The 101,336-nt window shown below is 68.1% G+C and carries 92 protein-coding genes, 1 tRNA gene and 1 pseudogene; 53 read left to right on the forward strand and 41 right to left on the reverse strand.

The features are described 5' to 3' along the window. Positions 1–33: 33 nt before the first annotated feature. Positions 34–1,323: an acetyl-CoA C-acetyltransferase gene (locus ACWDNU_RS15660; protein WP_449669323.1), complete on the reverse strand. Its 1,290-nt coding sequence runs from the start codon at positions 1,321–1,323 to the stop codon at positions 34–36. Positions 1,324–1,417: 94 nt separating this feature from the next. On the opposite strand from ACWDNU_RS15660, the gene ACWDNU_RS15665 reads away from it, so the two are divergent. Next, entirely contained in the window at positions 1,418–2,752 is a 1,335-nt protein-coding gene (locus tag ACWDNU_RS15665; RefSeq protein ID WP_449669324.1) for a 3-oxoacyl-ACP reductase, read from the forward strand. 3 nt (positions 2,753–2,755) lie between these two features. Continuing rightward, entirely contained in the window at positions 2,756–3,595 is an 840-nt protein-coding gene (locus tag ACWDNU_RS15670; RefSeq protein WP_449669325.1) for a MaoC/PaaZ C-terminal domain-containing protein, read from the forward strand. On the opposite strand, the gene ACWDNU_RS15675 is transcribed toward ACWDNU_RS15670, so the two are convergent. After that, a complete protein-coding gene (locus ACWDNU_RS15675; RefSeq protein ID WP_449669326.1) occupies positions 3,584–4,243 on the reverse strand; it encodes a TetR/AcrR family transcriptional regulator in 660 nt (219 codons plus the stop codon). The genes ACWDNU_RS15670 and ACWDNU_RS15675 overlap by 12 nt on opposite strands. 120 nt (positions 4,244–4,363) lie before the next feature. Here ACWDNU_RS15675 and ACWDNU_RS15680 point away from each other — a divergent pair, with 120 nt between their 5' ends. Together ACWDNU_RS15680 and ACWDNU_RS15685 are read left to right on the forward strand one after the other, a co-directional pair. Next, the gene (locus ACWDNU_RS15680; protein ID WP_449669327.1) at positions 4,364–5,008 is read left to right on the forward strand and encodes an SCP2 sterol-binding domain-containing protein; all 645 of its coding nucleotides are present in this window, start codon (positions 4,364–4,366) and stop codon (positions 5,006–5,008) included. Between the two features lie 30 nt (positions 5,009–5,038). Continuing rightward, positions 5,039–5,617 (forward strand): SCP2 sterol-binding domain-containing protein, encoded by a 579-nt coding sequence (locus ACWDNU_RS15685; protein WP_449669328.1) that lies wholly within the window; start codon positions 5,039–5,041, stop codon positions 5,615–5,617. On the opposite strand, the gene ACWDNU_RS15690 is transcribed toward ACWDNU_RS15685, so the two are convergent. The 12 genes from ACWDNU_RS15690 to pdhA form a co-directional block, all read right to left on the reverse strand. Beyond that, positions 5,614–6,729, reverse strand: coding sequence for a DNA cytosine methyltransferase (locus ACWDNU_RS15690; RefSeq protein WP_449669329.1), 1,116 nt, complete (start codon positions 6,727–6,729; stop codon positions 5,614–5,616). The two genes, ACWDNU_RS15685 and ACWDNU_RS15690, sit on opposite strands and share 4 nt — an antisense overlap. Before the next feature lie 10 nt (positions 6,730–6,739). Beyond that, positions 6,740–7,168, reverse strand: coding sequence for a very short patch repair endonuclease (locus ACWDNU_RS15695; protein WP_370932927.1), 429 nt, complete (start codon positions 7,166–7,168; stop codon positions 6,740–6,742). A gap of 12 nt (positions 7,169–7,180) precedes the next feature. Continuing rightward, a complete protein-coding gene (locus tag ACWDNU_RS15700) occupies positions 7,181–7,645 on the reverse strand; it encodes an FxsA family protein (RefSeq protein ID WP_449669330.1) in 465 nt (154 codons plus the stop codon). A 75-nt stretch (positions 7,646–7,720) separates the two neighbouring features. Next, entirely contained in the window at positions 7,721–8,632 is a 912-nt protein-coding gene (locus ACWDNU_RS15705) for an SEC-C metal-binding domain-containing protein (RefSeq protein ID WP_449669331.1), read from the reverse strand. Between the two features lie 32 nt (positions 8,633–8,664). Next, on the reverse strand, positions 8,665–9,165 hold the full coding sequence (locus tag ACWDNU_RS15710; RefSeq protein ID WP_449669332.1) for a DNA topology modulation protein FlaR: 501 nt from the start codon (positions 9,163–9,165) through the stop codon (positions 8,665–8,667). Positions 9,166–9,182: 17 nt separating this feature from the next. After that, a complete protein-coding gene (locus ACWDNU_RS15715; protein ID WP_449669333.1) occupies positions 9,183–10,367 on the reverse strand; it encodes a hypothetical protein in 1,185 nt (394 codons plus the stop codon). After that, positions 10,364–10,948, reverse strand: a complete 585-nt coding sequence (locus tag ACWDNU_RS15720) for an ABC transporter ATP-binding protein (RefSeq protein ID WP_449669334.1) — start codon at positions 10,946–10,948, stop codon at positions 10,364–10,366. Before ACWDNU_RS15720 ends, ACWDNU_RS15715 begins: the two co-directional genes overlap by 4 nt. A 31-nt stretch (positions 10,949–10,979) precedes the next feature. Continuing rightward, on the reverse strand, positions 10,980–12,914 hold the full coding sequence (locus ACWDNU_RS15725) for an ABC transporter ATP-binding protein (RefSeq protein ID WP_370940617.1): 1,935 nt from the start codon (positions 12,912–12,914) through the stop codon (positions 10,980–10,982). Between the two features lie 20 nt (positions 12,915–12,934). Next, positions 12,935–13,507, reverse strand: a complete 573-nt coding sequence (locus tag ACWDNU_RS15730) for a TetR/AcrR family transcriptional regulator (protein WP_370940618.1) — start codon at positions 13,505–13,507, stop codon at positions 12,935–12,937. Positions 13,508–13,615: 108 nt separating this feature from the next. After that, positions 13,616–14,950 carry a dihydrolipoamide acetyltransferase family protein gene (locus ACWDNU_RS15735; RefSeq protein WP_449669335.1) on the reverse strand — a complete coding sequence of 445 codons (1,335 nt, stop codon included), beginning with the start codon at positions 14,948–14,950 and terminating at the stop codon, positions 13,616–13,618. Positions 14,951–14,966: 16 nt separating this feature from the next. Next, positions 14,967–15,959 carry an alpha-ketoacid dehydrogenase subunit beta gene (locus tag ACWDNU_RS15740; RefSeq protein WP_370932938.1) on the reverse strand — a complete coding sequence of 331 codons (993 nt, stop codon included), beginning with the start codon at positions 15,957–15,959 and terminating at the stop codon, positions 14,967–14,969. Beyond that, the gene (gene pdhA / locus ACWDNU_RS15745) at positions 15,959–17,164 is read right to left on the reverse strand and encodes a pyruvate dehydrogenase (acetyl-transferring) E1 component subunit alpha (RefSeq protein WP_449669336.1); all 1,206 of its coding nucleotides are present in this window, start codon (positions 17,162–17,164) and stop codon (positions 15,959–15,961) included. Before pdhA ends, ACWDNU_RS15740 begins: the two co-directional genes overlap by 1 nt. Positions 17,165–17,524: 360 nt before the next feature. Between pdhA and ACWDNU_RS15750 the strand changes: the two genes are divergently transcribed. Further along, entirely contained in the window at positions 17,525–18,946 is a 1,422-nt protein-coding gene (locus ACWDNU_RS15750) for a M20/M25/M40 family metallo-hydrolase (RefSeq protein WP_449669337.1), read from the forward strand. Between the two features lie 94 nt (positions 18,947–19,040). Here ACWDNU_RS15750 and ACWDNU_RS15755 read toward each other — a convergent pair whose 3' ends face one another. Then, positions 19,041–20,054 carry an ABC transporter substrate-binding protein gene (locus ACWDNU_RS15755; protein ID WP_449669338.1) on the reverse strand — a complete coding sequence of 338 codons (1,014 nt, stop codon included), beginning with the start codon at positions 20,052–20,054 and terminating at the stop codon, positions 19,041–19,043. Between the two features lie 62 nt (positions 20,055–20,116). Between ACWDNU_RS15755 and ACWDNU_RS15760 the strand changes: the two genes are divergently transcribed. Together ACWDNU_RS15760 and ACWDNU_RS15765 are read left to right on the forward strand one after the other, a co-directional pair. Next, positions 20,117–21,133, forward strand: a complete 1,017-nt coding sequence (locus tag ACWDNU_RS15760) for a FecCD family ABC transporter permease (RefSeq protein ID WP_449669339.1) — start codon at positions 20,117–20,119, stop codon at positions 21,131–21,133. Further along, complete coding sequence (locus tag ACWDNU_RS15765; RefSeq protein ID WP_449669340.1) at positions 21,130–22,110, forward strand: FecCD family ABC transporter permease; 981 nt, start codon at positions 21,130–21,132, stop codon at positions 22,108–22,110. Before ACWDNU_RS15760 ends, ACWDNU_RS15765 begins: the two co-directional genes overlap by 4 nt. Here ACWDNU_RS15765 and ACWDNU_RS15770 read toward each other — a convergent pair whose 3' ends face one another. The 3 genes from ACWDNU_RS15770 to ACWDNU_RS15780 are packed head-to-tail and all read right to left on the reverse strand — an operon-like array spanning position 22,111 to position 25,574. Beyond that, positions 22,111–22,953 (reverse strand): transglutaminase family protein, encoded by an 843-nt coding sequence (locus tag ACWDNU_RS15770; RefSeq protein ID WP_344282840.1) that lies wholly within the window; start codon positions 22,951–22,953, stop codon positions 22,111–22,113. Next, positions 22,950–23,897 carry an alpha-E domain-containing protein gene (locus ACWDNU_RS15775; RefSeq protein ID WP_449669386.1) on the reverse strand — a complete coding sequence of 316 codons (948 nt, stop codon included), beginning with the start codon at positions 23,895–23,897 and terminating at the stop codon, positions 22,950–22,952. Before ACWDNU_RS15775 ends, ACWDNU_RS15770 begins: the two co-directional genes overlap by 4 nt. Before the next feature lie 15 nt (positions 23,898–23,912). Beyond that, positions 23,913–25,574 carry a circularly permuted type 2 ATP-grasp protein gene (locus tag ACWDNU_RS15780; protein WP_449669341.1) on the reverse strand — a complete coding sequence of 554 codons (1,662 nt, stop codon included), beginning with the start codon at positions 25,572–25,574 and terminating at the stop codon, positions 23,913–23,915. Between the two features lie 167 nt (positions 25,575–25,741). Between ACWDNU_RS15780 and ACWDNU_RS15785 the strand changes: the two genes are divergently transcribed. The 3 genes from ACWDNU_RS15785 to ACWDNU_RS15795 are packed head-to-tail and all read left to right on the forward strand — an operon-like array spanning position 25,742 to position 28,409. Continuing rightward, entirely contained in the window at positions 25,742–26,656 is a 915-nt protein-coding gene (locus tag ACWDNU_RS15785; protein ID WP_449669342.1) for an ABC transporter substrate-binding protein, read from the forward strand. A 23-nt stretch (positions 26,657–26,679) separates the two neighbouring features. Further along, on the forward strand, positions 26,680–27,639 hold the full coding sequence (locus ACWDNU_RS15790) for an amino acid ABC transporter permease (protein WP_449669343.1): 960 nt from the start codon (positions 26,680–26,682) through the stop codon (positions 27,637–27,639). Then, positions 27,636–28,409 (forward strand): amino acid ABC transporter ATP-binding protein, encoded by a 774-nt coding sequence (locus ACWDNU_RS15795; RefSeq protein ID WP_370932951.1) that lies wholly within the window; start codon positions 27,636–27,638, stop codon positions 28,407–28,409. The genes ACWDNU_RS15790 and ACWDNU_RS15795 overlap by 4 nt, the downstream gene beginning before the upstream one ends. 503 nt (positions 28,410–28,912) lie before the next feature. Here ACWDNU_RS15795 and ACWDNU_RS15800 read toward each other — a convergent pair. The 4 genes from ACWDNU_RS15800 to ACWDNU_RS15815 are packed head-to-tail and all read right to left on the reverse strand — an operon-like array spanning position 28,913 to position 32,214. After that, positions 28,913–29,662 (reverse strand): ESX secretion-associated protein EspG, encoded by a 750-nt coding sequence (locus ACWDNU_RS15800; RefSeq protein ID WP_449669344.1) that lies wholly within the window; start codon positions 29,660–29,662, stop codon positions 28,913–28,915. A 28-nt stretch (positions 29,663–29,690) separates the two neighbouring features. Next, a complete protein-coding gene (locus tag ACWDNU_RS15805; RefSeq protein ID WP_449669345.1) occupies positions 29,691–30,899 on the reverse strand; it encodes a hypothetical protein in 1,209 nt (402 codons plus the stop codon). A gap of 1 nt (position 30,900) precedes the next feature. After that, positions 30,901–31,506, reverse strand: coding sequence for a DUF3558 domain-containing protein (locus ACWDNU_RS15810; RefSeq protein WP_449669346.1), 606 nt, complete (start codon positions 31,504–31,506; stop codon positions 30,901–30,903). Continuing rightward, positions 31,507–32,214: a hypothetical protein gene (locus tag ACWDNU_RS15815; RefSeq protein ID WP_449669347.1), complete on the reverse strand. Its 708-nt coding sequence runs from the start codon at positions 32,212–32,214 to the stop codon at positions 31,507–31,509. It abuts the gene before it with no gap. An 81-nt stretch (positions 32,215–32,295) separates the two neighbouring features. On the opposite strand from ACWDNU_RS15815, the gene ACWDNU_RS15820 reads away from it, so the two are divergent. After that, positions 32,296–34,599 (forward strand): oxidoreductase, encoded by a 2,304-nt coding sequence (locus ACWDNU_RS15820; protein WP_370932959.1) that lies wholly within the window; start codon positions 32,296–32,298, stop codon positions 34,597–34,599. Between the two features lie 51 nt (positions 34,600–34,650). Here the strand turns inward: ACWDNU_RS15820 and ACWDNU_RS15825 are convergent, their stop codons facing one another. Continuing rightward, positions 34,651–35,223 carry a hypothetical protein gene (locus ACWDNU_RS15825; RefSeq protein ID WP_449669348.1) on the reverse strand — a complete coding sequence of 191 codons (573 nt, stop codon included), beginning with the start codon at positions 35,221–35,223 and terminating at the stop codon, positions 34,651–34,653. 137 nt (positions 35,224–35,360) lie between these two features. Here ACWDNU_RS15825 and ACWDNU_RS15830 point away from each other — a divergent pair, with 137 nt between their 5' ends. The 3 genes from ACWDNU_RS15830 to ACWDNU_RS15840 are packed head-to-tail and all read left to right on the forward strand — an operon-like array spanning position 35,361 to position 39,420. Beyond that, positions 35,361–37,223: a thioredoxin-like domain-containing protein gene (locus tag ACWDNU_RS15830; protein WP_449669349.1), complete on the forward strand. Its 1,863-nt coding sequence runs from the start codon at positions 35,361–35,363 to the stop codon at positions 37,221–37,223. A 1-nt stretch (position 37,224) separates the two neighbouring features. Next, positions 37,225–37,557 (forward strand): GroES family chaperonin, encoded by a 333-nt coding sequence (locus ACWDNU_RS15835; protein ID WP_116199430.1) that lies wholly within the window; start codon positions 37,225–37,227, stop codon positions 37,555–37,557. A gap of 24 nt (positions 37,558–37,581) precedes the next feature. Continuing rightward, positions 37,582–39,420 carry a VanW family protein gene (locus ACWDNU_RS15840; protein WP_449669350.1) on the forward strand — a complete coding sequence of 613 codons (1,839 nt, stop codon included), beginning with the start codon at positions 37,582–37,584 and terminating at the stop codon, positions 39,418–39,420. Here the strand turns inward: ACWDNU_RS15840 and ACWDNU_RS15845 are convergent. Both ACWDNU_RS15845 and ACWDNU_RS15850 read right to left on the reverse strand, forming a co-directional pair. Beyond that, positions 39,410–39,751 (reverse strand): MmcQ/YjbR family DNA-binding protein, encoded by a 342-nt coding sequence (locus ACWDNU_RS15845; protein WP_370932965.1) that lies wholly within the window; start codon positions 39,749–39,751, stop codon positions 39,410–39,412. The genes ACWDNU_RS15840 and ACWDNU_RS15845 overlap by 11 nt on opposite strands. Positions 39,752–39,837: 86 nt before the next feature. After that, positions 39,838–41,526 carry a bifunctional metallophosphatase/5'-nucleotidase gene (locus ACWDNU_RS15850; RefSeq protein ID WP_449669351.1) on the reverse strand — a complete coding sequence of 563 codons (1,689 nt, stop codon included), beginning with the start codon at positions 41,524–41,526 and terminating at the stop codon, positions 39,838–39,840. Positions 41,527–41,695: 169 nt separating this feature from the next. On the opposite strand from ACWDNU_RS15850, the gene ACWDNU_RS15855 reads away from it, so the two are divergent. From ACWDNU_RS15855 to ACWDNU_RS15880, 6 genes are all read left to right on the forward strand, one after another. Further along, a complete protein-coding gene (locus ACWDNU_RS15855; protein WP_370932968.1) occupies positions 41,696–41,821 on the forward strand; it encodes a hypothetical protein in 126 nt (41 codons plus the stop codon). A 103-nt stretch (positions 41,822–41,924) separates the two neighbouring features. Next, positions 41,925–42,566, forward strand: coding sequence for a VanZ family protein (locus ACWDNU_RS15860; RefSeq protein WP_370932969.1), 642 nt, complete (start codon positions 41,925–41,927; stop codon positions 42,564–42,566). 255 nt (positions 42,567–42,821) lie between these two features. Continuing rightward, complete coding sequence (mug, locus tag ACWDNU_RS15865) at positions 42,822–43,400, forward strand: G/U mismatch-specific DNA glycosylase (RefSeq protein WP_449669352.1); 579 nt, start codon at positions 42,822–42,824, stop codon at positions 43,398–43,400. 246 nt (positions 43,401–43,646) lie between these two features. Then, positions 43,647–44,435: a response regulator transcription factor gene (locus tag ACWDNU_RS15870; protein ID WP_344287626.1), complete on the forward strand. Its 789-nt coding sequence runs from the start codon at positions 43,647–43,649 to the stop codon at positions 44,433–44,435. A 157-nt stretch (positions 44,436–44,592) separates the two neighbouring features. Further along, a complete protein-coding gene (locus ACWDNU_RS15875) occupies positions 44,593–46,437 on the forward strand; it encodes an acyl-CoA dehydrogenase (RefSeq protein ID WP_449669353.1) in 1,845 nt (614 codons plus the stop codon). A gap of 158 nt (positions 46,438–46,595) precedes the next feature. Next, positions 46,596–46,871: a GlsB/YeaQ/YmgE family stress response membrane protein gene (locus tag ACWDNU_RS15880; protein WP_370932973.1), complete on the forward strand. Its 276-nt coding sequence runs from the start codon at positions 46,596–46,598 to the stop codon at positions 46,869–46,871. Between the two features lies 1 nt (position 46,872). On the opposite strand, the gene ACWDNU_RS15885 is transcribed toward ACWDNU_RS15880, so the two are convergent. Beyond that, positions 46,873–47,403 (reverse strand): GNAT family N-acetyltransferase, encoded by a 531-nt coding sequence (locus ACWDNU_RS15885; RefSeq protein ID WP_344287622.1) that lies wholly within the window; start codon positions 47,401–47,403, stop codon positions 46,873–46,875. A gap of 8 nt (positions 47,404–47,411) precedes the next feature. Then, positions 47,412–47,789, reverse strand: a complete 378-nt coding sequence (locus ACWDNU_RS15890) for a nitroreductase family deazaflavin-dependent oxidoreductase (RefSeq protein ID WP_449669354.1) — start codon at positions 47,787–47,789, stop codon at positions 47,412–47,414. A gap of 132 nt (positions 47,790–47,921) precedes the next feature. On the opposite strand from ACWDNU_RS15890, the gene ACWDNU_RS15895 reads away from it, so the two are divergent. The 6 genes from ACWDNU_RS15895 (at position 47,922) to ACWDNU_RS15920 (ending at position 52,081) form a co-directional block, all read left to right on the forward strand. Next, entirely contained in the window at positions 47,922–48,572 is a 651-nt protein-coding gene (locus ACWDNU_RS15895) for a hypothetical protein (protein WP_370932978.1), read from the forward strand. 2 nt (positions 48,573–48,574) lie between these two features. Continuing rightward, positions 48,575–49,225: a hypothetical protein gene (locus ACWDNU_RS15900; protein WP_449669355.1), complete on the forward strand. Its 651-nt coding sequence runs from the start codon at positions 48,575–48,577 to the stop codon at positions 49,223–49,225. A 128-nt stretch (positions 49,226–49,353) separates the two neighbouring features. Beyond that, complete coding sequence (locus ACWDNU_RS15905; protein ID WP_449669356.1) at positions 49,354–50,745, forward strand: amino acid permease; 1,392 nt, start codon at positions 49,354–49,356, stop codon at positions 50,743–50,745. Between the two features lie 28 nt (positions 50,746–50,773). After that, positions 50,774–51,220 (forward strand): hypothetical protein, encoded by a 447-nt coding sequence (locus ACWDNU_RS15910; RefSeq protein ID WP_449669357.1) that lies wholly within the window; start codon positions 50,774–50,776, stop codon positions 51,218–51,220. Between the two features lie 249 nt (positions 51,221–51,469). Next, complete coding sequence (locus ACWDNU_RS15915) at positions 51,470–51,724, forward strand: hypothetical protein (RefSeq protein ID WP_370932984.1); 255 nt, start codon at positions 51,470–51,472, stop codon at positions 51,722–51,724. A gap of 90 nt (positions 51,725–51,814) precedes the next feature. Further along, positions 51,815–52,081, forward strand: a complete 267-nt coding sequence (locus tag ACWDNU_RS15920; protein WP_449669358.1) for a hypothetical protein — start codon at positions 51,815–51,817, stop codon at positions 52,079–52,081. 112 nt (positions 52,082–52,193) lie between these two features. Here ACWDNU_RS15920 and ACWDNU_RS15925 read toward each other — a convergent pair. Beyond that, positions 52,194–52,264: transfer RNA gene (locus ACWDNU_RS15925), tRNA-Gly, on the reverse strand. Between the two features lie 110 nt (positions 52,265–52,374). Between ACWDNU_RS15925 and ACWDNU_RS15930 the strand changes: the two genes are divergently transcribed. Next, positions 52,375–53,583 carry an oxygenase MpaB family protein gene (locus ACWDNU_RS15930; protein ID WP_449669359.1) on the forward strand — a complete coding sequence of 403 codons (1,209 nt, stop codon included), beginning with the start codon at positions 52,375–52,377 and terminating at the stop codon, positions 53,581–53,583. Further along, positions 53,570–54,151, forward strand: coding sequence for a dCTP deaminase (gene dcd / locus ACWDNU_RS15935; protein ID WP_116199417.1), 582 nt, complete (start codon positions 53,570–53,572; stop codon positions 54,149–54,151). Before ACWDNU_RS15930 ends, dcd begins: the two co-directional genes overlap by 14 nt. Here the strand turns inward: dcd and ACWDNU_RS15940 are convergent. Then, positions 54,148–55,344: an FAD-dependent oxidoreductase gene (locus ACWDNU_RS15940; protein WP_449669360.1), complete on the reverse strand. Its 1,197-nt coding sequence runs from the start codon at positions 55,342–55,344 to the stop codon at positions 54,148–54,150. The genes dcd and ACWDNU_RS15940 overlap by 4 nt on opposite strands. A 71-nt stretch (positions 55,345–55,415) precedes the next feature. Between ACWDNU_RS15940 and ACWDNU_RS15945 the strand changes: the two genes are divergently transcribed. The 4 genes from ACWDNU_RS15945 to ACWDNU_RS15960 all read left to right on the forward strand — a co-directional run bounded on the left by ACWDNU_RS15945 (position 55,416) and on the right by ACWDNU_RS15960 (position 63,455). Continuing rightward, positions 55,416–55,886, forward strand: a complete 471-nt coding sequence (locus tag ACWDNU_RS15945; protein ID WP_449669361.1) for a MarR family winged helix-turn-helix transcriptional regulator — start codon at positions 55,416–55,418, stop codon at positions 55,884–55,886. 63 nt (positions 55,887–55,949) lie between these two features. Further along, the gene (locus ACWDNU_RS15950) at positions 55,950–59,936 is read left to right on the forward strand and encodes a DUF7507 domain-containing protein (protein WP_449669362.1); all 3,987 of its coding nucleotides are present in this window, start codon (positions 55,950–55,952) and stop codon (positions 59,934–59,936) included. A 140-nt stretch (positions 59,937–60,076) separates the two neighbouring features. Then, positions 60,077–62,668 carry a rifamycin-inactivating phosphotransferase gene (gene rph, locus ACWDNU_RS15955; protein WP_449669363.1) on the forward strand — a complete coding sequence of 864 codons (2,592 nt, stop codon included), beginning with the start codon at positions 60,077–60,079 and terminating at the stop codon, positions 62,666–62,668. Between the two features lie 97 nt (positions 62,669–62,765). After that, entirely contained in the window at positions 62,766–63,455 is a 690-nt protein-coding gene (locus tag ACWDNU_RS15960) for a CAP domain-containing protein (protein ID WP_449669364.1), read from the forward strand. Here ACWDNU_RS15960 and ACWDNU_RS15965 read toward each other — a convergent pair. Together ACWDNU_RS15965 and ACWDNU_RS15970 are read right to left on the reverse strand one after the other, a co-directional pair. Further along, positions 63,449–64,441, reverse strand: a complete 993-nt coding sequence (locus ACWDNU_RS15965) for a cation diffusion facilitator family transporter (protein ID WP_449669365.1) — start codon at positions 64,439–64,441, stop codon at positions 63,449–63,451. The genes ACWDNU_RS15960 and ACWDNU_RS15965 overlap by 7 nt on opposite strands. 79 nt (positions 64,442–64,520) lie before the next feature. Beyond that, a complete protein-coding gene (locus tag ACWDNU_RS15970; protein ID WP_449669366.1) occupies positions 64,521–66,812 on the reverse strand; it encodes a (Fe-S)-binding protein in 2,292 nt (763 codons plus the stop codon). Positions 66,813–66,981: 169 nt separating this feature from the next. Between ACWDNU_RS15970 and ACWDNU_RS15975 the strand changes: the two genes are divergently transcribed. The 3 genes from ACWDNU_RS15975 to ACWDNU_RS15985 are packed head-to-tail and all read left to right on the forward strand — an operon-like array spanning position 66,982 to position 68,349. Next, positions 66,982–67,308, forward strand: coding sequence for a DMT family transporter (locus ACWDNU_RS15975; RefSeq protein WP_344287597.1), 327 nt, complete (start codon positions 66,982–66,984; stop codon positions 67,306–67,308). Then, a complete protein-coding gene (locus ACWDNU_RS15980; protein ID WP_370933001.1) occupies positions 67,305–67,865 on the forward strand; it encodes a TetR/AcrR family transcriptional regulator in 561 nt (186 codons plus the stop codon). The genes ACWDNU_RS15975 and ACWDNU_RS15980 overlap by 4 nt, the downstream gene beginning before the upstream one ends. A gap of 43 nt (positions 67,866–67,908) precedes the next feature. Continuing rightward, positions 67,909–68,349, forward strand: coding sequence for a GNAT family N-acetyltransferase (locus ACWDNU_RS15985; protein ID WP_449669367.1), 441 nt, complete (start codon positions 67,909–67,911; stop codon positions 68,347–68,349). Here the strand turns inward: ACWDNU_RS15985 and ACWDNU_RS15990 are convergent. Together ACWDNU_RS15990 and ACWDNU_RS15995 are read right to left on the reverse strand one after the other, a co-directional pair. Continuing rightward, the gene (locus ACWDNU_RS15990) at positions 68,327–68,824 is read right to left on the reverse strand and encodes an NUDIX hydrolase (RefSeq protein ID WP_449669368.1); all 498 of its coding nucleotides are present in this window, start codon (positions 68,822–68,824) and stop codon (positions 68,327–68,329) included. The two genes, ACWDNU_RS15985 and ACWDNU_RS15990, sit on opposite strands and share 23 nt — an antisense overlap. Before the next feature lie 7 nt (positions 68,825–68,831). Then, positions 68,832–69,371, reverse strand: coding sequence for a YbhB/YbcL family Raf kinase inhibitor-like protein (locus ACWDNU_RS15995; RefSeq protein ID WP_449669369.1), 540 nt, complete (start codon positions 69,369–69,371; stop codon positions 68,832–68,834). Between the two features lie 162 nt (positions 69,372–69,533). Between ACWDNU_RS15995 and ACWDNU_RS16000 the strand changes: the two genes are divergently transcribed. The 7 genes from ACWDNU_RS16000 (at position 69,534) to ACWDNU_RS16030 (ending at position 76,367) form a co-directional block, all read left to right on the forward strand. Then, entirely contained in the window at positions 69,534–70,310 is a 777-nt protein-coding gene (locus ACWDNU_RS16000) for a DUF4097 family beta strand repeat-containing protein (protein ID WP_449669370.1), read from the forward strand. A gap of 19 nt (positions 70,311–70,329) precedes the next feature. Next, the gene (locus ACWDNU_RS16005) at positions 70,330–70,548 is read left to right on the forward strand and encodes a hypothetical protein (RefSeq protein ID WP_370933009.1); all 219 of its coding nucleotides are present in this window, start codon (positions 70,330–70,332) and stop codon (positions 70,546–70,548) included. Beyond that, a complete protein-coding gene (locus tag ACWDNU_RS16010; protein ID WP_449669371.1) occupies positions 70,545–71,951 on the forward strand; it encodes an alpha/beta hydrolase in 1,407 nt (468 codons plus the stop codon). The genes ACWDNU_RS16005 and ACWDNU_RS16010 overlap by 4 nt, the downstream gene beginning before the upstream one ends. A 188-nt stretch (positions 71,952–72,139) precedes the next feature. After that, complete coding sequence (gene dnaK / locus ACWDNU_RS16015) at positions 72,140–74,005, forward strand: molecular chaperone DnaK (protein WP_370933012.1); 1,866 nt, start codon at positions 72,140–72,142, stop codon at positions 74,003–74,005. After that, positions 74,002–74,709 (forward strand): nucleotide exchange factor GrpE, encoded by a 708-nt coding sequence (grpE, locus tag ACWDNU_RS16020; protein ID WP_370933014.1) that lies wholly within the window; start codon positions 74,002–74,004, stop codon positions 74,707–74,709. The genes dnaK and grpE overlap by 4 nt, the downstream gene beginning before the upstream one ends. A 33-nt stretch (positions 74,710–74,742) precedes the next feature. Then, complete coding sequence (gene dnaJ, locus ACWDNU_RS16025; RefSeq protein ID WP_370933015.1) at positions 74,743–75,927, forward strand: molecular chaperone DnaJ; 1,185 nt, start codon at positions 74,743–74,745, stop codon at positions 75,925–75,927. Positions 75,928–75,932: 5 nt separating this feature from the next. Beyond that, positions 75,933–76,367, forward strand: a complete 435-nt coding sequence (locus ACWDNU_RS16030; RefSeq protein ID WP_370933017.1) for a heat shock protein transcriptional repressor HspR — start codon at positions 75,933–75,935, stop codon at positions 76,365–76,367. A gap of 349 nt (positions 76,368–76,716) precedes the next feature. Here ACWDNU_RS16030 and ACWDNU_RS16035 read toward each other — a convergent pair whose 3' ends face one another. Beyond that, positions 76,717–77,304 (reverse strand): TetR family transcriptional regulator, encoded by a 588-nt coding sequence (locus tag ACWDNU_RS16035; protein WP_449669372.1) that lies wholly within the window; start codon positions 77,302–77,304, stop codon positions 76,717–76,719. Between the two features lie 100 nt (positions 77,305–77,404). Here ACWDNU_RS16035 and ACWDNU_RS16040 point away from each other — a divergent pair, with 100 nt between their 5' ends. Continuing rightward, a complete protein-coding gene (locus ACWDNU_RS16040) occupies positions 77,405–78,337 on the forward strand; it encodes an SDR family oxidoreductase (RefSeq protein ID WP_449669373.1) in 933 nt (310 codons plus the stop codon). On the opposite strand, the gene ACWDNU_RS16045 is transcribed toward ACWDNU_RS16040, so the two are convergent. Next, a complete protein-coding gene (locus ACWDNU_RS16045; RefSeq protein WP_449669374.1) occupies positions 78,334–78,993 on the reverse strand; it encodes a response regulator in 660 nt (219 codons plus the stop codon). The genes ACWDNU_RS16040 and ACWDNU_RS16045 overlap by 4 nt on opposite strands. Then, positions 78,986–80,044: a sensor histidine kinase gene (locus ACWDNU_RS16050; RefSeq protein WP_449669375.1), complete on the reverse strand. Its 1,059-nt coding sequence runs from the start codon at positions 80,042–80,044 to the stop codon at positions 78,986–78,988. Before ACWDNU_RS16050 ends, ACWDNU_RS16045 begins: the two co-directional genes overlap by 8 nt. A gap of 135 nt (positions 80,045–80,179) precedes the next feature. Between ACWDNU_RS16050 and ACWDNU_RS16055 the strand changes: the two genes are divergently transcribed. Next, positions 80,180–80,878, forward strand: a complete 699-nt coding sequence (locus tag ACWDNU_RS16055; protein WP_449669376.1) for a hypothetical protein — start codon at positions 80,180–80,182, stop codon at positions 80,876–80,878. Here the strand turns inward: ACWDNU_RS16055 and ACWDNU_RS16060 are convergent. Beyond that, positions 80,857–81,564 (reverse strand): dienelactone hydrolase family protein, encoded by a 708-nt coding sequence (locus ACWDNU_RS16060; protein WP_449669377.1) that lies wholly within the window; start codon positions 81,562–81,564, stop codon positions 80,857–80,859. The two genes, ACWDNU_RS16055 and ACWDNU_RS16060, sit on opposite strands and share 22 nt — an antisense overlap. A gap of 4 nt (positions 81,565–81,568) precedes the next feature. Further along, entirely contained in the window at positions 81,569–82,747 is a 1,179-nt protein-coding gene (locus ACWDNU_RS16065) for a globin domain-containing protein (RefSeq protein WP_344287647.1), read from the reverse strand. 345 nt (positions 82,748–83,092) lie between these two features. Between ACWDNU_RS16065 and ACWDNU_RS16070 the strand changes: the two genes are divergently transcribed. The 4 genes from ACWDNU_RS16070 to clpB all read left to right on the forward strand — a co-directional run bounded on the left by ACWDNU_RS16070 (position 83,093) and on the right by clpB (position 89,754). After that, positions 83,093–83,581 carry a MarR family winged helix-turn-helix transcriptional regulator gene (locus ACWDNU_RS16070; protein ID WP_370933028.1) on the forward strand — a complete coding sequence of 163 codons (489 nt, stop codon included), beginning with the start codon at positions 83,093–83,095 and terminating at the stop codon, positions 83,579–83,581. Between the two features lie 38 nt (positions 83,582–83,619). Continuing rightward, positions 83,620–85,740 carry an MFS transporter gene (locus tag ACWDNU_RS16075; protein ID WP_449669387.1) on the forward strand — a complete coding sequence of 707 codons (2,121 nt, stop codon included), beginning with the start codon at positions 83,620–83,622 and terminating at the stop codon, positions 85,738–85,740. 138 nt (positions 85,741–85,878) lie between these two features. Continuing rightward, entirely contained in the window at positions 85,879–87,066 is a 1,188-nt protein-coding gene (locus ACWDNU_RS16080) for an MFS transporter (protein ID WP_449669378.1), read from the forward strand. Positions 87,067–87,159: 93 nt separating this feature from the next. Beyond that, entirely contained in the window at positions 87,160–89,754 is a 2,595-nt protein-coding gene (gene clpB / locus ACWDNU_RS16085) for an ATP-dependent chaperone ClpB (protein WP_449669379.1), read from the forward strand. A gap of 430 nt (positions 89,755–90,184) precedes the next feature. Here the strand turns inward: clpB and ACWDNU_RS16090 are convergent. Continuing rightward, positions 90,185–90,880: pseudogene (locus ACWDNU_RS16090) on the reverse strand (hypothetical protein); the annotation flags it as partial. A 281-nt stretch (positions 90,881–91,161) separates the two neighbouring features. Between ACWDNU_RS16090 and ACWDNU_RS16095 the strand changes: the two are divergent. Beyond that, positions 91,162–92,310 carry a glycoside hydrolase family 88/105 protein gene (locus ACWDNU_RS16095; protein ID WP_449669380.1) on the forward strand — a complete coding sequence of 383 codons (1,149 nt, stop codon included), beginning with the start codon at positions 91,162–91,164 and terminating at the stop codon, positions 92,308–92,310. 55 nt (positions 92,311–92,365) lie between these two features. Here ACWDNU_RS16095 and ACWDNU_RS16100 read toward each other — a convergent pair whose 3' ends face one another. Continuing rightward, positions 92,366–95,563, reverse strand: coding sequence for an arabinosyltransferase domain-containing protein (locus tag ACWDNU_RS16100; protein WP_449669381.1), 3,198 nt, complete (start codon positions 95,561–95,563; stop codon positions 92,366–92,368). Positions 95,564–95,803: 240 nt separating this feature from the next. After that, on the reverse strand, positions 95,804–96,673 hold the full coding sequence (locus ACWDNU_RS16105) for a hypothetical protein (protein WP_449669382.1): 870 nt from the start codon (positions 96,671–96,673) through the stop codon (positions 95,804–95,806). 61 nt (positions 96,674–96,734) lie between these two features. Between ACWDNU_RS16105 and ACWDNU_RS16110 the strand changes: the two genes are divergently transcribed. The 4 genes from ACWDNU_RS16110 to ACWDNU_RS16125 form a co-directional block, all read left to right on the forward strand. Then, positions 96,735–97,502 (forward strand): SDR family NAD(P)-dependent oxidoreductase, encoded by a 768-nt coding sequence (locus ACWDNU_RS16110; protein ID WP_370933038.1) that lies wholly within the window; start codon positions 96,735–96,737, stop codon positions 97,500–97,502. Between the two features lie 78 nt (positions 97,503–97,580). Then, positions 97,581–98,327 carry an ABC transporter ATP-binding protein gene (locus ACWDNU_RS16115; RefSeq protein ID WP_449669383.1) on the forward strand — a complete coding sequence of 249 codons (747 nt, stop codon included), beginning with the start codon at positions 97,581–97,583 and terminating at the stop codon, positions 98,325–98,327. Continuing rightward, entirely contained in the window at positions 98,327–100,765 is a 2,439-nt protein-coding gene (locus ACWDNU_RS16120) for an ABC transporter permease (RefSeq protein WP_449669384.1), read from the forward strand. The genes ACWDNU_RS16115 and ACWDNU_RS16120 overlap by 1 nt, the downstream gene beginning before the upstream one ends. 40 nt (positions 100,766–100,805) lie before the next feature. After that, positions 100,806–101,336, forward strand: a 531-nt coding sequence (locus ACWDNU_RS16125) for a phosphoribosyltransferase family protein (RefSeq protein ID WP_449669385.1), incomplete at its 3' end; no start/stop codon positions are given.

The raw sequence follows: 101,336 nt of genomic DNA on the forward strand, positions 1-101,336 counted from the left end.
GATTCCCTCAAGGAGCCCTTCACGGACCTTGGCTTACTTCTCCAGGATCGCGGTGACGCCCTGGCCGCCAGCCGCGCAAATGGAGATCAGGCCGCGTCCGGAACCCTTCTCGTTCAGCAGTTTCGCGAGCGTCGCGACGATCCGGCCGCCGGTCGCGGCGAACGGGTGTCCGGCCGCCAGCGAGGAGCCGTTCACGTTGAGCTTGCTGCGGTCGATCGAGCCGAGCGGCGCGTCGAGGCCGAGCTTCTCCTTGGCGAACGCGGGGTCCTCCCACGCCTTGAGCGTGGCGAGCACCTGCGACGCGAACGCCTCGTGGATCTCGTAGAAGTCGAAGTCCTGCAACGTCAATCCGGCGCGTTCGAGCATCCGCGGCACGGCGTACGCCGGAGCCATCAGCAAACCCTCGTCGCCGTGCACGTAGTCGACGGCGGCGGTCTGGCTGAACGTCAGGTACGCCAGCACCGGCAGCTTGTGCGCCTTCGCCCACTGTTCGGTCGCGAGCAGGACGGTCGACGCGCCGTCGGTGAGCGGCGTCGAGTTGCCCGCCGTCATGGTGCCGTCCGGGCCGCCGTAGACCGGCTTGAGCTTGGCGAGCTTTTCGACCGAGGAGTCCGGGCGGAGGTTCTGGTCGCGGGCGAGCTTGAGGTACGGCGTGACCAGGTCGTCGAAGAATCCGCGGTCGTAGGCGGCGGCGAGGTTGCGGTGGCTGGTCGCGGCGAGTTCGTCCTGCGCCTCGCGGGTGACGTCCCAGACCTGCGCGGTGAGCGCGGCGTGCTCCCCCATCGACAATCCGGTGCGCGGTTCGGCGTTGCGCGGGATCTCCGGGACGATGTGGCCCGGCCGGAGCTTCGCGACCAGCTTGAGCCGGTCGGCGAGCGTCTTCGCCGCGTTGAGCTGCACGAGGATCTGGCGCAGATTGGCGTTCACCGCCAGCGGCGCGTCACTCGTGGTGTCCACGCCGCCCGCGATCGCCGAATCGATTTCCCCGAGCGCGATCTTGTGGGCGACGTTGATGACTGCCTGCAATCCGGTGCCGCACGCCATCTGGACGTCCGACGCCGGCGTCGCGGGCGAGAGCTTGCTGCCCAGCACGCTCTCGCGGGCGAGGTTGAAGTCCTTGGAGTGCTTGAGCACCGCACCGGCGGCGACCTCGCCGATCACCTCGCCCTGCAGCGAAAACCGGCTGACGAGACCGTCCAGCGCGGCGGTGAACATGTCCTGGTTCGAGGCCCGGGAGTACGGGCCGTTCGACCGTGCGAACGGGATCCGGTTCCCGCCGACGATCGCGACCTTGCGCACCGCCGGGGTTTTCCTGGTCGCCATGCCGTCCACCTCTCTGAGTCGTCCCTTTCACACTGTAACCTACTAGCGAGTAGGTTAGACTGCGACGTGACGCAGACTGCACGGGAGGCACGTGATGGCGGACAGGTACCAGCAGTTCACGAGGACCCCGCTGGGGAAATTCGTGGTGCCGAAGCTCGGCCTGCCCAACCCCGCGACGTTGCGCCGGTACCGTCCCGGCCAACCCGCACTCGAGGGTCCCGCACTTCTCGGCGCCGCGCCTGGCGGACGGCTGGAGAAGAGCGTTCGGGCGCAGCTCACCGAGGCCGGCATCGAGGTGATCAGCGCACCGGCGGACCGGCAGGCGGCGCTGGTTTTCGACGCCACCGGCGTGAAGGATCCAGGACAGCTGCGCGAGGTCTACCGGTTCTTCCACCCGGTGATCCGCAAGGTGGGTTCATCCGGCCGGGTGGTCGTGCTCGGCACGCCGCCGGAGCTGGCCGAGGGTCGCGAGCGGATCGCGCAGCGCGCGCTGGAGGGTTTCGTCCGCTCGGTCGGCAAGGAACTCAAGCGCGGCGCGACGGCGCAGCTGGTGTACGTCGCCGAAGGGGCTGAGGAGGCGGCCGAGTCGACGCTGCGGTTCTTGCTGTCGGCGAAGTCGGCGTTCGTGGACGGCCAGGTCATCCGCGTCGGCACGCACGCGAAGACCGCGCCCACGCCGGAGAACTGGGACAAGCCGCTGGACGGCAAGGTCGCGCTGGTCACCGGTGCGTCGCGCGGCATCGGCGAGGCGATCGCCGAAACGCTCGCCCGCGACGGCGCGCACGTGGTCGCGCTGGACATCCCCGCACAGGGCGGCGATCTGTCCACTGTGGCCAATCGAATCGGCGGTTCGGCGCTGCAGCTGGACATCACTGCCGCGGACGCGCCCGCCAAGCTCGCCGAGTACCTGACTTCCCGGCATGGCGGCGTGGATGTCGTGGTGCACAACGCCGGGATCACCCGCGACAAGACGCTTGGCAACATGACCGAGGGCGGCTGGGATTCGGTGATCGCGGTGAACCTCGCCGCGCAGCTCGCGGTGAACGACAAGCTCCTCGGCGACAAGGTCCTGCGCGAAAACGGCCGGGTCATCGGGGTTTCGTCCATTGCGGGCATCGCGGGCAACGTCGGCCAGACGAACTACGCGACGTCGAAGGCGGGCGTGATCGGGATGGTGAACGTCGGTGCGCCGCAGCTCGCGGAGTACGGCGGCACGATCAACGCGGTCGCGCCCGGGTTCATCGAGACCAAGATGACCGCCGCGGTCCCGCTGTTCATCCGCGAGGCCGGACGGCGGCTGTCCAGCCTCGGCCAGGGCGGGCTGCCGGTGGATGTCGCGGAAACCATTGCCTGGTATGCCAATCCGGCGTCGGCCGCGGTCAACGGAAACCTGGTCCGCGTGTGCGGCCAGGCGCTGCTGGGGGCGTGAGGGATGGCCGTTCGTGAAGTGACGAGCGCGCCAAGCCTGGCGACGCTGTACCCGAAAGCCCTGCTGCGCCGAGGCGGCGGCTCGACCCTGCCGACTACGGAGTTGGTGCGCCCCGAGGTCGTCGTGGACCCGGCACATGTCGCGGCCTACAACGAAGTCTGCGGATTCCGCTTCTCGGATGAGTTGCCCGCGACGTATCCGCACATGCTGGTCTTCGGACTGCAGATGGCGTTGATGACCGAACCGGGTTTCCCGTTCCCGCTGCTGGGTTTGGTGCACGTCGAGAACCGGATCACGCAACACCGCCCGTTGCTGCTCGGCGAGACGTTCCGGGTGAGCGTGCGCGCGGAAAACCTGCGCCCGCACGAAAAAGGCACCCAGTTCGACATGGTGAGCGAGGTCCACTCCGGCGCGGACACCGTGTGGAGCGAGGTATCGACTTATCTCCGCCGCACGGGTTCGGGCTCGGGTCCGTCAGGCCCGCGCACCCAGTTGACGCCCCCGAAGCCGTCCGCTCTATGGCACGTGCCTGGCGACATCGGCCGCCGCTACGCGGAGGTTTCCGGCGATCGCAACCCGATCCACCTGCACCCACTGACCGCGCGTTTGTTCGGCTTCCCGAAGGCGATCGCACATGGGATGTGGACGAAGGCGCACGCTCTGGCGTCTTTCGAGGGCCGGCTGCCGGATGCGTACAGCGTCGCGGTGCGGTTCAAGCAGCCGGTGCTGCTGCCCGGCCGCGCGGCTTTCACGACCTGGCAGACGGACGACGGGTGGGCGTTCGAGCTGTGGCACGCCCGGAAGCCGAAGCCCCATTTGGACGGGGTGATCTCAGCCCTCTGAGGGCTTCCAGACCTGCCCCTCGACAAGGTCGTTGAACCCCAGCCACACCAGGTTCATCAGCCAGGACGCGAGCACGCCGTCGGAGATCTCCGGGTGGTCCAGCGCCCAGTCGGCCAGCGATTCCGCCGCGCCGACCAGCGCGGCGGCCAAGCCTGGCCCGGAGAACTCCGTCTGCTCGCCGAGGCCCTTCCGCGTTCCCGCGGCCACCACGAGCGCCGCGACCAGTTCGATCGCGCGGGTGCGCATCGCGGTGATTTCCGCCGCGAAACCGCCGCCGACCGTCAACGCCTGGCGGTGCAGCACCGTCCAGGACTCGCGGTATTCGGCGACGAAGCGGTAAAAGGAGCGCAGGCCGTGCCACAGCTGCATGTCCGGCGGGAGGTCGGGCTGCACGCCGGCCTGGATGGCTTCCAGCAGGCGGGTCGCCTCGCGCTGGATGCTCTTGCCGAAGAGGTCTTCCTTCGAGCCGAGGTAGGTGTAGATCATCGGCTTGGAGACGCCCGCGACCTCGGAGATCTCGTCCATCGACGCCGAGTGGTAGCCGTGCTGGGAGAACACCTGCACCGCGGCGTCCAGGATCTGGCGTTCACGGATCGCCCTCGGGAGCCGTCTCGCTCGCTCGGGTGGGCGCTGATCTTCGTCGGGCACAGTGCTGTTTCCTCCCTCTCGCTGGCACGGACGGTACCCGTCCCCAGGTCGGCGGCGTTGCTTGCCGCACTACCTACTCACCGGTAGCCTTACGGCGGAAAGTTCCGGAAGGGGTGGAAGATGGCCGACAACCCGGAGGCGACCAGCGCTGACCTGGCCGGCCTGCGCGGGGTCGCGCTGCTGGACGCGCTGGACCGCACCGAAGCCGTCGACGCGAGCGCGCTCGACGTCAACGCGGTCGCGGACGTCATTGACCCCCGTGAGCTGGGCCGTTCCGACATGAACCGCCTGCTGGCGGCGTTGGTCCGGCTGTCTGAGCAAGTGCCGGCGTTCTCGCTGGACAAGGTCGACCCGACGAAGTTCGCCACGCTGGTCGCGCGGGCGTCGCGGGCGCAGTTGGAAGCCGTGGTCGCCGAACGCGCGCTACGGGTGCGGGTGCTGGACGAGATCTTCGCGCGCATGGGAGCGCACATCCGTGCGAAGTCGCTGCACGCGGTCGTGCACTGGCGGCTGTCCGGCGGCACCGGCGATGGCGGCTACGACCGCTACGAGACGGTGCTTTCCGACGGAACCTGCACCGTGTCCCGCGAAATGCGCGAGAAACCCCGCGTGACGATTACGCTTTCGCCCGTGGACTTTTTCCGCATCATCACCCACCAGGCGACGCCCGCGGTGCTGTTCGTGACCGGAAAACTGAAGGTCAAGGGCGACCTGGCCTTCGCAGCCGGGCTGGTCGGCCACTTCGACCTCCCCCGACCGGCCTGAGCCGCTCCGGTGTCCCGCTGGCGCTCGCGCATGCGTGCCGCGCACTCACCCGGTGAGCACGCGGTGAACGGGTTCGCCCGCACCCTCGAGGTGGGCAAACTGACGCCGGAGCAGTTCGTGCAGGTCCTGGAGACGCTGCACATGCTCGGTACGGCCGGAGCCGGCATCGACATCGCCTCGCTGACCACGCAGGCCCTGGTGGACGTCGTCGCGGCGGCTACCCGGGAGCAGCTGAAAGGCATCGCCGACCACGACGAACTGCGCGCGGTCTTCCTGGACGAGATCTTCCGCCGGATGTCGGAACACTTCCGCCCGGAACGAGCCCGGCACGTGGACATCGTGGTCTCCTGGCGCTTCCCCGCCGGGGACGATTTCGACCGCTACCAGACGGTCATCGAGGACGGGTTGTGCGTGTCGAGCACCGATCTGGCCCGCACGCCGGACACGACGATCACCGTGGCGGTGGAGGACTTCATCCGCATGGCGACCGGGAACGCGGCGGTGGCGGCGATGTTTGTGACGGGGAAGGTGAAGGTCAAGGGGGAGTACGCGCCGGCGGTGCGGTTGTCGGGGTATTTCGACATTCCTAAGCCGACTGGGGCGGACTAAACCGCGGTCTCCAGGCTCATTTCCCCGCGTGCCAACGGCATCAGGTAATTCTCCGACAGCCACTGCACCACCGGCACACAAACCGCGTCCCCAAAGCCAAACAGGGCCTGGTTGTTCCGCAGCCCGTCCAGCGCGTACTTCCCCGCCCCCATCAGCCGGGCGTACTCGCGGGGTGTCATCCACCGGACCCGTACGCTTCCCCGCCCTGCTTGCACCACGGCCTGTTTGGACGAGCCGCCGCGGGCGGTGCGCAGGCAGCCGGAGATGTCGTCCGGTCGGACTTCCCACACTGGCTTTCCGTTTCGGGTGCGGCGGTAAGCCGTGCGGTACACCAGCTTCTTTCCCACCCGCAACTGCGTCAAGCGCTCCAGTTGGAGCGGCGAAAGGGATCCGACGAACGCGTCAGCACGCAGGGGCGTCCACCAACGCTCGTCGTCGGCGGACAGGCGTTCGACGGCCGCGGACAGTCCGGTGACCAAAAGCGGCGGAGGCGCGGGCAAGGCGGCGCGATGGGTCCGCAACGAAGGATCAAGCGCAAGCCAAGCCGGGCGCAACGGCGACGGTGCGGGCGAGTCAGCGGGCGGATTCTGCGCACCAACGATGAACAACCGCGGCCGCGACTGCGGGACGAACCGCCGGGCGTCCAGGGTCAGGACATCGGCGGAGTACCCGAGCCGGTTGAGTTCGCGGATCGCGGCACGGAGGTCGTCGCCGCCGTGGCTTGTCGCCAGGCCTACGACGTTTTCCAGCGCGACTACCGGTGGGCGATCCGGGCCCAGTTCGTCCAGGATGCGGGTGAATTCCCAGAACGTCGACGAGTGCGAACCCGCCAAGCCGCGGCGCCAGCCGGCCAGCGAGAGGTCCGTGCACGGGAAGGACGCCCAGGCCAGGCTGAGGCCAGCGGGCAGATCGACACCGCGCAGGGCGGCGACATCGCCCAGGACGTACTCGTGCGCGCCCTGGTCGTTGAAGTGTGCTTCGTACATGGCTTGCTTCGCGGGTTCGATGTCGTTGGACCACGCGACGTCGAAGCCGGCCGGTTCTAGGCCTAGGCGCACGAGACCGATGCCCGCGAAGAACTCCGCGGCGGTGGGCTGACCCGGTAGAGGCATGGCGCCAACATTAATGGGGCCGGCGTTCCTTCACGGTCTCGATCACCCGCGACGCGGCGACATCGGTGGCTTCGTGTTCCCAGATTCGCACCGACAGCCAGCCCGCTTCGAGCAGCAGTGCGTCAGTATTCGCGTCGCGGCGGCGGTTGGTTTCGATCTTGGTCCGCCAATAATCCGCATTGTTCTTCGGCCACGTGCCGTGTTCCGGGCAGCCGTGCCAGAAGCAGCCGTCCACGAAAACCGCTACCCGGGCCGGGCCGAACACCAGGTCAGCCTCGCGGCGCACACCCTTGACCGGACGGCGGTGCACCCGATAACGGAACCCGGCGGCGTGCAGGATCTTGCGCAGCGCCATTTCGATCCCGGTGTTGCGGGACTTCTGTTTGCTCATGCGGGCGCTTACCGCGGAAGTCGTTACCAGCCGCTCCACGGAGGCCATTGTGGCAAAGACTCAGCCTTCGACGATCCGGCCTTCGATCACCGGATGGTTCGACGGCCGCGGCTCCTCCGCGACGACCTCGCTGTCCACCACCATCACCGGGCCGCGGCGCTGGTTGGCGTACCGGATGGCGCGCTTCTCCGCGCGGCGCAGCCAAAATCGCCGGGCGATCGAGCGGGTCGGCGGCAGCAGGAAGAGCAGGCCCAGCACGTCGCTGACGAAGCCGGGGACCATGATCAGCACGCCGCCGAGCGCGACGAGCATGCCGTCGGTCAGTTCCTTCTCCGGATTGCGGCCCGACTGCGCGGTCGCCATGAACGCGCGCATCGCCTTGCCGCCCTCGCGGCGCGCCAGCCACGAGCCCACGAACGCGCCCGCGATCAGCAGACCGATCGTGCCGAGCACACCGACGACCGAGCCGACCGCCCAGATGGCGGCGACTTCAGCGATGACGTAGAGCAAGAACACGACAGCCATACCAGGTGAACGAACGAGTGCCGGGATTTGCTCCCGAGGGGAAATAAGCGCAGGTCAGCAGGCTGCCGATCGCGGTCAGGAGAGGTTGGGACGGCCGCAGCATTTCTTGTATTTCGCGCCCGAGCCGCACCAGCAGGGCTCGTTGCGCGCGGGGGGCCAGCTCAGCGCGCCGCCTTCCTCGAAGACCTCGTTCATGCAGGCCAGCCGGGTGTCTTCGGCGGCTGGGTCGCTGCCGGTACGGGTCGCGAACTCCCGGAGTTTCGCGACGGTCAACGGGACCATCATGATCCGGGCGATGCCCGTCTCGGACAGCTCCCGGTTGTCGGCCTCTCGGTCGGCGACGATGGTGTCCGCGTCGGCGTGTTGAACCAGGTGCGGCCAAGCCTCGTGCGCGCGGGGAATCTCGTCGCGGGGCCAGAACAGCACTCGCACTTCCCCCAGAGGCGCCGGCGGGGCGGCAGCACGGACCGGATCCGAAGGGCTCTGGACCGACTCGTCCTGCTCGTCCGGAGGCAATCCCAGCGCGCGGCGCACCCGTCGGCGACCAGTCAAGATGTTGTTCGCGAGGGTGAAGAACCCGAACTCCGTGTTCCGGTCGGTCAGCTCCTCCTCGGACAGCCGGGCCACGGCCAGGTCGAACCAGGCCAGCGCCTGCTGAAGCTCGCCACGGTGTTCCAGCAGCTCAGCGGCCAGGTGATACGGCATCGACGAGGACAGTTGCTCGCTCCGCAACTCGTCCAGGCAGGCCTGGGCCTCGTCGGTCCGGCCGAGGTCGAACAGCACGTCGGCGAGTTCGACCCGGGCGTTGCCCCCTTCCTCGCCGCCCAGCGCGACAGCCTGGGTCAGCAGCGCGACGGCGCGGTGGTCGTCACCGGCCTGCCGCCATGCTTGCGCCGCCTCGAAAAGGATCTCTCCCTGCTCCTCGGGATACTTTTCCAGCTCGGCTTCCAGTTGCGCGGCGGTCTCCGCGGCCGTTCCCGTGCCCATGGAAGGCACTTTATTGCTGGCCCGGCAAGCGATCACCGCAGGCTCCGCAGGAACGCCGAAACCTCGCGTGGCGAGCGCAGCAGCACCTGCCGCGAGGTCGGGGCTTCGGTGGCGATCCGCCGCAGCATCAGCGGGCGGCGCGTCGGCCACTTCCAGATCCACTGGACCAGTTCGGCGTCGATCTTCGACACGCATCCGGGAGCCTGCGTCTCCTGGCCCCATTCGCGCAGTTGCCGCCGCACGACCCGATACAGGCAGGCGTAGCGGGAGGCGTCCAGCAGCACGACGGTGTCGGCGAGCGGCAGGCGCAGGTCGAAGGTCTTGCTGTAGTTGCCGTCGATCACCCAGCTGTCCGTGCTGGCCGCCTCGGCGACGGCGGCGCGGAACTCTTCTGGCGGGGCCTCGACCCAGCCGGGACGCCAGTAGAGCCGGTCCAGATGCGTGACCGGGAGGTCGAGGGCGGCACCGATGTGCCTGGCCAGAGTGGATTTTCCGGCCCCGGAGCAGCCAGTGACCATGATGCGTCGCCCCATGGCGGGCAAGCCTAGAACTAGACCGGGACGAAACTCGCGGCAATTAATCCGAGCACCAGGAGATCCGGGCCCCGGACGAGTTGCCGCACCAGTCCGGCGGGGATCAGGACGCCCTCGTACAGCACCATCCCCATCGAGCTGAAGTCCAGCGGGCCGCGGGTCACCGAACGAACGGCCGCCAGTGCGGCGATCAGGACAGCTACTACCGCGCTGACTGAAGCCGGGATGCCCAGCAGCAGGACCACGCCCGCCCAGATCAGCGCGAGCAGGCCGAGAAAAGCGCAGGTCACGGTATGCAGGCGCAGGTTTGACGCGTCCAGCCAGCGGCGCAGCCCGGGCACTCGATGCAACTGCGCGACCGGCGCGGTGAACGGCAGCAGCGCCAGATAGCCGCCGACGCCGAGGAGCCACACTGACGTCACGGCGGGGAAGGTCGCGTGGGTGGCGACTACGGCGAGTGCGAGGAAGACCGGCAGGCCGAGGGTGTGCCGACGCGCGAGAGTCCCCGTGACGACATACCGGGTGACGATGAACCGTCCGGCCAGCGCGTTCCGCCACGGCACCGGGCGTCCGGCCGGGAGCAGCGCCCAGACGTCCAGGAAGGCGGCGGACGTCCGGCGCACCATGCGTTCGGCGTAGTGCCGGATCAACGTGTCGCGAGAAACCGTGTGCGGCAACGAAGAAGACCGGGCCAAGGCGATCGCCGCGAGACCGCCGACGACCACGTATGTCCACAGTGGAACGACGAGCGGCAGTGCGAGAGTCAGCGGCAGCAGGGATTCGCCGGGGAACGAGCGGCGGCGGCCCAGCACCAAGGCCAGCGCGGCGACGACTACGAAAAGCGCGATCGGGCCGACCAATGAGCTGGGAAAGCCGATGAGCATCCCGGAAACGGCGAAGAAATACGCCGCGACCGCGAATCTGGCGGCCCAGTCCAGCACGAGTCGCCGGGTGAGCACGGCGGGACGCTGACCGTCGAAATCGTCCCAGGTCAGCGTGGCCGGATGGGTCCACAGATAGCCGCGGCGCAAGGTCGCGCGCCACGCCAGCGCGAGACCGGTGCACAGCACGAGCACGCTGCCGAGCGCGCCCACCGGCGCACCGCCGATCAGCTGGCTCCGCACGAGTTCGGTGTTGTAGAACGGCGATCCCAGCAGGCCGACCGCGATGACCAGCGCCAAGACCAGATCCGGTCGTTTCACAGGTCCACCACGTAATCCGCGACCTCGTCCGCGAGCGGCGGGTGATGGCTCGCCACGATCACCGCCGCGCCGCGTCCCGTGCTGGTGCGGACCAGGGTGGTCAGCCAGGCCCGGCCGTCGGCGTCCAGCGCGCGCTCCGGTTCGTCCAGCAGCAGCACCTCGTGCGGACGCGCCACCGCGGCGTGCAGCAGGAGCCGACGTCGTTGTCCAGCGGAGAGCTCCGACGCGGGCACATCGGGAGCCGGTACCGGACCGTCGGCCAGTTCACCGCCGAAGGAATTGCGCAGCAGGTCGAGATGCTGGCGCGGGGTGAGCTCGTCGAAGAGTGCCGAATCGTCGAAAAGCACCGAAACGCGACGACGGAAAGCGGCGGACCGCTCGTCAGGCGGTCCGCCGCAGACGGACACGGAACCGGACGTCGGCACCTGATTCCCGTAGAGACAGCGCAGCAACGTCGACTTGCCCGCCCCGTTGGCACCGCGGACGACCAGGCATTCGCCGGCGTCGACGGCCAGGTCGAGACCGCTGAACAGCTCAGTCTCGCCCGCGGTGACCCCCAGGTCTGCAGTGGTGATGAGCACGAAACCCCCTCGGCTGATCACCCCAACATAATCACTTCAAGTACGCCTCCGCTTGCAGCGTGAACAATTCCGCGTATCCGGCGTCGGCCGCCATCAGCGCCTCGTGCGTTCCGTACTCCGCGACTTTCCCGTGGTCCAGCAGCAGAATGCGCTCGGCTTGGCGGACCGTCGAGAACCGGTGCGAGATGTACAGCGTCGTCCGCCCGCGCGACAACGTGTGCAGCCGGTCGAACAGGTCGTGCTCGGCTTGGGCGTCCAACGCCGACGTCGGCTCGTCCAGGATCAGGATCGGGGCCTCGCGCTGGAAAGCCCTGGCCAGCGCGATTTTCTGCCATTCCCCGCCGGACAGCGACACGCCCTGGTCGAACCAGCGGCCGAGCGGGCTGTCGTACCCCGTCGGCAGCCGGGCGATGCGCTCGTCGGCTCCGGCGCGGCGCGCGGACTCCTCGATGTGCTCGCGATCGGTGAGCCGGTTCAGGTCGCCGAGGCCGATGTTCTCCGCCGCGGTGCCTTGGTAGGTCACGTAATCCTGGAACATCGCGCTGATCTTGGTGCGCAGCTGTACCGGGTCGTACTCTCGGATGTCAACGCCGTCCAGCAGGATCCGGCCCGCCGTGGGGTCGTAAAGCCGACACAGCAGTTTGAACAGCGTCGATTTGCCCGCGCCGTTGCGCCCCACCACCGCGACGGTCTCGCCGGGACGGATCTCGAAGCTCACCCCGTGCAGCGCCGGTTCGTCCGCGCCGGGATAGCTGAAGCTCACCGACTCGAATTGGATGTGTCCATCCACAGTGGACGGAAGCGGCCGCGGCTTCGCCGGTGCGGTGATTTCCGGTTTGGTGTCGAGGAAGCGGTACAGCGTGTCCAGGTAGAGATTGTTCTCGTACATCCCGGAAAACGCGGTGAACAACCCGGTCACCGAACTCTGCACGGACGTCGCGGCGGCGGTGTACAGCGCCAGATCGCCCAGCGTCAGCCGTCCGCCCACCGCCTCCAGCGCGATGTACAACGCGATCCCCGAGCCGACCAGTGTGCTCAGCAACCCCCACGACGTCGAACTGACATTCCGTTTCACCGTCAGCTTCCGCTGCCGGTCGTAGGCAACCACGCCGAGCTTCCGGAACCGGTCCACGAAGTACGGACCGAGGCCGAACAGCTTGGTCTCCTTGGCATACGTGTCCGTAGTGACCAAAGAGGACAGATAGTCCATCCGCCGTTTGATCGGCGACATCATGAAGGTGAGCCAGAACGCCCGCGAACCGTACTTCGACTGCGAGATGAACGCCGGAATCGGGGCCAGCAAAGCGACCAGCGCGAGCAGCGGACTGATCGACACCAGCAGCGCGATCATGCTGGCGAAGGTGATCAGCGTCCGGATCAGGCCGAGCGCCGAGGTCATCATCGACAACGGACGCGTCGGCGCCTCCTGCGCGGCCTGGCGCAGCATGTCGTACGACGCCGAACCCTCGAAGTACGCCAGGTGCAGGTCGCTCGCGTGCTGCATGACCTGGTGCCGGATGGTGAGCGTCATCCGTTCCTGCAGCAGGGATTGCGCGATCGTGGTGAGCGAACTGCTGATCGCGGTCGCCGCCAGCACGCCGAATTGGAACAGCGTGATGCGCACGATGTCCGCCGTCGACCCGCGATGCTGGATCGCCGCGACCACCGAGTCGAGCAGGATTTTCGCGATGTACGCGGTGACCGTCGGCAGCAGGCCGGACGCCAGCGTGATCACCGCGAGCACGATCGTCAGCGTCGGGCTGGCCTGCCAGGTCAGTTTCGCGACTTTCGGCAGGCCGCGGACGGTGCCTGCCACCGAAGTGCGCATCCGAGACAGCCGCGCCCGCAGGCCTTTCGGCTGTTCCGGCTGCTCCGGTTCCGGGATGTCGACCGGCCCGGTGAGACCGCTGTCCGGCACGGATTGCGCCATCTTGCGGCGACCGCGGCGGCCGAGGGCCATCTCGATCCCGCCCCCACCGCCGGGGATCACGCCAGCACCGAACCGTGCAGGAAGACGTCGATGACCTCGTCGGTAGTCGGGGCACCCGGCATCGGGCGCGATTGCGTGAACAGCAGCGCCAGGAACAGCGAAGCGGCCTTGTCCACCGGCAGTCGCAGCCGGGCGGCGTCCGGAACGAACAGTTCCCGCACCGCGCGCTGCATCGCCTCGAGCGACTCGCGGCGGCTGTCTCCGGTCACTGACTTGCGGTTGCGCGCTTCTTCCACCGCCGCGCGCGGGCGGCCCTTCATGGTCGCGGCCATCACCGCGCCCATCCGCTGCAGGTGCGCGTTCATCGCCTCGGCAGCCTCGGCAAGCCGCTTCTCCAACGGCAGTTCAGCCGGGATCTCCCCGATCATCTCCAGCGCCTCCGCCGGATTGAGCGCGGCTTCCACACACGCGTCGAACAGTTCGTCCTTGTCCTTGAAGACCCGGAAGATAGTGCCCTCGCCGATCCCCGCGGCCCGGGCGATCTGCGCGGTCGTGACCCCGTGGCCGTGCTCGACGACCAGCGGGAGCACCGCGCGGACGATCATCCGCCGCCGGTCGTCCGGGGCCATCCCCGGTGCTCTTTTCCTCGTTTCCATGCTCGCCACAGTACGGAGTGAGCGCTCACTCCGTCAACCGGATAAAGCGAAGGCCGTGCCCGGATGGACACGGCCCTCGGCTCAGTACGTGATCGCGACCGCCGGATCGGCGAGCAGCGCGCCGACGTCGGCGAGGAACTCCGACCCCTGCTGCCCGTCGACGACCCGGTGGTCGAAGCTCAGCGACAGCTGCATCACCTTGCGCACCTTGATCTCGCCGTCGACCACCCACGCGGTGTCGCGGATGGCCCCGACCGCCAGGATCGCCGACTCGCCCGGGTTGATGATGGGCGTGCCGGTGTCGACGCCGAACACGCCGACGTTGGTGATCGTGAACGTCCCGCCCAGCATCGCCGCCGGTGTGGTCTTGCCCTCGCGCGCGACGTCGGTCAGTTCGGTGAGCGCGACCGCGAGTTCCTTGAGCGACAAGGAATCCGCGTCCCGGATCTTCGGCACCACGAGACCGCGCGGGGTCGCCGCCGCGATGCCGAGGTGGACGTAGTCCTTGTAGACGATCTCCTGCGCGGCCTCGTCCCACACCGCGTTGACGTCCGGCGTGCGCTTCGCCGCGAGGCATACGGCCTTAGCCGCGAACGCGAGCGGAGTGAGCTTGACGCCGCTGAATTCGCGCGACTTCTTGAGCTTCTCGCGCAGTTCCATCATCGGCGTGACGTCGATGGTGAGGAACTCCGTGACGTGCGGAGCGGTGTAAGCGCTCTGCACCATCGCGGCCGCGGTCGCCTTGCGGACGCCCTTGATCGGCACGCGCCGCTCGCGGGTGGCCGGGTCGTAGCCGGAATCCACAGTGGACACTGCGGGGACGGCGGAACCGTTGGCTGCGGCGTGGACGTCGTCGCGGGTGATCACGCCGCCGTCCGCGCTGCCGGTGAGCGAGTGCAGGTCGACGCCGAGGTCCTTGGCCAGCTTGCGGACCGGCGGTTTGGCCAGCGGGACGTAACCGCCACGCGGGGTTTCGGCCACCGGTGCGGGAGCAGGAGCCGCCGCAACCGGCGCAGGTGCCGGAGCCGGAGCCGCGGTGGCCCCCTTGCGCGCCCGCCGGGTCGTCCCGGCCGCCTTGGAGCCATAGCCGACTAGCGGCTTCATCTCCTCTTCGGCCGGAGCGGCCGGAGCCGCGGCAGCGGGCTCAGCGGCGGGTGCGGCTTTTCCGTCGGGATCCACGTCCATGGTCAGGATCGTCGTCCCGACCTCCACCGTCTGCCCCGGTTCCACGTGCAGCTCAGTGACCACCCCGGCCCACGGAATCGGCAGCTCGACAGCGGCCTTCGCGGTCTCGACCTCGACCACGATCTGGTTGACCGTGACCGTGTCGCCCGGCTTGACGCGCCAGGCGAGGATGTCGGCTTCAGTCAGCCCCTCCGCCGTGTCCGACAGGGGGAATTGTTTGTACTCGGGCATTTCTGATGCAACCCCCTTACCAGGCGAGAGATCGGTCGACAGCGTGCAGGACCCGGTCGAGGTCGGGGAGGTAGTGCTCCTCGAGCTTCGCAGGCGGGTACGGCGTGTCGAATCCGGTCACGCGCAGGACGGGGGACTCAAGGGAGTAGAAGCATTCCTGCTGAACGCGGGCGGCGATTTCCGAGGTCAGCGAGGATTCCGACGGCGCTTCGCTGACCGCGATGAGCCGTCCGGTCTTGCGGACCGATTCGAAGACCGGTCCGAGGTCGAGCGGCGAGAGCGTGCGCAGGTCGATGACCTCCAGCGACTTGCCCTCGGCTTCGGCGGCGGTGGCGGCGTCGAGCGCCACCTTCACCGACGGTCCGTACGCGACGACCGTGGCGTTCGTGCCCTCGCGCACCACCTGCGACGCGAACACTCGCGACGGTGCCGTCGAGGTGTCGACCTCCATCTTCAACGCGCCCGAGTGGTACAGCTTCTTGGGCTCGAAGAAGAGGATCGGGTCGTCCGAGCGGATCGCCTCCTGGATGCCCCAGTAGGCGTCGACCGCGTTCGAAATCGACACCACCTTCAGACCGGCGATGTGCGAGAACAGCGATTCCGGCGATTCCGAGTGGTGCTCCACCGCGCCGATCCCGCCGCCGAACGGCACCCGGATCACGACGGGCATCTTGACCTTGCCCTGCGTGCGGTAGTGCAGTTTCGCCAGCTGCGAGGAGATCTGGTCGAAGCCGGGGAAGATGAAGCCTTCGAACTGGATCTCGCACACCGGCCGGAATCCGCGCACGGCGAGGCCGACCGCGGTGCCGATGATGCCCGATTCGGCGAGCGGCGTGTCCAGTACGCGCTGCTCGCCGAAGTCCTTCTGCAGTCCGTCGGTGATCCGGAAGACGCCGCCGAGCTTGCCGACGTCCTCCCCCATGATCAGGACCTTCGGGTCCTCCTCCATCGCGCGACGGAGGCCGAGGTTGAGCGCCTTGCCGATCGTGAGTTTCTGGAGATCAGTCATCAGTGCTCACCCGCCGCGGCGAAACCGTCGAGATAGGACAGATACTCCTCGCGCTGCGCTTCCAGCACCGGCGAAGGTTCTGCGTACACCTGGGAAAACACCCGGTCCGGCGGCGGCTCGGGCATGTTGAACGTGTAGTCGCGCAGTTCGGCGGCGAACTTGTCCGCCTCGGCCTGGACGCTGTCGAAGAAGGCCTGGTCGGCGTGGCCGTTCCGGGCCAGGAACGCGCGCACGCGCTCGATCGGGTCCTTGAGCTTCCACTCCTCCAGCTCGTCCGAGAGCCGGTAGCGGGTGGGGTCGTCGGTCGTGGTGTGCGCGTCCATCCGGTAGGTGAACGCCTCGATCAGCACCGGGCCGTTGCCGTGCCGGCATTCCTCCAACGCCCACCGGGTGACGGCGAGGCAGGCGAGAACGTCGTTGCCGTCCACGCGGATGCCGGGGAAGCCGTAGCCGCGGGCGCGCTGGTACAGCGGCAGCCGCGACTGGCGTTCGGTCGGCTCGGAAATCGCCCACTGGTTGTTCTGGCAGAAGAAGACCAGCGGCGCGTCGTACACCGCGGCCCAGACGAAACCTTCGTGCACGTCGCCCTGCGAAGTCGCGCCGTCACCGAAGTAACAGATGGTGGCCTCGCCACCCTCGTCCCCGACCTTGCCTTCGAACTTCTGGCCCATCGCGTAACCCGCGGCGTTGAGCACCTGGTTGCCGATAACGATGGTGTACGGGTGGAACCGGTGCGCCTGGTAGTCCCAGCCACTGTGGTCGGTGCACCGGAAAATCCCGATCAGCTCGCGCATGTCGACGCCGCGGGTGTAGGCGACGCCGTGCTCGCGGTAGCTCGGGAAAGCCATGTCGCGGGGCTGTAGCGCGCGACCGGACCCGACCTGCGCGGCTTCCTGGCCGAGCAGCGGCACCCAGATGCCCAGCTGCCCTTGGCGCTGCATCGCGTTGGCCTCGCGGTCCGCGCGGCGCACCAGCACCATGTCGCGGTAGAGGTTCTTCAGCGTTTCGTCGTCCACGTCCTCGACGTAGCGGTCGAACCGCTCGGACGGGACCCGCTGGCCCTCGGGGGTGAGCAGCTGAGTGAGCTCAGCGCCACCTTCGCTTGTCGCTCGCAAACCGGCGATCACCTGTTCGGGGGAAGGCTGGGCCGCTACGGCGGCCGGCCCGTCTCCAGGTTCCGGGTGCGTCCACTGTTCGGACGGCATGAGCTGTTCTCCTCGGTGTCGGCGCCGCGAGCGGCCGCTTGTGGCGGCCACAGCGACTGCACCGGCGGGGACCGGCTCCTCGGGTCCGAGGCTCCCGGCCACCGTCGGCGTTGACGGTTCGTGGCCACATCCTGGCACGAGAATTGGTCCGATGGAGAGCGGCAGTTGCTGATTTGTTGCTGAGAAAACCTCGCTGAACAGGGAAAACGTTTGGAAGCCCGAGTATGGGAGAGGCGATGGTCGGGCGGCCATCCCGCGTCCTACCTGCCCTCGTGAGTGGCGATCACGGTTCTCACCGGGACAGGCACTGACGACGTTCACTCGTGCCGGTGACGTCGGTCACCGTGGCAAGATGGCGCTGTGGAACAAAAATCCGTACGCGAATCCGTGGTCTCGACGTGGATCAACGACGTCACGCCGAGCCTGTCCGGTCTGGTCGCGATCCCCGCGCTGTCCCCGGCGTTCGACGCGGACTGGGCGTCGACCGGGCATCTCGCCGCCGCCGTCCAGCACGTCAAGAGCTATCTCGAAGGGCGCGACCTGCCGGGCGCGCAGATCGAGGTCATCGAGCTGGACGGCCGTTCTCCGCTGTTGTTCGTCGACGTTCCGGCCACCCCGGGCGCGACGGACAAGGGCACCGTCCTCATGTACGGCCACTTGGACAAGCAGCCTCCGGTCGGCGGCTGGTCCGAAGGCCTCGACCCGTGGACGCCGGTCATCCGCGACGGCCGCCTTTACGGCCGCGGTTCGGTCGACGACGGCTACTCCGGGTACGCGGCCAGTGCCGCGGTGGAAGCAGTGCACGCGGCCGGTGGCGAGCACGCACGAATCGCGCTGCTGCTGGAAACCGGCGAGGAATCCGGCAGCCCGGACCTCCCCGCTTACCTTGAACACCTGAGCGCACGGCTCGGCGAAGTCAGCCTCGTCGTCTGCCTCGACGCGGGCGGCATGGACTACGAGCGGCTGTGGCTCACCACCAGCCTGCGCGGCATGGTGCACCTGACGGTCAACGTCCAGCTGCTCGCCACCGCGCAGCACTCCGGCCTGGCCAGCGGCGTCGTCGCGAGTTCGTTCCGCGTGCTGCGGCAGCTGCTGGAGCGGATCGAGAACGCCGAGACCGGCGAGATCAAGCTGTCCGAGCTGAACGTCGAGGTACCGGCCAGTCGCCGCGCCGAGATCGAGGCGGTCGCGGAGGTGGCGCCTGAAGCGCTGCGCACCGCGTTCCCGTTGGTGAGCGGTGGAAAGACGGTGTCCGAGGACGCGCTTGAGCTGCTGCTGAACAACTACTGGCGGCCGACGCTGTCGATCATCGGCGGCGAAGGACTCCCGAAGCCCGCCGAAGCTGGCAACGTGCTGCGGCAGAGCACCACGCTCACGCTCAGCTTCCGCCTGCCGCCCACCGCGGTCGCGGACGACGCGCTCGCGGCGATCAAGCGGGCGCTGACCACGGACGTTCCGTATGGCGCGAAGGTCACCATCGCCGAGGACCAGCAGGCGGAGAACGGCTGGAACGCGCCGGAGGAAGCCGCGTGGCTCACCGACGCGCTGCGCCGGGTCGACGACGAGGTCTTCGGCCGTCCGCACCGCGCGGCGGGCATGGGCGGGTCGATCCCGTTCATGGGCCTGCTCGGCGAGAAGTACCCGGAGGCGCAGTTCCTGGTGACCGGCGCGTGCGGGGCGGATTCGAACATCCACGTGCCCGACGAGTGGCTGAACCTGGACTACGCCCAGCAGGTCACCGAAGCGGTCGCGCACCTGCTGGACGCGCACGCCCGCAGCTGACCTGGCGAACGCCCCAATGTGGCATTGGGTGCATCTCACGCACCCAATGCCACATTGGGTGCGTCGCATGCGCCCAATGCCACATTGGGGTGCTTTAGGCCAGCTTGGCGAGGGCGTCGGCCACGCGGGTCTGCTCCGCAGCGAACCGCTGGTACGAGAACGGCGTCTCGTTGTTCCACGGGATCAGCTTGCCCGCCTTCACCGCGGGCAGCTGCTGCCAGGTCGGGACGCCGCCGAGCCCGTCCGGGCCGAGCGACAGCGAACCGCCGCGCGAGTCGTACATGATCACGTCGGCGGAGTATTTCCCGACGTTCTCCCAGCTCACCTGCTCGTAGTAGCCGCCCTGGCTTTCGTCGGGCTTCTCCGGCAGGACGAACTGCATCCCCTTCTCCTGATAGTGCTTCGAGGTCGCGAACTTCGCCGGGTTGGCCACGTACGTCGTGTCCTTCTGCGCGGACAGCAGCAGCACCTTGAGCCCGGCCGTCTTCTTGACCGCCTCGGCGAACTTGGCGTCCGCGGCCTCGTACTTCTCCTTGGCCTGCTGGATTTCCGGCGTCGCGACGTCCGCGCCGAGCGCCTTCGCCAGCGCCTCGAACTTCGCGATCCCCTGCGGCATCGCGATGTCCTGCAGTCCGATGCCGACACTCGGCGCGGCCTTGTCGACCTTGTCCGCCATCGTGTCCGGCACGTACCACATCTGCTGCTTCAGATAGATCACGCTGACCAGCAGCTGCGGGTTCAGCGAGACGAACTTGTCGAAGTTGAACTCGTTCCACACGTTGCCCAGCGAGGTCACCGACTTCAGGTCGACGCCGCCCGCCTGCGGATCGGTCTTGCCGTCCGGGAGCTTCGACGGGCCGAAAATGCCCACCGATTTCACGCCGAAGTCCCACAGCGCGGCCGCGGCGGTCACCTGTGCGACGATCCGTTCCGGCCGCTTGCCGTCGAGCTTGCGGCCGCGGTCGTCGGTGAAGGACCAGGTCGCGCCGTCGCTTGCGGCGGGCTGCTCGTCCTTGTACCCGCAGGCGCTGAGCAGGCCGAGGGTGCCCGCGGCGGCGGTGCCCGCGAGAAAGCCGCGGCGGGACAGCCGCGCCGGTGAGAAGGTCATCGGAACTCCGGAGGATCGGGTGAGGTACCGCCTGAGGTTAGCCTTGCCTTAGGGTGAACGCCATGGTCCTGCTTGGGGAGCGCGTCACATCCCGGCGCTGGGGCGTCCGCGCGACGGTCCTGGTCGCGGCGCTCGTCGCCCTCGTCGCCGTGGTGGTGCTGTCCATCGCCTTCGGCTCCAACCGGTTGCCGCTCGGCAGTGTGTGGCATGCGTTGTTCTCCTACAGCGGGACCTTCGAGGACGTCGTGATCCGCGACGACCGTCTCCCGCGGACGTTGCTCGGTCTCGCGGTCGGCGTCGGACTGGGGCTCGCTGGTGCTCTGCTGCAGGCGATCACCCGCAACCCGGTCGCCGACCCCGGTCTGCTCGGCATCAACCACGGCGCGGCGGTCGCGATCGTCCTGGGCGGCGCGGTGTTCTCGGTGTCTTCGCCGGAGCAGTTGGTGTGGTTCGCTTTCTTCGGCGCTCTCGCGGGAACGGTGCTGGTCACGGTGATCGGCGGCTCGGTGAGCCCGCTGCGGCTGGTGCTCGCGGGCGTCGCGGTGCAGGCCGTGTTCGTCGGGATCAACCAGGGCATGCAGATGATCAACACGCACAGCCTCGACCAGATGCGGTACTGGCTCGTCGGCTCACTGGTGAACCGGAATCTCGACAGTCTCGCCGGGCTGCTGCCGTTTTTCCTGGCGGCGTTGGTGATCGCGGGCGTGCTCGCCCGGCCGCTCAACGCAGTCGCACTCGGCGACGACAGCGCGCGTGGCCTCGGCGCGAACCCGGCGCTGACCCGCGCGGTCGGCATGGTCGCGGTCGGCTTGCTCTCCGCGACGGCGACCGCCGCGTGCGGGCCGATTGCGTTCGTCGGTCTCATGATCCCGCACGTCGTAAGGGCGCTGGTCGGCCAGGACGAACGGTGGGTGCTGCCGTTGTCCGCGCTGCTCGGACCGGTGTTGCTGCTCGGCTGCGACGTGCTCGGCCGGCTGCTCGGCGGCAACGGCGAAATCCAGGTGGGCGTGATGACGGACGTGATCGGCGGCGTCGCCTTCGTGATCGTGGCGCGGCGGCTGAAGGCGGTGCGGCGATGAGGACGTGGGTGGTCGTCGGACTGCTGACCCTGGTGGCGGCAGTGCTTCTGGTGCTCGCCGTGGGCACCGGCGATTACGAGATGACGCCGATGGAAGTCCTGCGGACGCTCGCCGGATCCGGCACGAAGGCGCAGTACCTGGTGGTCACCGGCCGCCTGCCGCGCGCGTTGGTGGCGATCTTCGTCGGTATCGCGCTCGCGCTGGCGGGCTCGGTTTTCCAGACGGTGACCCGGAATCCGCTCGGCAGCCCGGACATCATCGGCTTCACCACCGGCTCGGCGACCGGCGGAATCATGATGATCCTGCTGTTCGGCGCGGGCCCCGGACTGGTCTCCGTCGGCGCGGTCGTGGGCGGTTTGCTGACTGCGTTGCTGGTCACCGCGCTGTGTGCCCCACACGGTCTGCTCAGCTCACGGCTAGTGCTGCTGGGCATTGCGGTGAGCGCGGTGCTGGCCGGGGTGAACGGTTATCTGCTGGTGCAAGCGAAACTCGAAGCCGCGGCACAGGCCGTCGGCTGGCTGACCGGTGACCTCGCGGGCCGCGACTGGAACTACTTCATCCCGTTGTGCCTGGCTGTCTTGGTGTTGTCGCCGTTCATCTTCGTGCACCAGCCCGCGTTGCGAATGCTGGAAATGGGCGATGACGCCGCCGTCGCGGTCGGCGTCGCGGTGCCGCGAGTGCGTGCGGTGGTGCTGCTGGCAGCGGTCGCGCTGGCCGCTTCCGCGACCGCCGCAGCCGGACCGATCCCGTTCGTGGCTCTGGCCGCACCGCAACTCGCCCGCCGACTGACCCGCCACCCGGGCCCGAACCTGGTCGCGTCCGCGGCGATGGGCGCGGTGCTGGTACTCGCGGCGGACTTCGTGGGTCAGCGGGTTCTGGACGCTTCACTGCTGCCGGTGGGTGTCGTCGCGGCAGCGCTGGGCGGCGGGTACCTGCTGTGGCTGCTGGCGGTTTCCCGTCGTCGGCAGACCGCGTGACTAAGCCATCCGAGTCAGCTCCACCGAAACGTCCAAAGTGGACTGACTGGCCCCGGTGAAGATCCCCTTCAACGGAGCCACATCCGCGTAATCCCGGCCGGTCGCGACCCACACGTGGCGCGGCCCGACCGGGATCGCGTTCGTCGGATCGTGCGCCCACCAGCCGCCGGTCCACACGTCGACCCAGGCGTGGCTTTCGCCCTCCACCTTTTCGCCGAGTTTGGCCTCCGGCTTGGTGTGCAGGTACCCCGAGCAATACCGCGCCGGAATGCCGATCGCCCGCAGCATCACCAGGGTGACGTGCGCGAAATCCTGGCACACACCCTCGCGCGCTCGCCAGGAATCGGTCGCCGTGCTGTGCACGCCAGTGGTACCGGGCTGGTATTTCAACTGCTCGTTCACCCAGCCGCAGATCGCGAGCACGGCGTCCGCCGGGTCCAATCCCTTGCGCAGCGCTCGGGCCTGTTTGGACAGTTCTTGATCATTCGGCGTGTACGGCGTTGGCGTCAGATACTCCGTGCGCTGATCGCGGACGGTCTCGCTCTGCAAGTCCTTCCACGTCGCCGAGTGCACCGGTTCCGCCTCGTCCGCGGTCTCCACCACGGACGTCGCGAGCACGGTGAACTCGGTGTGCGGCGCGTGCAAGTCGAACGACGTGACGTCGGTGCCCCAGTAATCGGTGTAGCGATAGGCACGCGTGGCCGGGGAGGTTTCGATGCGCGTGGCCAACGTGGTCTGCCGCCGGTCCGAGCGCGGGGTGAGGCGGGCTTCGTTGTACGACTGGGTGGCCGGCGTCGCGTACCGGTAGCCGGTCCGGTGCGTCACCCGCAATTGCCAGGTCACAGGGACACCTCCGCACCGCTCCACGCCACCCACGGCGACGTGTGGAAGTACTGCATGGACACCGCTTCCCCGATTTCCTTGATCGCTTCCTGCAGCCCGCGCAGCCGTCGCGGCAGGTCGTCCAGCAGTGCCGCCGGGTGGAGGAATTCCAGCTCGCTTCGGGCGCGGCCGAGCAGCCGGACGGCCTCGGTCTTTTCGTTGCCCCGCGCGTTGATTCCCGGATCCAGCTGGCGTAAACAATCCTCTGCCTGGCGCAAGGCGTGGAAGACCGAACGTGGGAACAAGGTGTCCCTGAGCAGGAATTGCACGACGCGCGCGGCGTCCAGCGCGCCACGATTGGTGCGTAAGTACGTGTCTTGCGCGCCTGCCGAGCGAAGCACCGTCATCCATCCCGGCGACGACGCGCGGTCCGAAACTCGTGAAAGCAGCAGCCGCACCACCATGTCCGCGCGTTCGACCGACCGGCCGAGCACCAGGAAAAGCCAGCCGTCGTCGCGGCTCATCGTGGAATCGGCGAGCCCGGCGAACATCGCCGCCCGTTCCTCTACAAAGGACAGAAACGCGTGCGGCCCGGCGCGGCGGGCGTAGCGCTGTCGGTCCGGCACCGCGTTCCACGTCGCGTTGAGGCATTCCCACAGCTCGGTCGACACCACTTCGCGCGCGCCACGGGTGTTCTCGCGCGCGGAGTTGATCGAGCCGACGATGGACGACGGATTGTCCTTCGCGTAGGCGACCAATTCGGTCAGCTTCCACACGTCGAGCGCGTCGCCCACGTCGAACGGGATGCCGAGCACGGCGAGCAGTTGGCGGCTGACGTGGTCCGGGTCGACGCTCGCGTCTTCCAGCAACTGATGCACCGAGACGTTCAGGATGCGGGAGGTGTCGTCGGCGCGTTCGACGTAACGGCCGATCCAGTACAGCGACTCCGCGTTGCGGGCCAGCATCATGATTTCCCTCCCTCAGCTCTGTTGCTGCTGTTGTTGCTGCTGCGACGTGGAAAGCTCCGGTCCCTGCTCCGCGGCCACACCGTCCACAACGGACACATCGCCGAGCGCGGGACGGTCCAGTTCCTGTTCCGACGTCGAGGACCGCGACGCGAGCACCCAGGTGTCCTTCGATCCGCCGCCCTGCGACGAGTTCACCACCAGGCTTCCCTCGGGCAGCGCGACCCGAGTGAGGCCACCGGGCAGCACGAAGATTTCCTTGCCGTCGTTGACCGCGAACGGCCGCAGGTCGACGTGCCGCGGCGCGAGCCGATCGTCCACCTTGGATGGAACCGTGGACAGCTGCACCACCGGCTGCGCGATCCAGCCGCGCCGGTTCGCGCGCACCTTGCGGCGCAACGCGTCGAGCTCCTTTTTGGACGCGTCCGGCCCGAAAACGATGCCGTACCCGCCGGAACCCTCGACCGGTTTGATCACCAATTCGTCAGCGTGCTGCATGACGTAGTCGAACTCGTCGGGCAGCCAGCAGCGGAAAGTGTCCACATTGGGCAGTATCGGTTTCTCGTTCAGGTAGTAGCGCACCATTTCCGGCACGTAGGTGTAGACGAGCTTGTCGTCGCCGACGCCGTTGCCGACCGCGTTCGCCACCACCACGTTGCCCGCGCGGGCGGCGTTGAGGATGCCTGCGACGCCGAGCACCGAGTCCGGCCGGTGGTGGACGGGGTCGAGGAATTCGTCGTCGATCCGCCGGTAGATCACGTCGACCTGGCGCTCGCCCTCGGTGGTGCGCAGGTAGACCACGTTGTCGCGGCAGAACATGTCGCGGCCCTCGACCAGCTCCACGCCCATCAGCCGGGCCAGCAGCGAATGCTCGAAGTAGGCCGAGTTGTAGACGCCCGGGGTGAGCACGACGACCATCGGGTCCGCGACGTTCGGCGCGGCCGCCGCTCGCAGTGCGCGAAGCAGATGTGACGCGTAGTCACCGACCGGCCGGACCCGGTGTCGCGCGAACAGGTCCGGGAACACGCGCGCCATCGTCCGCCGGTTCTCCATCACGTAGGACACGCCGGACGGGTTGCGGAGATTGTCCTCCAGGACACGAAAGGTGCCCTCTTCGTCGCGGACGAGGTCCACTCCGGACACGTGGATCCGCACCCCGTTGGGCGGTTTGATCCCGTAGGCCTCGCGGTGGAAGTGCTCGCACGAGGTGATCAGCCGACGCGGCAGCACGCCGTCGCGGAGGATCTGCCGGTCGCCGTAGACGTCGGCGAGGAACGCCTCCAGCGCCCGGACACGCTGTGTCACGCCGCGTTCGAGCCGGGACCATTCGGTCGCCTGGATGACGCGGGGCACGAGGTCGAGCGGAAACGGTCGCTCCTGGCCGGACAGCGAGAACGTGATCCCCTGGTCCACCATCGCCCGATCGAGCGCCTGCGAGCGGTTGGTGAGATCGCCGGCGTCGAGCGCGGCGATCGAGCCGTAGAGCGCTCGGTAAGGGCCGCGGACCATGCCGTCGGGCGCGAACATCTCGTCGTACGCGCCGGCGTGCGGCCGCTCCGGGGCGAGGTATCCGTCGAACTGCGCGCCGGGCCTGGCCGCGCGGCGGCCTTTCACCGTTCGCGCACGTCGTCCGGCCGGAGGCAGCCGGGGACCGGGGTTGGCGTTCATGGAGGACATCCTGACTTACCGTGCGCGGCGGCCGCGACACCCGTCTTCCCGGCAAGTCCTGTGCGAAACTTCCCCGTGACGCAGCAGTGCTGTGCATACCCGCTTACGAGTGGCAATATGCCAGCTCTCAGCCCTTGAGAACTACGAGGAGTGACGAAGTGGCCCGAGGACAGCAAATGAAGGCGCTCGCCCTTCTCCCAGCCTTCGCGCTCGTCGGCATGACGATGGCGTGCGGTGCGGGCGGAAACGGTGCCGGCGGCGATTCGGGAGCCAGCCAGGCTCCCGGTGGCGCCGAGAGCGCGCCGACCGCGCAGAAGGATGCGGCGCTGGCCGGGCTCGTGCCCGCCGACATCAAGGCCGACGGCAAGATCGTGATCGGGCAGGACCAGACCTACCCGCCGAACGAATTCGTCGAGAACGGCAAGGCGACCGGCTTCGACGTCGACCTCGCGACCGCGGTCGGCCAGGTGCTCGGCGTGCAGACGGAGTTCCAGAACTCGGCGTTCGACGGCATCATTCCCGGTATTTCGGCGAAGAAGTACGAAATGGGCATCTCGTCGTTCACGATCAATGCCGAGCGGATGCAGACCGTCGACATGATTTCGTACTACAGCGCGGGCACCTCGCTCGCGGTGCTCAAGGGCAATCCGGACAAACTGTCGGTGGATGACCTGTGCGGTAAGAATGTGGCCGTGCAGAAGGGCACCACGCAGGTCGACGACCTCGGCAAGCGCAACACCGCGTGCACCAAGGCGGGCAAGCAGGCCATCAACATCACCCAGTTCCAGGCGCAGACCGACGTGAACCTGGCGCTGACCGCGAAGCGCGTGCAGGCCGAACTGGCCGACTCGCCGGTCATCGACTACGCGGTGAAGCAGACTGGCGGCCAGCTGGAGTCCGCGGGCGCGCCGTACGACACCGCGCCGTACGGGATCGTGCTGCCGAAGGGCAGCGGCGACTTCGGCAAGGCGGTGCAGGGCGCGGTCCAGAAGCTGATCGACAGCGGAATCTACAAGAAGATCCTGGACAAGTGGGGCTTGTCGGGTTCCGGTGCCATCACCAAGTCGGAGATCAACCCGTCCGCTTCCTGACGAAACTGAGGACTTAGTTACTCGTGTCCACTCCCCCCGGCCCCGCCGATTCCTGGCAGGAGGTCGACACCACCCCGATCAAGGCGGTCCCGGTCCGGCATTACGGACGCTGGATCGCCGGCGTGATCATCGTGTTCGTCGCGTTCATCGTGATCCGCAGTGTGGTCACGAACTCCGCGTTGCAGTGGCCGGTCGTCGGCCAGTACCTCTTCGACGGCCGGATCCTCAACGGCCTGCGGAACACGTTGCTGCTCACGGTGCTCTCGATGCTCATCGGCATTGTCGGCGGCGTACTGCTCGCGGTGATGCGGCTGTCGCCGAACCTGCTGATGTCGGGCGCGGCGTCGATCTACATCTGGCTGTTCCGCGGCACGCCGTTGATCGCTCAGCTGGTGATCTGGAACTTCCTGGCGCTGGCGTACCCGAAGATCGGACTCGGTATCCCGTTCGGGCCGACCTTCATCAGCTGGGACACGAACACGCTGATCAACCAGTTCGTCGCCTCGTTGCTGGGCCTCGGCCTCAACGAGGCGGCGTACATGGCGGAAATCGTCCGCGGCGGCCTCCAGTCCGTCGACAGCGGTCAGCTGGAAGCGTCGTCTGCGCTGGGCATGAGCCGGGGCAAGACCTTGCGCCGGATCATCCTGCCGCAGGCGATGCGGGTGATCATCCCGCCCACCGGCAACGAGACCATCTCGATGTTGAAGACCACGTCGCTGGTGGTCGTCATCGGATATTTCGAGCTGTTCGTGTCGGCGCAGACGATTTATTCGCAGAACTACAAAACCGTCCCGCTGCTGATCGTCGCGGCGACGTGGTACCTGTTCATGACGTCGGTGCTGACGGTCGTGCAGTATTACATCGAGCGGTATTTCGCCCGCGGCACTTCACGGGCAACCGCGCAGAAGAACAAGTGGGGAGCGCGAATGCTGGGCTTCCGCTTCGGCAGTGGCGGCAGCGGAAGCGGGGGTGCTCCGCAGTGACTCCCGTAGTTTCCGCCCAAAAGGTGTGCAAGAGCTTCGGCTCGCTCGACGTGCTGAAGGGCATCGACCTGGAAGTGCACGACCGAGAGGTGCTCTGCCTGATCGGCCCGTCCGGTTCCGGCAAGTCCACTTTGCTGCGCTGCATCAACCACCTGGAGAAAATCGACGCAGGCAGGCTCTACGTCGACGGAGTACTAGTCGGCTACCGCGAACGCGGCGGTCGCTTGCATGAGTTGCGGGACAAGGAAATCGCGGAACAGCGCAAGAACATCGGCATGGTGTTCCAGCGATTCAACCTGTTCCCGCACATGACAGCGTTGGAAAACGTCATGGAGGCCCCAGTCCAGGTCCGCCGCGAACCGCGGGGCCAGGTCCGGGAACGAGCGCTGGAACTGCTAGACCGCGTCGGCTTGGCCGACAAGGCCCGTTCCTATCCAGGTCAGCTTTCGGGTGGCCAGCAACAGCGCGTCGCCATCGCGCGGGCGCTGGCCATGCAACCGAAGCTGATGCTCTTCGACGAGCCAACGTCCGCTTTGGACCCAGAACTGGTGGGCGACGTGCTGGGCGTCATGCGCCAACTGGCGAAGGACGGCATGACGATGGTCGTGGTGACCCACGAAATGCAGTTCGCCCGCGAGGTAGCCGACAAGGTCTTCTTCATGGACGGCGGGGTTGTCGTCGAGTCCGGTTCTCCGGATGAGGTTATCGGCGACCCGAAGCATGAACGGACGAAGGCGTTTTTGGCTCGGGTTTTGAACCCGAACGCTTGAGTTGGGGAGGCCGCCCGGAGAATCTCCGGGCGGCCTTTTCTTTTATGCGGGGTGTGTGGACTTCAAGTACTCGATACCGAAACTGCCGATCTTAGTCGCGACACCGCATGGGTCGGAACGATGCGGGTTTCCGGTGTCCAGCCTGGTAATCACGGTGTAGAGAAGGTGTCGCGGACTCCGATTGCCAGCGTGCAAACTCCTTCTCCTTCGCCTCCTTGCGCATAGCTGACAGCTGGGTACCCCTCGACCTGCTTCGGGGTTACGGCGGCGCAAGGATCAGACTCAACTGCTGTAGTGCCGGTAATCGGCGTGGCCACGGCTGGTGCGCCATGTGACGGCAGCGTCTTACCAATGCTCGATGAGGGAAGTGCTGGGCTTGGCGGCGTGCCTGTCGAGCTGCATCCAGCCAGCCCGACAGCCACGAGCCCATCACGCCGAAGAGCGGGTGCACTGGGTTGCGCACGTCATTCACCTGTGCTGGATAAAACACACTGAACCTTTTGTCAGCGCTCAGAGCGCAACTCGCTCTCCAACTGCTGCAACTTCTTCGCCATCTCCTGCGGCCCAGCCCCAGCCAGACTGATCCATCCGGACTTGTCCACCCCGAACAGGATCCGCCCTTCCTCCATATCCGCCCACCCCGGCGGATTCTCGTTACGCCGCCGCTTCCCGCGACTGTCCCGGACCGCGACGTACAACCGTCCGAAATACGTATGCGGCTTATCGAGCCACTGCAACACTTGCTTGGCGTCCCGAATGCTCGGACTCGTCCGTCCAGACGGTTGTCCGCCGCTTTTGACCAGGTTCAGGTCCTCGTCGGAACAGTTAAGCGAGAGCACCCGCGCCGCCGGAGCCTCCGGCAGCAACGCGATGAACTCACGAACCAACGTATCCGCCGAACACGGTGCGATGTACAGCTTCTGGTTCACCGCAACAACAGTCGCCGCGTCCCGGCCGCTCGCCGCCGCGCGTACGGTTCGTTCGCCGCGCTCCGATTTGACCCACGAGTAGTACTCAATGCCCGGCCGCTGCAGCAAATGCATCGTCTCGACGACCTCGTCGCTCAGCCGTCCGCGTTGCATCAGACCGGAATTGTGCAGCTCGCGATCGGTGTCAGCAGCCAGCTGCCGGCGCTCGTCCGGCGAGTACCAGAGCGCACCGCGGACCAGCGTCGGGTGGATGTCGCCGAGATTCAGCCGCTCCAGCAGCACCTCGAAGGTCTGCAGGCTCAGCTCAACGGGCTTGCGCAGCACCGACTTTCCCTCCCCCTAGCCATTCCCGCTAAGCCCCGATAACCGGCGGCGTAGGCCGATTTCCGTCGTAACCCCCGAAAATCGAATCCGGGTCCTCTTCGGCGAGCAGGATCTTGCGCTGGTGCTCTTCGTCCTCGGGCCCTTTGCCGCCCTTGCCGCCGCCACCCATGCCGCCCATTCCGGGCTGACCCTTCGCTCCGGCCGCACCCGCACTGCCACCCATGGCGGGTCGACCCGCACTCTCGCCGAGCGCTCCGGCACCGGTGCCACCACCCACACCTCGGGGTCCGGCACCGCCCGCGCTGCCCGCACCACCAGAACCAGATCCCGACCCGCCTGGGCCGAAACCGCCACCACCGCCGCTAGTGGGCCCGAAACCCCCGCCGAACCCGGTGACCGGACCGAAACCGCCGTTCACCCCGCCGGTCCCGGGATTCCCGCCACCCGGCAACGATGACGGTGGCTGCCAAGTCTGCGGCGGAGGGATCGTCGGGTCAGCCCAAGCCGCCCGGGTGCTGTCATTCGGCGGCGATACGGGCGGAGCAACAGGCCCGCCATGCCCGGGTTGCGGAGGCACTGGCATGCCGGCCGCCCCGGGAGGAGCGGAGTAGGTGCTGGGCCCGCTGCTGTAATTGTGCGACGACCCGCCGCCGGACGAATGGTGGCCAGCGCTCGAGCCAACCCGCCCACTCGTCCCAGGTGTCGGCTGATCCGGGGTGATGCCGCCCGAGGACACGTTCGGATCGTGTGCGGCCGGATAGTCCATCGGCATCGTCTGGGTTCGCGGATCGGTGCTCAGCTGGTACTGGCCGTACGCCTCGACGTTCTTCTTGGTCTTGTCGTCGAACTCCGCGGCGGCGATCTCGTCGTCGCTCGCTCCGATCGAAACATAGTCCGTGAGCTTCTGATCGTCAGGCCTGCTCTCCGAGACTGGGACAACAGCGTTCTTCACGTAGTTGAACGCTGCCGACTGTTCCGCGATGGACTTCTGCATCGAGTCCATCTTTTCCGCGGCCAGGTGCGAGGTAGCGATCAACGGCGCGAGCCCGGCCTTGCCGGTCTCGGCGGCCTGCCCTTTCCAGAAGGAGTTGAGCGCCGCCTGGCTTTCGGTGAGCTTGTTGGCTACCTCGTTGTGAATGGATTTGAGGTCGCCGCAGCCGCCGCCCATCGCGTCCAGACCCGTGGTGTCGCCCGGGCTGTGGATCTGGTTGTAGATGTCATGACCGGTGAGCGCCATGTCACCCTGCCTTCAGGCGAGTGATCTCGGCGGCAGCCAGCTTCTCCGCCAGCCCGCACGGGTCGGCGACCGCGGGGCTTCCCGACCGCAGCTGGGTGTTGACGGTGTAGGTGAGGTCGTCGCGCACCCCCACTGCCAGCGCGCACGATCCGGTCCCCTCGTCGCCCTTGCTGTAGACGACCGACGGATAACCCAGCACCGGCGCGTGCGGCTTGAAAGTGGTCAGCCTGCCAGCTTGGTTCTCCAGGTAGAGGCTGTTGAGACCGCGCTTGTTGCCCGAGAAGAAGCCGGCGCTCACGTTGCCGCCGCTTCCATCGAACGTCCATTGGCAGGATTTGCCGACGATCGATTGAGCGACAGAGCTGCTTTTGACCTTGCCGCCTGCCTTTTCCACCTCAGAAGTCGGGAGAGCGGAGCAGGGATCCGCCTCGTACTGGGCGGTGTTGGTCAGCGGCACGGCGACCTTCGGGGCCAGCATGGCCTCCGACGGCTGCGAACTGGCTGGTGCCGGCGTCGGCTGCCCTCCGGTCGAGCCTCCTCCGCAAGCGGTCAGCAGTGTCGCGCTCGCGCCGGCGAGTACGAGCTGGCAGACGCTACGAATTCGCATTCAGTCGACCTTTCGGGTTCCGCGCAGCGCGTCGATCGCGGCGTGGTCCTGCTTCACGTACGCGGTTCGGATATCTTTCAGGGTTTGGACATACGAATCCAGGTAATCGACCGTGCCGCGAAGAAATTCGTTGTACGCGGTGGTGGCGCGGTCCGCCGCCTTCGAGTATTCCGTCGTGACGGTGTCCGAACCCGGCTGGCCGAGCTGCGCGAACTGAATCGCGATGGTCCGGGCCCGCGCGTACTCGTTGTCCAAGCTGTCCTCGAGCTGCTGGATCACCTTGTCCATCGCCTCGGGGTTGAATTCCCAGCCGCCGTTGGACGCGGCCGCCGCGAAGTCCGCTTTGGCCTGGCCCGACCCCAGAGCTCCGAAATTCGGCGGGGGCGGCGGCGGTGGAGGCGGCGGCGCGGCCGCGTTGGCTCCCGGGATCAACCCGGATCCGGGCGGCGGCGCGGTCGGGGCGGTCGAGATGATCTGGTTCTGGACGCCCTGCAGCCCGCTGTTCGTTCCGTCTGGCATGTCGTGCCTCCCCGCACGGGCCGCGGCTTCCTGGGTGCGGCCTACCCTCTGTTCTTGATCAGCTCCGGGACGTGACCATAGCAGGCACGAACCGCCCACGAGGGGATGTTCGGGCAAGATCGTCCGGTGCCGTGAATCGATCACGTAGTCGTCCGCGCGCGCAAAGTGACCAACCATCAGCACGAACACGCACTACTCCACCCGGCCCCTTGCTCATCCGCCGTTGATCCGATTCCCTGAGGACCGAACGATCGTGGGGAGAAGGGGCTCGTGCCGACCGATACGACCTTGCCGCCGCTTGATCCGTTTGCCGGGGTTCCCGACAAACGGTACGAGGTGAAGGCCGCGGACCTGCTCAAACCTGGTACCAGTGGCATCCTCCGCTGGAGACGGCAGGCCACGAACGCGCCGATCGTCCAGGTCGAGGACGCCTACATCACCGGCACGCTCGACCTCCGCGCCGCCGACCTCAATTTTCTCTTTCAATTCGAGCGCTGCCGCTTCGAGCATCCGCCGGACGTGCGTGAGGCGACGCTTCTCGGGCTCGTTTTCCGCAAATGCTGGCTTCCCGGACTAAGGGCGCGCAATTTGCGCAGCCGGAATGACGTGCGGCTGGTTCGCAGTGTCGTGGAAATCGCGGCGGATCAATTCGAGCTCGAGACCACCACCGTGCAGCGCGGGGACGATCGTGAGCGCGGGATGCCCAATGCGGCGGTCAATCTCACCGACGCGGTGATCGACGGGTCCGTCGTGCTCACCAGGACGACCATCAGCCATCCGCACGGCAAGGCGATTCAGGGCGACCGCCTGGTGATTACCGGTGCGCTGCTGGCATATCGGATGGTCGCCAAGGGCGAGGTGCGGCTGCCGGGCATGCGGACCGGCGGTAACGTCAACTTCTCGGGGGCCACGTTCGACAATCCGGATGGCTTCGCGTTCAACGGGAACGGGTTGCACATCGGCGGCAGTCTGCTGTGCGAGGTCGACAACTACGGGCCTGCCAGTGAGCGGAAAAGGTTCTCCGCCAAGGGTGTTCTCTATCTTCCCAGCGCCACTGTGGACAGTGACATCGTCATGCGCGAGGCGCGGCTTCAAGTGGACCAGCGCGGGCCGATCGCCGTGGACGCTTGGAAATCCGGGGATCCGTACCTTGATCCGCGACCGGCGTTGGTCGCGGACCGGCTCAAAGTGGACGGAAATCTCGAACTGTCCGACGGGCTAAGGGCATTCGGCACGCTGCGCATGGTCAACGCGCGCATCGGCGGGTCGCTCAGGCTCGCGGGCGCGGAGATCACCATGGTGCGCGGCCGCGCGACGCCGTACTACGACCGCGCGCTGCACCTCGACGGGTCCACGATCGGCGGTGACATCGAGGCCACCAATCTCCGGGTGCCGATCGGGCAGCTGCGGCTCGCGGACGTCACGGTCGGCGGCAACTTCCTCGCCTGGAATTCGATGTTCCTCCACCCCGGGCGTGACGTGTTTTCGGCCCGCAGAGCCAAAATCTCCGGCAATTTCCAGCTGACCGACGCCACCTTGCAGGGCACGCTCAGGCTGCAAGGCGCGGAAATCGGCGGCAGCGTGAACATGTTCGGCACGTTGCTCACCGAGCCAGGGCAACGGAAATCGAGCAGTTTCTCCCTCGACATCCGCACCGCGCGGATCGGCCGCGACGTCGTCCTGACTGAGGACAAGGACCGTCCGTTCCTGGCTGAGGGCGGTGTGAATCTCGACGGGGCGCAGATCGCCCGGCGGCTCGACATGAACGGCGCGAAGCTCGGATCTCTTGCCCCGCACGACATCGCGCTCGACGCCAGTGACGTCACCGCGGACGAGTTCGTCCTGTCCCCCGCCGAGCCGCCGACAGGATCGGTACGTCTCCGCCGGGCGCATTGCGGCGCGCTGGCTGACAACGAGGAGATCTGGAAAGCCACCGACGGTCTCGAACTCGAAGACTTCCGTTACGACGCACTGAAACACGGCATCGCCCTCGACGATGACAACGCACTAGATCACCGGATCGACCTGCTCCGCAAGGCAATGCGCGGCTACCGCCCAGGGCCGTACGACCAGCTGGCCGCGACCCTGCGCGCAGCCGGAAACGAAGAGCACGCCTCGACGGTCGCCCTGCGGAAGCAGCAGTTCCGCTACGAAGCGCTCGCCAAGGGCTTCAAGTTCTTCGGCCCCGGCGTCCGGCTATGGAGCTGGCTGCAGCGGTCGATGGTCGGCTACGGCTTCCGCCCGGTGCGCGCGCTCGGCTGGCTGCTCACCCTCCTGGTGCTCGGCAGCCTGTGGTTCGGCCTCGGCAAGGACGACTGCGTCAACGACCACACCGGCCGCTACATGACCAGCGGCCCGCGGTGCCTCGTCAACCAGCAAGACTCCGGGCTGCAGTGGAACCCGGTCATCTACACCGCAGACCTGCTGGTGCCGATCGTCGACTTCGGCAACAAGTCGCGCTGGTACATGCACGGCGCCGACAACTGGGTGGCGGCCGGGTTCACCGCGTCCGGCTGGATCCTCGCGACCACGGTCGCGGCGGGTGTCAGCCGAATGCTGCGCCGGGAGTCTTGAGTTTTTGGCTGTGTCTTTGGCGACGGCGGAGCCGGCGCCAAAGACACAAGCTCATTCCACGAACCGCGACCAGAATTCCACGATCCGGACGCCCGCCGGTTCCTCTCCCAGCGGCTCTCCGCCGAACTCGTGTCGCAGGTAGCTGCGCAGGTCCCAGCCGTAATAGACCACATCGGTCTGATACACCGACAAGACCGGATACCCGGACTCTCCAGGCGTCGCGGGCAGATACCGATGCCCGCATACCGGCACCAGCTGCGGCACCGTCGCCAGGTGTCGTCGCGCGACTGCCAGCGCGTTGCACATCGACCGCGGCCGGGTGCCCCATTCGGGCAGCCACAGGTCGTTGTTCTCCACGTCGTACAGGACGCCGTCGACTGGCCAGTCGAGGCGTTTGCGCAGCTGGTCCGGGTCGCCGTGGCGCCAATCCGGCCAGCGGTCGCCGATCGGGACGCCCGCGGTGAGGAAAATCCGGTGGTCGTCGGAAAAGGCGAAGCCGAACTGGTCCTCGACGTCGCTCAGTTCGGCGGGCGTGAGGCCAGGCCGCAAGGGCTCGCCGAGATTCTGCTGCAGGATGCGGGCCTCCTCCACGGTGAAGGCTTCGGCCGGCTGAACGGGTGCCATGCCCGAAGCGTACGTAGCGCCCGGCCGCGTCCGCGCGCCCTTTTTTGCCCGGAATGGGCTCCCTCGCCGGGGTGAGGTTCTTCTCTCCGGCCGTGGTTGACGGAACACCGAGTGACCGGATGTAGTTCACTCCTCCCGTGACTTCCTCACCGCAAGCCCGGCAAGCTCGCGTACGCGCGCCCGAGCTGACCGGCGACGTCTGGCTCAACACCGGCGGACGCCGGCTCACTCTGGCGGAACTGCGCGGACGCGTGGTGCTGCTGGACTTCTGGACCAGCGGCTGCATCAACTGCCTGCACGTTCTCGACGAACTGCGTCCGCTGGAACAGGAATTCGCGGATGTCCTGGTCACGGTGGGGGTGCACTCGCCGAAGTTCAGCCGCGAGGGCGAGCGCACGTCGATCGAGGCCGCGGTGCGCCGGTACGAGGTGCACCATCCCGTGGTCAACGACCCGAAGATGGAGCTGTGGTCGCAGTACGCCGTGCGGGCGTGGCCGACGCTGGTCGTCGTGGACCCTGAGGGGTACGTCGTGCACGTCGCGGCCGGTGAGGGCCATGGCGAGGCGCTACGCCGCGTGATCGCCGACCTCGTCGCCAAGCATGAGGCGAAGGGCACGCTCCGGCGCGGCGGTAGCCCGTACGTGCCGGTCGAGGAGCAGCGCACCGAACTGCGGTTCCCCAGCAAGGCCGTCGTCACCGCTGGTGGCCGGATTCTGGTGGCGGACACCGGACATCACTCGATCGTCGAGTTCGCTTCCGACGGCGAGACCGTCATCCGCCGCTTCGGCAGCGGCGTTCGCGGGACGCAGGACGGGCCGTTCGACCTGGCGCAGTTCGCCGAACCGGCCGGGATCGCCTTGCTGCCCAACGAAGTCGCCGAGCGCGCCGGGTATCACGCGATCGTCGCCGACACCGCCGGGCACCGCCTGCGCGGCCTGGACCTCAACACCGGCGAGGTGAAAACCGTTGCCGGAACCGGGAAACAGTGGCGCGACGGCACCGACACCGGCAAAGCGCTGGACATCGACCTCACCAGCCCCTGGGACGTCACGTGGTGGGCCCCCGCGGGCGGTGTCGTCGTCGCGATGGCCGGAAACCACACGCTGAGCGTGTTCGACCCGGCCTCGGGCACCATCCGCCGGTTCGCCGGCACCACCGTCGAGGGCCTGCGCGACGGCGACGTGCACGAGGCGTTCTTCGCCCAGCCGTCCGGATTCGCCGTGGACGGGCAGAAACTGTGGTTCGTCGACGCGGAAACCTCCGCCCTGCGCTGGATCGAACCGGCGGGCGAGTCGTTCGCCGTGCACACCGCGGTCGGCACGGACCTGTTCACCTTCGGCCACGCCGACGGCCCGTCCGACCAGGCGCTGCTGCAGCATCCGCTCGGGCTCGCCGTGCTGTCCGACGGCCGGGTCGCGATCGCCGACACCTACAACGGCGCGATCCGCCGCTATGACCCGTTCACCCGCGACGTCACGACGCTCGCGACCGGGTTCGCCGAACCGCAAGGACTGGTGCGCCACGACGGCGAGCTGTACGTCGTGGAGTCGGCGGGCAACCGGGTTACCCCGCTCGGGGGCAATGGCCAGGCGTCCGCCGTGGCAGGCAAGCGCCAAGCCGTACAGCGTCCGCCGACCGTGCTCGCGCCCGGCGAGGTCGAGTTTTCCGTCGTCTTCACCCCGCCGCCCGGCGAAAAGCTCGACGAGCGCTACGGGCCGTCGACGCGGCTGGAGATCACCGCGTCGCCGCCGGAACTGCTCGCCGACGGAGCCGGGGTCGGAACTGACCTCGTGCGGCGTATCAAGTTCGCCGAAGGCGCGACCGAAGGTGTGTTGCAGGTAGTGGCGCAGGCCGCGAGCTGCGACGACGGCGGCGAGCACCCGGCGTGCCGGATCACCCGGCAGGACTGGGGCGTCCCGGTGCGTTTCGAGAGCGGAGGAGGGAAGGCGCTGAGCCTGATGATGGCGGGCGAGCCCAAGGCTGCGGCAACCGGTCAGTAGCATGGCCGGCGTGCCGGACACGCCGAAGCTCGAGATCCAGATGCTGCACGACCGCGTCCTCGTGCGGTTGTCGCAGGAGGAAGGCGAGCGTCGCAGCAGCGGCGGCATCGTGATTCCCGCCACCGCGCAAGTCGCGCGCAGGCTGGTTTGGGGTGATGTACTGGGTGTCGGCAACAGCGTGCGGAACGTCAAGCACGGCGACCGGGTGCTCTTCAATCCGGAGGACCAGCTCGAGGTCGAGATCCAGGGCGAAGGCCACCTGGTGATGCGCGAACGCGACATCCACGCGGTGGCCACGGAGCGGACCGAACACGGCACGGGGCTGTACCTGTAGCTCCCGTACCAGGGGAGGCAGGCGTTGCGTGAAGAAGACCGTTCGTCGGCTTTCGCCGACGACCTGCTGAGCGACGAGCTGCTGGACGACCCCGCCCTGGCCAGCGAATCCGATCTGGCCACGGAGATCTTCGCGGTGGCCGACGCGCCCCCGCCGCCGGACACGCCCTTCCGCCGTTTCCGCAAACGTGTCGGCCGCACGTTCATGATCGTCGGCTGTCTGCTCGGGCTGTTCGTGCTGCTCTACACGATCGACCTGATGACCAGCGCCGGCGACGTGCCGCGCGGCGTGCAGGTGGCGGGCATCGACGTCGGCGACCTGTCCTACGCCGAGGCCGAAGCCAAGCTGCACAGCGAACTCCAGCCCCGGCTGACCCGTCCGGTGGCGATCCACGCCGGTGACGTCACCGGGACACTCGTGCCCGCGGACTCCGGCCTCGGCCTCGATTGGCCGGGCACGCTCGCCCAGGCCGGGCATCAGCCGTGGAGCCCGGTCACGCGGCTGCTGTCTTTCTTCACCACCCGCGAGGTGGGCGTCGTGACGCGCAGCGACCAGCTCGAGGTGACCGATGCGGTACAGCAGCTCGCCGGGAAGCAGCTCAACCATCCGCTGGTCGAGGGCAGCATCGGGTTCACGCCGAAGGAATCGGACGGCGTCACCGCGTACGCGGTCGAGCCGCGGCAGGGCCAGGAGCTGGCCGACGTCCCGGCCGCTGTGCAAACCGTGGTGGCGGACTGGCTTTCGCCGCGCGGGGTCACGCTGAAGATGGCCGTGACCCCGGCCAAGACCACCTCCGCCGACGTGCACCGCTTGCTGGACACCGTGGTCGCGCCCGCGGTCGCCTCGCCGGTCGTGCTGCACGGGCAGGGCAAGGACAGCACGCTGCAGCCATCGGCGATCGCGTCGTCGTTCCAGTTCCAGCCGAACGGCGGCGGCGGTCTCGAACTGCGGATCGATCAGGAGAAACTGCGCAAGGCCGTCCAGCCGGACCTGGCGTCCACCGAGACGAACAGCAAGGACGCGCAGATCAGCCTCGACTCCGGTGTCCCGACCGTCACGCCGTCCGAAGACGGGCGAAAGATCAACTGGGCCAACACTTTCAAATCCCTCACCGACGTGCTCGCGAAGCCGTCCGGCCGCGATCTGCCGGTCGCCTACGACCAGAAACACCCGACGCTGACCACCGACGGTGCGAACGCGCTGGGCGTCAAGGAGGTCATCGGCGAGTACACCACCGGCGGGCTCAGCGGACCGGCCGCGGACAACGTCGCCACGCTCGCCGGACGCATCAACGGCGTCATCGTGAAACCGGGAGAATCGTTCAGCCTCAACGACTATCGCGGCGGCGGTTACGCGTCCGCGCCGGTCGACGAGGACGGCACCGGCCCGGCGGTATCCGGCGGCGGCCTGTCGCAGCTTTCGTCCACTTTGTACAACGCGGCTTACCTGGCCGGCCTCGGCGACGGCGGCCACGCGGCGCACGACCACTTCATCAACCGCTACCCGGCGGGCCGCGACGCGGTGGCGGTGGACAGCTCGGGCAACGCCGTGGACCTCAAGCTGGCCAACAACGATCCGACCGGATTCGCGATCCAGGCGAGCGCCAGCGGCGGGTCGGTGACAGTGAAGATCTGGGGTACCAAGCACTTCCGGGTCGAAGGCCGCAGCGGCGCGCCGTCGAATCAGGTGTCGCCGCCGGTTCAGCTCGGGCCTGGTCCGGACGGCCAGTGTCACGCCTCGCCGGGCGCGTCCGGGTTCACGGTCAGCGACACCCGGGTGTTCTACGACCTGGCCAGCGGCGGTGAGGTCCGCGAGGAAAGCCGCAGCACGACGTACTCGCCGCAGCCGATCGTCATTTGCTGAGCCGGGCCGGGGCTTTCGACCGCCACGACTCGGTGAGCAGCTCCCGCAGCTGCTGCGGATCGACGCGGTCGAGGTCCACGAGGATCGAGCCGTGACCGTCGTAGTGCGGCGTGGTGAAGAACGCCGGATCACCCGATGCGAGCAGCGCGGCCTTCTCGTCGAGGCCGACGAACAGCACCAGCCCGCCCTCGGCCTCGCTGCGCAGCCGCGCGTAACCCTTGCCCGCCACCTTCAGCGCGGGCGTGCGGTACCAGGTCGCCACCTCGGTCTCGGCCAGCTCCTCCTGCGCCCACGCGGTCACGTCGTCCCAGGTCATCGTCATGCCGACCATCGTGCCCCGCCTTCGCCGCGCTGTCTTGGAGAAACGAGAGGAGCCCCCGCCCGGGGTGGGCGAGGGCTCCTTGCGGAGCTACTGAGTTACGGAGTCGCGGTGATCCGGTCCGCGGGCGGCGGAGCGATGCCCGGGTGCGCGCCGAGGTAGGCGATGAACGCGTCCAGGTCCACCGGCCCGCCAGCCAGGTCGGTGCCCTTCTTGAACTCGGTGAACCCGTCCCCGCCAGCGGCGAGGAAGTTGTTCACCGACACCCGGTACTTGGCCGCCGGGTCGACCGCCGTGCCGTTGACCGTGATGTTCGAAACCCGCGAGCCGACCGGAGCCGCCGCCGAGTACGTGTAGTGCAGCGACTTCGAGATCTGCAGGATCTTGGTGCCGCCCGGCTGGCCCCACTGCTGTTCCAGCACGCTCTTCAGGTTCGCGCCGGTGAGCGTGATCGTCTGCATGATGTTCGAGAACGGCTGCACGGTGAACGCCTCGCCGTAGGTCACGACGCCGTCGCCTTCACCGGCCGACGACGACTTGTACGTCAGGTCGGCGCGGATGCCGCCCGGGTTCGTCATCGCGATCACGGCGTTGTTGGACTTGGTCCCTTCGAGCTGAGCGTCGGCGATCACGTCGCCGAGCGGCGATTCGCCGGACGGCCCGCCCGCCGCGGGCAGGTCCGCGGTAATGGTGCCGACCTGCTTGTTCGCGATCGGCGCGGCCTTCGTCTTGGCCTCGTCGACGAGCTTCGTCACGGCCGGGTCCGGCGTGACGTCGCGGGTGACGATCTCGTTGTGCGCCTTGGTCTGCGACCGGACGACGTCGCGCGTGCGGCGGTCGATCTTCAGGTCCACCACCGACAGCAGCCGGCCGAACGACGCGCCCTGGATCACCGGACGCGGCTGGCCGGCCGGGTCGTTGATGACGCAGTTGTACTGCTGGTGGCTGTGCGCGGTGAAGATCGCGTCGACCTTCGGCGTCACGTTCTTCGCGATGGTCGCCGCAGCACCGTCCGGCTGGACCTTGCAGTCGTTCGGACCCGCGCCGGGCAAAGCCTCGTCGCCCTGGTGCAGCAGCACGACCTGGGCCTTCACGCCGAGCCGGTCGAGGATGTTCGCGGTGCGGTTGATCGCCTCGACCTCGTCGCCGAACTTGAGGCCCTTGATGGCTTCCGGCGTCACGACCGACGGGAGGTCCTTGAGCGTCGCGCCGATGACCCCGACCGGAACGCCGCCGGAGTACTGGATGCTGAACGGCAGCAGCGCGGGCAGCCCGTTGTCGAAGTACACATTGGACCCGAGCAGCGGGAAGCGCGCGCCGTCATAACTCTTGCGGAACTGGCAGCCGTCGGTCTTGTTGCAGCCGCCGAACTGCATGCGCAGCAGTTCCTGGTAGCCCTCGTCGAACTCGTGGTTGCCCACCACGGACGCCTTCACGCCGAGTTCGTTGAGGAAGTCCATGGTCGGTTCGTCGTGGAACAGCGCCGAGATCACCGGCGACGCGCCGATGTTGTCGCCCGAGGACAGCACCATCGAATTGCGCACCTGCGCTTCGAGTTGCTTGACGTGCGTCGCGAGGTAGGCCGCGCCGCCCGCGTCCACCTTGGACCCGTCCGGGAGCGTGATCCGGCCGCTCGACCCCGACGGCGGTTCGAGGTTTCCGTGCAGGTCGTTGAACGCGATGATCCGGACATCAGCGGTCTGTGCGGCCTCGGCGGGCGCGCTCGTGACGGCCACGGTGGCCACTGCGGCCGCGGCGGTGGCCGCGAGCCGGGTGAAGAGCTTCATGTTTCCTCCGGTGTTCGCGCCCGCTTGACCCCTGATGCGGACGCCCGGCGAAGCAGTCTGCCCAAATCGGACGGTCCTGACCAGGGCAGAACGGTCGGTAGCGGAGGAAAGTTTCGGTAACGTTCGTCCCCCGTCCGCCGATCTGTGCGTTGGGTGCCGAGGGGGACAAATGGAACTGAAGCTCGTCGTGCTGGTGCTCGGCGTGGTCGTCTTGCTGATCGCGGGCACCGTCTTCGCGGCCTGGCGCTCGGAGCGGGCGGAACGGGACGACGAACCGCCCTCGCGCGAGCGCTGACCGATCGGTCGGCGAGCACTCGGCCATCTGGCCGACCCGTGGTCCAGACCGTCCGGCTCTTCGACCGAAGTGCGCGCACGGGAAGATCCATAGCGTTCTGGGTATGACGAACGCACAGGTCACCGCCCTGCAGTACGGGTTCATCGGGTTCCTCGCCGTATGGGCGACGATCCTGATCCCGCAGCTCGTACTCCAGTTCGCGCGCCACGGCCGTTTGCGGCTGCGCAGCCTGGTGACCACCGCGGCGGTCGTGTTCTACGCGTGCATGGCGCTGGCGGTCGTCTTCCTGCCGCTGCCCGGCCCGAACAGCAGGCGGCTCGAGCAGACCGTGCAACTGGAGCCGTTCCAGTGGATCGCGGACATCCACACCGAACTGGTAAAGCACGGCCTCTCGGCGGCGGACTGGTTCACCACACAGACCTTCCAGCAGGCCGCGATGAACGTGCTCTTGTTCGTCCCGCTCGGCTTCTTCGCCCGGGTGCTGTGGCGCCGCGGCCTGGTGGGCGCGGTGGCGATCGGTTTCGCGGCCTCACTGGCCGTCGAGATCACCCAGCTCACCGCGAACTTCGGGACCGCGCCGTTCGTCTACCGGATTTTCGACGTCGACGACCTCATGACCAACACGGTCGGGGCCGGATTCGGCTGGCTGGCCGGCGCGCTGCTGCTCGCCCTCCGGCCGATCTCTTCAACCCTCCGCGTGGAGCCTGCCCGGAGCGAGCGGATCGACCTCGCCAAGACGCGCTAACCGGGCTCGTCTCGCGATCGCGGCTTGGCGCGCCGCGCGGCGGTCTTCCAGGATCACGATCAGCGAGGCTATGGCGATGATCAGTGCTACTAGGCCGAGCACTAGCCATAGTTGCATGTGCTCTCCTCATCGACGCCGTTGTGCGAGAGATCACACAGGCTACCGATCCCGGCGCCGGGTTGGCTACCCCGCGCCGGGAGTTTGTCGCGGCCCAGCGCCTCGGCCCCGCCGCCCAGCGTGCCGGAAACTGAACCCATGCCCGCGAAACCCACCAAGGCCGAACAAGCCGCCGCGCACGGAGTCACCATCCCGGACGTCCTGGCCCCCAACCTGAACGTGCTGTTCTGCGGCATCAACCCCGGCCTCTACTCCGGCGCGCTCGGCCTCCACTTCGCCCGGCCCGGCAACCGCTTCTGGCCAGCGCTGCACGCCAGCGGCTTCACCCCTCGCCAGCTGGACCCGAGCGAACAAGACCAGCTCCTCGCCCTGGGCCTCGGCATCACCAACGTCGTAGCCCGAACCACCGCCCGCGCCGACGAGCTGACCGACGACGAACTCCGCGAAGGCGGCGAGATCCTCGCCAAGAAGGTCCGCAAGTACCGCCCGCGCTGGCTTGCAGTGGTCGGAATCACCGCTTACCGCGTCGCGTTCGGCGATCGCCGCGCCGCCGTCGGGCCGCAGGACCGGACAATTGGGACAACGAAGGTCTGGCTGCTGCCCAATCCGAGCGGTTTGAACGCCCACTGGACGCCGAAAACCCTCGCGGAGGAGTTCGGTCGGCTGCGCGCACGGGCGGTCATCGGAGATTCACCCGAGCAGTTAAACCCTCAGTAGAGCTAACCCACTTGGGCGGACCCTCGCTGCGCCGTTCTCCCGCATTTCGGGGGCACTTTTCTACTGAGAGTTTGCTGCGACCAGCCGTTACGGCCATGAGGGGGAAACCGCGTCACAAGCCGCTCTCGGCGGAGTCGAACCAGGGACAAGGTGTCGTTCCCGGCCGGTTCCGGCAGGGGGGACCGGCGGGCACGCCGAGGGGGCGTGCCAGTCACCGGGAGCGACCGAGATGGACGGAGGCCCGAGATGCGTGGCATCGAGCCCCACCGAACGCCCATGTCGGCCGGTCAGCCAGCCGGCGGTCGAAGCCTGGGAGTCGCAGTGGTCGACCCCATCCCGATTTTCCGCGAGGGCATCGCGGCGATGGTGCACCGCACGCTGGGCCTGCACTGGTCCGGTCAGGCGGCGAGCCACCACGCGGCGATGCAGTTGTGCGAGCAGGTCCGTCCGGACGTCGTGATCCTCGACTCCGCGCTCGACCCCAACTGCCATCTCGCGAAGCTGCTCAACGCGGGCGACCCGGCACTCGTGCTGGTCACCCTCGTGCGCGACACCAACCGCACTCAGCAGTACCTCGCCGCGGCCATCGGCGCGGGTGCGCACGCGATCGTGCCGCGTGCGGTCGATTCCCGGCGGCTCGCCGAGGCGGTCCGGCGGGCGCACCACGACCGTCGTTACATCGACCCGGCGTTGTCCGCGCTCACCGCGCGGCCCAAGCGCGAACCGTCGCCAAGAGCCGCTCCGGTCGACGGGCACCTCGTGCAGCCCAAGGGCGCCATGCCGCTGTCCCGGCGCGAGTATCAGGTCTTGCAGCTCGTCGCCGAAGGGCTGGAGAACTCCGGGATCGCGAAGCTGCTTTTCCTGTCCGTGGAAACCGTGCGGACCCACGTGAAGAGCATTCTCCGCAAGCTTTCCGCTCGCGACCGGACACACGCGGTGACCATCGCGTTCCGCAGCGGCATCCTCGTCCCCCAGCTCGACGACAGCGCCGGTCCCCCGGCGGTGCAGGAGGCCGTGGCGCGCAGCACCCGGTAAGGCCGACCCCTGGTCGACCCGTCATTCCGAGCGAATTGCCACCCCTGGAAGGGCGGATTCGCTTGCTCTGGTTACTGGTAGGTAATATCCTGATGTTACCGGCGAGTAAGGGAACCAGTGCCCGGCCGGAAAGCCGAACACGACACGGAGTGACGACATGGGCCACTACAAGAGCAACGTCCGAGACCTGGAGTTCAACCTCTTCGAGGTACTCGGCGTGCAGGAACGGCTCGGCAAGGGCGTGCTCGCCGAATCGGACGAGGAGACCGCCCGCGGCGTCTTGTCCGAGCTGAACAAGCTCGCCACCGGCCCGCTCGCCGAGTCCTACGCCGACGCGGACCGCAACCCGCCGGTGTACGACCCCAAGACGTTCAGCGTGACGATCCCCGAGTCGTTCAAGAAGAGCTACAAGGCGCTCATGGACGGCGAATGGTGGCGGCTCGGCCTCACCAACGACCTTGGCGGCTTCGGCCTGCCTCCGACGGTGCAGTGGGCCGCGGCCGAGTTGATCCTCGGCGCGAACGCCCCGCTGTTCATGTACCTGGCGGGCCCGAACTTCGCCATGATCGTGGACAAGAACGGCACCGAAGAGCAGAAGCACTGGGCTCAGCTGATGATCGACCGCGGCTGGGGAGCGACCATGGTGCTCACCGAGCCGGACGCCGGTTCGGACGTGGGCGCGGGCCGCACCAAGGCGGTCAAGCAGGAGGACGGCTCCTGGCACATCGACGGCGTGAAGCGGTTCATCACCTCGGCCGAGAACGACATGGTCGAGAACATCATGCACCTGGTGCTGGCCCGTCCCGAGGGTCCCGGCATCGAGACCAAGCCGGGCACCAAGGGCCTGTCGCTGTTCCTGGTCCCGAAGTTCCACTTCGACTCGAAGACCGGCGAGCTCGGCGAGCGCAACGGCGCCTACGTCACCAACATCGAGCACAAGATGGGCATCAAGGTGTCCACCACGTGCGAGCTGACCTTCGGGCAGCACGGCACCCCGGCCAAGGGCTGGCTCCTCGGCGAGGTGCACGACGGCATCGCGCAGATGTTCCAGGTCATCGAGTACGCCCGGATGATGGTCGGCACCAAGGCGATCGCCACGCTGTCCACCGGTTACCTGAACGCGCTGGAGTACGCCAAGGAGCGCGTGCAGGGCGCTGACCTGCCGAACATGCTGAACAAGGCCGCGCCGCGCGTCACGATCACGCACCACCCCGACGTGCGTCGTTCGCTGATGCTGCAGAAGGCGTACGCCGAAGGCCTGCGCGCGATCTACCTGTACACCGCGTCCTTCCAGGACCAGCTGTGGACCGGGGAGGGTGACGAAGCGGCCCTGAAGCTGGCGCACGGCGTCAACGACCTGCTGCTGCCGATTGTCAAGGGCGTCGGCTCCGAGCGCGCCACCGAGCAGCTCGTGCAGTCGCTGCAGACCCTGGGCGGTTCCGGCTTCCTGCAGGACTACCCGATCGAGCAGTACATCCGCGACGCGAAGATCGACTCGCTGTACGAGGGCACCACGGCCATCCAGTCGCTGGACTTCTTCTTCCGGAAGATCGTCCGCGACAAGGGCCAGGCGCTCGCGTTCGTGGCCGGTGAGATCACCAAGTTCATCGAGTCCGAGGCGGGCAACGGCCGGCTCAAGAACGAGCGCGCGCTGCTCAAGCAGGCGCTCGAGGACACCCAGGCCATGCTGGGCTCGCTGATCGGCTACCTGACCTCGTCGCAGGAAGACCCGCAGAACATCAACAAGGTCGGCCAGCACACCGTGCGGCTGCTGATGTCGGTGGGCGACCTGCTGGTCGGCTGGAAGCTGCTGCAGGGAGCCGAGGTCGCGCTGGCCAAGCTCGACAACGGCGCGTCGGCCAAGGACAAGCCGTTCTACGAGGGCAAGCTGGCGGTGGCGTCGTTCTTCGCGAAGAGCGTGCTGCCGGAGCTGACCTCGCGCCGCGCCATCGTGGAGGCCGCGGACAACGCGCTGATGGAGATCGACGAAGCCGCGTTCTGATCGCACTGGCTGGAAAAATGCCCCGGTCCGCACCCGGACCGGGGCATTTTTCGTGCTTCCAGTGGCGGTGGCCGAAGGTGGGCGGTAAGCCGGGTTTGGCGCCTCGGGTTCCGGGTTAAACCGGTCGGGCCCGATCCTCTCGGCAGAAGGAGTTCGCCATGGCGGTTTCCGGCATCATCAGCGCGGTCGTGATCGGCCTGATCCTCGGCCTGCTCGGCAAGCTGGTCGCACCTGGCAAGCAATCGATCCCGATCTGGCTGACGATCCTGGTCGGCATCGTGGCCGCGTTCGTCGGCACCGCGATCGCGCGCGGGCTCGGCTACGCGGACACCAAGGGCATCGACTGGCTGGAGATCATCACCCAGGTCGTGCTCGCCGCGATCGGCGTGACGCTCGCCGCGAGCCTGTGGGGCAAGCGGCAGGTCAAGAGCTAGCTCAGTCGTTCAGCTCCGGCTCGAGCAGGCTCATCAGGTACATGTCGTGGTACTGGCCGTCGGGCCCGCGATGGCATTCGCGGTGCCTGCCGTCCTCCACGAACCCGACCTTGCGGTAGACGTGCCGCGCGCGCTCGTTCTCGGCGACCACCCAGAGCGCGATCAGGTGCAGCCGCATCACGTTGAATCCGTACCGGCACATGAGTTTCAGCGCCTCAGTGCCGTATCCGCCGTCCCAGTGGTCGGTCTCGCCGATGTAGATGTCCAGCTCGGCGCGGCCGATCTCTGGGCGCGCGTCGCGCAGGTCGACGACGCCGATCAGCTTGCCCGCCTCGATCGATTCGATGCCGAGCACGACATTCTCGTAGGTGTTCACCGGGCGGTCCTCGCCCCGCTTGCGCAACTGGGCGAGCGAACGCGGGTAATCACCGGTCATGTACTGGCCGACCGCGGGGTCGTGAATCCACCGGTAGATCGATTCGGCGTCCGACGGTTCGATCGCCCGCAGCCGCACTAGCTTCCCCGTGAGCATCGCGCCCCTTATTCTCGTTTAAGCACAAGGAAATCCGTGACGCCGACCAGTCTGAGGAACTGCCGCACCCCGGGCGGCATCGGCCGGCGCGATTCATCATGCACGAGTTCCGGATCACGCACGCGGTATTTATGGCCGCGCGTGATCACCTCCGCCTCGCCCGCGGCACGGACGTTGCGGACCCAATCGGCGTCGGGCCCGTAGGTGAGCGCGACGACGAATCCGTCGTCGGTGCGGAAGATGTTCAGCGGGGTGCGGAACTCGCGGCCGGACTTGCGTCCGCGGTGCACGACCACCCCGAATCCGGGCAGCTTGCCGGCGAAGGGTTTCGTGACCCGGTTGGTGACCACGCGGTTGAACCGGGCGAGACGTTCGGGCAGGACCATGCCGCCGAGCCTAATTCGATAGGTGTGGAATTTCCTGCCGGAGACGCGCTGTGCACCTGGCCGAGCGGGTCTGGTGGGATGGGCCCGCAGCCGAACGCGAGGTGGGGAGCGGGTATGTCGCAGGACTGGCGGATGAGGCAAGAACCGCACACGGAGGTGCTCGTCGCGCGGGGCCTGATCGAGCATCCGGAAAAGCTGGATCACGTGCTTCTCGACGACGAGGAGGGCTGGTTCGTCAGCGACGGTTCGGAGTTCGGCGACGACCCGGAGCTCGACGAAGAACAGTTCGCCACGATGTGTCTCCACGACGTCGTCGAGAAGCTGCCGCAGCTGAAGGCACTGGCCGAGCTGCCCGCCGGGATGGGTGCGGAGTGGGACGCCGGGAATGGGACCTGGGTGCTGATCTCGCCGCTCGTCCCGAGCGACGACGAGGAGGCTCGCGCGTACCGGGAGGCCCGCGAGGCCGCTTGGCCGCACGCCGGGTCGCCGATGGACGAGGTGAACCTCAGCCAGGGGTTGATGGAGATCAGCACCGCGGCGGACGCTCCGGCCCGCAGCGTGCGGTACGTGAGCCGGGAAGAAGACGGCACGTGGATGTTCGTCGGCTTCGAGGTGCCCGACCCGGACGAGCAGACCGAGGTCGAGGTTGACACCCTCGAACTCGGGCACGTGGCGCAGCTGTACCCGGACGTGGTGGAGCTGCTGGACGCGGAGCCGGGCGAAGTGTTCTTCCGCGAGGCGCCGGATGCCGAGTGGTTGCAGGTAATCGACGACGGGGAGTGAACATGTCCGAGGAATGGCCGCTGCGACAGGACCCGGAATCCCCGGTGATCATCGCGCACGAACTGGTGGAGCACCCGGAGAAACTGGCCTTCGTCGTCCTCGACGACGACGGCGACTGGTTCATCAGCGACGGCGCAGAGTTCGAAGAGGACATGGAGGTCAACCGCCAGGTGTTCGGCGCGATGGTCCTGCGCGAGGCGGTGGCGCTGCTGCCGCACCTGGTCGCGCTGGCCGACGTGCCCGCCGGGATGGCCGCGGACTGGGACCCGGAACGCCGCACCTGGCTGCTCAGCTCGGTGTCGGATTCCGACGACCTGGACGAGGACCTCGCCCACCGCGACGCCCGCATCGCTGCCTGGAGGCATCCCGGTTCGCCGCTGGAGGAAGTCCAGCTGAGCACCGGCTTGACCGAAATCGGCACGACCGCCGAGGCGCCGTCGCGGGCGGTCCGCCAGGTTGTTCGAGAGCAGGACGGCACGTGGCTGTTCGTCGGCTTCGAGGTCCCCGAGGCGGAGGATTTCGAGGTGGAAGGCTTGGAACTGGAACACGTCGTGCAGCTGTACCCGGACGTCGTGCCGGCCTTGCTCGCCGCGCCGGGCCAGGTGTTCGACCGCGCCGAACCCGGTGCGCCGTGGGAATTGGTGGAAGGCTGAGGGTCCTTTGTGGACCGTCTGAAATCGCAGACGCTTTCCGGTAGTCGTTGGTTGGGCGGCCCTGGCCGGATCGGTTCTACTGTGCCGACTCGCTCGCACGCCGCGGGCCGCTTCGGGAGGTACCGTCGATGACGACGAAGTCCGGGGATGGTTTGAGCCGCCGGTTGAACGGCAGGCACATCCGGTTCATTGCCTTGGGCTCGGCGATCGGCACCGGATTGTTCTACGGCTCGTCGGACACGATCGCCAAAGCGGGCCCGTCCGTGTTGATCGCGTATCTCATCGGCGGCGCGGCGATTTTCTTCGTCCTGCGTGCTTTGGGCGAGATGGCCGTCAACGATCCAGCCCCCGGCTCGTTCGGCGAATACGCGCGGAAGCATTTGGGCCCGCTGGCAGGCTTCCTGACCGGCTGGACGTATGCGTTCGAGATGGTGATCGTTTGCGTCGCCGATGTGACGGCTTTGGCTGTGTATATGGGATTCTGGTTCCCGGACGTGCCCCGGTGGATCTGGGTAGTGCTCACGATCCTGGTCATCGCCGCCGCGAACCTGGTCAGCGTACGGGTTTATGGTGAACTGGAATTCTGGTTCACCCTGGTCAAGGTAGTCGCCATCGTCGCCATGATCCTGGGCGGCGCGGCGATCCTGATCTTCGGCCTCGGCAGCACGTCGGGTGGTGTCACCAACCTATGGTCCCACGGCGGCTGGTTCCCCAATGGAATCGGCGGTTTCATCGCGTCGTTCGCCCTGGTGATGTTCGCCTTCGGCGGCACGGAGATTCTAGGCCTCACCGCCGCCGAATCCGAAGACCCACGCACAGCCATGCCGAAGGCGGTTAACACGGTTCCCGTCCGGGTTTTGCTTTTCTACGTGGCGACCCTGGCGATCATCATGATGCTGAACCCGTGGAACACGATCAGCACCTCGGGAAGCCCGTTCGTCCAAATCTTCGCCGGTCTTGGATTGCACTCCGCCGCAACGGTTCTGAACATCGTCGTGGTGACGGCAGCGTTGTCCGCGATCAACAGCGACATCTTCGGCGCCGGCCGAATGATCTACGGCCTGGCTCAGCGCGGCCAAGCCCCCGCGGTCATGGCCAGGGTTACGCGCAATGGCATCCCGTGGATGACCGTCCTGGTGGTCGCTGCGGCTCTGAGCCTGGCTGTGGTGCTGAACTATCTGTTGCCGGACAGCGCTTTCCTGCTGATCGCGTCGGTGGGCACGTTCGCGACGGTGTGGGTTTGGTTCATGATTTTGCTGACGCACTACCGAGCCCGCCGTCGGCTGTCCGCTGGGGAACAGGCTTCGCGGGAGTTCCCGGTGCCGTTCTGGCCGGTGGGTCAGGTTTTGACGATGGCGTTCATGGTGTTCATCTTCGTGGTGATGGCGTTCGCGGAAGACACCCGCCTGGCGCTGATCGTGGGAGTGGTGTGGCTGGCGGTGTTGTGCGGGTTGTTTTGGTTCCACCGCAGGGCGACTTCGTCGGTGGCGAAGGAAGACGCGATGACCGAGGCTGGATAGTCCGGAGCGTTCTTGCTTGAATCGAGCCATGCCGGACCCGAAGCTCAGTCTCGATCGGCCAGTGCTGATCATCGAAGGCGACGAGCGTTATGACGCGAGGCTGCGCTGCTGGACCGATCCGTACAGCAGATCAGACGCTTACCGACTCGAGTTGACGATACGTCCGGGGACCGACCCCGTTGTCGCGACCGGCCCGGACGCTTTCGAAGCCCTCGTCCGGTTACGCCGCCAAGTGGAGCCTCAGGGCCTGCGCATCGCAGTCCAAGGCTCCCGACTGGACACCTACCCCAGCGGCATGGCCCGAGACATGGGCGGTGGCTGGAGAATCTACGTCATGCACCCGGGGAAAGGTGCTGGCCTCTCCGACCTCGTGGAAACCTTCGACGAGGCACCAGCCGACCAACTGGCGACGGTCGAGGAGCAGGAGGCTTACTGGGAGGCGTGGCTCGGCGAGCGGGATGCGCGTCGCAGCTGATTCATCGAGTGTCCACAGTAGGCTTTAGACTTCTCGGCAGGGTGAGAGGATCATCCTCAACCAATGGAAACGCCGGGCGCGGCCGCTTCGGTGGTTGCTTCTCTGTCTCGCGTTTGCCTGCGGAGCCCTCGCTGGCTGCGCCGACTCGTCGCCGGCGAGTTCGCGTAACGCTACCCAAACTCGCCCGGAGATAGCGCTGCGCAGTTCGCATTCGTTGGGGTCACGCATGGTTGCGGCTAAGATGGGCGCATGACGACTAGCGAAACCCCGGATCCGGGCGTTCCTCGCGAAGAGGCTCGTCGTCTCCTCGAGGCCGTTCCCGACGAACGGGTGTCCGCTGCGTTGGCGGCCCTTCGTCAACTGGCGGAAGCTCCGCCGGATGCTGAGCCGCCTCGCCGTCAGTTTCGTACTGTGGGCGTGTTCGACGGCGAGCATGACCTAGGTCGGCGTGCCAAGGAAGTGGCCCGCCGCGAACTCGGCAGCGGATCGAGCAAGTCGGCGTGATTCTGGTTGACACCGGGGTCGTGGTGGCGATGGGCAACCGGAGCGAGGACGACCACGGAACTCTTGGCTTCAACGCTAGAACCGCTGGTCTTGCCGGAGCCGCTGCTCGTGGAGATCGGCTACATGCTCGGCTCGCGCGCCGGTGCGTCGGCAGAGGCCGACTTCCTTCGCGACGTCGCTCATGGGCTCTACACCGTCGAGTCGATGATGCTCGCCGACATCGCGCGGGCAGCCGACCTTGTGGAGAAGTCGCCGATCTCCCGCTGGGTACTGCCGATGCGTGTGTGGTCGCTCTGGCCGAGCGGCTTGGGATCACGCGGGTGGCAACCCTTGACACGCGCCACTTCTCGATCGTGAAGTCAAGGCATATCTCCGCTTTCACCCGGTTGCCTTGACTGCGGAATTCAGTCCGTAAGAAAAAGCCCCAGGTCCACAGTAGACACCGTGCGACCTGGGGCTTTCGCAAGAGAGCGGATGACGGGAATCGAACCCGCGTATTCAGCTTGGGAAGCTGATGTTCTACCATTGAACTACATCCGCAGTGCCCAGCCAGCATACACAACCTCGGCACCCCCATGTCCAGCGGGGCCACGCCTTGACGCCCCGGCCTCAAAGTGACAACACTTGTTGTCGACCCACGGAGGTGCGCGATGGACGACCCCGAGATGCCCCCGGAGATGTTCCGCCAAGGCGGGTTCCGCCTGGCAGCCCGGACCCGAGGTGCCACTGCGGACGAAGCGCAGCTCAAGAGGCTCCGGACCTTCGCGCAGCAGGAAGACGCCCTGGCCGACGCCGTCGTCGAGTGGCTGCATCGGGAACCCCACAACCAAAGCCGGGTCGACCAGGCGCTCGCGGGCGAACCAGCGCCGCCGGAGCTAAAGCAGTTCATCGAGCACGTCGAAGCCACTCCGTACTGGGTCGACCAGGAAAGGCTCCTCCGCGGCGCGAAGGCGATCACGAGAGCCGGACTCCTCGGCCTCTTCCCCCTAGGCGACATGTCGCTCATGGGCGGTTACCTAGCCTCGCGAGCGACGAAATCCCTGGTCGGCACCGGCGAAATCGAGTATCGGGCACCGCGGCGGCTGGTGGAGACCGCGGCGTGGTGGATTGACGTCACGACTCCGGGGGCGCTCCGCAAGCACAGCACGGGGTATCAGGCCGCGCTCCGGATCCGGCTGGTGCACGCGCACGTCCGGCGCGCGATGAACAGCCGGCCGGATTGGGATTACGACCGGTGGGACCGGCCGGTCAATCAGGTCCAGACTGCGGGCACGCTCCTGCTCTTCTCGCTCGTCTACGTCTTCGGCACGCAACTCCTCGGCCTCCGCTACACCGCTCGCGAGAAGGCCGACATCCTCCACCTCTGGCGCTACGTCGGCTGGCTGATGGGCGTCACCGACGAGCTGCTGCCCGCCGACGAGGACGACGCCTGGCGGTTGCTCTGGATGCTGGCCGCCACCGAATTCATCCCGGACGACGACTCCAAACGGCTCGCCCGCGCCCTCGTCGACACGCACGCGGCGATCGGCGAGGGGCGCGGGGCCGCCGGCAAAGTGCTCGCGCAGGTGAACGTCGGCGTGCATTCCGCGATCAGCCGGCTCGTGCTCGGGCGGGACAACGCCGACTTTCTCGGGCTGCCGGACAACCCGGTCGCGCAGGCCGCGGTGCTCGCCGCCGCGGGGGTGAATTACGCGGCGGAGACGGTCCGCCAGCTCGTCCCCGGCGCGACTGCGCTGCAGGAAGCGCTCGGGGCGTTCGGGCGCCGGCGGTACCTCAAGCGGATGAACGCGGTGTTCGAGCGGAGGGGTGCCCCAGCCGCGCCTGCCCGCCCGATAGGCTGCATCCGTGCTGCTCAGTGACCGTGACCTCCGCAAAGAGCTCGACGCCGGCCGTCTCGGCATCGACCCCTTCGACCCTGACATGGTCCAGCCGTCCAGCATCGACGTCCGGCTCGACCGTTACTTCCGGGTCTTCGACAACAGCAAATACACCCACATCGACCCGCAGCTGCAGCAGGACGAGCTGACCTCGCTGGTCGAAAAAGAGGGCGACGAGCCGTTCGTGCTGCACCCCGGCGAGTTCGTGCTCGGGTCCACCTTCGAGCAGGTCTCCCTCGCCGACGACCTCGCCGGACGGCTCGAGGGCAAATCCTCGCTCGGCCGCCTCGGGCTGCTCACCCACTCCACCGCGGGCTTCATCGACCCCGGCTTCTCCGGGCACATCACGCTCGAGCTTTCGAACGTCGCGAACCTGCCGATCACGCTGTGGCCCGGCATGAAAATCGGCCAGCTGTGCATTTTCCGGCTGTCCAGCTCGGCGGAATTCCCGTACGGCTCCAGCGAAGCGGGCTCCCGCTACCAGGGGCAGCGCGGGCCGACGCCGAGCCGGGCGTACAAGAACTTCCACCGCGTCGACACCTGGCGCTAAGCCGCCTTCACCGGGGCCGCCCAGTCGATCCGGTGGTCCCACATGAACCGGTTCGGGTCGTCGGCGGCCGGTTTGCGCACGGCGCGCGCGATGAAGAAGTCGCGGAGCACCCGGCCGATCGGTCCGGGGGCTTTGGCGTCGCCGTTGCGTTTTCCTTGGGCCACAACGGCTTCCACTCGCTCGCGGCGCAAGGCCTCGAAGGTGGTCAACGCGGCCGCCGGGTCGGACACGTCGCGCAGGCACATCGCGAGCGTCACCGCGTCCTCGATCGCCATCGCCGCACCCTGACCCGCTGCCGGTGACGTCGCGTGTGCGGCGTCGCCGATGAGGCCGATCCGGCCGCGGTGCCACACCGGGACCGTCGGGAAGTCGTACGTCGCCCACGGTTCGTAGATGTTTTCGCTGGCCTCGATGATCGCGGTGGCCGGAGTGCGATCCGGGCGCACCAGGTCGAGCAGCCGCTTCCGCCAGCCGGGCCCGCGCATCGCGGCGAGGTCGGATTCGGTCGGCTCGGCAGCGTGCGGCACGTTCGCGAACCACCAGACCGCGCCGTCTGGAGCGAGCACGTGCGCGAAGAACGCCTTGCGGCCGAACACCATGTGCATGATGCCCGGCTGGTCGTCGAGATCGAGGCCGCGCGCGAAGCCGCCGGTGTTGAGCAGCGGCACGTATCGCGGCGACGGCGCGGACGGATCAAGGATTCCGCGGACTGTCGACCGTAGGCCGTCAGCGCCGATCAGCAGGTCACCTTGGGCTTTCGTGCCGTCGGCGAAGGTGGCGGTGACATCGTCCGCCGTTTGTTTGGCGTCGGTCAGCCGCTTGCCGAACTCCGTGCGCACGCCGCGTCTGGCCGCCTCGTCGCGCAGCGCCACGTAGAGGTCGGAGCGCAAAACGGTCTGGCTCACCGTGCCGTCCGGCAGCGGTCCGCCGAGCGGGAACTCGCTGAGCTTGCGCCCGTTGCCGAGCCCGAGCGTCATCCGCGGCGTGTCGAAGCCCAGGTCTTGGACCAGCGGTTTCAGGCCTAGCGGCGCCAATGCGTCGAGGCCGTTCACCGCGAGCGTCAGGAACGCGCCGACCCCTTCCGAGCTGCGGTCGTACGCCTCGTACAGCACCGGTTCGTGGCCCACCTCGTGCAGTGCGATCGCGGTGATCGCCCCCGCGATGCCCCCGCCCGCGATCAAAACTCGTGCCATGGTTCGTCCCCTCGAATATCTTGGAAAGTAATTCGTTCTGTCGAACTAAATAGTCCGCTAGACTCCCGGGCATGTCAAGCGAGCGCGAGAACCTGGTCGCTGAGCTGCTGAATCGTTCGCGGGTGCTGTCGACGGAGACGGTCATGTTCCACACCGCCATCGCCGAACAGAGCGGGCTCTCGGCGGTCGAAAGCAAGGTCACCGACTACCTCGCCCGGCTCGGCCCGCTTACGCCGAAGGAGTTGGCCGAGTACGCCGGGCTCGCGCCCGCGTCCGTCACCGCGCTGGTCGACCGGCTCGAGCGCAAGGGCATCGTCAACCGGATGCCGCATCCGGACGACCGGCGGAAAGTCCTCGTCGGCATCAGCCAGGCGAACGTCGAGCGCGCTGCCCCGCTCTGGGACTACACCGTCGCGGCGATGAAGTCGCTCGCGGCCGGTTACTCCGACGAGCAACTCCAAACGGTGATCGGCTTCCTCGATCAGGCAGCGGCGATCACCCACGAGTCAACCGTGCGTCTCACTCATCGCTCAGCGGAGTGAGGTAATCCCACTGCCGGGTAGGAAATCGCCGCGACGTCACCGGATGGTGGAAAACTTGCGCGCATGGTTTCGGCCGGGAAACGTCTGCTCTTAGTCCTCGGCCTGATGGCCACTCCGCTGCCCTCCGCCGCGCACGCGACTCCGGTCCGGGCACCGCGGGATTTGCAGGTCAGCGCGGTCGCTGAACCGCATCGGGTGCACGCTGGCGACCAGGTGACGTTCACGGTGAGCGTGACGAATCCGGCCTCGACGCCGGTGTCCGATGTAGACGTCTCGGACGAGCAGAATCCGCAGTGCGGCAAGAAGATCGGTTCCCTGGCTCCGGGTGCCGTCACGCGCTATCAGTGCACTTTCGCCGCGCCGGAGAAGGGTTTCGTCTCGACGGTCAAGGTGACTGGCGTCGGCTCTGGCGGGGAACGGCTGTCGGCTTCGGCGGGCAGCAACGTCGACGTCCTCCGCCCGGCTGTGACGTTGAGCCAGCAGGTCGACAAACCGGCTTACCGCGCTGGCGATCAGGCGACCTTCACGCTCAAGGCCGTCAATACCGGCGACGTTCCGCTGCACGACGTGGTCATCAGCGACTCAGGGGTCCCCTCGTGCGCCCGTGCCGTCGGGTCTCTCGCGCCGGGGCAATCCGCGGTGGGCACCTGTACGGCGACGGTTCCGCTGCCGGACGGGGCCAGCGCGACCGTGAAGGGGATCGACCCGCTCGGCAAGGTCGTCGCCTCGACCGCGGACGCGAAAGTCCCCCTCATCACGCCCGCGCTGTCCGTCGCGAAGGCGGCTGTCCCGGCAGTGGTGCACGGCGGGGACCAGGTCACCTGGAATGTCACCGTGCGCAACACCGGCGACAGCCCGCTCAATCCGGTCGACGTCACTGACGACACGAATCCGGCGTGCTCGCGGTCCTTCGGGGTACTCACGCCCGGGACGCAGCAGGCCTACTCCTGCACCGCGAAACCCGCTATGACCACCACAAACACCATCACCGCCACGGGTACTGACGGCACCGGTCGACCGGTCACGGCCAAGTCCTCGGCGACCGTCACGGTGATCCACCCGGCCTTGGCAGTCACTGCGGCCGCGTCTCCCGCACAGGTACGCGAAGGGGACCGTGTCACCTTCACGGTCACGGTGCGCAACCCTGGCGACGTGCCGCTCGATGACGTCGAGGTGGCGGACGACAGCGTGCCGGGTTGTGTGCGCAACTTCGGCACCATGGCTCCCAACGCGGTCGAGACGTACAAGTGCGAACAGTTAGCTCCGGCGGACGACGTGACCAATACCGTTGTCGCGACTGGCAAAGATCAGCTCGGCACGACACAACGCGCAACCGCGGACGCGCGGGTCGACGTGGTTCACCCGGGGCTGGCGGCCACCGTCGCCGCTGCGCCTTCGCAGGTGCGCGAGGGGGACCGTGTCACGTTCACGGTCACGGTAAGCAACACCGGCGACGCCGAGTTCCATGATGTCGCGGTGGCAGACGACCGTGTCGCGGAATGCGCGCGAACTCTGGGAACTGTTGCTGCACAGGGTAAACAGAACTTCACCTGCTCGACGGTGGCCGGAGCGCAAGGCTTCTCTAACGACCTGACCGTGACCGGCACCGACCCGACCGGCCGCTCAGTCACCGCAAAGGCGAGCGCGGCGTTCACCGTGCAGCACCCAGCGGTGACCTTGACCGCGACTGTCCAAGGTGGACCGTTCCGTGAAAACGACGCCGTCGCAGTGCACGTGATCGTCGCGAACACTGGCGACGTGCCGCTCACCGGACTGGCCGTCAGTTCGATGGCCCGCGCCGAAGGCTGTACGCAGCAACACGATGCACTCGCCCTCGGAGCCAACTGGACGTTCGACTGCACCACCACCGCGCCGAGTGCCGACGTGACCGAAGCACTGCAGGTCACCGCGAAACCGCCGGTCGGAGCACCGGTGACAGCGGCGACCGAGGCGGCGATCGACGTGATCCACCCGCTCGTCACGCTCGCGCAAAGCGCGGCACCGGCCGTCGTGCACCCGGGCGAACCCGCGACATTCACCCTGACCGTGACCAACGCCGGCGACACCGAACTCCACGACACCCAGGTCGCCGACCCGGCTGTCCCAGAATGCGCAAAGCGGCTGGGAACCCTTGCCCCGCAATCGAAGCAGACCTACATCTGCACGCATCCCGCAACCGACGACCTCACCAGCGACGCGACGGTGACCGGCACCGATCCGTCCAGCCGTCCGGTGACTGCGAACGCGAGCGCGCACGTCGACGTCATTCACCCCGCCGTCCACATCACGCAGACGGTCGATCCGGCTCAGGTGCGAGAAGGGGACCAAGTCACCTTTACCGTCACCGTGCGCAACAGCGGAGACGTCCCGCTGACCAAGGTGTCCATTGTGGACCAGAACACCCCCGACTGCGCCCGCGACTTCCCCAGCTTGGCGGCAGGAGAAGAACAGCACTACACCTGCACCACCAAGGCCGGACATGACGGCTACTCGAACACCACGAAGGTAACCGCGGCCGACCCGCTCGGCGGCACCGTAACCGCCAGCGCGGACGCGGCGTTCACCGTCGTGCACCCGGGTTTGGCGGTGACGAAAACCGTCCACGGCGGCCCGTTCCGCGCAGGCGACCCGGTCACCTTCACCATCATGGTCGCCAACACCGGCGACGCCCCGCTGACCGCCGTCAAGGTCGCCGACCAAGGCCCGTGCGCGAAAACCCTCGACACCCTCGCCCCGAAAGCGAACAAAACCTACGACTGCACCATCCCCGCCCCAGCCGACGATGCCGTCAGCACCGCGCGCGTGACCGGAACCCCGCCGGTTGGCCCGCCGCTCACCGCGTCCGCCGACGCGCACATCGACGTCATCCACCCCGCGCTCACCGTGATGACCTCGGCGAACCCGACCGTCGCGCGGGTTGGCGACAACCTCACCGTGACGGTCGCCGTCACGAACACCGGCGACGTCCCGCTCACCGCGGTGACCAGCAACGATCCCGGCTGCCCGAAGAAGTTCGACCGTCTCGAACCCGGTGCCGCGCAGAGCTACCAGTGCCCGGTGAAGGCCAAGCTGGACGACTTCGCCATCGTCGCCACGCTGACCGGAACCGACCCGACGAACCGCCCGGTCACCGCGTCCGGCTCGGCGAAGATCGACGTCATCCACCCGGAAATCGCGATCATGAAGGACGCCCAGCCGTACGAGGTGCGCCAGGGCGACAAGGTCACGTTCTCGGTGCTGGTCCGCAACGTCGGCGACGTCCCGCTGACCGCGGTGTCCGTTGTGGACGATCGCACCCCGGCCTGCTCGCACCAGATCCCGAGCCTGGCCCCGGACGCCCAAATCGAGTACCAGTGCACGATCACCGCGGGCGCGACGGGATTCACGAACACCGCGAAGGTGACTGGCACCGACCCGACGCAGCGGACGGTGAGCGCCACCGCGCAGGCGTCGTTCAAGGTGAAGAAGCCCGCGCTGACCGTCGCCAAACACGCCGTCGGCAGCGCGTATCGAGCCGACGACTCGGTGCCGGTCGAGGTCGTGCTCACCAACACCGGCGACCAGCCGTTGCACGACGTCCGCGTGACTGACCCCGCCTGCGGGCGCACCTTCGCCGAGCTGCCGGTCGGCGGAACCCAGCGCTACCAGTGCGCCGCTCCGGCAACCGCTGCCCCGGTGACCGCGACCGCCGCCGCACCGTGGGGCCCGCCGGTCTCCGCGACCGGGAAACCGGACTTCACGGTGCTCCACCCAGCGCTGGACCTGCACCGCGATTACCTGCAGCAGCCGATCCGGCCGGGTGACCCGGTGACGTACGTGAGCACCCTCCGCAACACCGGCGACGCACCCTTGCACGACGTGACCGTCCGCGCCGCGGACCCGGCCTGCTCGTTCGCCGTCACCCAGCTGGCCCCTGGCGAACAGGTCACTCGCGCCTGCACGCTTTCGGCGCGCGCGGACGTGACCACGACAACCACCGCGACCGCGACGGACCAGACCGGCCGTGCAGTCACGAAGGAAGCCATCACGACGACGAAGGTCAGCTCGTGAAGTGGGAAAAAGAAAAGGCAGAAGAGAACTCATCTCCCTGCCGTATTTAACTTATAACGCATCAGGGGGCTTGCCGCAAGACCCGGGTGGTACCGCAGAATCTCCAGCCGAGAACGACCACAGACGGGGGAAACGAACGAATGGGCAGCTACGTGCTCGGTCTCCAGGAGATCGACCAGGAGCAGGTCGCGATCGTCGGAGGCAAGGGTGCACACCTGGGCGAACTCGCGCGGATCGACGGGGTCCGCGTGCCGCCCGGTTTTTGCGTGACGACGGACGCGTTCGAGCGGATCATGCAGAACGCGCCGGAACTGGCGAAGCCGCTGGAGCGGTTGTCGAGCCTGAACCCGGACGACCGGGACGCGATCAGCGAAGGCAGCGCGGAGGTGCGCCAAGCGCTGGAAGCCATCGCCATTCCGGACGATCTGGCGGCGGAGATCACCGACGCGCTCGTGGACGGCCGCGCCTACGCGGTGCGGTCGAGCGCGACTGCGGAAGACCTTCCGGGCGCGTCCTTCGCTGGTCAGCAGGACACCTACCTGAACGTCATCGGCGCGGAGGCGGTCCTGCGGCACGTCAGCCGGTGCTGGGCGTCGCTGTTCACCGAACGCGCGGTGACCTACCGGCTGCGCAACGGCTTTGACCACCGGAAAGTCCACATGGCCGTGGTCGTGCAGCAGATGGTTTTCCCGGAGGTGGCCGGGATCCTCTTCACCGCCGATCCGGTGACGTCCAACCGCAAGATCGCCACCGTCGAGGCCAGCTTCGGCCTTGGCGAGGCGCTGGTTTCCGGTCTGGTCAACGCCGACAGCTACCAGGTGCGCGACGGTGCGATCATCGAGAAGGCGATCGCCGCCAAACAGCGGGCCATCCTGGCCGTCGAAGGCGGCGGCACCGAAGAGCAGCAGATCGCCGCGGACCAGCAGGAACAGCCCGCGCTGACCGACGAGCAGGTGCTGCGGCTCGTGGCACTCGGCCGCACGATCGAAGCGCATTTCGGCCGTCCGCAGGACATCGAATGGTGCCTGGCCGGCGACGAGTTCCAGATCGTCCAAAGCCGCCCCATCACGACGCTGTTCCCGATCCCGGAGGCCGCCGACGAGGGCAACCGCGTCTACCTCTCCGTCGGGCACCAGCAGATGATGACCGACGCGATGAAGCCGCTCGGCCTGTCGGTCTGGCAGCTGACGACCCCGCGACCGATGGCCGAGGCGGGCGGGCGGCTGTTCGCGGACGCCACCGCACTGCTGTCCGTGCCCAAGAGCCGCGCCAATTTCGTGGCGATGATAGCGAAATCCGACCCGCTGACGGGCGACGCGCTGGAGACCGTCCTTTCCCGCGACGGCTTCATCCCGCTGGCCGAGGACGACGGACCCGGCGAACCGGTCCCCGGTGCCGCACCGGTCACCATCGAGACTGATCCGGCGATCGTCACCGAGCTGATCCAGCACAGCGAGGCCTCCATCGCCGCGCTGCAGCGCGAAATCGCGACGAAGTCCGGCAGCGAGTTGCTCGACTTCGTCTTCGAGGACATCAAGGAAATGCGCCGGATCCTCTTCGATCCGCGCAGCCACGAGGTGTTCACCGCGGCGATGCAGGCGTCCTGGTGGCTGAACGACCACCTGCAGGACTGGCTCGGCGAGAAGAACGTCGCGGACACGCTTACCCAGTCTGTGCCGAACAACATCACCTCGGAGATGGGCCTGGCGCTCCTCGACGTCGCGGACGTGCTGCGGGCGCATCCCGAAGTCGTCGCGTTCCTGCAGGACGTCGAGGACAACGGCTTCCTCGACGAGCTGCCCAAGCTGGCCGGCGGGGAGGAATCGCGCGCGGCGATCCAGGGGTACCTCGACAAGTACGGCATGCGCTGCGTCGGCGAGATCGACATTACCCGGCCGCGGTGGAGCGAGCAGCCGGTCGCGCTGGTGCCGATGTTGTTGTCCAACATCAAAAACTTCGAGCCCGGGGCCGGGCAGCGCCGCTTCGACCAGGGGCGGCGGGAGGCTCTGGACAAGGCGCAGGAAGTGCTGGAGCGCTTGCGTGGCTTGGCGGACGGCGAGTCGAAGGTCGAAGAAACCGAGCGGATGATCGAGCGCGTCCGGACCTTCACCGGATACCGCGAATACCCGAAGTACGGCATGGTCAGCCGCTATTTCGTGTACAAGCAAGCTCTGCTCGGCGAGGCGCAGCGGCTGGTGCAGGCGGGGGTGCTCGAAAAGCAGGAGGACCTCTTTTTCTTGCGGCTGCAGGAATTCCAGGAGGTCGTACGGACGAACGAGGTGGACCGCGAGCTGATCCAGCAGCGCAAGGAAGCCTTCCGGACCTACGAATCGCTGACGCCGCCCCGGGTCCTGACGTCGGACGGCGACGCGATGTCCGGAAGCTACCGGCGCGACGATCTGCCCGAGGGCGCGCTGGTCGGCCTGCCGGTGTCCGCCGGGACCATCGAAGGACGCGCCCGCGTCATCCTGGATCTCGCCGACGCGGATCTCGAACCGGGCGACATCCTCGTCACGGCGTACACCGACCCGAGCTGGTCGCCGCTGTTCGTCGCGATCACCGGCCTGGTGACCGAGGTCGGCGGCCTGATGACGCACGGCGCGGTGATCGCGCGGGAGTACGGCCTGCCCGCGGTCGTCGGGGTCCAAGGCGCGACGCGGCTGCTCAAGGACGGACAGCGAATCCGGGTTAACGGGACCGACGGCTACATCGAGGTTCTCGACGCTGGTTAGTGGGTCTCCGGCCGCTGCGCCATTTGGAGGTAACCATCGTAATCAGTTCGTGATAGTTTCCGCGGCTGTGTCCTCCATTAGTGTGCGCGTCCGGGTCGTGAGTGTGACTCTCAGTGTTCTCTTCGGGGGGCTCGGAGCAGCCGGCGGCACCTTCGCGCTGCGCTCCGGGCACCTCGACACGCTGAGCGTCGCAGTCCCGGAAACGCGCGATGACGGGCTGTCCGCGGGTGCGTTGCGGCCCTTCGCGGTGTCGCCGGCGTCCTCCACGTCGGCGACCCCGAGTTCCAGCGCGCCCGCGACCACGACGACACCCTCGACATCAGCAAAGCCCGCGCCGCCTCCGCCGCCTACCGAAGAGTCCAAAGAGGACACTCCGACGAGCAGCAGCGCGAAGCCGTCGCCGAAGCCGCGCAGCTCGCCGACGCTGGCGGGTCAGGTCATCAGCCTGGTCAACGACGAGCGAAGCAAAGCGGGCTGCGACCCGGTGACCGAGGAATCGCACCTCGACAAAGCCGCGCAGGGACACAGCGACGACATGTCCAACCGCGACTACTTTTCCCACGACACCCCGGAAGGCGAAAGCTTCGCCGACCGCATCACCGCCGCCGGATACTCCAAGCCGGGCGCGGAGAACATCGCGAAGGGCGCGACCAGCGCGGACCAGGTGATGCAGATGTGGATGAACTCCAGCGGGCACCGCAAGAACATCCTCAACTGCTCGCTGACGAAACTGGGCGTCGGCGTCGCGACGGACGGCTGGTACTGGACGCAGGACTTCGGCTACTGAGTCGGCCGCGGCGGGAGGCCGTACCGGGCCAGCACCGTCGCGCGCAGCTTTTCGTCCGTCCGCGGCACCGGTTCGATGAAGACCTCCGCGACGTCCGGGAACCGCTCGCTCAGCTCGTCCGCCATCCGGACGCACGCGCGTTCCAGGTCGGCGGCCCCGAGTGCGTCGTCGAAGTCCACGCGGGCGCAGACCAGGACGTGGTCGGTGCCCATCAGCATGGTCTGCAGATCCACCAGTGCGTCGATCTCAGGCGCGGCCCCGAGGTGGTCCCGGATGCCCCGGACCAGGCGCGGATCCGCCTGACGGCCGACCAGCAGACCGCGGTTCGTGCTGCCGAGCAGGTAGGCGACGCACGCCAGCAGCACGCCGATGAGGATTGACGCGATGCCGTCCCACACGTCCGAGCCGGTCAGCTGATGCAGCCCGATCCCGGCGAACGCGAGCAGCAGGCCGACCAGCGCGGCCGAGTCCTCGAACAGCACCGTCTTCGGGGCCGGATCGTCGATCATCCGCAGGTAGGCGAAGAACGGCCGCTGCTCGGCCTTCGCGTCGCGCCGGACCTGACGGACCGCCTGCGTCCACGACACCGATTCGAGCGCGAACGCGATCGCCAGCACGACGTAGCCGACGATCGGTTTGGTCTGCTCCGCGCCTTCCCCGAAAACAGTGGCAAATCCTTCGTACAGCGCGAAAACCGCACCGGAAGCGAAGATCGACACCGCGGCCAGCAGCGACCAGAAGTACCGCTCCTTGCCGTACCCGAACGGATGGCGGCGATCCGCCGGCCGCTCGGACCGCTTCAACGCGGTGAGCAGCAGCACCTCGGTGATGGTGTCGGCGACCGAATGCGCGGCCTCCGACAACATCGCGCCGGATCCGGTGATGATGCCCGCGACGAGCTTCAGCACCGCGATGGCCAGGTTCACCCCACCGGCCAGAACTACGGTGAGGGTGCTTTCGCCGCCGCCTTCCGATTCGTCGCTCACGCCGGAAAGCGTAATGGCCCCAGACGAAAACGGCCCCTCCAGCGCGAGGCTGGAAGGGCCGTATTCAGTGCTGACCGGGTCAGTCGTCGCCCTCAGGCAACGGCGTTCCGGTCGGCTTCTCGTCGGTCGGGACGTCCGGCTTGGCCGACAGTTCCGCGTCCGATTCGTCGAGCGAGGGCGCGCCCGAGGCGACCAGCGCCGGTTCCGGCTTGCGCTTCACCGCGGTGAGCAGCAGCTGCGCGACGTCCACGACCTCGACCTTCTCGCTCGCCAGGCCGTCGCTCTGGCGCGAGGTGACGCCGTCGGTGAGCATCACGCGGCAGAACGGGCAGCCGGTGGCGATCTTCGACGGGGCGGTGCCGAGCGCCTCGTCCACGCGCTCGACGTTGATCCGCTTGCCGATCTTCTCTTCCATCCACATCCGCGCGCCGCCCGCGCCACAGCACATCGAGCGGTCGCCGTGCCGCGGCATTTCGCGCAGCTGCGCGCCGGACGCGCCGACGAGCTCGCGGGGAGCGTCGTAGACCTTGTTGTGCCGGCCCAGGTAGCAGGGGTCGTGGTAGGTGACGTCCTCGGCGACCGGCGCGACCGGCGTCAGGTGCTTCTCCCGCACCAGGCGGTTCAGCAGCTGCGTGTGGTGCACGACGTCGAACTGGCCGCCCAGCTCCGGGTACTCGTTGGCGAGGGTGTTGAAGCAGTGCGCACAGGTGACGACCACCTTGCGCGCCTTGCGTTCCCGGCCCTCGAACACCGAGTTCAGCACCTCGACGTTCTGCTGCGCCAGCATCTGGAACAGGAACTCGTTGCCCGCGCGGCGAGCCGGATCACCGGTGCAGGACTCCTCCGAGCCGAGCACGGTGTACTTGACGCCCGCGATGTGCAGCAGTTCCGCGACGGCGCGGGTGGTCTTCTTCGCGCGGTCCTCGAACGCGCCGGCGCAGCCGACCCAGAACAGGTACTCGGCGTCGCCGAGGTCGCCGTCGAACACCGGGACCTCGAAGTCGAGGTCCTCCGTCCACTGCAGACGGTCCTTGGCGTTCTGGCCCCACGGGTTGCCCTTGTTCTCCAGGTTCTTGAACATGCCGTTCAGCTCCGTGGGGAACGACGACTCGATCATCACCTGGTAGCGGCGCATGTCGACGATGTGGTCGACGTGCTCGATGTCCACCGGGCACTGCTCGACGCACGCACCGCAGGAGGTGCAGGACCACAGGACGTCCGGGTCGATGACGCCGCCGTCGTCGCCGACGAGCGCCTTCTGCGACTCAGCGATCGCGAGAACGTCGATGCCCGCGTACATGTTGTCGCCGGACAAGCCGACCTCGTCGCCAGCCATGTCACGCTTGCCGCCCGCGAGCAGGTACGGCGCCTTCGCGTAGGCGTGGTCGCGAAGCTGCGTGATGAGCAGCTTCGGCGACAGCGGCTTACCGGTGTTCCACGCCGGGCACTGCGACTGGCAACGGCCGCATTCGGTGCAGGTGGAGAAGTCCAGCCAGCCCTTCCAGCTGAAGTCCTCGATCGCGCCGACGCCGAAGGTGTCCTCGTCCGGATCGGCCTCTTCGAGGTCGAGCACCTTGCCCTTGCTCATCATCGGCTTGACCGCGCCGAGCGCGACGCCGCCGTCGGCCTCGCGCTTGAAGTAGATGTTGAAGAACGCGCTGAACCGGTGCCAGGCGACGCCCATCGTCATGGTGCGGGCCACGACGATCAGCCAGACCGTCGCGCTCATCAGCTTGATGAAGGCGAACACCGAAACCAGCGCCGCGCTCGACGGCAGCAGCTCGCTGAGCGGGTTCGACACGAACGCGGCCCAGGTCGGCGTCTCGTGGACGTGCATCGCGGCCTTGCCCGCGCGCACGCCGATGATGCCGATGCCCTCGACGATCACCACGGCCTCGACGAAGTAGGCCCACTTGAAGTTCGAGCCCGCGAAGCGCGACAGCCGGTCGGCCCGGCGCGGGTGGTTCAGCTGCCGGATGATCGCGAGCGCGACGCCGCCGACGACCGTGCCGACACCGAGCAGCTCCATCAGGAGGCTCCACAGCGACCAGTCCTCGAGGATCGGCCAGCCCCAGGTCGGGACGAACACCTCGCCGTAGGCCTCGAACAGCGCGAGCGACCCGATCAGGAAGCCCCACATGACCAGCCAGTGCCACGGGGCGACCTGGCGGAACTTCGCCATGCGGGTGTGTGCCGCGAACTCCTTGATCAGGGTCATCAAGCGCGCCATGAACGGGCCGTTGCGCGTCGCGTCCGGCTGGCCGAGCTTGATCACCCGCACGAAGCGGGCAATGGTCGCGATGAACATTCCCCAGGCGACGATGCCCAGGAGGACGGAAATCCCCCCGAGCGTCAGCTGTACAGCGCCCATCGTCGGGTGCCTTTCGTCCGGTGTGGTGGTGCCGCCGCGCGAGCGCGCCGGTGCCGAGCAGGGTAACGCTTCTTACTGATGGGTAACCGGTCCGACGGTCCCAAGTCCCACCGATGTGGTGCACGCCTCGCTAGCAAGTGGGACGATCGTTCAGGTACTTTGTTTTGCTATGGGTGCTTACTTGTACCTCGCTTTGGCCATCGCCGCAGAAGTGACCGCCACTGTTTCGCTCAAGCTTTCCGAGGGCTTTTCGCGCCTGACGCCGTCGATCCTTGTGGTCGTCGGGTACGGCTTGGCGTTCTTCGCGCTGTCGCGGGTGCTGAAGCTCGGGCTGCCGATCGGGGTGGCCTACGCGATCTGGGCGGCGGCGGGCGTGGCGCTGGTCGCGCTGGTCGGCGTGCTGTTCCTGAAGGAACCGATCAACCTCGCGGTGATCTCCGGGCTGGTGCTCGTGGTCGGCGGGGTGGTGCTCATCGAGGTCGGGAGCCAGTCGTGAAAATCCAGACCGACGGCCGCAAGATCCGCGGCGAGAAGCGGCGGACGGAGATCATCGAAGCGACCTTGCGAGTGATCGAACGGGACGGCGTCGCCGGGGTCACGCATCGCACGGTCGCTGTGGAAGCCGGGGTGCCGACGACGTCCACGACGTACCACTTCTCCTCGCTGGACGACCTGCTCGTGGCGACGCTCATCTCGTGCGCGCGAGACATGGCGACCGAGGTGTACTGGATGATCGACCGCGCCCGGTCGCGCGGCAGCCGCGGTGCGGAAGAGGTAGCTGGCCTGCTCGCGGAGGCGCTCGGCCCTCGCCGCGGCCGCACGATGGCCGAGTACGAGCTGTATCTGCTGGCTGCGCGCAAACCCGAACTGCGCCCGGCCGCGCGACGCTGGCTGGATGTCCTGACGTCGATGGTCCGGCACGACGACGAGGTCGCGTTCCGGGTGTTCCTGGCGGGCATCGACGGCCTGCTGATCCAGGGCCTGATCGACGACGAGCCGCCTTCCGCCGAGGAACTGCGGCCGGTGGTGGACTATCTCCTCAAGCCCGCCTGAATTCGGTGGAGTTTCCGGAAGCCGGTCGGATAGCTTGCCGGGCATGAGGGTCGTGGGTGAATACGAGGTCGACGACCGGCGGGAACGGCTCGACCTCGACGTGCTGTGGGAATTCCTGTCCACCGAGGCCTATTGGGGCCGATGGCGGACGCGCGAACAGGTGGAAGCGGCGATCGCCGGATCGTGGCGGGTCGTCGGGGCCTATTCGCGCGCGGACGGACGGCAGGTCGGCTTCGCGCGAGCCTTCTCCGACGGAGTGACCTCGGCGTATCTCGGCGACGTGTTCGTGGTCGAGTCCGCGCGCGGAAGCGGACTGGGCAAGGAACTGGTGCGCGAGATGATCGACCACGGGCCGGGCGCGCAGTTCCGGTGGATGCTGCACACGGCGGACGCGCACGGGTTGTACCGGCAGTTCGGGTTCGAGGAGCACACGAAGGGCCGGTTCCTCGAACGCGAGGGGGCTAACCGGGAGTCTCTCCGGTAAGTCCACTGTGGACGGAGAGGGCGGCGGCCACGACGTCCCGGATCAACGTGTCGCCGGGTGCGCAGTTCACCAGCAGCCGGTCCAGGTCTTCCTCGCCGAACCAGGCGCAGTGCGGGTGCTTGTCCCATTCCAGGACCGGGCGCGCCAGGTCGCCTTCTACCTCGATGAGGTAGAAATCGCCGACCTCTTCGCCGTCGTCGAGCGGCCAGCGGTGGCGGCCGAGGTTCCCGACCACGCGGCGCAGCTGCCAGCCGGTTTCCTCGAAGACCTCGCGGGTGAGTGCTCCCAGCGTCGTCTCGCCCGGTTCGAGGTGGCCGCTCACGACGTCCCACGTGCTCGGAAACCACGGCCGGTCCGCGCTCCGGAACTGCACGAACGCGCGGCCGTCGGCGCCGAGGACCACTCCGCCCGCTGTGTCGGGCAGAGGTTGCGGAAAGACCACGCCGTCCGCAACCTCCACCGTCGGCTCCCCCATCGAACCTTCAGCCCTTGTTCTCGTAAACCGGCACCAACGTCGCCCGTCCCAGCGTGTGCCCGAACATGTTGAACCCCAGGAACGCGGGCGTAGCGTCCTCGGGAACCTCCAACGTCTCCACATCCAGCGCGTGCACCACGAAGAAATACCGGTGCGGCCCGTGCCCAGGAGGCGGCGCGGCGCCCAGGTACTGCTTCACTCCGCCGTCGCCCTTGAGCGAGACCGCGCCCGAAGGCAGTCCCGACCCTGCGGCGTCCCCCGCCCCCGACTCCAGCGAAGTCACCGAGGCCGGGATGTTGAACACCGCCCAGTGCCAGAAACCGCTGGCCGTCGGGGCGTCCGGGTCGTAAACCGTCACCGCGAAGCTGCGGGTGCCTTCCGGGAAGCCTTCCCACGCCAGCTGCGGCGACCGGTCCTCGCCGCCGGCGCCGAAGATGCCCGACAGGTGGGGCTGGGCCAGCGTCTCGCCGTCGGCGATGTCCGTGCTGCGCAGGGTGAACGAGGGAACCGACGGCAGGTAGTCGTACGGATTGGGCGGCTGGGGCATGGGTTCCTCCTGATCCACGGGGCTCTCCGATCGCCAGGTTAGGACCCTGGGTTGAGCGACGCCGCCTCAGGGATGTTTCGGGGGGTTTACCGGATGTCCCCGGGGGTCCGCACCTTCTAACGTCTCTCGAGACAGCCGAGAGTGGTACTGAGGGGAACAGACATGGCACGCCCGCTTCTGGCACTGGCCGGCATCGCGGTGATCGGCGTTGGGGTGGCGATCGGATTCGGCGGGTGGGGGTTCGGGTCCACGGTCTCGCGGGACGCGACGCTGACGCAGGAGATCCGCTCGGTGAAGCTGGAGAACGGCTCCGGCGACGTGACCATCCGCACCGCGCCCGGCGCGGCCCGGGTGCATCAGACCCTTCGCTACCACTTCAGCGGCCAGCCCGGCGACGCTTACCGCGTCGAGGGCGACCAGCTCGTCATCCTCGACTGCGGCCGCAACTGCACCGCCGACATGGAGCTGATCGTCCCGGCGGGCATCCCGGTCACGGGCACCTCCGACTCCGGCACGCTGGACTTCGCGGGCGTCGGCAGCGTCGACGTCACCGCCGATTCCGGGCGGGCGCAGGTGCAGGACGTTCCCGGGCTGGTCAAGCTCCAGCTGGACAGCGGCGCCGCCGAACTGCACAACGTCGGCGAGGTGCAGGTGCACAGCCAGTCCGGCCGGATCGAGGGCGACGGACTGCGCGGGCCGGTCGACGTCTCCGCGGGCAGCGGGCGGATCGCGCTCACGCTCAGCCAGCCCAATGCCGTCAAGGCCCGCGCCGACTCCGGCCGGATCGCGCTGACCGTGCCGCGTAACGGGTCCTACCAGGTCACCGGCAACAGCGAGAACGGCAACCGCAGCATCGACATTCCGCAGAACTCCGGCCCGGACGCGAAGACGCTCGAGCTGACCACGGACAGCGGCAGCGTCACCGTCAAGGCCGTCTGAAGGGGAGAACAGACACATCATGCGCAAACTCGAAACGCGGCTGCTGGCCGCGGTGCTGGCGGGCGCGGTGGGGGCGTTCGCGATCACTGCGGCGATCGGCCACTCGCCTGAGCCGCAGGCCACGACTCCGGTCGCGGTGGTGGAAGTTCCGGTACAGCAGGGGGTGGTCCGGAACGCCGAAACCGTCGTGCTTCGTACGGCCGCCGAGGACCGCGCCGCGCAGGTGCGCCGGGCATGAACCTTGCCGCAGCTGTGCTGGCCGCGCTTCCACTGGTCAGCGCACCGACACCAGCGTTGGCCTGGACGCCGTGCGGGACCGAGCAGGAACCGACCGCGCAGTGCAGCCAGATCGAGGTGCCGATCGACCGCGCTCATCCGGAGACGGGTGTCGCGCACATCCCGCTCACCCGGCTGCCCGCGGCCGACCCGAAGCACCGGATCGGTTCGCTGCTGGTCAATCCGGGCGGGCCGGGCGGATCCGGGGTCGGCTTCGTGCGCTTCGGCGGACTCGACACCAAGGTGATCGGCTCGGCGCGGAAACCGTTGCGGGACCGCTTCGACATCATCGGCTTCGATCCGCGCGGCGTGTGGTTCAGCGATCCGAAGATCAGCTGTGACCAGTCGAAGCTGTACGACCCGAAGATCGGCCTCTTCCCGGCCACGAACCAGCAGTACGACGCCTTCGTCGCGCACAACCGCGCGGCGGGCGAGGACTGTCTCGCCAAGACCGGCCCGATGCTCGGGCACGTCGACACGCAAAGCGCTGCCGAGGACATCGACGGGATCCGCGGTGCGCTCGGCGAGCAGAAGATCTCCTGGCTCGGCGTCTCCTACGGCACCGAACTCGGCGCGGTGTACGCGTCGAAGCATCCGGACCGGGTGCGCACGATGGTGCTCGACGGCGCGGTCGACCACGCCCGGCCGATGTGGCAGGCGATGATCGAGGAAGCCGCCGCGACCGAGGACTCCTTGCTGCGCTTCGCCTCGTGGTGCGACCGCTCGACCGACTGCGCGCTGCACGGCAAGAACGCGCTCGCCCGCTACGACGACCTCGTCACCCACGGTGCGTACGCGAAAGCGTTGGGCCGCAAGGCAACCGGCGAAGAACTGGCCTCCGGCGCGTATGGCCACCTCTATCTCCCGGCCGAATGGCCGGCCCTGAGCCGCGCGCTGGCGGACCCGGACGCGAGCGCGCTCGCGTCGAGTTCCCAGTTCGCGAGCGACACCTACGGCGCGTACCGCTCGATCGGCTGCCAGGACTTCCCGTCGCCGTTCACCGGCCCGGCGGACCTGCGCGCGGCGGCGAGGACGATCCGCGCGGTCGCCCCGCACAGCTGGCGCTACACCGAGTACTGGGATCTCTCCGCGGGCTGCACCGGATGGCCGCTTCCCGCGTTGAACCCGCCGCAGCCGCATCCGGTGCACGGGGCTCCGCCGATCCTCGTCGTGGGCGGTGCGCACGACCCGGCGACGCCGTTGCCGTGGGCGCACGGGCTCGCCGCGAGCATCGACGGATCGGCGCTGCTCACGTACCTCGGCGACGGCCACACCGGGCTGCTCAACTCCGAGTGCGTGCGGCGTGCCGAGGCCCGGTATCTGGTGAGTGGCGTCACACCGCCGCGGGGCGAATTCTGCGGGTGAACCCGGGAACAAGTTCGGGCAGTTGCCCGTTATCCTGGTATCAAGGTTGAGCGCAGTCGGCTCAAGTCTGGCTGACCAGGCCGAGCGCGAGACCGGGAGAACCTGCTAGGAAGGTACTCAAGAGTGCCTCGAAACCGCAGGTCACGAACATAGCATCAGTACCGGAGAAGAACACGAGAGGAAGCACCATGGCGCGAGCGGTCGGCATCGACCTCGGCACGACCAACTCGGTCGTCGCCGTCCTTGAGGGCGGCGAGCCGACGGTCATCGCCAACTCGGAAGGCTCCCGTACCACCCCGTCCATCGTCGCCTTCGCCAAGAACGGCGAAGTGCTGACGGGCCAGCCGGCGAAGAACCAGGCCGTCACGAACGTCGACCGCACGATCCGGTCCGTGAAGCGGCACATCGGCACGGACTGGAAGACCGAGATCGACGGCAAGGGCTACACGCCGCAGGAGATCAGCGCCCGCGTGCTGATGAAGCTCAAGCGCGACGCTGAGGCCTACCTGGGCGAAGAGATCACCGACGCGGTGATCACCGTCCCGGCCTACTTCGAGGACGCGCAGCGCCAGGCCACCAAGGAGGCCGGCCAGATCGCGGGCCTGAACGTGCTCCGCATCGTGAACGAGCCGACCGCGGCCGCGCTGGCCTACGGCCTGGACAAGGGCGAGAAGGAACAGACCATCCTGGTCTTCGACCTCGGCGGCGGCACGTTCGACGTCTCGCTGCTGGAGATCGGCGAGGGCGTCGTGGAGGTGCGCGCCACCTCCGGTGACAACCACCTCGGCGGTGACGACTGGGACGAGCGCATCGTCACCTGGCTGGTCGACAAGTTCAAGGCCACCAACGGCATTGACCTGACCAAGGACAAGATGGCGCTGCAGCGCATCCGCGAGGCGGCCGAGAAGGCGAAGATCGAGCTGTCCAGCTCCAACTCCGCCAGCATCAACCTGCCCTACATCACGGTGGACGGCGACAAGAACCCGCTGTTCCTCGACGAGACGCTGTCGCGCGCCGAGTTCCAGAAGATCACCTCGGACCTGCTCGAGCGCACCCGCCAGCCGTTCAACAACGTGATCCGGGACGCGGGCATCGCGGTCGGCGACATCGACCACGTCGTCCTCGTCGGCGGTTCCACCCGCATGCCGGCGGTGTCCGAGCTGGTCAAGGAGCTGACCGGCGGCCGCGAGCCGAACAAGGGCGTGAACCCGGACGAGGTCGTCGCCGTGGGCGCCGCGCTGCAGGCCGGCGTGCTCAAGGGCGAGGTCAAGGACGTCCTGCTGCTCGACGTGACCCCGCTGTCGCTGGGCATCGAGACCAAGGGCGGCGTCTTCACCAAGCTGATCGAGCGCAACACCACGATCCCGACCAAGCGGTCTGAGATCTTCTCGACGGCGGACGACAACCAGCCGTCGGTGCAGATCCAGGTGTTCCAGGGCGAGCGCGAAATCGCCGCCGCGAACAAGAAGCTCGGCATGTTCGAGCTGACCGGTCTTCCGCCGGCTCCGCGCGGCGTGCCGCAGATCGAGGTCACCTTCGACATCGACGCCAACGGCATCGTGCACGTGACCGCGAAGGACCTCGGCACGAACAAGGAACAGTCGATGACGATCACCGGCGGCTCCGCGCTGCCGAAGGACGACATCGAGCGCATGGTCAAGGACGCCGAGGCGCACGCCGAAGAGGACAAGAAGCGCCGCGACGAGGCCGAGACCCGCAACCAGGCCGAGACGCTGGTCTACCAGACCGAGAAGTTCGTCAAGGACAACGAGGACAAGCTGCCCGAGGACCTCAAGGGCAAGGTGAAGTCCGCGATCGACGAGGCGAACGAGGCGCTCAAGGGCACCGACTCGGCCAAGATCCGCGAGTCCATCGAGAAGCTGAACACCGCTTCGCAGGAACTGGGCAGCGCGCTGTACGCGAACGCCGGTGCCGAAGGCGCCCCGGGCGCTGAGGGCGCGGCCGGTGCCGCTGGTGCGGCCGGCGACGCTCCGAAGTCGAAGGCGGACGACGTGGTCGACGCCGAGATCGTGGAAGAGGACGAGAAGAAGTGACCCCCCGCCACTCCGAGACCGAGGGTCCTGGCCCCGAGGAACCGGTAGTCGTGCGGGATCGGCGACGGGTGGACCCGCAGACCGGCGAGGTCCGCCCGCCCGCCGCGGAGGAAGCTCCGGCCGGCGAGGAGCCCGTGCAGCACGCGGGCCCCTCGCTGGGCGATTCCGTGGACGAAGCGGTTCCGGCCGCCTCGGACGTCGAAAAGCAACTGTCCGAGCGCACTGCCGACCTGCAGCGTCTGCAGGCGGAGTACGCGAACTACCGCAAGCGAGTCGACCGCGACCGCGAGGCCGTGGTGCAGAGCGCGAAGGCGTCCGTGGTCGGCGATCTGCTGCCGCTGCTGGACGACCTCCAGCGCGCGGAGCAGCACGGCGACCTCACCGGCGCGTTCAAGGCGGTGGCCGACAAGCTGGTCAGCAGCCTGGAGCGGTCCGGTCTGGAGGCGTTCGGCACCGAGGGCGAAGAGTTCGACCCGAGCGTCCACGAGGCCGTGCAGCACAGCACGTCCCCGGACGTGAAGGGCCCGACGGTCACCCTCGTCATGCGCCGCGGCTACCGCTTCGGCGAGCGGGTGCTGCGGGCGGCGCTGGTCGGCGTGACCGACCACGAGCCCGGCGAGGCTCCCGCGCAGCAGCCGGTCGATCCGCCGGTGGGCGGCGAACTGCCGCTCGACGGTTCGGTCGATGAGTCCGGCCAGCAGTAACACTCGGTTTGCAGCGAAAGGAGGAGACACCCGATGAGTGCTCGGGAGTGGATCGGCAAGGACTTCTACAAAGAGCTGGGTGTCTCCTCCGACGCGACCGCGGACGAGATCAAGAAGGCCTACCGCAAGCTGGCCAAGGAAAACCACCCGGACGCCAACGCGGGCAACACCGCGGCCGAGAACAAGTTCAAGGCCGTGTCCGAGGCGTACGGCGTGCTGTCCGATCCGGCCAAGCGCAAGGAGTATGACGAGGCGCGCACGCTCTTCGGCTCCGGCGGCGCGGGCGGATTCGGCGGCTTCCCCGGCGGTGGCGGCGCGGGCGGCTTCGACATGAGCGACCTGTTCAACCAGGCCGGCGCACAGGGGCAGCAGGGCGGCTTCGGCGGGCTCGGCGACATCCTCGGCGGCATTTTCGGCCGCGGCCGGGGCGGTGCCGCCGGAGCGACGGCGAACCGGCCGCAGCGCGGCGCGGACGTCGAGACCGACGTGCGCATCGACTTCCTTGAGTCGGTGAAGGGCGCGACGCTGCCGTTGCGGCTGTCGAGCCCGGCCACCTGCAGCACGTGCGGCGGCAACGGCGCGAAGCCGGGCACCTCGCCGCGGGTCTGTCCGACCTGCAGCGGATCCGGGCTGGTCAGCCGGAGCCAGGGCGCGTTCGCGTTCTCCGAGCCGTGCCAGGACTGCCGCGGCCGGGGCAAGATCATCGACGACCCGTGCCCGGAGTGCGCGGGCGAGGGCATCAGCACCCGCACCCGCACGCTCACCGTGCGCATCCCGCCGGGCGTGAAGGACGACCAGCGGATCCGGCTGGCCGGCCAGGGCGAACCCGGCCGCGGCGGCGCGCAGGCGGGCGACCTGTACGTACGCGTGCACGTGGCTCCGCACAAGCTGTTCGGGCGCAAGGACCTCAACCTCACGCTCACCGTTCCGGTGGACTTCACCGAACTCGCGCTGGGCACCACGGTCACGGTGCCGACGCTCGAAGGCAAGGTGTCGCTGAAGGTGCCCGCGGGTACCGCGAGCGGACGAGTGTTGCGAGTGCGCGGAAAGGGCATTCAGAAGCGGGACGGTGCGCAGGGCGACCTGCTGGTCACGCTGGAGGCGGCGGTCCCGGCGAAACTCGACGACAAGGCGCGGTCGGCACTCGAGACCTACGCCGAGGCGATGAAGGGCCACGACCCGCGGCCCGAGATCACCGAGTTGCTCGAAGGCAGGTGAGGTCGATGTTCGGCGGCAATCCGGGACTCCCGCACGGCGCGGACGAGGACACCCCGGTATTCGTGATTTCGGTGGCGGCCCAGCTTTCCGGGCTGCACGCGCAAACGCTGCGCTCCTACGACCGGCACGGCCTGGTCTCGCCAGGCCGCACCGCCGGCGGCGGACGGCGTTATTCGATGCGCGACATCGCCCTGCTGCGCGAGGTCCAGCGCCTGTCGCAGGAGGACGGGGTCAACCTGTCCGGCATCAAGCGGATCATCGAACTGGAGAACCAGGTCGACGCGCTGCAGTCCCGGGTGCACGAGCTGACCGAAGAACTCGCCGCCGCCTACGTGGCCGCCGAACGAGCCGCCGCTGCGGTGCACGCGTCCTATCGCAAGGATTTGGTGCCGATGCAGCAGAACACCGCGCTGGTGGTGTGGAAACCCAAGCGCCGCTGAGCTTGTCGTGAGTGGCGAGCACGGTTCTTGCCGCGATCGCCACGCGCAAGACCCCAGCCCCTCCCGTCACCGGAGGGGCTTTGTGCTGCCCTGTCCTGGCTGGCCCCGCCTCCCCAGGGTGCCCTCCGCGCGGCAAGCCCCCGCACGACCCTTCACCGCCCTAATCGGCAATGCCACGCACTGACGCCGCTCTGGGTGCGCTTAAAGGCGCGTCTGGCCAGACGGGAGCATCCGCGGGCCAGACAGGTTCTTGCCGGGGCCTGACCTCCGGGGTTGTTGTCACAGACCGGAAGAACAGTCAAACCAGCAATGTCCTTTGTGGACGGAAAAGATGCCGAGCCGACGCGGCTTAAGTTCCCAGCACCGGCCCTGACTGGACTCCCGCCCCCAGTTCCCGCAAATCCGCGAACGCCTCATCCAGATAGTCGTCGAGACTCCGCGCGGGATTGCTGATCCAGGCTTGCGTCGCGTGATGGAACGTCGCCCACCCGGCATGCGCGGCCAACCGCGCCAACCGATCCTCGACTCCCCGCTCCCGTAACGCTTCCGCGAGCGCTTCGGCGAGCGTCGCGGCCTTGGCCAGGTTGCGTTCCCGCAGCGTCGGCGTCGCTGCGATCAGGTCGCGCCGGGGCTCGGCGAACGGGAGATTGCGCTCCATGATCCGCCCGGCCTTCTTGAAGGCGCGCAGCAGGATTTCCAGCGGTGCCAGGCCTTCCGGGGCTTCGGCGACCGACTGGGTGAGGTCATCGCGCAGGTCGGCTTCGCCGTCGAAGAGCACCTCGCGCTTGTCCGGGAAGTGCCGGAAGAACGTCCGCTCGGTGACGCCTGCCCGGGCCGCGATCTCGGCAGTGGTCGTCTTGTCGAACCCGTTTTCCCGGTACAGCTCCAGCGCCGCCTGCTTGAGGCGGCCGCGCGCTTCCGCTCCGCTCCGTGGCACTTCCTGAGCCTACCCGGAGGTTGTGCCAGTGACTGACACCACATTGCGTCAGTCACTGTCGCTACGCGTAGAGTCAGCGACTGACACTAAGGAGCCTTTCATGCACTTCTTCGTCACCGGCGGATCCGGCCAGACCGGTCCCGCCGTCGTCGCCGAGCTGGTCCGGGCCGGGCACAGGGTCACCGGCTTGGCCCGCTCGGACACCTCCGCCGCGCGGCTGGAGTCGCTCGGCGCGACGCCGCATCCCGGTGCGCTCGACGATCTCGACAGCCTGCGCCGCGGTGCCGAAGCCGCCGACGGCGTCCTGCACATGGCCCAAGGCGGCAGCTACGCCGATCCGGACGACCTCGTCCGCCGCGACTGCGAGGCGATCGACGCGCTGGGCCAGGCGCTGGTCGGCACCGGAAAGCCGTTCGTCAGCACGTCCGGCACGCTGGTGATGAAGGCCGACCAGGTCAGCACCGAACTCGACCCGGCCGATCCCGGCTCGGTGGCCTACTTCCGCATCCCCGGTGAGCAGACCTGCCTCGGTTTCGCCGATCAGGGCGTCCGAGCTAGCGTCGTGCGGCTCGCGCCGACCGTGCACGGACCGCGCGACCACGGTTTCATCCCGGCGCTCATCGCAGGTGCACGGCGGGCGGGCGTCTCGGCGTACATCGGCGAGGGCACGAACCGGTGGCCAGCCGTCCATCGCGATGACGCTGCGGTGCTTTTCCGCTTGGCACTGGAGAAAGCACCTGCGGGGAGCATGCTGCACGGGGTCGGGGAAACCGTCGAGATCAAGAGCGTCGCGGAGAAGATCGCGCAACTGCTGGAGATCCCCACGGCATCCTTGACGCTCGAAGAAGCCGCCGAACACCTCGGGAACCCGTTCCTGGCAAGGTTCTTCTCGCTCGACGTGCCCGCCTCCAGCACGCACACCCAGCAGTTGCTGGCTTGGCAGCCGAACCACCCCACGCTGCTGGAAGACCTGGAGACGGGCGACTACTTCACCCCGGAAGCCAGCGAACGCGCCGAGGCGGTGTGGCGCTAGTTCCGCGCCCGCACCAAGCCGGATTCGTACGCGAAGATCACCAGCTGCGCGCGGTCCCGGGCGTTGAGTTTCGCCAACAGCCGGCCGATGTAGGTCTTCACCGTCGCCATCGACAGCCGCATCCGCTCGGTAATCTCCACATTGGACAGTCCACTCGCGACCAGCGTGAGCACCTCGCGCTCTCGCGGGGCCAAGGCGGCGACGTCCGCGCGCGGCGGGGCGTCCGGGATCCGCGCGAACTGCGCGACCAGTCGCCGGGTGATGGACGGGCCGAGCAACGCGTCGCCGGAAGCCACCACGCGCACCGCGGCGCACAGGTCGGCCGGGCGGGTGTCCTTGAGCAGGAATCCGGTCGCGCCTGCGCGCAGCGCGGCGAACACGTGCTCGTCGAGGTCGAACATGGTCAGCACCAGCACCCGCACGTCCGGGACTCGTTCACCGATCAGCCGAGTGGCCTCGATGCCGTCCATCACCGGCATCCGGACGTCCATCAGCACCACGTCCGGCTTTTCGGCCACGGCTAGCTCGACTGCCTCGGCACCGGTCGCGGCTTCGCCGATCACGGTGAAGTCCGGTTCGCTGTCGAGCAGCACCCGGAAACTCCCGCGCAGCAAGGCTTGATCGTCGGCGACGACGACGCGGATCTGGTCAGGCATCGGCGCACCGGAGCGTGGCGGCGACGCGAAACCCGCCGTCCGGGCCCGGACCGGCGACCAATTCGCCGCCGTAGAGGGCGACGCGTTCGCGCATGCCGGTCAGCCCGTGGCCGAGCCGCAGTTCGCCGATCGGCGCCGCGCCGTCGTCGGTGACCTGGATCCGGATCTCCTCAGCGGCCACCGCAACCACCACCTGACACCGGGCTGGTGCGGCGTGTTTCACCACGTTCGTCACCGCTTCCTGCACGATCCGGTACGCGGCCAGCGCGACCGGTTCCGGCACCCGCGCGGTGCCGAGGACGGACAGTTCGACGTCGACCCCGGTTTGCCGGGCGCGTTCGGCGAGGTGCGGCAACGCGGCCAGCGGATCGGCTGGGGTTTCGTCGGTCTCGTCGCGCAGTACGTGCAGCAACCGCCGCATCTCGCCGAGCGCCGCGCGGCTGGTCGCTTCGATCACCCGCAACGCGTCGCGCGCCTCCTCGGGCCGACTGTCCGCGACGTGGTTGGCGACACCCGCTTTCACCGCGATCAAGCCCATCCCGTGCGTGACGACGTCGTGCAGTTCGCGCGCGATCCGGACGCGCTCGTCGACCAGGATCCGATGTTCGCGTTGCCGTTCCTGCCGCGCCGTCTGCGCGCGCCGGGACCGCAGCGCTTCGGCAAGCCCCCACGTGAGCAACGCCAGCGGGACACCGAACGCGTACCACCACTCCCCAACCACCGCAGTGGCCGCCGACATCGCCGCAACCCCGGCCGCAGCAGGCAAAGCGCGCGGCGGACGCACCAGATACAGCACCAGCGCCGCGCCGACGAACGGATCCCACAGCAGCCCGAAAGCCGCTGCGGACGCGGAAACGACCGTGGTGCCGACCAAGATTGGCACCGGAGCCCGCCGCCGCAGGAGGACCGCGGCGGCGATGAGCGTCGCGACTACCGCGGACACCGGCAGCCGCCAGGGCTCCTCGTCGATCAGCAGGTTCCCGGCAAGCCCGACGTCCGCGACGAGGAGACCTGCCGCCAGCGCGACGTCGCTCACTCGCAGCGGGGACATAATCTCAACGTTAGCCAGTGCGGCGGGCGCGCACATCGTGCTGTGGTGGGTCATCCCCTGGTTTAGTTCCGTGGCGTGGAACTGTCCGCCCCGGGCCGATGTGCGCGGGGTGTCCGCCCGGGCACGGTGAGCGGCATGTCGACCTTTCCCGGCCCTCGCCTCGGCGGAGCGGCGCTCGTGCTCGGCCCGGTGCTCGTGCTCACCGGCGTGCTGCTGCGCCTGCCGTACCCGTTCTTCTTTCCGCATCAGCTAGCCGCGAGCGTGCAGCATCCGGCCCAGATGACCGCGGCCGGTGTCTGTTTCCTCGCCGGTCAGGTGGTTCTTCTCTTCGCAGTGTCCACAATGGCCTGCCAGATCGCGGTGACGAAGCCGCGCTGGGCGGCGTGGTCCGGCGCGCTAGTGCTGATCGGTCTGGTCGAGCGGGTATTCCACGCCGGATTCGACCAAGCCGCAACGGATCTCGCCCGGCATCGCGGAGCGGACTATGCGACCGCGTTCGTCGCGGACGCCTACGGCGATCTCCACCTGTTCAGCTTCTTGTCGTTCACGATCATGTTCGGCTGGCCGCTGCTGGCTTTCGCGGCTTATCGCGCCGGAGTGCTACGCCCGGTACGCGCAGCGGCCCTTGCCGCCATGACCGCCCTGCCGCTCGGAGTCCTCAAAGGAACGACGATGTGGTCGATCGCCGCCGCGGCCGGGCTCTGCGTGGCGCTCGTACCGTCCGGCATCCGGCTGCTGAAAAGTGCCGAGCGTCCGGACCGACGCACCTTCGGCCTGGCGTGCCTTGGCGCGATCGCCGTCGGGGCGCTCGGCTACTTGAGCACGCTGGGCTGAAGATGCTCCTCGAAGAACGCCATGACGCGCTGCCAGGCGTCGGAATCCGAGGGCGCGTGATAGCCCATCCCAGCGACCTTCGCGAGCGCGGCCAGCGGCGCGGGCCGGTAGTGATTCGCGAAGCCATGCCCGGCGTCTGGGTATTCCTTGACGTCGTGCGGGATTCCGCGTTCGGTGAGCGCGGCGTCGAGCTTGGCCGCGGCCCCGCGCAGCGAGTAGTCCTTGCGGCCGAAGCTGCCGACGATCGGGCAGGCACCGTCCAAAGCGGACAGATCCTTCGGCAGCGCGCCGTAGTACGGAGCGGAAGCGTCGAACTCCCGCGAGGCGGCCACCAAAGCGAACCCGCCGCCCATGCAGAAACCGACGACGCCGACCTTTCCGGTCGCGTCGTCCCGTCCGGCGACGAGCACCCGTGCGGCCTCGATGTCCGCGAACGCCCGGCCCTCGCGGGCGAACATGTCCTGGAACGTCCGCTTCACGCACCGAAGCATGCCGCCGCGCGAGTACAGATCGGGGCTCAGCGCGAGATAGCCCGCCGCCGCGTACCGGTCGGTGATCTCGCGCGCGTCCTGGTTCAGCCCGAACACGTCGTGGATCAGCACGACCGCCGGGAACGGGCCGTCGCCGGACGGCACCGCGAGGTAGCCGTCGATTTCCCCGTCCGCCACCGGAATCCGGATGTCCATGGGCTCAGTCCGCGGTGAACGGGTCGTATTGGATCTGGTCCAGCGCGCTTCCCGCGACCAGCATCCGGGACACTGTCGCGCGGATCATCGCGGGCGAACCGGACACCAGGATGTCGTGGTCCGGCCAGGCCCCGTACCGGGTGACCGCCTCGGCGAGCGTGCCGTGTTCGCATCCGGGCAGGTGGTCGCCGCGTTCGACGACCGGGGTGATGGTGAGCCACGGGTTGGTCGCCGCGAGCGCGCGCAGTTCTTCCAGGTCGTAGAGGTCTTCGCGGGTCGGCCCGCCGTAGAACAGCCGCGTCTTGGGGTTCTCGCCCCACAACGCGAGGTGGTCGAGGATCGACCGCAGCGGCGCGACCCCGGTGCCGCCGGCGACCATCAGCACCCCGCGCGACTGTTCGCGGTTGACGTTCATCCGGCCCAGCGGCGGGCCGAGCCGCCAGACGTCGCCCGCCTGCGTGTGGCTCACGATCGCCCGGGACACCCAGCCGCCGTCGACCGCGCGCACGTGGAATTCGATGCCGCCGTCCTCGCGCGGCGCGTTCGCCGGCGACAGATACCGCCACAACCGCGGCCGCTGCGGCACCTCGACGCTCATGTACTGGCCGGGCGAATACGGCACCGGCTGGTCCGGGATCACCCGCACCAGCGCGAGATCCCAGGTGAGCCGCCGGTGCTCGACCACGGTGGCCGACCACGACGCCGGGTTCTCGTCCGCCGCCGCGGCCTCCTGCATCGCGCGCGCGACGATGGTGAACGCCTCCGCCCACGCGCGCTCGACCTCCGGCGTCCACTCCGGGCCGAGGTGGTTCTTCAACGCGGCCAGCAGCGCGGTGCCGACAGCCTCGTAATGCTTGGGGGCGACGCCGAACTTGCGGTGGTCGCGGCCGAGCTGGCGCAGGAACGGCAGCAGGTCGTCCGGCCGGTCCACCATCTGCACCACGCGGGCCAGCGCGCGGATGATCCGACCGCCCTGCACTTCCATGTTGATCGGGAAGAAATCGCGCGTGGCGGGCGCGAGGGTGAAGAGCATCCCGTAGAAGAACTGGGAGATCTCCGGGGCGTACGGCTCCGACTTGGCCCAGGTGTCGCGGATGAGCTGCACCATCGCGACGACGGCCGCCGGCGCCTGTCGGGGCGCGGCCGAGGTCCGCGGGAGCGGGCTGATCGAATCGGCTGTCATCGGGCTGTCGTCGTTCATGGGTCGGGACCGGAGGCCGGGGGGCTGGGAGGGGATGGTCACGGGAGCAGGGCGGTCGCGGTTGTCGGATTCGGCTCGCGCGGTCGCGCGGGGGAATTCGCCACTCCTGCTCCTCGTTGTCCTTGGACGTGCTCGCCGCGTCGGCTCCGCGGGGCGTCTGGTCCGCAGAGTAGCCGCACTGAGGCGGAATGCCCGCATCGTTGCTCCGGTCGGGTTACCGGCCGGTCAGGACGTGGGGCAGCTCACCGATTAGATAGTTGCCCTACGCAACCTTCGGCGACTAAACTTGTAGAATACAAGCAAGTGGGCACCGGCCCTGGAGGAACGATGAGCCCAGCTGACGACGTGCGGCTCGAACTGCTGCGGGAGCTGAAGGCGTCCGCCCAGCTCCAGCACCTGTGGATCATGCAGGCGTGGCAGAACGAGCCCGGGCTCCACCCGGCCTCGGCGATGCTGCTGTCCGACCTCGCCAAGCACGGCGAGGCCCGCCCGTCCGAGGTCGCCAAGCGCAGGTTTGTCGACTTGTCGGTGATCAGCAGGCAGATCGCCCAGTTGCAGGCCGCCGGGCTGATCCAGCGCCGCCCCGCCCCCGAGGACGGGCGCGCGTCGCTGATCAGCGTGTCCGAAGCCGGTCTCGAGCGGCTCGAACTGTGGCGGAAGCAGTATCTCGAATTCTTCGAGACGGCACTGGGCGGCTGGGACGAGGCGCGGATCGAGGGCCTCACCTCTCAGCTCGCCGAACTGAACGAAGGTCTGCGCGCGACGCTCGGCCCGTCCGGGTACTGCGCCGGCCAGGCCCCGCACGCGGGAAAGTGAAGTAGCGAATAGTGGAAACCACCGCTTCCGGGCAGCCGATGACGCACCGGGAAATCCTCAAGGCCTTCACCGGCCTGCTGCTGGCCCTGCTGGTGGCGTTGCTGTCGTCGACCATCGTGTCCAACGCGCTGCCGACGATCCTCGCCGACCTGCACGGTTCCCAGAGCGAGTACACCTGGGTCGTCACCGCGACGCTGCTGACGTCGACCGCGACCACCCCGATCTGGGGCAAGCTGTCGGACCTGTTCAGCAAGAAGCTGCTGTACCAAATCGCGATCGTCGTCTTCACCGTCGGCTCGGCGCTGGGCGGGATCGCGCAGTCGATGCCCGAACTGATCGCCTACCGCGCGCTGCAGGGCATCGGGCTCGGCGGGCTGCAGGCGCTGATCCAGGTCGTGATCGCGGCGATGATCGCGCCGCGCGACCGCGGCAAGTACTCCGGCTACACCGGCGCGGTGTTCGCCGTCGCGACCGTTTCCGGCCCGCTGATCGGCGGCCTGATCGTGGACTCGCCGCTCGGCTGGCGCTGGTGTTTCTGGGTCTGCGTGCCGATCGCGGTGATCGCGTTCATCGTGCTCGGCCGGACGCTGAAGCTGCCGGTGCTCAAGCGGAAGGTGCGGATCGACTGGCTGGGCGCGACCCTGCTGGTCGGCGGCGTCGCGCTGCTGCTGATCTGGGTTTCGCTGGCGGGCGGCAGCTTCGGCTGGGTTTCGTGGTCGAGCGCGGCGTACGTCGGCGGTGCGATTGTCGCGCTGGCGCTGGCGGTTCTCGTCGAATCCCGGGTCGCGGAGCCAGTGGTTCCGCTGCGGCTCTTCCGCAACCGCACCTTCACGCTGGCCGTGCTCGCCTCGCTGGCGGTCGGCACCGCGATGTTCGGCGGTTCGGTGTTCCTCGGGCAGTACTACCAAATCGCGCGCGGTTTCTCGCCGACGCACGCCGGTCTGATGACGCTGCCGATGGTGCTGGGCCTGGCGGTCGCCTCGACTGGGGCTGGGCAGATCATCTCCCGCACCGGGCGCACCAAGCCGTTCATGGTCGCGGGCGGGATTTCGCTGCTGGCCGGGCTGTTCCTGCTCTCGACGGTGGACCACGCGACGAACCTGACGCTGATGGGCGGCTACCTCGCGCTGGTCGGCATCGGGCTGGGCTTCCTGATGCAGAACCTGGTTTTGGTAGTCCAAAACACGGTGGCGATGAAGGACATCGGCTCGTCGTCCTCGGTCGTCACGTTCTTCCGGTCGCTCGGCGGCGCGGCGGGCGTGTCCGCGCTCGGTGCGGTGCTGGCCGCCCGGGTGGCCACGAACATCGCGAACTCCCTTTCGCAGATGGGCATTCACACTGGCGGCGCGGTTTCCGGCGGTGGCGGAACGTTTGCCATCTCGTCGCTTCCGCCGGCGCTGCAGCCGGTGGTGCGCGGGGCCTTCGGCGACGCGACCGGCACGGTGTTCTTTGTCGCGGCCTGCATCGCGGTGGTCACCTTCGTCGCGGTGCTGTTCATCAAGGAGATTCCGCTGCGCCGGACGCTCGACGCGGACTCTCCGGCTCCGTCCGCAGCTGCTGTCTCGGTCGAGGCGGTGTCTGTGGTCGAAGCTCCGGTCGAGATGACCACTGTGCTGCGCGGACGGGTTCTCGACGCGGGCGGTCGTCCAGTGTCCGGTGTCGTGCTTACGCTCACCGACATGGCGGGGCGTCAGGTCGACGTCGGGCGTACGGGACGTACTGGCGCGTACGAGCTGTCGGCGAACACGGTGGGAGAGCACGTGCTTCTCGCGACTGCTGGCTCGACGCGGCCTGCGGTGTCGACCGTGCGGCTTAACGGCAACGCGCGTTGGCACGACTTGCTGTTGGACAGCCAGGGTGCCATCTCGGGTCGCGTACGCGTCGCTGGTCGGCACGCCGCCGTCGCAGGCGCGGTGCTCACGCTCACCGATCGCCTGGGCACTGTCACCGCGACGCACATCGCGGGCGGCGATGGCGCGTACCGCTTCACGGGAATCGAACCGGGCGCCTACACGCTCACGGTGTCCGCGCACGGATATACGCCGCACGCCGAGCCGATGACGGTCGGCGATGGTGCGGCCGCACAGCATGACGTCGAGCTGAGCGAAGCTGTCGAGCGAGAGTTCGTTAGGCACCAAGGAACACTCAGCGTCGACTAAAGGGGCTCGTGAGTGTTTGTCCCGGTTCAAGCCGGGACAAACACTCACGAGCTTTCTACTGGGAGTGGCATTTGCCGACAAGCGATGCGCCCTCCCGGCCCTGCCTCGTCCCCCTTCCCCAGAGGTAGCGTCGAATATGTGACGCGAAGCAGGGTCGCGATGTTGCTGGCTATGGGGATCGACAACTTCGGTTCCGGACTTTTCCTTCCGCTCGCACTGCTTTACGTGACGCGGGTGATCGGGGTCCCGCTCGTCGAAGCGGGCACGGCGGTCACTTTGGGCACCACGGCAGGGCTTCTCATGCCGCCGCTGGCCGGACGGCTGGTGGATCGCGCCGGCCCGAGAGCCGGAGTTCTTGCGGCGCAACTGTTGCAGGCTGCCGGAATCAGCGCGTATCTGTTCGCGCACGGCATCGGCGGCGTTGTGGTGGCCGCCATCATGCTTGGTGCCGGGCAACAATTGTTCTACAGCTGCCTGTTCGCGCTCATCTCCGAAGTCGCCGGAGACGTGCCGAAGGACCGGCCGTTCGCCGAAGTCGGAATGGTGCGCGCGGGCGGATTCGGGCTCGGCGGGCTGATGTCGTCGGTACTGCTCACCTGGTTCGGCGACCACGGCTACAGCGTCGCGCTCGTCGTGGACGTCCTGACTTTCCTCGCGGCGGCGGGCCTCGTCGCGGTGTTCATCCCGCCCGGCCGCCGGTTCGCGCCGGTGGTCCGCGTGCGAAGCGGCGTGCTGCGCAACCGGCCGTACCTGACGTTGATCCTCTTGAGCGGCCTGTTCGGGCTGTCGCTCGATTTCTTCCTCATCGGCACCCCCGTGTTCGTGCTCGACCGGCTGCACGCGCCGACGTGGCTGCCCGGCGCGATCTTGTTCCTGCTGACCGTGCTCACCAGCGCCGGCGGCACGGTCGCGCTCCGGCTCACGAGAGGCCTTAGCCGGATCAGCGCGATGCGGGCCGGGTCCGCGCTGTTCGCCGCCTGGTGCCTGACGAGCGTCGGCGTGCTGCTGGTGCCGCGAAGCTGGCAAGTGCCGTATCTGCTCGCCGCGACGCTCGTGTTCGCCGCCGGTGACCTGGTGTTCGGGCCGCGCTCCGGCGCGCTCGCCGAGGCCGCCGCGCCGCCCGAGGCGAAGGGCCGTTACCTCGCCGCGTTCCAATACGCGTTCACTGTGGCTCAGGTGCTCGCTCCGGCGATCGTGTCGTTGTTTTCCGTGGCGGCGTGGTTACCCTGGGTCCTGGTCGGGGGTTGCGCTTGCCTCGCGGCGCTCGGGCTCGGCAGGCTGGGACCGAGGCTGCCCGCGGCCGCGGTGGCACCAATTCAGAGTTGAGCGGAACAGACTCAACTTTGCTGACGTTATATCTGTCGACGGGCCTTGGTCGGGCCTGTCACCAGGTATTTCCACGAACGCATGAGGTGAGGGATGGACGCTTTCAACCCGACCACGAAGACCCAGCAGGCGATCTCGTCCGCGGCGCAGGCGGCCACCGTGGCCGGCAACCCGCACGTGTCGGCCGCCCATTTGCTGGGCGCCCTGCTGGCGCAGGGTGACGGGACTACCGCACCGCTGCTGACCGCGGTCGGGGCGGACCCGGAGACGGTGCACAAGGAGCTCGAGCCGATCATCAACGGGCTGCCGTCGGCGACCGGCGCGACCGTGTCGACGCCGCAGTTCGACGCGCCCGCGGTCAAGTCGCTCACGCAGGCGCAGAAGCTCGCCACCGAACTGGGTGACGAGTACGTGTCGACCGAGCACCTGCTCGTCGGACTCGCCACCGAAGGCGCTCAGGTCGCGGACCTGCTCAAGCGGCACGGCGCCACGCCGGACGCGCTGCGCGAGGCGTTCGCGAAGGTGCGCGGGTCGGCCCGGATCACCAGCGCGGATCCCGAAAGCACGTTCAAGGCGCTGGAGAAGTACGGCGTCGACCTGACCGAGCGCGCGCGTTCGGGCGAACTCGACCCGGTCATCGGCCGCGACACCGAGATCCGCCGCGTCGTGCAGGTGCTTTCCCGGCGTACCAAGAACAACCCGGTGCTGATCGGCGAACCCGGCGTCGGCAAGACGGCGATCGTCGAGGGCCTGGCCCAGCGGATCGTCGCGGGCGACGTGCCGGAATCGTTGCGGGGCAAGCGAGTGGTCGCGCTCGACCTCGGGTCGATGGTGGCCGGAGCCAAGTTCCGCGGCGAGTTCGAAGAGCGGTTGAAGGCCGTGCTGAAGGAGATCACCGACTCCGCGGGCCAGGTCATCACGTTCATCGACGAGCTGCACACCATCGTCGGCGCGGGTGCGACCGGCGAAGGCGCGATGGACGCGGGCAACATGATCAAGCCGATGCTGGCTCGTGGCGAGCTGCGGATGGTCGGCGCGACCACGCTCGACGAGTACCGCCAGCACATCGAAAAGGACCCGGCGCTGGAGCGGCGTTTCCAGCAGGTGCTGGTCGGCGAGCCGTCGCCGGAGGACACCATCGCGATCCTGCGCGGGCTGAAGGAGCGCTACGAGGTGCACCACGGTGTCCGGATCACGGACGCCGCGCTGGTCGCCGCCGCGACGCTGTCGGACCGCTACATCACCGCACGGTTCCTGCCGGACAAGGCGATCGACTTGGTCGACGAGGCCGCGTCGAAGATCCGCATGGAGATCGACTCGCGTCCGGTGGAGATCGACGAGGTCGAACGGGCCGTGCGGCGCATGGAGATCGAGGAGATGGCACTGTCCAAAGAGGACGATGCGGCTTCTCTTGAACGGCTGACCGCTCTGCGCGCCGAACTCGCCGAGAAGCGCGAGGAACTCACCGCGCTGACCGCGCGTTGGCAGAACGAGAAGGGCTCGATCGAGACCGTCCGTGAGCTGAAGGAGCAACTGGAGCAACTGCGCGGCGAATCGGAACGCGCCGAACGCGACGGCGACTTGGGCAAGGCCGCCGAGCTGCGGTACGGCCGGATTCCGTTGCTGGAGAAGGAGTTCGAGGCCGCGATGGCCGCGAACGAGGCCAGCAAGCAGAACGTCATGCTGAAGGAAGAGGTGGGCGCGGACGACGTCGCCGACGTAGTCAGCGCGTGGACCGGCATTCCCGCCGGGCGGCTGCTGGAAGGCGAGACGGGCAAGCTGCTCCGGATGGAGGAGGAGCTGAACCGCCGCGTCATCGGGCAGGACCAGGCAGTCCAGGTAGTCGCGGACGCCGTGCGCCGGGCGCGGGCGGGCGTTGCCGACCCGGACCGGCCGACCGGCTCGTTCCTGTTCCTCGGCCCGACCGGCGTCGGCAAGACCGAGCTGGCGAAGGCGCTGGCGGAGTTCCTGTTCGACGACGAGCGCGCGATGCAGCGCATCGACATGAGCGAGTACTCCGAGAAGCACTCGGTGGCCAGGCTCGTGGGTGCGCCTCCGGGTTACGTCGGCTACGACCAGGGCGGCCAGCTCACCGAGGCCGTCCGGCGCCGCCCGTACACGGTGGTGCTGCTGGACGAGGTCGAAAAGGCGCACCCGGACGTGTTCGACGTGCTCCTGCAGGTCCTCGACGACGGCAGGCTGACCGACGGCCAGGGCCGGACGGTGGACTTCCGCAACACCATCCTGATCCTGACGTCGAACCTCGGCTCGCAAGCCATCGCCGACCCGTCGCTCGACGAACGCCAACGCCGCGACGCGGTGATGGAGGTCGTGCAACGCCAGTTCAAGCCGGAATTCCTGAACCGGCTGGACGACATCGTGGTGTTCCACGCGCTCGGCACCGAGCAACTGACGTCCATTGTGGACATCCAGGTCGCACGGCTGGCGAAGCGGCTGGCCCAGCGCCGGTTGCACCTCGAGGTGACGGACGGCGCTCGGGAGTGGCTGGCTTTGAACGGCTTCGACCCGATCTACGGTGCCCGTCCGCTGCGCCGGTTGGTGCAGTCGGCGATCGGGGACCAGTTGGCTAAGCAGCTGCTGTCGGGTGAGGTTCGGGACGGGGACACCGTGCGGGTGGACCTGCCTGAGCTGGAGACCGGGGACACGCTGAAGGTGTCGCGGGTCTGACGTCGGTCCATGAAGGGCTCCTTGAGGGAACCAGATTCCCTCAAGGAGCCCTTCACAGCGTTTCGGGGCTTTCGCGGCGCGGAACACTCTCAGCGGTACGTGAGGGGAACCCTGACGGAATCAGATTCCCTCAGGGTTCCCCTCACGTACTTTCATCACAGGCCTCAGCCCCGACCGGCCCCGAACGTAAAAACGCCCGGCCGCAGCAACGCGACCGGGCGGTTCCCGTCTCAAGCTCTCAGCCGTCTTCCCCGCGCTCCGGATCCGCCGGACGCGCCGGTGAAACCGGAGTCGCGCCCCCGCCCGGAGGCGGAGTCCGCGGCGCGGGCGGCGAAGGCTGCCGCTCCGTAGCCCGCGTGTCCGCCGGAGAAGGAGCCGTAGTGTCCACCGCACGAGTATCGACCGGCCGCGTCGCCTGCGTGTCCGCCGGAGAAGGAGCGCTCGTCGGAGTGCCCGCGGAAGGCGTCCAAGTGCGGTTCGAGTCGTAGTCCTCGTCAAACGGGTCCACGATGTCCGCGATCTCGCCCAGATCCCGCAGCAGCCGCTCAAGCCGCGACGGCCCGGCCCCGGGCACGACGCTCGCCAGCACCCACTCGTTCTCCAGCCACGCCACCCCGACGTCCCCGCCCAGCTGGTCAGCGGCGTCGACGAGGTCCTGGGTGATGACCTGGCGGGCACCCTCGGAATCGTCCGCGAAGGCGTAGCGCTGGCCGATCGGGCCGAGCATCTCCGGCATGTTCTCGCGCTGGAACGGCACGCTCGACAGCCACATCTCGACCGGCACCCGGTGCGTCTTGTTGCAGCGCACGGCCACCACCACCGCGGGCACCTGGCCTTGCGACTCGATGTCGAAGATGAACACCGGACGGCGGCCGTCGGAGGTGAAGGTGGAGCCCGCGACGACGTTCACCGCCGCGTCGGCTCCGAAGTAGCCGATCGCGCCCCCCGACCACTGCCGGGGCAGCCGTTCGTCCTCTTCCACGAACTGCCAGCCGCGCAACTGGGCCCAGCGCTGCCGCTCACGGTTGCGCGAGCCTTCCCTGGCCCGGTCCGCGAAGAGCAGGCCGAGCCCCGCCACCAGCGCGACGGCGGCGATGACGAACCAGATCCACGCCGAGATACCCACGCCGGTCAGGGTATCGCTGCCGAGCCCTCCTACCCGGACGGCGGCACCGTGTCGGCGCGCCCCGTTTGGCCGGAACCGTCCAGGTTACGTCGACATATCGGCTAATCGCCCGGCTCAGGTGTCCATTGCGGACAGGTTCCCGCTGACCGGAGGGCCCGCTGCGCCTATCCAGCGATCGCGGCGGACAACCCGGACAGGAACCTTGCCGGACCGCTTCGCGGGCGAGTAGAGGTCGTTCGACACCTCTTTCCCGCCGCCGCCGACAGCAGGAAGGACACCGCATGTCCCTCTCGAGAAGATCGGTACTCGCCGGGACCGCGGCGGCGCTCGGCACGCTCGCGCTGCCCGGGATCGCGGCGGCGGCCACCGCGCGCGATTGGTCCCGCGCCGTCATCGACTCCACCATGAAGCGCTACACCCCGGCGTCCATCGGCGGCTGGAGCTACCCGCTCGGTCTCTACTTCTACGGCCAGTACCTCTTCTACCGGCGAACGAAGGAACAAAAGTACCTCGACTACGTCGTCGCCTGGTACGACCGTTTCATCACCGCCGACGGCATCTCCAACAGCTTCAGCAGCCTCGACTCGATGCGTGCCTGCCAGATGCTTCCCTTGCTGTACAACGAAACCGGCGACGCCAAGTACCGCAAAGCCGCCGACCAGCTGCGCAAGCGCTTCGAGACCTACCCGCGCACGAGCGACGGCGGGATGTGGCACGCGGTCAGCCGCCAGCATCAGCTGTGGGGCGACGGGGTGTACATGGCGCAGCCGTTCCTCGCGTTGTACGGCAAGGTTTTCAACGACCCGGCCTACTGCTACGAGGAATCCGCCAAGAACCTCTCCGTCTACTTCGGACACCTCAAGGAGCCCGCGAAGGGCCTGATCTACCACGCCTACGACGAAAGCGGCACCCAGCCGTGGGCGACCGGTCCCGGCAAGCACTCCAGCTTCCACTGGGCCCGCGCGATCGGCTGGTTCGGGATGGCCGCGATCGACATCCTCGAAGTACTGCCCGCTGACCATCCGCGACGGGCGGAGCTGGTCGGCATCGTCAAGTTCCTGGCCGACGGCTACCGCCGCTTCCAGGATCCGCGGACCGGCCGGTGGTATCAGGTGGTCGACCACGGCGGCGACGCCGGGAACTGGCTCGAGACCTCCGCGTCCTCGATGTACGCGTTCACCGTTTCCCGCGCCATCGAACGCGGATATCTGCCCGCTTCCTATGCCTCGGTCGCGCAACGCGGCTATGCCGGGGTGCTGCAGAAGGTCTCGATCGGGTCGGACGGGCTGACGAATCTCGCCGACATTTGCGAAGGAACGAACGTCGGCGACCTGAATTTCTACTTCGCGCGCAAACGGCTGACCAATGACTTCCATGGTCTCGGCGCGTTTTTGATCATGAACGAGCAGTTCACCCGGTACCGCTGCTGAAAAGCCGTGAAGGGCTCCTTGAAGCAATCAAGGAGCCCTTCACCGAACGTAAAGCTTACGACTCGCCGGTCGGGTTGGCGGGCTTGGCCAGCGGCCCAGGCGACCAGATCCCGGAATGCGTAACCGACTGCTGATGCAACGCCGCCGAAGCCGGAAGGGCGTTCGAGACCTCGGGAGTCACCTCGTACAAGGTCCCCCAGTCCCGGTCGACGTCGCCTTCCAGATACGTCGGCAGCGCCTGCATCTGGGTGGCCACGTTCATCCACACGAACGTCCCGCCGCCCGCCGGCGAGGACCAGAACTTGCCGACAGTCCGCAGGTCGTCGCCCGCGCTGATCCGGTACTTCGGCACCTCGGCGATCCCGTTGTGGATCGACGACGGGCGCAGGCACGGGTGCTGCGCGGCGGCTGCCCATTCCAGGAACACCGGGTCCTGCCCGACGACGTCGGTCATCTTCGCGATCTTCGGCGCCCGCGGCGCGCTGAACGCGACCCAGCCGTCGCTGCCGAGCCCGCGGCCCTTCGCCACGATCCGCACCTGGTCCGCGCCCTCGGGCACGCTGACCCGCGCGTCGCGCCAGTTGGTGTCCTTCTTCTTCGAGTCGAGCTGTTCGCGGCCGAGCACCTGGAATCCGGCGGGGGTGTTCTTGCCGAATTCGGCGGTCAGCGAGTTCGGGTCGTCGGGCTTGCCCGCGAGGGCGACCACGATCGGCACCGAGCCGTCGCGCGCCCGCTCCGGGACCGAGTACCACTGCGTGCGCAGGTCGCCCGCGTTGTCACCGGACTTGTGGTAGCTGCCCCAGATCGGCGCATTGCCCTTGCCGAACTGGTACGGCGGGTTCCAGCTGTCGGCGTTCTCGGTCGGCAGCCCGCCGTTGGTGACGAAGCCCTTCTGGGTGCTCGCCAGCCAGTCCTTCGGGGTGACGCCGCGGTCGGCGTCGGCGGGCACTGTCCAGCCGGGCGCGGCGTTCTGCGGCTGCTGCGGCGCGGCTTCCAGCAGCCCGGCCTTCGGGTCGCGTTCGACCTTGATGTAGTCGGACAGCCCGCAGCTTTGCCCGGCCAGCTGGCGGATGTTGTCGGCACCCATGTTGTAGGTGTCCCAGCGTTTCTGGATGCCCTTCGCGATGCTGCCGATTTCGAACAGCACCAGAATCGCGCACACCGTCGACAACGGCGCCAGTCCGAGCCGCAGCGCGCGGCCGCGGTTTTCCAGGTCGCCCTTCGCCACCGGCGCGGGCGGTACGAACGGTTCGTGCTCGTTGTGCTTCATGTGCTCGATCGCCGCGATCGCCAGCGCGACCGCCGCCGCCACGAGCGCCATCGTGCTCAGCTTGATGCCGAACACCTGCGGCGGGAGATCGAACCACGGCACACCCCAGGCCGAGACGTACCACCAGGCGTTCGGCCCGGTGGAGGCCAGCGCGACGATCACCATCAGCCCCGCGAAGAACGCCGCGCGATTGCGGCGCGAGAGCAACACGGTCGTACTCGTCGACAACGCGGTGAGCGCGGCGAGCGGTCCGCCGACCGCGACCAGCATGCCGAAGTGGTGCGTGTGCTTGGTCGGAGCCAGCGCCAAGACCACAAAGGACAGTGCGCTGATGCCGAGCAGCCGGCGGCTCGGGCCGAGCGCCGCGCCGCGGATGTTGCCGCGCCGCAGCAGCACGACCGCGCAGGTCGCCAGGCACAAGAAGATCAACAGCACCGGGAACCGGCGCGTCATGGAGCCGTCCGGGCCGTTGCTGAACAGCATCGAGTACCGGTCGAGCTCGTCGTACCAGGAACCGGTCGGCCCGAGCGACGACCGCAGCCGCACCGATTCCAGTGCGCCGCGCAGGGTCTGGTCGCAGAAGATCAGCGTGAGAATCACCAGCCCGGCGGCGGCGATCGGCGCGAGCACCGGCACCCAGCCGAACTGGCGCGCGTGCCGGAGCACGATCTTCGCCAGCGGCTTCAGCCCGACCACGAACGGCAGCACGGCCATCAGCCCGTGCGGGTTGACCGCGACGCACAGCGCCGCGACGGTCAGCCCGATCGCCGCCGGACCCAGCCGCCGGGTGGCCACCGCGCGTTCGACACAGCAGATCGAGATCAGCGACAGCAGCGCGACCAGGTTTTCCGGGCGCAGACCGTTGTCATAGGGCAGCCAGAAGGCGAGGAACACCGCGCCCGCCGCCCAGCCGGCCGCACTGCTGATCCGCACCTGCCTGCCAAGCCGAGGAAGCACGCCGCGGCTGATCAGCATCCAGCAGGCGACGCCCATCAACAGCGACGGCAGCCGCATCCACGGCGTGAGCGAACTGACCTTGGCCATCGCCGCGTAGACATCGACGAACCACGCCATCGGCGCGTCCGGCGCGGCGAACCATCGGTAGTACTCGCCGATGTAACCGGCGTCGCCGCGGACGCGAGCCATGGTCGTGAAGTAGCCGTCGTCGGCGGTCATCGCGCCGATCAGCCACCAGACGACGAGCGTGCCGAGCACGGCTATGTCGAGGAATTTCAGCTTCCACCAGCCGCGCGCGGCCAGCCGGGGCGCGCGTCGGCCGGAAAGCCGGTCCAGGCGGTACAGCGCGAGCACCGCGCCGATGAAGCAGAGCACCGACAGCACGATGGCGGCGAGCTTGATGCCGGTCGCGGTGCTGGCCCAGCGGTTGTCGACCTGCGCGGAGACCGAGAGGCCGTGCGTGTCGTCCTGGTTCGTGAGGTCTGAGTAGTAGCCGGTGAGCTGCGGCCGGTGGTCGTCGGTGACGTCAGCGATCCGGGTCCCGCCGACGGACGCGGTGGTCCGCTTCGCGTCGGTGTGCACGGTGATCGTGCAATCGCCGTCGCCGACCGGGGCCGAGCCCAGCTGCTGGCCCTGTGAGGAAAGCGTGAGCTGGCCGTTTCCGACCTGCAGCGCCATCCCGGTGACGACGCCGATGCCGGAGTTCGGCGGGTTGGTGCTGAACAGCACGGCGCTGCCGTCGGTGCGCGCGTCGAGCGCCCGCGCGGTCGTGCACGGGACCTTCGCGTCGAGCGAGATCGGCGCCTGCGCGGTCAGCGGGGCGGTCACGGCTCTGGTGCCCTGGGCGGTCGGCCAGTCGAGGGTGGTTTGCTCGAGCGTGACGGGCAGGAACGGCACCGCGATCGCGAGGATCGCGCCGGCGATTCCGAAAACCGCAGCGAGCAACCGCGCCCGACGACCGGCTTGGCTCTTGCCGATAGCTGTCGCAGACGCCGATTCGGCGGCAACGGATTCGAGGTCGACCACGCCCCGCAGGCTATCCAAGCGGATGCGGGCCTGACGCTGGGGACTCTCCCGGGGGCGGGCCCACCTGGTCGGACCGGGATTCCCCCGATAAATAACCACGGTGGGTGAAGTAAACCCGGCGTCGCTTACGGCGAACGGGTGACACTGAGCAGGTCAGGGCCGCGAGCCAAGCGGACCGTTTCACGATCCGGAAACGGTCCGGACTCGGTTGCCGAAAGCGGACTCGGCAAGTCGATGAACTCAGCCGGGCGAGAAGGTGAACGGCGGTCCGGAAACTGTCCATCCGTTGTCGATGACCGGTTTTCCGAGCACTTCGGCGCCCACGTGCTGGCTCCGGGTAACCGGAACACCCAGGGTAGAAGCGGTACTCGTCCGCGCCGCCGCGATGTCCGCCGCCGACAGTTCGCCGTGGAACCGGTCGGTGTGCTCGGCCGTCGACTGGCTCGTCGCGGCCAGCGCGTGCAGCGGGCCGAGGTCGCCGGACACGCTGTGCCGCTCGGTCGACTCCAGCCGCGTCACGTCGAGTTTGCCGGTGAACTGGCCGAGCACGCTTTCGTCCGAGTTCGAGACCACCGAGCCCGCCGGGCCGAGGTCGACGGCGTCGGCGGAAGTGCGTTCGAAGCGGGTGCCGCTCATCAGGTCGCCGGAGAACCGGCCGGCCAGACCGGTCTCGGTGCCGGTTTTGCTGCTGGAAAGCGCGTCGACGCCGTGCGGCAGCTGGACGCCGTGCCGCATCGACTGGTCCAGACCGGCCACGTGGGCACCGTCGAACGGCTGCGTGTGGTGCACGCCAAGGTCGTTGCCGCTGAACGCGCGGCCCGGTTCGCCGAGCCGCAGGTCGTGCGTCTGAGACTGGCCGGCAGTGTCCTGGCCGAGCGTCTGGCGCAGGTTCGACGCGGCGGACGCGGGCAGGTCGCGCGTCGCGAGCGTCTCGTCGCGGGTGAATTGGAGGTCGGAGGAAGAACCGTGCTGGTGCAGGTCGAGCGGCAGTCCCCCGCGCGGGGTGTCCGCCAGCGCCGCGGCCGGGCCGGCGAGCAACAGAGCGAGGGGCGCCGCACCGGCGGCCATCCGGGGCAGATATCCGGGCGTCCGCTTGGTGTGCTTGCCCATGCGCCGGACCATACTGCGCCACCAGGGCGGACGCAGCTGAAAAACGGGTAGCTTCACCCACATGACCACCACTTCTCTGATCACTGGAGCCACCGCGGGCATCGGCGCGGAATTCGCGCGCCGGCTCGCCGCCGAGAAGCACGACCTCGTCCTGGTCGCCCGCGACGAGGAGCGGCTGAACGCGCTGGCCGAGCAGCTGCGCACGCAGCACGGCGTTGAGGTCACCGTGCTGTCCGCTGATCTGTCCGAAGTGGACGGCCGCAAGCAGGTCGCCGAGCTGCTCGAAACCCAGCCGATCGACCTGCTGGTCAACAACGCGGGCTTCGGGCTGAGCGGCGAGTTCTGGGAGATCCCGGCCGAGGACCTGCAGCGTCAGCTCGACGTCAACGTGACCGCTGTGCTGCAGCTGACCAGGGCGGCGCTGCCGGGCATGGTCGAGCGCGGCCGCGGCGACGTGATCAACGTCAGCAGTGTCGCCGGCTTCTTCTCCGGCCGCGGCTCGACCTATACCGCCAGCAAGAACTGGGTCACGTCGTTCACCGAGGGCATCGCGATGTCGCTGCCGAAGGGGGTGCGGATGATGGCGCTGTGCCCAGGCTTCACCTACACCGAGTTCCACGAGCGTGCCGGCCTGCAACGGGAAGGACCGAAGGCGTTCTGGCTCGACGTGGCCCAGGTGGTCGACGAGGCCCTCGCTGACCTGCGTCGCGGCAAGGTGATTTCGGTGCCGAGCCTGCAGTACAAAGCCCTGGTCGGGATCGGCGGGCTGCTGCCGCGGCCGGTGTTGCGCAAGCTCGCGGGCGGGCTCGGCAACCGCCGCCGCACCTGAGAGGTAGGGACAGCCCTACCCCGTCCCGGCGTGTGCGCCCCAGGGTGTTTTCTCCCGTAAACCCATAGCGTTTTCCCCATGGCGACTGGGGAAGCGGTGCGGCTCGAATCCGTCCGCAAGGAATACGGCCGGGTCACGGCACTGGACGGGGTGAGCCTGTCCTTTCCGCGCGGCGGGTTCACCGCGGTGATGGGCCCGTCGGGCTCGGGCAAGAGCACGTTCCTGCACTGCGCGGCCGGGCTCGACCGGCCGACCAGCGGGTCCGTGCTGCTCGACGACCAGGAGCTGGGCAAGCTCTCCGAGACGCAGCTGACGAAGCTGCGCCGGGACAAGATCGGGTTCGTCTTCCAGGCGTTCAACCTGCTGCCCGCGCTGACCGTCGAGCAGAACGTCGTGCTGCCGCTGCGGCTGGCCGGCCGTCGGCCGGACCGCCGCCGCGTCGCCGACATGCTCGGGCACGTCGGACTGAGCGACCGGCGCAAGCACCTGCCGGGCCAGTTGTCCGGCGGCCAGCAGCAGCGGGTGGCGATCGCTCGCGCGCTGGTCAGCCGTCCGGCGGTGCTCTTCGCCGACGAGCCGACCGGCGCACTCGACACGCGTACCGCGGGCGAAATCCTTGGCCTGCTGTCGGAATCGGTGCGCGGCGGGCTGACCGTCGTGATGGTGACGCACGATCCCGTCGCGGCCTCTTATGCCGACCGGGTTGTCTTTCTCGCTGACGGCCGCGTCGCCGGCGAGCTTCTCCGGCCGACCGCGGCTGCCGTCGCGGAACGCATGACCCACCTCGGCGCCTGGGCCGACCGGATGCCGGTGGGCGGCTTCTGATGTTCAGCCTTGCCTTGCGCACCTTGCGTTTCCGCACCGGCGGCTTCATCGCCGCGTTCGTGGCCGCGTTCCTCGGCGCGGTGATCGTGTCCGCCTGCGCCGGTTTGATGGAGACCGGGATCCGGTCCGCGACGCCGCCTCACCGGCTGGCCTGGGCGTCGGCTGTGGTTGCCGGGCAACAGGATTTCGAGCTTCGGAAGAATTCCGAGAAGCCCAAGACGCAGTCGGTCGCGCTGCCGGAGCGGGTCCTGCTGGACCGGTCGCTGGCGGAGAAGATTCGCGCGACGCCTGGAGTGTCCACTGTGGTCGGTGAGGTGAATTTCCCGGTATCCCTGGGCAAGCAGCCTCTCGTCGCGCACGGCTGGGAGTCCGCTCGACTGCCCGGTCCTGCACCGCGTGCCGACGAAGTGGTGCTGCCCGCGGCTAGTGGCGTGGCGGTTGGATCCACTGTGGACCTTGCGGTGCAGGGGTCGATGCGCCAATACCGCGTCGCTCAGGTCAGTGATCGTCCCGACGCGTTCTTCGCCGACAACGTGGCCGATCAGCTCTCCGGCCACCCCGGCAAGGTCGACTATTTCGGTGTCGGCACTGACAATCCCGCCGCTTTGCAGCTGGGTTCCGGCGTTTCCGTGCTGACTGGGGATGAGCGCGGACTCGCCGAATTCCCGGAGGCACAGGCGAGCGGCGGCAGGCTGATCCCGTTGTCCGGTGTCGCGGGCGGGCTGTCCCTCTCGGTCGCGGTGTTCGTCATCGCGAGCACGCTGATGCTGTCGGTGCGCCAGCGGCAGCGGGAATTGGCTCTGCTGCGCGCGATCGGCACGACCCCGCGGCAGTTGCGTCGCATGGTTCTCGGCGAAGCGCTGGTCATCGGCGTGCTCGCGACCGGAGCCGCGGCCGCGCTGGGCCCGGTGTTCGGCGGGTGGCTGTTCGGGCAGTTCACCTCGGGCGGGTTCATTTCGCCCGCCGTGCAGTTCCACCAGGGCTGGATCCCGATGATCATCGCGGCGGGCGCGACCCTGCTCGCCGTCGGGATTTCCGCGCTGGTGGCCGGATTCCGCGTCGGCCGCATCCGGCCGACCGAGGCGCTCGCCGAAGCCTCCGTGCCGCGCGGCTGGCTGACTCCGGTGCGGCTGATCTTCGCCATCCTGAGCTTCGGCGGCGGGACCGCGCTGGGCATCGTCACGCTCACGGTGATGACGGGACCCATCGCGGCGAGCACCGCGGGTCCGGCGGTGATGCTGTGGGCGATCGGCGTCGCGATGATCAGCCCGGGCGTCACGAAGCTGACCGCGATCCTGTTGCAGGGTCCGATGCGCCTGTTCAGCGGCGTCACCGGCTGGCTGGCGATCACGAACACGCGCAACGCGGCCACCCGGGTGGCCGGCGCGGTCACACCGATCATGCTCGCCGTCGGCATCGCGACCGCCAACATCTACCTGCAGACCACGACCACCGCCGCCTCCGCACAGTCCTTCGCCGAAGACCTCCGTGCCGACGCGATCGTCGCGGGTCCCACCGGGGTTTCGCCCGAGGCGGTCGACCGGATCCGGCACGCGGACGGCGTCGCGGCGGTCTCGACCTACGTCAGCAGCCGCGCGTTCATCACCGCGCCGTTCGACGAGAACCAGACCAAGAAGGGCTACCCGGCGCTCGGCCTCACCGACGCGACGACCAACGCCGCCGCGGTCGTGAAAGGCAATCTCGCCGACCTGAAAGGCGACACAATCGCGTTGCCCGCCGCCGCCGAGGTCTCCCGTTCCGTCGGCGATTCCGTCACGCTCCGTTTCGGCGACGGGACCGACCGGACCCTTCGCATCGTCGCGATCGTGCAGCAGCGGGACGGTGCCGAACAGCTCCTGCTGCCCGCCGAACTGCTCGCCGGACACACCACTTCCGGTCTCGCCAAGCAGGTGCTCGTCCGCGCCGCGCCCGGCGTCGACCAGGCCCGGCTGACCCAGAGCCTGACCGCCGCGACCGCCGGTCTCCCGGTGTCCGTCGGCGACCGGAGCACGCTGGCCGCCGCGAACGCCAAGAACGACGAGACCGGCGCGTGGGTGAACTACCTGCTGGTCGGCATGATCGTCGGCTACACGGTGATCTCCGTGGTGAACACCCTGGTCATGGCGACTTCACGACGGCGGCGGGAATTCGGCCTGCAGCGGCTCGGCGGTTTCACCCGCGGCCAGGTGCTGCGGATGGCCGCGAGCGAAGGCGGCCTGATCGCCGCGATCGGCATCGTGGCAGGCACCGTCGTGTCGGCGGGCGCGATCGTGCCGTTCTGTCTTGTCGCGACCGGCCGGGTGCTGCCGGACGGGCCGATCTCCATCTACCTGGTGATCATCGCGGCCGCGATCGTGCTCGCCTTGGCCGCCGCGGTCCTCCCGGCTTGGGTGGCGACCCGGACGCGTCCGGTGACGGCCGTCGCGACCGGGGAGTGACGCGCGGAAGTTGTCGGTGGCGTGTGTAAGACTCTCGGCCGTGGCGTACCCCGGGTTGGATCAAACTGCGAAGCTCGAACTGGCCAGGCTGGTCAGCGAACTGGCCGTCGTGCACGGCAAGGTCACCTTGGCCTCGGGCAAGGAAGCCGACTACTACATCGACCTCCGGCGGGCGACGTTGCAGCACGCGGCCGCCCCGCTGATCGGCAAGCTGCTGCGGCAGCTCACCGCTGACTGGGACTACGTCGCGACCGGCGGGCTCACCCTCGGCGCGGACCCGGTGGCGCTGGCGATGCTGCACTCCGCGGCGGCCGAGGGCGTGGTGCTCGACGCGTTCGTCGTCCGCAAGGCGATCAAGGAACACGGGATGCAGCGCCGGATCGAGGGCGTGGAGGTGCGCGGGCAGCGGGTGCTGGCCGTCGAGGACACCTCCACCACCGGCGGCAGCGTGCTCACCGCGGTCGAGGCGCTGCGCGAAGGCGGGGCCACCGTGGTCGGCGTCGCGACGGTCGTCGACTTGACCCCTTCAGGACGCTCCACAATATTGGCAACCGTCGTGTACAAAAACACC

It is taken from the genome of Amycolatopsis sp. NPDC003676, from assembly GCF_053587275.1.

Bases quoted from the DNA above. Each gene is read 5' to 3' on its own strand.
- dnaK (WP_370933012.1), top strand. From the start codon at position 72,140: ATGGCGCGAGCGGTCGGCATCGACCTCGGCACGACCAACTCGGTCGTC.
- mug (WP_449669352.1), top strand. From the start codon at position 42,822: ATGCCCGCGAAACCCACCAAGGCCGAACAAGCCGCCGCGCACGGAGTC.
- ACWDNU_RS15880 (WP_370932973.1), top strand. From the start codon at position 46,596: ATGGCGGTTTCCGGCATCATCAGCGCGGTCGTGATCGGCCTGATCCTC.
- ACWDNU_RS15765 (WP_449669340.1), top strand. From the start codon at position 21,130: ATGAGGACGTGGGTGGTCGTCGGACTGCTGACCCTGGTGGCGGCAGTG.
- ACWDNU_RS15875 (WP_449669353.1), top strand. From the start codon at position 44,593: ATGGGCCACTACAAGAGCAACGTCCGAGACCTGGAGTTCAACCTCTTC.
- ACWDNU_RS15680 (WP_449669327.1), top strand. From the start codon at position 4,364: ATGGCCGACAACCCGGAGGCGACCAGCGCTGACCTGGCCGGCCTGCGC.
- ACWDNU_RS15900 (WP_449669355.1), top strand. From the start codon at position 48,575: ATGTCCGAGGAATGGCCGCTGCGACAGGACCCGGAATCCCCGGTGATC.
- ACWDNU_RS16070 (WP_370933028.1), top strand. From the start codon at position 83,093: ATGAGCCCAGCTGACGACGTGCGGCTCGAACTGCTGCGGGAGCTGAAG.
- ACWDNU_RS15990 (WP_449669368.1), bottom strand. From the start codon at position 68,824: ATGGGGGAGCCGACGGTGGAGGTTGCGGACGGCGTGGTCTTTCCGCAA.
- ACWDNU_RS15930 (WP_449669359.1), top strand. From the start codon at position 52,375: ATGGACGACCCCGAGATGCCCCCGGAGATGTTCCGCCAAGGCGGGTTC.
- ACWDNU_RS15910 (WP_449669357.1), top strand. From the start codon at position 50,774: ATGCCGGACCCGAAGCTCAGTCTCGATCGGCCAGTGCTGATCATCGAA.
- ACWDNU_RS15870 (WP_344287626.1), top strand. From the start codon at position 43,647: ATGCGTGGCATCGAGCCCCACCGAACGCCCATGTCGGCCGGTCAGCCA.
- ACWDNU_RS16030 (WP_370933017.1), top strand. From the start codon at position 75,933: ATGTTCGGCGGCAATCCGGGACTCCCGCACGGCGCGGACGAGGACACC.
- ACWDNU_RS15895 (WP_370932978.1), top strand. From the start codon at position 47,922: ATGAGGCAAGAACCGCACACGGAGGTGCTCGTCGCGCGGGGCCTGATC.
- ACWDNU_RS16010 (WP_449669371.1), top strand. From the start codon at position 70,545: ATGAACCTTGCCGCAGCTGTGCTGGCCGCGCTTCCACTGGTCAGCGCA.
- ACWDNU_RS15940 (WP_449669360.1), bottom strand. From the start codon at position 55,344: ATGGCACGAGTTTTGATCGCGGGCGGGGGCATCGCGGGGGCGATCACC.
- ACWDNU_RS15975 (WP_344287597.1), top strand. From the start codon at position 66,982: ATGGGTGCTTACTTGTACCTCGCTTTGGCCATCGCCGCAGAAGTGACC.
- ACWDNU_RS16110 (WP_370933038.1), top strand. From the start codon at position 96,735: ATGACCACCACTTCTCTGATCACTGGAGCCACCGCGGGCATCGGCGCG.
- ACWDNU_RS16005 (WP_370933009.1), top strand. From the start codon at position 70,330: ATGCGCAAACTCGAAACGCGGCTGCTGGCCGCGGTGCTGGCGGGCGCG.
- ACWDNU_RS16050 (WP_449669375.1), bottom strand. From the start codon at position 80,044: ATGTCCCCGCTGCGAGTGAGCGACGTCGCGCTGGCGGCAGGTCTCCTC.
- rph (WP_449669363.1), top strand. From the start codon at position 60,077: ATGGGCAGCTACGTGCTCGGTCTCCAGGAGATCGACCAGGAGCAGGTC.
- ACWDNU_RS16075 (WP_449669387.1), top strand. From the start codon at position 83,620: ATGACGCACCGGGAAATCCTCAAGGCCTTCACCGGCCTGCTGCTGGCC.
- ACWDNU_RS16045 (WP_449669374.1), bottom strand. From the start codon at position 78,993: ATGCCTGACCAGATCCGCGTCGTCGTCGCCGACGATCAAGCCTTGCTG.
- ACWDNU_RS15735 (WP_449669335.1), bottom strand. From the start codon at position 14,950: ATGCCCGAGTACAAACAATTCCCCCTGTCGGACACGGCGGAGGGGCTG.
- ACWDNU_RS15985 (WP_449669367.1), top strand. From the start codon at position 67,909: ATGAGGGTCGTGGGTGAATACGAGGTCGACGACCGGCGGGAACGGCTC.
- ACWDNU_RS15705 (WP_449669331.1), bottom strand. From the start codon at position 8,632: ATGGGCACGGGAACGGCCGCGGAGACCGCCGCGCAACTGGAAGCCGAG.
- ACWDNU_RS16060 (WP_449669377.1), bottom strand. From the start codon at position 81,564: ATGGACATCCGGATTCCGGTGGCGGACGGGGAAATCGACGGCTACCTC.
- ACWDNU_RS15970 (WP_449669366.1), bottom strand. From the start codon at position 66,812: ATGGGCGCTGTACAGCTGACGCTCGGGGGGATTTCCGTCCTCCTGGGC.
- ACWDNU_RS15700 (WP_449669330.1), bottom strand. From the start codon at position 7,645: ATGGCTGTCGTGTTCTTGCTCTACGTCATCGCTGAAGTCGCCGCCATC.
- ACWDNU_RS15730 (WP_370940618.1), bottom strand. From the start codon at position 13,507: ATGGCCCCGGACGACCGGCGGCGGATGATCGTCCGCGCGGTGCTCCCG.
- ACWDNU_RS16105 (WP_449669382.1), bottom strand. From the start codon at position 96,673: ATGGGCAAGCACACCAAGCGGACGCCCGGATATCTGCCCCGGATGGCC.
- ACWDNU_RS15775 (WP_449669386.1), bottom strand. From the start codon at position 23,897: ATGCTGGCCCGCAACGCGGAGTCGCTGTACTGGATCGGCCGTTACGTC.
- ACWDNU_RS15845 (WP_370932965.1), bottom strand. From the start codon at position 39,751: ATGGTCGGCATGACGATGACCTGGGACGACGTGACCGCGTGGGCGCAG.
- dnaJ (WP_370933015.1), top strand. From the start codon at position 74,743: ATGAGTGCTCGGGAGTGGATCGGCAAGGACTTCTACAAAGAGCTGGGT.
- ACWDNU_RS15780 (WP_449669341.1), bottom strand. From the start codon at position 25,574: ATGTCCTCCATGAACGCCAACCCCGGTCCCCGGCTGCCTCCGGCCGGA.
- ACWDNU_RS15685 (WP_449669328.1), top strand. From the start codon at position 5,039: ATGCGTGCCGCGCACTCACCCGGTGAGCACGCGGTGAACGGGTTCGCC.
- ACWDNU_RS15995 (WP_449669369.1), bottom strand. From the start codon at position 69,371: ATGCCCCAGCCGCCCAATCCGTACGACTACCTGCCGTCGGTTCCCTCG.
- ACWDNU_RS15945 (WP_449669361.1), top strand. From the start codon at position 55,416: ATGTCAAGCGAGCGCGAGAACCTGGTCGCTGAGCTGCTGAATCGTTCG.
- ACWDNU_RS15905 (WP_449669356.1), top strand. From the start codon at position 49,354: ATGACGACGAAGTCCGGGGATGGTTTGAGCCGCCGGTTGAACGGCAGG.
- ACWDNU_RS15805 (WP_449669345.1), bottom strand. From the start codon at position 30,899: ATGGCGCTCACCGGTCATGACATCTACAACCAGATCCACAGCCCGGGC.
- ACWDNU_RS16120 (WP_449669384.1), top strand. From the start codon at position 98,327: ATGTTCAGCCTTGCCTTGCGCACCTTGCGTTTCCGCACCGGCGGCTTC.
- ACWDNU_RS15690 (WP_449669329.1), bottom strand. From the start codon at position 6,729: ATGCCTCTACCGGGTCAGCCCACCGCCGCGGAGTTCTTCGCGGGCATC.
- ACWDNU_RS15760 (WP_449669339.1), top strand. From the start codon at position 20,117: ATGGTCCTGCTTGGGGAGCGCGTCACATCCCGGCGCTGGGGCGTCCGC.
- ACWDNU_RS15755 (WP_449669338.1), bottom strand. From the start codon at position 20,054: ATGACCTTCTCACCGGCGCGGCTGTCCCGCCGCGGCTTTCTCGCGGGC.
- ACWDNU_RS15835 (WP_116199430.1), top strand. From the start codon at position 37,225: ATGGCCGGCGTGCCGGACACGCCGAAGCTCGAGATCCAGATGCTGCAC.
- pdhA (WP_449669336.1), bottom strand. From the start codon at position 17,164: ATGCCGTCCGAACAGTGGACGCACCCGGAACCTGGAGACGGGCCGGCC.
- ACWDNU_RS15660 (WP_449669323.1), bottom strand. From the start codon at position 1,323: ATGGCGACCAGGAAAACCCCGGCGGTGCGCAAGGTCGCGATCGTCGGC.
- ACWDNU_RS15740 (WP_370932938.1), bottom strand. From the start codon at position 15,959: ATGACTGATCTCCAGAAACTCACGATCGGCAAGGCGCTCAACCTCGGC.
- ACWDNU_RS16040 (WP_449669373.1), top strand. From the start codon at position 77,405: ATGCACTTCTTCGTCACCGGCGGATCCGGCCAGACCGGTCCCGCCGTC.
- ACWDNU_RS15850 (WP_449669351.1), bottom strand. From the start codon at position 41,526: ATGAAGCTCTTCACCCGGCTCGCGGCCACCGCCGCGGCCGCAGTGGCC.
- ACWDNU_RS15890 (WP_449669354.1), bottom strand. From the start codon at position 47,789: ATGGTCCTGCCCGAACGTCTCGCCCGGTTCAACCGCGTGGTCACCAAC.
- ACWDNU_RS16000 (WP_449669370.1), top strand. From the start codon at position 69,534: ATGGCACGCCCGCTTCTGGCACTGGCCGGCATCGCGGTGATCGGCGTT.
- ACWDNU_RS15855 (WP_370932968.1), top strand. From the start codon at position 41,696: ATGGAACTGAAGCTCGTCGTGCTGGTGCTCGGCGTGGTCGTCTTGCTG.
- ACWDNU_RS15950 (WP_449669362.1), top strand. From the start codon at position 55,950: ATGGTTTCGGCCGGGAAACGTCTGCTCTTAGTCCTCGGCCTGATGGCC.
- ACWDNU_RS16115 (WP_449669383.1), top strand. From the start codon at position 97,581: ATGGCGACTGGGGAAGCGGTGCGGCTCGAATCCGTCCGCAAGGAATAC.
- ACWDNU_RS15915 (WP_370932984.1), top strand. From the start codon at position 51,470: ATGACGACTAGCGAAACCCCGGATCCGGGCGTTCCTCGCGAAGAGGCT.
- ACWDNU_RS15670 (WP_449669325.1), top strand. From the start codon at position 2,756: ATGGCCGTTCGTGAAGTGACGAGCGCGCCAAGCCTGGCGACGCTGTAC.
- ACWDNU_RS15810 (WP_449669346.1), bottom strand. From the start codon at position 31,506: ATGCGAATTCGTAGCGTCTGCCAGCTCGTACTCGCCGGCGCGAGCGCG.
- ACWDNU_RS16095 (WP_449669380.1), top strand. From the start codon at position 91,162: ATGTCCCTCTCGAGAAGATCGGTACTCGCCGGGACCGCGGCGGCGCTC.
- ACWDNU_RS15710 (WP_449669332.1), bottom strand. From the start codon at position 9,165: ATGGGGCGACGCATCATGGTCACTGGCTGCTCCGGGGCCGGAAAATCC.
- ACWDNU_RS15665 (WP_449669324.1), top strand. From the start codon at position 1,418: ATGGCGGACAGGTACCAGCAGTTCACGAGGACCCCGCTGGGGAAATTC.
- ACWDNU_RS15825 (WP_449669348.1), bottom strand. From the start codon at position 35,223: ATGGCACCCGTTCAGCCGGCCGAAGCCTTCACCGTGGAGGAGGCCCGC.
- ACWDNU_RS15785 (WP_449669342.1), top strand. From the start codon at position 25,742: ATGAAGGCGCTCGCCCTTCTCCCAGCCTTCGCGCTCGTCGGCATGACG.
- ACWDNU_RS15695 (WP_370932927.1), bottom strand. From the start codon at position 7,168: ATGGCCTCCGTGGAGCGGCTGGTAACGACTTCCGCGGTAAGCGCCCGC.
- ACWDNU_RS15860 (WP_370932969.1), top strand. From the start codon at position 41,925: ATGACGAACGCACAGGTCACCGCCCTGCAGTACGGGTTCATCGGGTTC.
- ACWDNU_RS16055 (WP_449669376.1), top strand. From the start codon at position 80,180: ATGTCGACCTTTCCCGGCCCTCGCCTCGGCGGAGCGGCGCTCGTGCTC.
- ACWDNU_RS16065 (WP_344287647.1), bottom strand. From the start codon at position 82,747: ATGACAGCCGATTCGATCAGCCCGCTCCCGCGGACCTCGGCCGCGCCC.
- clpB (WP_449669379.1), top strand. From the start codon at position 87,160: ATGGACGCTTTCAACCCGACCACGAAGACCCAGCAGGCGATCTCGTCC.
- ACWDNU_RS15885 (WP_344287622.1), bottom strand. From the start codon at position 47,403: ATGCTCACGGGGAAGCTAGTGCGGCTGCGGGCGATCGAACCGTCGGAC.